Source organism: Streptomyces vilmorinianum (assembly GCF_005517195.1).
Classification (GTDB): domain Bacteria; phylum Actinomycetota; class Actinomycetes; order Streptomycetales; family Streptomycetaceae; genus Streptomyces; species Streptomyces vilmorinianum.
Genome location: NZ_CP040244.1, coordinates 7,470,547 through 7,582,046, shown reverse-complemented (window position 1 = coordinate 7,582,046; position 111,500 = coordinate 7,470,547). Strand labels below are relative to the sequence as shown.

Here is a 111,500-nt window from a genome sequence, read left to right as displayed (position 1 = left end):
GCGGGGAGAGGGTGAGGTCACCGATCCATTCTTCCGTACTCCGTGCACGGGCGTGCGGGGGGCCGCACATCTGAGTCACCTTTCTCCGGAGCGGAGCCGCTGCGGGAGGGGGCGCGGCGGGGCGGTCGTAGGCTCGTGGGTATGACCTTGCGCCTGAGCACCGTGATCCTTCCCGTCCACCGCTGGCACGAGGGCGGCCGTGACCGCTGGCAGCGGGCCGAGGAGCTGGGCTTCCACGCCGCGTACACCTACGACCACCTGTCCTGGCGGACCTTCCGGGACGGCCCCTGGTTCGGCGCCCTGCCCACGCTCACGGCCGCCGCGACGGCGACGGAGCGTCTGCGCCTGGGCACGCTCGTCACCTCGCCGAACTTCCGTCACCCGGTGACGCTCGCCAAGGAGCTGATCTCCCTGGACGACATCTCGGGCGGCCGGATCACGCTCGGCATCGGGGCAGGCGGCAACGGCTTCGACGCCACCGCGCTCGGTCAGGAGCCGTGGACGCCGAAGGAGCGGGCCGACCGCTTCGGCGAGTTCCTGCCGCTGCTCGACCAGCTGCTCACCGAGGACGCGGTCACCCGGCAGGGCACGCACTACTCCGCCGACGAGGCCCGGAACATCCCCGGCTGCGTCCAGCGCCCCCGGCTGCCGTTCGCGGTCGCCGCGACCGGGCCGCGCGGCCTGAGGCTCGCCGCGCGGTACGGGCAGGCGTGGGTGACGACGGGGGACCCGAAGCTGTACGAGGAGGGCACCCCGGAGCAGTCGGTGGAGGCCCTGCGCGGCCAGGCCGAGAAGCTCGGCAAGGCGTGCGCGGAGACCGGCCGGGACGTGACCGAGCTGGACAGGATCCTGCTCACCGGCTTCACCCCCGACCGGAGCCGTCCCCTGGAATCCCTGGACGCCTTCGTCGACTTCGCCGGCCGCCACCAGGAGCTCGGCTTCACCGAGCTGGTGATCCACTGGCCGATCCCGGACTCGGACTTCGCCGCCGACCAGAAGGTGTTCGAGCGGATCGCCACCGAGGCACCGGCCCAGCTGAACGGGGCGCGGTAGACCGCGCGGCCTGAAGCCACAAACCGGTGTGCCGGTTTGTCAAAAGCCGACCAATCGTTGAGGTTCAGGTCGTGGCGGGCCGTGCCAGGCCCGTGTCAGGTCGTGGAGCGGGTGGAAACCTGACCTGAGTCAGGGGTGGTCCCAGGAGAAAGTGCCCAAACGGTCGACTGATTCTCCCGTACGAGACCGCGCAGTCGGTTTATTATGGTGGCTGCGGCGGAGCGCGCAGTGGAGCGCCGGGCTGTGGAGACGAAATCTGCTACTGGAGCCACCGGTGACCAAACAGGAACGGGCCACTCGCACTCGCCAGGCGCTGATCCGCTCAGCCGCCGAGGAGTTCGACCGGCACGGCTACGCCCAGGCCAAGCTGGCCATGATCAGTTCCGGCGCCGGGGTGAGTCAGGGCGCCCTGCACTTCCACTTCGTGAACAAGGCGGCCGTGGCCGAGTCCGTCGAGGCCGCGGCGAGCCGGACCCTGCGGCGGGCGGCCCGCATGGCGCACCGGAACGACGCCGGCCCGCTGCAGACGCTCACCGACATCTCGCACGCCGTGGCGCATCTGCTCCGCCGGGACATCGTGGTGCGGGCCGGCTTTCAGCTGAGCTGCGACCGCAGCAGGCCCACCGACCTGAATCTCCGTCAGGAGTGGCAGGGCTGCGTGCGGCAGCTGCTGGCCGCGGCCGACGACGAGGACGTACTGGCCGAGGGCGTCGACCAGCAGGCGATGACCCGCACGATCGTGGCCGCGACGATCGGGTTCGAGGCGCTGAGCAGGAACAACCGCGAATGGCTGTCCCGCTGTACGCTCACCGGCTTCTGGCAGGTCCTCCTGCCCTGGCTGGCCGTCCCCGAGGTGCTCGGCCGGCTGGATCCGGCCGGCCGGGAATCCGTGATCGAGGAGCTGCGGCTCCTCCCCGGACAGACCCGCGTGTCGCCGCTCACGGACACACGCTCGAACGCCCTCGCCTGAACCCCGGTCCCCACCCACCGGTACCGGTGGGCCGGGCCGCCTCAGAGGCCCGTCCCGCCGGAGACGTCGAGGTACTGCCCCGTGATCCAGCGCGCGTCGTCGGAGGCCAGGAAGGCCACCACGTCCGCGATGTCCGAGGGCTCCCCGATCCGGTTGAAGACCGAGTGGGCCGCCAGGGCCGCCCGCGCCTCGGGGGTCGCCCTGCGGCGGGCGTTCATGTCCGTCGCCACGAAACCGGGGGCGACGGAGTTCACGGTGATGCCCCGGCTCCCCAGCCCCTTGGCGAGAGCGAGCGTCATCGTGTCGAGCGCGCCCTTGGTCATGGCGTACGCGACGGATTCGGGGAAGGCGTGCCGCGTCACGGCCGACGAGATGTTGATGACGCGCCCCCCGTCCCGCAGCCGCTTCAGCCCCTCCTGGACGAGGAAGAGCGGTGCCTTGACGTTGATCGCGACCAGCCGGTCGAAGACGGCGGGTTCCACCGCGTCGATCGGCCCCGACCCGCTGGCCGCGGCGTTGTTGACGAGGATGTCGAGGCCGGGCTGCGCCCCCTGCGCCTCAAGACCCGCGTCGAACGCGGCGTAGAGCGCGGCGACATCGCCGTCGACGCCCAGCTCGGCCCGGACCGGGAAGGCCCGTCCGCCGCTCTCCCTGATCGCGGCGACCGTCTCCTTCGCGGCCGTCTCCTGGGTCCCGTAGTGGACGGCCACCAGGGCGCCGTCCCGGCCCAGCCGTTCGGCGATACCTCTGCCGATACCGCGGCTCGCCCCTGTCACGAGGGCGGTCTTGTCCGTGAGTGGAGCCATGGGGCGCCCTTTCAGGCTTTCAGGCCGAGGTCGGCGACTTGGTGGTACCACGAGGCGTGGCGGGGGAACTCCGTGGCGAACCCGGAGCCCGGATCGCACCCGACGTCCCGCCAGAACGCGTCGTCGGCGAACCAGTGGTCCAGCGCGAGCATGTCCAGGTGGTGCAGGGCGCGCGGCGACCCGGCGAGCAGCGCGCGTGCGGTCGCCACGTCCGCCTTCGCGTCGGTCGGCGGCAGGTCGAGACAGTCGGCCACCGTCGCCAGCAGCTCGGTGGAGGAGACCGGCGTCGGGTGGTTGACGTGGTGGACGCCGGCCGGGTCCTTCGGCGACAGGGCCGCCGCGAGCGTGGCGCGGGCCAGGCTCTCCACGTCGATCATCGAGTGCAGGCTCGTGCACGTCAGCTCGGCCGCGAGCCGGCGGACCAGCCCGACGAGGCCGGGGACGACCCACCGGTCACCCGTCCCGTAGACGAGGTGCGGCCGCAGTACGGTGCCTCCGGCGTCGAGGACGTGCCGCTCGGCGGCGGCGCGGGTGCGGCTGGTGACCGATACGGGGGCGATCGGCGGCTGCCCCGGCAACGCCTCCCGGAACGGGCCCCTACCGTAGACGGATGCGGTGCTGACGTAGACGACGCGGCGGACGCCGGCGCGGACCGCTTCCTCGACCAGGGCGCGGGTGCCGTGGTCGTTGACGGCCGTCGAGGTCTGCTCGTCCCCGCCGATGTGCGAGGCGCAGTGGATCACGACGTCGACTCCGTCGCAGATCCCGCGCAGCGAATCCGGTACGGCGAGATCTCCGAACACGGTCTCCACGTCGGGGGATCCTGACTCGACGGGCGCTGTGCGACGCGACATCAGACGGGACCGCGCGTGTGCGGAGGACCGTGCGGCGGCGGCCACCACATGGCTCCCGATGAAGCCGCTGGGGCCGGTAATCAGAACGCGTGGTGCCGTCGGACGTGGTGCCGTCGGGCGTGGTGCCGTGGAGCGTGGTGCCATGGGGCGGTGTTCTCTCTCGGGTCGGCCGGGCGGGCAGGGGCGGTCAGCGCGCGAGGCCGCTGCGGGGGCGGGGCACCGTCCCCGCCAGCTCCTCGGCCCGGTCGGGAGCCTGAGCGGGGGCGGTGAGGGTGCTCACGAAGACCGGTTCGCCGTCCTGGACGCCGGTGATGCGCACGGTCGTCCGCGAGGGGTCGTGCGAGGGAAGCACCTGGGCCTCGATCCAGCACGGGCTGTCGAGCTCGACGTAACGGCTGAAGGAGATCTCCAGGCTGGTGGGGAGGAACGTCCTGCGCGAGCCGACGGCGGTGGCGGCCTGGCGCGCCGCCTCCACCAGGAGCATCCCGGGCACGTGGTCGTTCGGGCGGCTGAAGAGCGTCGGATGCCCGGTGTTGAGCCGCAGCCGCCAGGCGTTCGGGCGGTCGGTGGGGGCCAGGACGACGTCGTCGGCGTTCACCCGGCCGACCGCCCGGGGCGGCAGCGCGGGCAGGAGCGGTACGGGCGCGCCGACCAGGGCCATCCGGTCGCCGCGCAGCCGGCGGTAGGCGGGGGCCGAGGTGCAGCTGATGCGGCCGCCCCCGGTCGCCAGGAGCTGTCCGGCGCGGGTGAGGACCATCGAGACGTACATACCGCTGAGGCCGCGGCCGCGCCGCTTGATGTCGGAGCAGATGACGTCGACGGTGATCTCCGCGTCCGTCCCGTCCAGGGCGAGGGCGGTGGGGGACGCGTCGTACCAGAGGTCCCACATCACGAACTGGTCGCCGACCGGTACGCCGAACTCCCGGTGGGCCAGGAGCATCGCGGTCTGCCGCATGGTCTCGGCGACCAGCAGCGGGTCCTGATGGCTGTCCGAGACCGGGGCGTAGAAGCGGTGGGTGAGCGGCCAGTGGGCCGAGACCGAGTAGCGAGTGTCCGTCAGGGGCGCCCAGCCGGTGGGGAATATGTCCGCCGGGTCGGTCCGGTGGACCGCATCGGACGTGACGTCTCCCCGCCATGCCCTGGCGGAGTCGTGCGAGTGGGGCAGCGGGTCGGGTACGGTCCCGAGGCCTCCGCTGCGCACTGTGGTTCCGAGCGACTGCATCTCATCCATGGGTCCCCCTGAATCGCGCGCCGGAGCGTGTACTGCCCGGATAGAATACCTACAGTCCGGTTTTCTTTTCGACACTCTCAGAGAAGTGCTGGCCACAGGGCGCAGCGGACAGGAGGCGTCCCATGGCGCAGCAGGAACGTGCGATCAGGACGCGACAGGCGATTCTGGAGGCGGCCGCGACCGTCTTCGCCGAGCGCGGCTACGACGGGACCACCATCGGTGAGGTCCTCCAGCGGGCCGAGGTCACCAAGGGCGCGCTGTACTTCCACTTCTCCTCGAAGGAGGACCTGGCTCTCGGTGTGCTCAGCGCCCAGCTGGACTTCGGGCCGCTGCCACCGCAGGCGACCAAGCTGCAGGAGCTGGTGGACCAGGGCATGGTCCTCGCGTACCGGCTGCGCCGCGAACCGCTGGTCCGCGCCAGCGTCGCCCTGGCCATCGACCAAGGGGCCACGGGCGTCGACCGCGCCATGCCCTTCCGCGCCTGGGTGGCCCAGGTGACCGAGATCCTCGAGGCGGCCAAGGCTCAGGGCGAGCTGTTGCCCCACGTGAACGTGGTCGACACGGCCGAGCTCTTCGCCGGCGCCTTCGCCGGGATCCAGACGATGTCCCAGATCCTCTGCGAGCGCGAGGACCTGGAGCGCCGGGTCGCCGTGCTGCTGAGGCATGTGGTGCCCAGCATCTCCGTCCCCGCGCTGCTGGCGACCCTGGACCTGAACCCCGACCGGGGGGAGCGCCTCTTCGCCCAGTACGAGATGAGCGAGCTGGCCGACCACGCCTGATCCTGCACGCGGGCTGTAACAAAACCGTCCGTGCGGATTAACGGCGCCCTGCAGCCGTATGGTCGGCGAGTCCGCCGGCGATCATCCCCGGCCGTCGGGGAAGCGGAGGTACTCCGGGGGGACGGCGTCGGTCAGCCAGACGCCGTTGGCGCTGAGGTGGAAGACATGGCCGGCCCGGTGCATCGCGCCGGCGTCCACGCTCAGGACCACGGGGCGGCCACGCCGCGCGCCGACCCGGGTCGCCGTCTCCCGGTCGGGGGAGAGATGGACGTGGTGGCGGGCCATGGGCCGCAGCCCCTCCGCCCGGATGGCGGCCAGGCTGGCCGCGACCGTACCGTGGTAGAGGTACGCGGGCGGTTCGGCCACCGGAAGGTCCAGGTCCACCTGGACGGTGTGTCCCTGGCTGGCGCGGATGCGCGTCCCCTCGATCGCGAAACGCTTCTTGTCGTTGACGGCGACGACATGGTCCAGCTCGGCGCGGCTGATCGGGAAACCGTGCTCGGCCGCCGCCCGCAGGAGCGTGTCGATCTCGGTCCAGCCGTTCGCGTCGAGGACCAGCCCGATCCGCTCGGGCTGGTGGCGCAGATGCTTCGACAGGTACTTCGACACCTTCACGGTGCGTCTGTCGTCCATGGGTCGGTTCATGGCGCCAGGATGCCGGAGGCCGGAGCGGCCGACCACGGAATTGAAGCGCGGATGTTTGATCCACAGCGAACGTGACTTATCCACAGGGGAATTGACGATTCTGTGGACAAGCGGCGTGTCATATCAGGGCACTTGACCGACTTGCGCTCCTTCATGGTGGTTTGAGGCAAGGGTATCCAATGTGCGGGTCTGCACCTCGCGTTCGGCGGCCGCCGCGATGAACGCCGCCACGTTCTCCGCGCCAACGAGCCGCTGGACAGCGCGGATCGTCCCGGAGGGCAGGGTCACCGGCCGCGGCTCGTCGTCCCGGACCGGCGGCGGCTCGGCCGACAGGTGGTGCTGCAGGTGGCGTGTGGCGAACAGGCGCATCGCACGGGCGAGTTCGGCGTCCACCGTCTGCTGGGCCAGTGGCCTCAGCCGCCGCACCATCGTCGCCGCGGCGGCCGCGTCGGCGTCCGTCGGCGGCCGGTGCTCCAGGTAGCGCGCGAAGACGTGCTCGGTCGTGAACTCCAGGAAACGGGAGGCGATGTGCTCGACCTGGACGCGAAGTTCCCGCAGGTGCCCGGAGATCGCCGAGAGCGGCACGCCCGCCTCGTACAACTCGGCCGCCACGGCCAGCTCCTGGGGGCTCGGGACCAGGAACTCGTCCGCCCGGCCGGGCACGGGCTCCAGAACGCCGAGCTCGATCGCCTCCCGGACCGCCTCCTCGTCCGGCGTGCCGCCGAACGTGGCGTCCAGCTCCTCGCGGGAGATCCGGTCGGCCTTCTCGTCCGTCCACGGACCGTCGACCTCGGCGACCAGACCGAGGACGCCACCCAGCCCGCGCCCCGCGTCCCAGGCCTCGAGCAGTTCCTTGATGGAGGCCAGCGTGTAGCCGCGGTCGAGCAGGTCCGCGATCTGCCGCAGCCGGGCCAGATGCGTGTCCCCGTACACATTGGACCTGCCCCGGCGCTCCGGCCGGGGCAGCAGACCGCGGTCCTGGTAGGCGCGGATCGTCCGGACCGTGGCACCGCTGTGGTGGGCCAGATCCTCGATCCGGTACTCCGCCGGGGACGGCTGCCCTGCGGCGTAAGGCTGCCCGCCCGCGGACGGCTGCCCGGCTCCGGACGGCTGCCCGCCCGCGGACGGCTGCCCGGCTCCGGACGGCTGCCCGCCCCCGGACGGCTGCCCGGCTCCGGACGACCGACCCGACTGTGCTGACTGCTCCGACAAACCCGCTCCCACCCGCTCGCTCCGGCTACCCGATCGCGGCGCGACCCACCGCGCCCGCCGCGGCCCTGGCCGCGGGAGAGGACGCGAGGTACTCCACGGCCCTGCGCAGGGAACCCTCCTGCGAGGGATGGTACGACCGCCGGAAGTAGCGGGGCACGGCCGCGCCCAGCTCGCGCCAGCTCGGCAGCAGTCCCTTGGCGACCGCCTTGTTGTGCGCGCGCAGCGAATAGCGCAGGCGGCCCGCCAGCTGGGGGTCGTGCCGGATCAGATACGAGGCGCCCCACGCCCACAGCCACAGCAGGACGGGTGCGGTGACCGCCATGCCCTCGATACGGCGCGCATAGCGGGCCGCACCCGTACCGCCGCAGTGCTGGTACATGTCGAAGGCGACCGCCCGGTGCTCGACCTCCTCGGCGCCGTGCCAGCGCAGCAGATCGAGCATCACCGGATCGCACCCGGCCCGGTCGAGCCCCTCGGCGTGCAGCACCCAGTTCCCGAGCACCGCGGTGAACTGCTCGATCGCCGCGATCAGGGAGAGCCGGAAACGCAGCCACTCCTGCGTCGGGACCGGCACCCCCCACGGCGGCGTCTCCCCGAGGAGCTTCTCGAAGAGGAAGTCCACATGCCGGGTGTACGCCGAGGTGTCCAGGTGCTGCGCGGCCAGGTGGTCGAGCACAGAGGCGTGCTGGACGCTGTGGGTGGCCTCCTGGCCCATGAAGCCCTTGACGTCTTCTCGCAGCCCCGGGTCACGGACCAGGGGCAGGGCCTCCTTGAACACCTTGACGAACCACCGCTCCCCGGCGGGCAGGAGCAGATGCAGCACGTTGATCACATGCGTGGCGGTCGGCTCGCCCGGTATCCAGTGCAGCGGGGTCGCGTCCCAGTCGAACGAGACCCGCCGCGGCGCGATCACATGGTGCTCCGTCCGTTTCTCGCCGATCGGCCTTGATGTCATGCCGGGGGCTCCCATCGGGCCAGCGCACGCAGGGTCTTGGGGCTGAAGCGGGACATGAGGTGGGCGCCGCGCGCCTCGGGGGTGACGGGGACGACGGCCTGGTTGCGGACCACCGCGCGCAGGATCGCGTCGGCGACCTTCTCCGGCGGGTAGTTGCGCAGCCCGTAGAGGCGGGAGGCCTCCTTCTGGCGACGCTTCTGCTCCTCCTCGCCGGCCCCGGCGAACCGGGCCGTCGCGGTGATGTTGGTGTTCACGATGCCGGGACAGATCGCCGAGACCCCGATGCCCTGCCCCGCCAGCTCCGCGCGCAGGCACTCGCTCAGCATCAGCACGGCGGCCTTGGACGTGGCGTACGCGGGCAGGGCCCGGGAGGGCTGGAAGGCCGCGGCGGAGGCGGTGTTGACGATGTGGCCGCCCTGGCCGCGCTCGGCCATCTGCCCGCCGAAGATCCGGCAGCCGTGGATGACGCCCCAGAGATTGACGTCGAGGACCTTCTTCCACTCCTCGCTCGTCGTCTCGAAGAACGAGCCGGACAGGCCGATGCCCGCGTTGTTGACCAGGACGTCGACGATTCCGTACTCGCTCGCCACCCGCACGGCGAGCTTCTCCATGGCCTGCTCGTCGCTGACGTCGACGGTCTCTCCCCAGGCCTCGGGGGCGCCGATCAGCCGTGCCATCTCCGCCGTGCGGGCCGCGCCCTCGCCGTCCCGGTCGACGGCGACGACCCGGGCACCTGCCTCGGCGAAGGCGAAGGCGGTGGCCCGCCCGATGCCGCTGGCCGCGCCGGTCACGAGGACCAGCCGGCCGCCGAACCGCTCGGCGTACACCGGGTCGGCCTTGCTCGTCGCGGCCGTCTTCGGGGCCCTGGTGGACGGATCCTCGTTCGCCCGGACGAACTCGGTGATCCAGGAGGCCAGCTGGTCCGGCCGGGTGCGCGGTATCCAGTGCTTGCCCGGCAGGGAGCGCCGCGTCAGGTCCGGTACCCAGTCGGCGAGGTCGTCGTAGAGCCGCTCGGACAGGAAGGCGTCACCGGTCGGGGTGATCAGCTGCACCGGGGCGTGCGCGTACGCGTCGGCACGTGGACGGCTCAGCCGCGGGCGGATGTTGTCCCGGTAGAGCCAGGCTCCGTGCGCGGCGTCATTGGGCAGCGACGGCGTCGGGTAGTCGCCCGCGGGCACCTTCTCGACCCGCTGGAGGAGCCCCGGCCACCGCTTGCCGAGCGGCCCGCGCCAGGCGAGCTCCGGCAGGACGGGGGTGTGCAGCATGTACACGTACCAGGACTTGGCGCCCTGACCGAGGAGCTGGCCGACCCTGCGGGGGGTGGGCCGCGTCATCCGCTGCTTGATCCAGTGCCCGAAGTGGTCGAGCGACGGACCGGACATCGAGGTGAAGGAGGCGATCCGGCCCTCCGTGCGGGCGACCGTCACGAACTCCCAGGACTGCACCGAACCCCAGTCGTGGCCGACCAGGTGGACCGGCCGGTCCGGGCTCACCGCGTCGGCGACCGCCAGGAAGTCGTCCGTCAGCTTCTCCAGCGTGAACCCGCCGCGCAGCGGCGTCGGAGCCGTCGACCGGCCGTGGCCCCGGACGTCGTACAGCACCACATGGAAGCGTTCGGCGAGCCGGTGCGCGACCTCCGACCAGACCTCCTTGGAGTCCGGATAGCCGTGCACGAGCAGAACGGTCGGCCGGCTCTCGTCGCCCAGCTCGGCGACACACAGCTCGATCCCACCTGTACGGACCCAGCGCTCCCGCGCCCCCTTCGGACTCACGTTCACGCCGCCCCTTCGCTCTCGTTCCAGCGCCGCACGTGCGGCAGATCGTCGTCCAGCCAGAACGCGCTCTGCTCCGGATCCTTCGAGTCGGTGACGACGAGGATCTCCTCGAACTTCGCGCCCGTACCCCGGAACCCGAGGTGCGGCTCGACCGCCCACAGCCCCGGCTGCGGCGGGTGGTCGGAGAACTTGTACGGCGACCAGAGCGGCGACCAGCCGTCACGGTGGCCATGGACCGCGTCGCTCGCCAGGCCCTTGAGCGCCTGGGTGCCGAAGCCGAAGAGCGTCGGCGACCAGCGGCGCTCCTTGACCCGGTCGATCTTGTGGGCGATCACGCCGAAGGGATACGCGCGGTGCCGGTTGGCGTACCCCTGGCGGACCATGAGCCGGTCCACGTTCTCGTAGATCTCCCGCAGCGAGCGGCGCTCGCGCACCTCGCTCAGAATCAGCTCGCGGTGCGCCTTCAGATCGGCGAGCAGCTTGTCGTGGAGGGGGTTGAGCCCCAGGCAGCCGGAGTAGCCGATGTCCGAGGTGTAGCCCTTGTACACGGGCGCCATGTCGAGGATGAAGGGCATCCCCGCCTCCAGGCGCCGGCCGGTGGGGAAGAACTGCAGCGGGATCTTGAAGTCGACGAAGGCCGTACGGTCGCCGAACCAGGCGAAGGGCCGGTGGAACCAGTCCCGCACGCCCCGCTCGTACAGCCAGTCCCGCTGCATCTTCGCGGCCTCACGCTCGGTCACCCCCGGCTTGAGCTGCGCCGCGACCGCTTCCGCGCACTCGTACGAGAGGCGCTGCACTTCCCTGAACCCCCGCAGTTCCGCGGTCAGTTCGCTTGTCACTGCTGAGGCCATGCCACCCGCCCGTCCGTGTGAGGATGCGACTGCGCTACGTGGTCGTAACTTGACACTGATGAATGTGACAATGCCCGGCGGCTGCGTCAAGGGGTGTGCACGAGCCCTGTGGAAAACGACTTTGGTCTCGGCTCCCCTACGGGTCCGTACGCCTGAGGTCGGATACGGATCGAGCCGATGGGCTGACGACGGCTGTGGTGTGCGCCACTACGGTCGGAGGCGTGACTGTGATCGCCACCGAAAGCCTCAGCAAGCGGTTCCCCCGGGTGACCGCTCTCGACCGGCTCTCCCTGGACATCGGGCCCGGTGTGACCGGACTGGTGGGTGCCAACGGAGCCGGCAAGTCCACGATGATCAAGATTCTGCTCGGGCTGTCCCCCGCCACCGAGGGCACCGCCGCCGTGCTCGGCCTGGACGTCGCCACCTCAGGCGCCCAGATCCGTGAGCGCGTCGGATACATGCCCGAGCACGACTGCCTCCCCCCGGACGTCTCGGCCACCGAGTTCGTCGTCCACATGGCACGGATGTCGGGCCTGCCCGCCACCGCCGCCCGCGAGCGGACCGCCGACACGCTGCGCCACGTCGGTCTGTACGAGGAGCGCTACCGCCCCATCGGCGGCTACTCGACCGGTATGAAGCAGCGGGTGAAACTCGCCCAGGCCCTGGTCCACGACCCGCAGCTGGTCCTCCTCGACGAGCCGACCAACGGCCTCGACCCGGTCGGCCGGGACGAGATGCTCGGCCTGATCCGCCGGGTCTGGACCGACTTCGGCATCTCGGTCCTGGTCACCTCCCACCTCCTCGGCGAGCTCGAGCGCACCTGCGACCACGTCGTCGTCATCGACGGCGGACGCCTGCTGCGCTCCAGCTCCACCAGCGACTTCACCCAGATCACCACGACCCTCGCGGTCGAGGTCACGGACTCCGACACCCACCCCGACGGCACGGCGTCGCTCCGCGCGGCCCTCGCCGCGGCGGGCGTCACCCTGCACGAGGGTGTCGAGGACGGCCTGCCCGGCGCGGGGCACATCCTCCTCGTGGAAGCCGCGGGCGAGGAGACGTACGACCTCGTCCGCGACACCGTCGCCGACCTCGGCCTGGGGCTCGTGCGGATGGAGCAGCGCCGCCACCACATCGCCGAGGTCTTCCGCCCCCAGCAGCAGCAGGAGGAGGTGCCGGCGCGATGAGCTCCCAGGCCCCCGAGACCACGCAGATCCACAACATCGGCTACCGCAACTACGACGGGCCGCGCCTCGGCCGCGCCTACGCGCGCCGCTCGCTGTTCTCGCAGTCGCTGCGCGGAGCGTACGGACTGGGCCGCAGCGCCAAGTCCAAGGTGCTGCCGATGCTCCTCTTCGCGGTGATGTGCGTGCCCGCGCTGATCATCGTCGCGGTCGCGGTCGTCACCAAGGCGCCCAAGCTGGCGATCGAGTACACGCAGTACGCGATCTACCTCCAGCTCGTCATCGCCATCTACGTGGCCGCCCAGGCCCCGCAGTCCGTCTCCCGTGACCTCCGGTTCAGGACGGTGCCGCTGTACTTCTCCCGCCCGATCGAGCGCATGGACTACGTCCTCGCCAAGTACGGCGCGATGGCCTCGGCGCTCTTCGTCCTCACCGCCGCCCCGCTGCTGATCCTCTACATCGGCTCGCTGCTCGCCAAGCTGGACTTCGCCGACCAGACCAAGCTCTTCGGCCAGGGACTCGTCTCCGTCGCCCTGCTGTCGCTGCTCTTCGGCGGGATCGGCCTGGTCATGGCGGCGCTCACGCCCCGCCGCGGCTTCGGCGTCGCCGCCGTGATCGCCGTCCTCGTGATCTCGTACGGCGCGGTCTCCACCCTGCAGGGCATCGCCTACGGCACGGACAACATCGGCGCCATCAAGTGGATGGGGCTGTTCTCGCCGATCACCCTCATCGACGGTGTGCAGACGGCGTTCCTCGGCGCGCCGTCCGCCTTCCCCGGCGGAACGGACGCCGCTCCGGGCGCCGGAACCGGCGTGGTCTACCTGCTGGTCGTCCTCGCACTCATCGCCGGTTCGTACGGCGTGCTGATGCGCCGCTACCGAAAGGTCGGGCTGTGACCTCCCTCAACATCGACCACGTCTCGCGCTGGTTCGGAAACGTCGTGGCCGTCAACGACGTCACCATGACGATCGGCCCGGGCGTCACCGGCCTCCTCGGCCCCAACGGCGCCGGAAAGTCCACCCTCATCAACATGATGGGCGGCTTCCTCGCCCCCTCCACCGGCACGGTCACCCTCGACGGCGAGACGATCTGGCGCAACGAGTCCGTCTACCGGCACATCGGCGTCGTGCCCGAGCGGGAGGCGATGTACGACTTCCTCACCGGACGCGAATTCGTCCTCGCCAACGCCGAGTTGCACGGCCTGGGCGCCAAGGAGGCCCAGCACGCGCTCGCCACGGTCGAGATGGAGTACGCGCAGGACCGGAAGATCGCCACGTACAGCAAGGGCATGCGGCAGCGCGTGAAGATGGCCTCGGCCCTCGTCCACGACCCGTCGGTGCTCCTGCTCGACGAGCCGTTCAACGGCATGGACCCGCGCCAGCGCATGCAGCTGATGGACCTGCTGCGCCGCATGGGCTCGGCCGGCCGCACGGTGCTCTTCTCCTCCCACATCCTGGAAGAGGTCGAGCAGCTCGCCTCGCACATCGAGGTGATCGTCGCCGGGCGCCACGCCGCCTCGGGCGACTTCCGCAAGATCCGCCGGCTGATGACGGACCGGCCCCACCGCTACCTCGTACGGTCCAGCGACGACCGGGCCCTGGCGGCCGCGCTCATCGCCGACCCGTCCACGGCCGGCATCGAGGTCGACCTCGCCGAGGGCGCCCTGCGCATCCAGGCGATCGACTTCGGACGCTTCACCGAGCTGCTTCCCCGGGTCGCCCGGGCGCAGGGGATCCGCCTGCTGACGGTCTCACCGTCCGACGAGTCCCTCGAATCGGTCTTCTCGTACCTCGTAGCGGCCTGAAAGGAGCCTGACCGATGTACAACCCCACAGTCGCCCGGCTCACCTACCGGGCCCTGCTCGGCCGCCGGCGGGCGCTGATCCTCTTCGCGCTGCCCGCGCTCCTGCTGATGATCGCCGCGGCGGTACGCGCCTTCAACGGCGCGGACGACCAGGTCGCCGCCGACGTCCTCGGCGGCTTCGCCCTCGCCACGATGGTGCCGCTGATCGGTGTCATCGCCGGAACGGGCGCGATCGGCCCGGAGATCGACGACGGCTCGATCGTCTACCTGCTGTCCAAGCCGGTGAAGCGGCCCGAGATCATCGTCACCAAGCTGACCGTGGCGATCGCCGTGACCATGGTCTTCTCGGCGGTGCCCACCTTCCTCGCGGGCCTGATCCTCAACGGCAACGGCCAGCAGGTCGCGGTCGCGTACACCGTCGCGGCGCTCGTCGCCTCCATCGCGTACAGCGCCCTGTTCCTGCTCCTGGGCACGGTCAGCCGCCACGCGGTGGTCATCGGGCTCGTCTACGCCCTGGTCTGGGAGGCCCTGTTCGGCTCCCTGATCTCCGGTGCGAAGACGCTCAGCGTGCAGCAGTGGGCGCTCGCGGTCGCCCAGAAGGTCAGCGGCGAAGGCCTGGTCACCTCGGACGTGGGCCTGCCGACGGCGGTGGCGCTGCTCGCCGGTGTCACGGTCGTCGCGACCTGGTACGCGGGCCAGAAGCTGCGGACGCTGAAGCTGGCGGGCGAGGAGTAACGCGAGCCGAGGTCCGAGGTCCGGGGGTCGGGTCCGGGCCGGGGCAGGACGCCCCCGCCCCCCGGCCCCGGCCCCCGGGCCCGCTTCCCGGACCCGGACTACTGTGGGCCCGTACGTGGACGCACACCCTCACCACCTTCGGGAGTCAGTCATGTCAGACCGCTTCGACGTCGTCGTACTCGGAGCTGGCCCCGGCGGCTACGTCGCCGCCATCCGCGCCGCCCAGCTGGGCAAGCGGGTCGCGGTCGTCGAAGAGAAGTACTGGGGCGGTGTCTGCCTGAACGTCGGCTGCATCCCCACCAAGGCGCTGCTGCGCAACGCCGAGCTCGCGCACATCTTCAACCACGAGGCCAAGACCTTCGGCATCAAGGTCGACGGCACGGTCTCCTTCGACTACGGCGAGGCGTTCCGCCGCAGCCGCACCGTCGCGGACGGCCGGGTCAAGGGCGTCCACTTCCTGATGAAGAAGAACGGCATCACGGAGTTCGACGGCCGCGGCACCTTCGTCGACGCGAACACCCTGCAGGTCGCCAAGTCCGACGGCACCTCGCAGACGATCACCTTCGACAACTGCATCATCGCCACCGGCGCCACCCCCCGACTGCTGCCCGGCACCGCCCGCAGCGAGCGCGTCGTGACGTTCGAGGAGCAGATCGTCGCCGAGGACGTGCCGCAGTCGATCATCATCGCCGGCGCCGGCGCGATCGGCATCGAGTTCGCGTACGTCCTGCACAACTACGGCGTGAAGGTCACCATCGTCGAGTTCCTCGACCGGATCGCGCCGCTGGAGGACGCGGACGTCTCCAAGGAGCTCGCCAAGCAGTACCGCAAGCTCGGCATCGACGTCCTCACCTCGACCCGCGTCGAGACCATCGACGAGTCCGGCCCGCAGGTCCGCGTCACCGTCACCGGCAAGGACGGCGCGAGCAAGGTCCTGGAGGCCGACAAGGTCCTGCAGGCCATCGGCTTCGCGCCGAACGTCTCCGGCTACGGCCTGGAGAACACCGGCGTGGCGCTCACCGAGCGCGGCGCGATCGAGGTCGACGGCCGCTGCCGCACCAACGTCCCGCACATCTACGCCATCGGCGACGTCACCGCGAAGCTGATGCTCGCCCACACCGCCGAGGCCATGGGCGTCGTCGCCGCCGAGACCATCGGGGACGCCGAGACCATGGAGCTCGACTACCCGATGATCCCGCGCGCCACCTACTGCCAGCCGCAGATCGCCAGCTTCGGCTGGACCGAGGCGCAGGCGCGGGAGAAGGGCTACGACGTCAAGGTCGCCAAGTTCCCGTTCACGGCGAACGGCAAGGCGCACGGCCTTGGCGACTCGACCGGCTTCGTGAAGATCATCAGCGACGCGCAGTACGGCGAGATCATCGGCGCGCACCTGATCGGCCCCGACGTCACCGAGCTGCTGCCCGAGCTGACGCTGGCCCAGCAGTGGGACCTCACGGTCCACGAGGTGGCGCGCAACGTCCACGCGCACCCGACGCTGGGCGAGGCCGTGAAGGAAGCCGTCCACGGCCTTGCCGGACACATGATCAATTTCTGAGGTCGCCCTCATTCCAGGGTGGCAGGCACTGAAAGGCGCCGAACCGAAACCCTCCCGGGTGACGAACCGTCCCGACCGATCAGGTCGTGGGTGCGTTCGTCACCCGGTTCGCATGTGTGGCTGCTCGTCACATCGGGGTCACCGGCATCCTGGGGGCGATCCAGGACCACGCGCGGGCTGCCGCACGGAAAACCGCTGGCCCCCGAACCCCCGCCGCGCGCACACTGGTTGAGCGGGAGACGCCCGCCGAGAGACCGGGGAGGAGCGCGACGATGACCGACACCAGTTCGAGCCGGAGTTCGAGTCCGTCGAGCTCCCTGCAGGGCGGCGCCCCCTAGCGCCGCCGGGGCGGCCGCTTCGAGCGCGCGGGTCTTCCGCGCGGGCCGCCCACCCGGAGGATTGGCCGAGCGGTAAGGCACTGGCTTGCTAAGCCATGGTCGGGGTCACCCCCGCGCGCGTTCGATCCGCGCATCCTCCGCACAAGGTACGGAACTACCCGAGCAGACGCTCCAGGACGACCGCGATGCCGTCCTCCTCGTTCGAGGCCGTCACCTCGTCCGCGACCGCCTTCAGATCGTCGTGCGCGTTCGCCATCGCCACACCCCGCGCCGCCCAGCCGAACATCGGGATGTCGTTCGGCATGTCACCGAAGGCGATCGTCTCCGCCGCCTTCACCCCGAGGCGCCGCGCCGCCAGCGACAGGCCCGTGGCCTTGGTCAGACCGAGCGGGAGGATCTCCACTATCCCCGGGCCCGCCATGACGACGTCCACCAGGCTGCCGACCGTCTGCCGGGCGGCCCGCGTCAGCTCGTCGTCGGACAGCGTGGGGTGCTGGATGTACAGCTTGTTCAGCGGGGCGGACCACAGCTCCGTCGGATCCCCGAAGAGGACCACCGGCAGCGGGCCCTCCTGGACCCGGTAGTCGGAGCTGACCAGCACCTCGCCGTCCAGACCGTCCCGGCTCGCGGCCAGGGCCAGCGGCCCGACCTCGGCCTCGATCTTCGACAGCGCCAGGCCGGCCAGCTGCCGGTCCAGCGTCACCGAGGTCAGCAGCCGGTGCTCGCCCGCGTGGTAGACCTGCGCGCCCTGACCGCACACCGCGAGCCCCTCGTAGCCGAGGTCGTCGAGGATGTGCCGGGTCCAGGGCACGGACCGGCCCGTGACCACGATGTGCGCGGCCCCCGCCGCCACCACGGCGGCGAGGGCGTCACGCGTACGCTCCGAGACCGACTCGTCGGCCCGCAGCAGCGTGCCGTCGAGGTCCGTCGCGACGAGCTTGTACGGGAACGGGCTCACTTGGAGATCGGCTCCAGGACCTCGCGGCCACCCAGGTACGGCCGCAGCACCTCCGGCACCCGAACCGAGCCGTCCGGCAGCTGGTGGTTCTCCAGGATCGCCACGATCGTGCGCGGTACGGCGCACAGCGTGCCGTTCAGCGTCGCCAGCGGCTGCACGACCTTCTTGCCGTTCCGCTCGTCGCGCATCCGCACGGACAGGCGGCGCGCCTGGAAGCCGTCGCAGTTCGACGCCGAGGTCAGCTCGCGGTACTTGCCCTGCGTCGGGATCCACGCCTCGCAGTCGAACTTGCGCGAGGCCGAGGCGCCGAGGTCGCCGGTGGCCACGTCGATGACCTGGAAGGGGAGCTCGAGGCTGGTCAGCCACTGCTTCTCCCACTCCAGGAGCCGCTTGTGCTCGGCCTCGGCGTCCTCCGGAGCGACGTACGAGAACATCTCGACCTTGTCGAACTGGTGGACCCGGAAGATGCCTCGGGTGTCCTTGCCGTACGTGCCGGCCTCGCGGCGGAAGCACGGCGAGAAGCCGGCGTAGCGCAGCGGGAGCTTGTCCGCGTCGATGATCTCGTCCATGTGGTACGCGGCGAGCGGCACCTCGGACGTACCGACGAGGTAGAAGTCGTCCTTCTCCAGGTGGTACACGTTCTCCGCGGCCTGGCCGAGGAAGCCGGTGCCCTCCATGGCGCGCGGGCGGACCAGCGCCGGCGTCAGCATCGGGATGAACCCGGCCTCGGTGGCCTGCGCGATCGCCGCGTTGACGAGGGCGAGCTCCAGCAGCGCGCCGACACCCGTCAGGTAGTAGAAGCGAGAACCGGAGACCTTGGCGCCCCGCTCGACGTCGATGGCGCCCAGCGCCTCGCCCAGCTCCAGGTGGTCCTTGGGCTCGAAGCCCTCGGCCGCGAAGTCGCGGATGGTGCCGTGCGTCTCGAGGACGACGAAGTCCTCCTCTCCGCCGACCGGGACGTCCGCGTGGACGATGTTGCCCAGCTGGAGCAGGAGAGCGCGAGCGGTCTCGTCGGCCTCGTTCTGCTCGGCCTCGGCGGCCTTGACGTCGGTCTTGAGCTGCTCGGCCCGCTGCAGGAGCTCGGCGCGCTCCTCGGGGGTGGCCTTGGGGATCAGCTTGCCGAGCGCCTTCTGCTCGGAACGAAGCTCGTCGAAGCGGACGCCCGACGACCTGCGCCGCTCATCGGCGGAGAGCAGGGCGTCGACGAGCGCGACGTCCTCTCCACGGGCGCGCTGGGAGGCGCGAACACGGTCGGGGTCCTCACGGAGCAGGCGAAGGTCAATCACCCCACCAGGCTACCGGTGCGGGCTCGCCGCGCCCCACTCGATAGAGGCGCGCATGTCGCTTTGCCCGAATTGCGAGAAATGGGAAGCGGTCTCCCCATTCGTCAATAAACCAGGCATCGACCCCCGAAAAGGGGCGGATCAACGCCGATGGCTTGACCGAACCGCCTCGTGGATCAAGGGACTTCTCCACAGGAATGCGCGGCCTCGGGATGTTATCCACAGGCTGTGCGGAAGTTCTGTGGATCGCGGAGGAGATCATTCCGAATCGAAGGTGCGGGCCTAGTAATTCCCCGATCAAACCTCCCCCACACACTCATTCGGGTGGGAATTCCTCGCTCTAAAGAGTTGATCAAGGGAATTGGGGTGACACCGGCCGCCGTGGTGCACTGTGGATGGATGTGGAGTGACTAGGGTGATTTGTCGACCATGTCGCCATGCCATATCGACTTGTCCCCAGGTCGAGAAGCGGGCCTGTGGATAACTTCTGTGGGTAACTGAAAAGTATGCAGGTAGGACTAGTGGTTCACACCTGTGGACGACCGCCCCCGACGCCGGGAGCGGCGGGGCACGATCAGGTCAGGCCCGACCGTCCTGGGCCCTCGCCAGCCAATCGGAGGCCGCCATGAACTCCGCGTCCGACGTCCCGCGCCGCAGCGCTCGTACGTCCTTCACCGCCACGCCCGCCCTCGGATACGAGCCGAGGAACCGCACCTTGGGGCAGATCCGCTTCAGACCCATCAGCGCCTCGCCCACCCGCCGGTCCGAGATATGGCCCTCGGCGTCCACGGCGAAGCAGTAGTTCCCGATGCCCGCGCCCGTCGGGCGGGACTGGATCAGCATCAGGTTGACCCCGCGCACCGCGAACTCCTGGAGCAGTTCGAGGAGGGCACCCGGGTGGTCGTCGCCCAGCCACAGCACGACCGAGGTCTTGTCCGCCCCGGTCGGAGCCGCGGGCCGGGCCGGCCGGCCCACCAGGACGAACCGGGTCTCGGCGTTCTCGGCGTCGTGGATCTCGGTGACCAGGGCCTCAAGTCCGTAGGTCGCCGCCGCGAACTCGCCGGCGAACGCCGCGTCGAAACGGCCTTCCTGCACCAGCCGGGCCCCGTCCGCGTTCGAGGCCGCCGATTCCCACAGGGCGTCGGGCAGGTGGGCCCGCAGCCAGTTCCGTACCTGCGGCTGGGCCACCGGGTGACCGGTGACCGTCTTGACCTCCGACAGCGCGGTGCCGGGCCGTACGAGCAGGGCGAAGGCGATCGGCAGGACCACCTCGCGGTAGATCATCAGCGGTTCGCCGGAGGCCAGCTCGTCCAGCGTCGCGGTGACCCCGCCCTCCACCGAGTTCTCGATCGGTACGAGAGCGGCGGCGGCCTCTCCGTTGCGTACGGCGTCCAGCGCGGCAGGGACGGAGACCATGGGGACGAGTTCCCGGGTCGCGGCCTCGGGCAGCGTACGCAGCGCGGCCTCCGTGAAGGTGCCTTCGGGACCGAGATACGTATACCGGGTGGCTGACATACGGTCACCCTAATAGGCGCCGGAGGCGTTGACCCGCCGCCCGCCCAGGGTCAGGACTCCAGCAGCCGCTGGCCCACGTACTCGCCTTCCGCCGCCCCGCCCGGCACGGCGAACAGGCCGCTCGCCTCGTGCCGGATGAAGGCGGACAGAGCGTCGCCCCGGTCGAGCTTGCGCTGCACGGGGACGAAGCCCCTGAGCGGGTCGGCCTGCCAGCAGACGAAGAGCAGTCCCGCGTCGGGCGTCCCGTCCGGCCCGATTCCGTCGTGGAAGGAGAACGGCCGCCGCAGCATCGCAGCTCCGCCGTTCTGTTCGGGGGCGGAGATCCGGGAATGGGCGTTGTCGGGGATGACCAGCTTGCCGTCCGGCCCGATCTTGTGGAGATCGAGTTCGGTCGTCTCGGTCCCGCCGGTCAGCGGGGCGCCGTCGGACTTCCGCCGGCCGATGACCTTCTCCTGCCTGTCGAGGGGGAGCTTCTCCCAGTCGTCGAGCAGCATGCGGATGCGGCGCACGACCGCGTACGAGCCTCCGGCCATCCATTCCTGGGTCCCGGTGGAGCCGGTGGAACCGGTGGCCGGGACGAAGATCCGCCGGTCGAAGTCGGGGTCGGAGGGCTTCGGGTTGCGCGTCCCGTCCACCTGGCCCATCAGGTTGCGGGACGTCATCGGCTTCGCCGTGGCGCCGGCCGAGCGGTTGAAGCCGTTCATCTGCCAGCGGACCTTCGCGGCCGAGCCGGCGTCCTTCTGCAGCGCGCGCAGGGCGTGGAAGGCGACGAGTGCGTCGTCCGCGCCGATCTGCACCCACAGGTCGCCCTCCGAGCGCTTGGGGTCGAGCGCGTCGGCGGAGAAGGCGGGCAGGGGGTCGAGCTGCATCGGGCGGCGGGCGGTGAGTCCCGTACGTCCGAAGAAGGAGTGGCCGAAGCCGAAGGTGACGGTGAGCGAGGAGGGGCCCGCGTCGAGCGCGATGCCGGTGTCCTCGCTCGTCGGCTCGCCCGCCATCAGCGCCTTGGCGGTGGCCGACCAGCGGCGCAGCAGCGCGGCGGCCTCCTTGCGGCCCGCGCCCGGGGCGAGGTCGAAGGCGACCAGATGGCCCCGCGACTGAGGCGGAGTGGTGATCCCCGCTTGATGTTTCCCGTGAAACATCGCCTCGGTCGAGCCGACGGTCGTCAGCGCCGTCGTGTCCGCGGCCGAGGCGCCGGAGCCGGACACGGCGCCGTACACCCCGGCGCCACCGGCCGCGCCGAGCGCGATACCGGCCGCGCCCGCGGCGCCCACGGTGCCGAGCATGCGCCGCCGGGAGATCTCCAGCCTGCTCTCAGAATTGTCGTCAGTCACGAGGTCAGCCGATCTTCACGTTCTTGTCGATGGTGGTCTGGTCGATGTCGGAGGTGCGGACCGTCACCTGGATCTGCCACTCGCCGGCCATCGGGATCTGTACGCCGTTGGCGATCCAGTGTCCGGTCTGGATCCGGTCGGGCACGACGGGCAGGGGGCCGACGTCCTTCTCCTTGAGGGTGAAGGCGACCTTGATCTCGGGTACGTCCAGCGGGCGACCGTTGGGCCGGTCCACATAGAGGTGCAGGGCGTTGGCGCCGGTACGGCCCGGGTTGAGGCTCAGTCGTACCGTTCCCTTGCCTTCGGCACCGCCGGTGTCGAAGGGGAGCCGGATGTCCACGGGCCGCTCGGGTACGGCGGTCGAGCCGGACTCGGAAGCCGAGCGGCCGGTCTCCTCCTCCGTGCGGCCGGGTTCGGTCGACGTCAGTACGGTCGTCACGGCGAGCAGCACGACGGCGACCATGGCCTCGGTCAGCACCGAGCGGCGCAGGCCGGTCCGGTCGGGGTCGGCGTCGCGGTCCCGCTTCTCACGGGCGGTGGCGACGGCGACCCGCTGCCGGGCGAGCTGAGCGGCCCGCTCCGGGTCGGCGTCCTCCGCCTCTCCGACGGGAGTTTCCGGCTCCGCCTCGACCGTCTCTGCCTGCACCGCCTGCACCGCCTGCGCCTCGGCCGCCTGCGCCTCGACCGCCTGGCCCTCGGCCGCCTGGCCCTCGGCCGTCTCCACCGTGGCCGGTTCCGCGAGGCGCTGGGTCCAGCGCCGCGAGACCCAGGCGATCCCGACGAGCACGGCCACGAGCCCGACCTTGACCAGGAGCAGCTGTCCGTACGCCGTGCCGGTCAGCGCCGACCAGGAGCCGACCTGCCGCCAGGACTGGTAGAGCCCGGTCGCTGCCAGGACGACCACCGAGCCGAAGGCGATTCTCGAGAAGCGCTCCACCGCTGCCCGCTCGATGCCGGGGACCCGGTACAGCGCGACGAGCAGGGCCGTCAGGCCGCCCAGCCAGGCCGCCACGGCGAGCAGGTGCAGGATGTCGACGGGCATGGCGATCTGCGGCTGCAGACCGGTGGAGGCGTGCTCGGCGAGCGCCCACGTGCCCGCGATCCCGGCGGCCACCACGGAGCCGCCGATCGCGAGTCCGAAGGTGAGGTCCTTGGTCTCCTTCTCGTCGGTCCGCTTCGTGTACGAGCCGAAGAGCACGCTCACGAAGAGCGCCGCCGCGCCGAGCAGCATGAGCCGGGAAATGAGCGCGGCGCCGGTCTTCGTCTCGAGGACGGACTTCAGTCCGCCCAGGTCGAAGGCGTCGGCGAGCTCTCCGGAGCCGGTGTAGGGGTTGCGCAGCAGCAGCATGACCAGGGTGGCGGCGGTCAGGGTGAGCCAGCCCCTGACGACGAGCCGCTGCAGCGGCCGGGCGCTCGCGCCGCCCGGCCAGCAGGCGAGGACGAAGGCGCCGCCGCCGACGAGGACGGTGAAGCCGGCGTACGAGAGGTAGCGGGCGATGCCGTACAGCGTGCCGACGAGCCCGCCGCCGACCTCCTGGTCGGGTAGGGCGAAGGATGTCTGGGAGGGCGCGCCGATGGAGAAGGTGAAGGCGCCCGCGATGGGGTGGCTGTCGGCGGAGACGGTCTGCCAGGCCACGGTGTAGGTGCCTTCCGGCAGCCCGCTGCGGAGCCCGACTCCGTACCGGACGATCGATCCGCTGCACAGGTCGCGGATCTCCGCGGTGTCCACGCGCTTGCCCGCCGGGTCGAGGACCCGGATCGAGTCGGCGCCCATGGCGACCTGCTCGGAGAAGGTGAGATTGACTTCCTTGGGGGCGGTGGCGACCACCGCCCCGTCCATCGGGTCGCTGCCGGTGAGCGCGGCGTGCGCGGACGCGGGGGCGGCGCCGGCGAGCAGGGCGCCCAGGAGGGCGGCCGTGACGAGCAGCAGCCGGGTCAGGGCGGATCCGAGGCGCGGGGCGGTGGCTGGCATGTGTGTGTCAGTCCCTCAGGGAGCTCAGTGCTGCTTCGGGTTGTGGGTGGCGGCCTCGACGGGAAGGTCGACCTTGATGGGGTCGGCCTTCTCGAAGTGCAGCTCGATGCTGACCTTCTCGCCCTGCTTCGGCTTCTGCTTGATGTCCATGAACATGATGTGGTTGCCGCCGCGTTCGAGCTTCAGCTCACCGTTGGCAGGGATGTCGAAGGACGTCACCTGCCGCATCTTCTGGTTCTTCGTCTCGTGGATCTGGACGTCGTCCGAGAGGGGGCTGGTGACGGAGGTGAGCTTGTCCGCGGTGGCGCTGTCGTTCTTGATGGTCAGGAAGCCGCCGGCCATGTCCATCACGGGCTGCGGCATGAACGCGCCGCTGACCTCGAGTTCGGGCTTGCCGCCGGTGTCGGCGGAGCTGTCGGACGAGCACCCGGTCAGGGCCAGCGCCGAGACGAGCGCGACGGCGGCGGACAGGATGGTGGTGCGGCGGTTCACGGGTTCTCCCCCTTGATGATCTTCGGCAGGTCCTTGGCGTAGTCGTCGACGGTCGTGTCCTCGCCGTACAGGACGTAGCCCTGGTCGGTCGTGGGCGAGAACGCGATCACCTGGGCTCCGTGCATGGAGACGACCGAGCCGCCCTTCTCCTTCTTCGGCGGGTCGATGCCGATGCCGATCTGGCGGGCGCCCGCCTGGATCGTGGAGAAGTCACCGGTGAGACCGATGAAGGAGGAGTCGCCGGCGGCCGGCAGCCACTTCGCGAGCTCGGCGGAGGTGTCCCGCTCGGGGTCGGTGGTGACGAAGACGACCTGGAGCTTGTCCTGGTCCGCCTTGGGGAGCTGCTTCTTGGCGACGGCGATGTTGCTCATCGTCAGCGGGCAGACGTCGGGGCAGTGCGTGTAGCCGAAGTAGATCAGCGTCGGCTTGCCCTTGGTCCGCGCCCGCAGGTCGAACTTCTGGCCCTTGGTGTCGGTGAGGACCAGGTCGGGCTTGGTGAACGGGCGGTCGAGGACGGTCGCCGCCTTGGTCCCGGCGTTCTCGGCGGAGACCTCGGCGATCGGTCCGTTCCCGGAGCTCGTCCCCTTGTCGTTGCCGCCGCCGAGGCCGACGACGACGGTGATCGCGACGGCGGCGGCGATGGCGACGGCGGCGGCGATGAGGGGGGCGAGGCGGCCAGGCCGGCGGCCCTGGTGGTCGTTCATCGGGTCGGTCGTGTTCTGGACTGACATGGAAGGTGTTTCTCTCTGCGCTGGAGGGAGGGTCAGGCCGAGCGGCGGCGGCCGGCGAGCACACCGAAGGCGATGCCCGCGGCGCCCACGAGGATGCCGACGATGCCGAGCACGCGCGCGGTGGTGTCGCTGGAGCCGGAATCGGAGTGGGAGCCGGCCGCCTCGGTGTGGGGCTTCTTGTCGTGACCGGCCTTGTCGCCCGTCTTCGCGTCGGTCTTCTCGTTCTTCTCGTCGGTCTTGGCGCCGCCGTGGTGGTCATCGCTCGCCGCGGAGAGCTTCAGGACGGGGGCGGGGTTCTGCGGTTCGGCCGCGCCCTCCTTGGGCTCCTCGATCCAGCGGACGACCTCGTTGTTGTCGTACGTCTGGATGGCCTTGAGGACGAGCCGGTCGGTGTCCTCGGGCAGCCGGCCGAGGGAGAGCGGGAACTGCTGGAACTGGCCGGGGCCGATCTTCGAGCCGTCGGCGGTCCAGGTGACCTTGGTGACGGCCTCGTTGATCGTCTTGCCGTGGATCTCCAGCGGCTTGGCGAGCCTGGCCTTGGTGACCTCGGACTTCCAGCCCGGTACCGGCTGGGCCATCACGGAGGCGAGCGGGTGGTCGGCCGGGAAGTTGATCTCGACCTTGACGGTGGAGGCGTTGTCGCGCTCGTTGGGGACCTTGACGTTGACGGTGGCGTAGCCGCCCTGGGCGGCCTCGCCCTGCGGCTGCACGCCGACGTGCGCGAAGGCGGTGCCGGAGAGCAGGGCGACGGAGGAGACGGCGATGCCGGCGGCGAGGGCGATACGGGAGACGTTCATGGCAGAAGACACTCCAGCTCGGAAGGAAGAGGTGGGCGTCCGGCACGCCGACGACCGGAACGATGCGAACCGGGTACGGGCGTACGCGAGTACGTGTGTACGTGCACGTGCACGTGTACGTGTACGTGTACGTGTACGTGTACGTGTACGTCTACGTAGTACGGGCGTGCGGACGGCCGCGGACCCGCTCCTTGTGAGCGGTCCGCGTCAGGCTGCGAGGACGCAGTCGGCGGCCGGTGGGCCGCGCCGGATCACCGTGTGCTGGAGTGCTTCCGCGACGGGTGGCGCGGAGGTGCCGTCCGCGGTACGGACGGTGCGGCGCGGCGCGGCGGCCGGGAGCCCGGGAAGGCCGGCGAGCAGTGCCCGTACGAGGGTGAGTGCGGCGCGCAGGGAGCGGACGAGGGCGGCCTCGGCGAGTTCGGTGGCGCCATGGGCCGAGATCCGTACGAGCCGGCCGAGGGCGAGGTCGCCGCGGCGCAGGAGCCAGCCGGTGGCGAGGGCGGCCAGGAGGTGGCCGAGCGCCATCGGCAGGTCGGGCAGGAGGTCCGCGCTCTGCACGGCTCCGGCCCCGGCTCCGCCGGAGAGGTGTGCGCCGTGGGCGGCCTGCGCGGTGGCGGCGGCGGTGACGTCTGCCGGGTCGAGCCCGGCGTTCGTGATGACGCGGGTCGCGTCGGCGGCGCTGAGCGAGGCGGGCGCGACGCCGCAGACCAGCTTGGCGGCCATGCGGATCAGCGCGTCGTGGGCCTCCGGGCCGGGGGAGCCGCTCGTGAGCGGGCGCTGCCCGAGCTCGAAGAGGGCGTGCAGCGCGAGCTGTCCGCCGGTCAGTGCCGCGACGATGAAGGGAAGCGTGCGCTCGCGTCCTGCGGCGAGCACGGTGATGCCGAAGACCGCGAGGAAGCCGGCCACCATCGTCCACAGGGCGATTCCCGCGCAGGCGGCGAGGGCGTGGCCGAGCCCGGACAGCACGACGCAGACCGCGGTGAACACCGCGGCCCTCAGCAGGCGTGGCGCGAGCGCGGGGGCAGACATGGCGGCCTCATCATCGCACCAGGCCCCTTCCGCCCGTGCGGCAGGTCCGGAAGATCACCTTTGGTGAGTGTTCGAGTCGGCATACACCGGCACACGGCGTAGACACATCCGCCGAATGAGCGCTCTTGTGTGGCTTGGGGGCTTACGGGCCCTTCCTCGGGGCAATAGGTATCGGTATGTCGAGCCGCAGCCAGGAGGCTGGAGCATGAGCATCTGGTGGTCTCTCCATCTGCGGCGCGAGGCTGCGAGCGTGCCGCTCGCGCGGCGGCTTCTGCTCGGCACGATGGAGACGGCGGGTGTCGATCCGGATGTCTCCTACGAGCTGTCGGTGGCGCTGACCGAGGCGTGTGCGAATGCCGTCGAGCACGGTGGCGACGGCGGTCGCGGTGTGCCGTCCGAGGCGTACCGGGTCACGGCCTATCTGGACGGCGAGACCTGTCGTATCGAGGTGGCGGACTCGGGTCCCGGTTTCCCGGGGACCCTGCTGCCGGCCGCCGCCCCTGATGCCGCCGCGGACGCGGAGAACGGCCGCGGACTGCGGCTGATCGAGGAGCTGGCGGACCATGTGCACTTCGGCCGTACGGGCCGGGGCGGTGCACTCGTCAGCTTCGACAAGATCGTGAAGTGGCGGACGGACGCTCCCCTCGCGCTGACGTGACATGACGTGAACGTACGAGCAGGGCCCCCGCCGACGTGATCGGCGGGGGCCCTGCTGTGTCCGTCAGGTCAGCCCTTCAGGTCAGCCCTTCAGGCCGGCCATCCACGCCTCGACCTCGTCGGCCTGGCGCGGCAGCGAGTCCGAGAGGTTCCGGTTGCCGTCGTCGGTGACGAGGATGTCGTCCTCGATCCGGACGCCGATGCCCCGGTACTCCTCGGGCACGGTCAGGTCGTCGGCCTGGAAGTACAGCCCCGGCTCGACGGTCAGGCACATGCCGGGCTCCAGCGTGGTGTCGACGTACGCCTCGGTGCGCGCGGCGGCGCAGTCGTGGACGTCCATGCCGAGCATGTGGCCGGTGCCGTGCAGGGTCCAGCGGCGCTGCAGGCCCAGCTCCAGGACGCGGTCGACCGGGCCCTCGACCAGGCCCCACTCGACGAGCTTCTCGGCGAGCACGCGCTGGGCGGCGTCGTGGAAGTCGCGGTAGGCGGCGCCGGGCTTCACCGCGGCGATGCCCGCCTCCTGCGCCTCGTAGACGGCGTCGTAGATCCTGCGCTGGATCTCGCTGTACCGGCCGTTGATCGGCAGGGTGCGGGTGACGTCGGCGGTGTAGAGCTCGGTGGTCTCCACGCCGGCGTCGAGCAGCAGCAGGTCGCCGGAGCGGACGGCGCCGTCGTTGCGGACCCAGTGCAGGGTGCAGGCGTGCGGGCCCGCGGCGCAGATGGAGCCGTAGCCGACGTCGTTGCCCTCGACGCGGGCGCGCAGGAAGAACGTGCCCTCGATGTAGCGCTCGCTGGTCGCCTCGGCCTTGTCGAGGACCTTGACGACGTCCTCGAAGCCGCGCGCGGTGGAGTCGCACGCCTTCTGGAGCTCGGCGATCTCGAAGTCGTCCTTGATGAGACGGGCCTCGGAGAGGTAGACGCGCAGTTCCTCGTCGCGCTCGGCGGTGACCTTGTCGGTCAGCGCCGCCTCGATGCCGGAGTCGTGGCCGCGGACGGCGCGGACCGGGCCGGCGGCCTCCTTGAGGGCGGCGGGCAGCTCGCGGACGTCCTTGGCCGGGATGCCGAGGAACTTCTCGGCCTCGGTCAGGGAGTGGCGGCGGCCGACCCAGAGCTCGCCCTGGCCGTCGAGCCAGAACTCGCCGTTCTCACGGTTGGAGCGGGGCAGCAGGTAGATCGTGGCCTGGTGGCCGCCGGACTTGGCCGGCTCCAGGACGAGTACGCCGTCGTGGGTCTGGTCGCCGGTGAGGTAGGCGTACTCCGTCGACGCGCGGAAGCTGTACTCCGTGTCGTTCGACCGGGTCTTCAGGTTGCCGGCGGGGATCACCAGGCGCTCGCCCGGGAAGCGGGCGGAGAGCGCGGCGCGGCGGGCCGCGGTCTGCTCCGCCTGCGCGATCGGCCGCAGGTCGTGCAGCTCGGTGTCGGCCCAGCCGGACTTCATGTTCTCGGCCAGCTCGTCGGAGACGCCCTGGTACAGGCCGTTCTTGCGCTGCTTGATCGGCTCCTCGGTCTCGTCCGGGGTCTCCGGGGTGAGCTCCTCGGCCACGGTCTGCCTCCTCTTGGTACGACACTGAACCTTCACCATCGTACGGTCGTGCGGAAGGGGGCCCAGGGCCGGAAGACCTATTACCGCCGAGTCACCTGTGCTCGACGCGCGGCCGGCTCGGGCTCTGCGCGCGGCGCGCTCGGGCTCTGCGCGCGGCTCACTCGAAGCGGGCCGCGAGCAGGACCACGTCCTCCCCGTCGACGGCGTGGTCGAGGCCTTCGGGCAGCAGGGTCCGCAGGACGTGGTCGGCGATGGCGCCGGGGTCGGTGCGGTCCGCCTTGGGCACCCCGGCGGCGGCCGCGTGAAGGCGTGCGAAGGCCCGGTCCATGGGGTCGCCGGTCCGGCGGAGCAGCCCGTCGGTGTAGAGCAGCACCGTTTCTCCGGGGGCGGGGGCGATCTCGATGCTGGGCGCCTCCCAGCAGGCGAGCATCCCGAGAGGGGCCGAGAGCGAGGTCTCGACGAACTCGGTGCGGTGGTCGCCGACGATCAGCGGCGGGGTGTGCCCGGCTCCGGCCAGGACGAGTTTGCGCTGCTTGGGCTCGGAGTAGGCGAAGAGCGCGGTCGCCGAGCGGGCGGGCTCGGTCAGGCGGAGCAGGAGTTCCAGGTCGGAGAGGACGGCGACGGGGTCCTCGCCCTCCATGACCGCGTACGCCCGCAGGGAGGCGCGCAGCCGTCCCATCGCGGCGAGGGCGCTCGGTCCGGTCCCGGACACGGAGCCGACGGCGAGGCCGAGGGCGCCTTCGGGCAGGGGCAGCGCGTCGTACCAGTCGCCGCCGCCCTGGGGGCCGGTGTGGTGGCGGGCGGCGAGCTGGACGCCGGGGACGCGCGGGAGCCGGCTGGGCAGCAGTTCCTCGGCGACGGTGGCGACCTGGACGCGGGCGCGCTCCAGTTCCAGGAGGCGGGCGAGGTGTTCGGTGGCGTACCGGCCGTAGAGGCCGATGAGGTGGCGCTGGCGCTCGACGGGCTCGGCGGGCTCGTCGTAGAGCCAGACGACGGCGCCGAGCCGGCCGGCGGCCTCGGTGGCGAGGGGGAGGGCGTAGCTGGCGGCGTAGCCGAGGCGGGCGGCGACCTCGCGGTGGCGCGGGTCGAGCTCCGCCTGGCCGAGCAGGTCGGGGACCGCGATCGGGTCGGGGACGGCGAGCGGATCGGGGAGCCCGTCGAGGATGCGGCCGTAGGAGGTGGCGCTGCGCGGCACGGTCTCGATGGTGCCGAGCTCCGCGTGGGCGAGTCCGAGGCCGACGGTGGAGGTGGGGCCGAGTCCGTCGGCGGGTTCGAGGACGGCCATGCCGCGTCGGGCGCCGACGAGGGCGGCGCCGGCGCGCAGGACCTCGCGCAGCGCTTCGTCGAGCGAACCGGTCGTGACCAGGCGTTCGGTGAGTTCGTGGAGGGTGGTGAGATCGGAGACCCAGGCGGCCAGGTGGTCCTGGATCAGTGCGCCCGGGATGCCTGGGAGGTGGGCCGCGGACGGGCTGGTGGGCGTGGTCGGTGCGGCAGTGTGCGCGGGCGAAGGAACCGTTGAATCGATTCCAGCCACTTTCGGCAGGTGTGGGGCGCTCATGGCAGTCGGCTTTCCGACCGGTACGTTTCGCGCAATAGCATCGCAAACCCCCATGTCATTCTGCGCCGCTGGCAGTGCATCCACATGTACACGCACTGGAGGAGGGATGTCCAGCATTGTCCTCGCGGGACTTGTGGTGTCCGTGGGGTTGGGCAGAAGGGTTGAAGTGCAGGCCAAGTTGGCTGAAAATTGCCCCCACGGCGCACCTTTTGCGGTCGACTGGCGTCGTTTGAAAGCGCGTTGATTTGAACGTGATGGGTACGTAAAACGGTGATGGCCAGGGGCAGTTGAAACGGCCCCGGAACCTGGCAGGGTGCCTGGGCGTCCTCACCGCCGCAGGCCGCGCCCCTCGAGTGGACGACGAGCCTCAGCTCGGCCCTCCCGCCCCACCGCACGGGGCGGTGAACCGCCGACCTTGTACGCGCTGATACGCACAGTGAAGTGATCTGCACATGGTGTGATGTGGATTCGGCGTTCAACGGAAAGGAACGAGCGCTCATGCGCGAGATCCTCGGAAGGCGACGCAGGCTCCGGTTCCGGCGCAAGGAGAGGGCCGCCCAGCTCGACGCGGCGCTCACCTATGCCACCGAATGGAGCTGGCCGGTACTGCCCGGCGTGGGGCTGAAGACGACGACCCGTACGTCCCGCGGGGCGGGCTGCGCCTGCCCCGACCCGCAGTGCGTCGTTCCCGGCGCACACCCCTTCGACCCCGGACTGCTCGCGGCCACCACCGACGCGCGCATGATCCGCTGGTGGTGGACCCGGCGCCCGGACGCCCCGGTCGTCCTGGCCACCGGAGGCGGCGCGCCGTGCGCGGTGAGCCTGCCGGCCGTCGCGGGCGCGCGCGCCCTGGCGGCCCTCGACACGATGGGCATGCGGCTCGGCCCGGTGGTGGCGACGCCGACGCGCTGGTCCCTGCTGGTCGCTCCGTACGGTCTCGAACAGCTCGGCGAACTCCTCTACGCGAAGGACAGCGTCCCCAGCTCGCTGCGCTTCCACGGCGAGGGCGGCTATCTGCTGCTGCCGCCGTCGGTCGCGGGGGCGGGGCAGGTGCGCTGGGAGCGGGCGCCGCTGGAGGGCTCGGCCAGGCCGTGGCTGCCGGACGTGGAGGCGGTGGTGGACGCGCTGGTGGAGGCGAGCACGGGCGCGCCGGAGGGCGGCAGCAGGCTCGCGTACTGAGGCTGGGGGCGGGGGTGTCACCCATACGGGTGTGAGGCTGCCCGAGTTGTACGGGAAATGGGCGCGCGGCGCGCTGTGCGCGCCCGTTCCGCCGATATCTTCGGCCCACCGTTGACGAGTCGCAGCCAGCCGGGCAGGTGGGTCCCATGAATCTCCGCATGATCGGGCTCGGGGCCGTCGTGGCGTGCGCGACCCTCCTGCCGTTGGTCGCCCTGGCCGGCCCGGCGGCCGGTCCGGGGGCCGGGCCGGGGTCCGGCGCCGTGCCTGGCACGGCGTCCGGCGAGGACGCGAAGCCGCAGGGCGACGGCGGCCTGCTGCCCGGGCTCGGCCTCGGCGAGGCGCCCGCGCCGCCCGCGCCCGCGCCCACGTCCCTACCCTCGGCCGCGGTCGCCCCGCCCTCGTCGCCGTCACCGTCGACGTCGTCGACCTCCGCGCTCCCCGGCCGTACCTCGCACTGCGGCCCCGAGCTGACCTCCCCCGACGGGATCGAGGCGCAGACCTGCGTCCTCACGGAGGGGCCCGACACCTGGGCGCGCACGTACTACCGCAATGCCACCGGCCAGCGGCTCGACTCCGTACTCACTCTGATGGCCCCCGGCGGGCGGACCGTACAAGTGCGTTGTTCGGTCACGGCACACGATGAACCGGGGGCTTGTGAGACGCCACGGGAACGCGGCCGAGGGGATGCTTCGGCCTATTCGGCGGTAGCGGAATTCGCGGGAGCGGGCGAGGGAGCCAGTACGCCGCTGCTGCTGCGGGCGGGGAGCAACACGGCTGTCGCGGGCGGAAGTTGAGCCGCGGGACGGGATCCGTCCGGGCGCGACCCGGGCGTGACCCGAGCATGATCCGGGCATGAGAAGGCCCGATCGCTGGCGACGGGGGATGCACCAGCGACCGGGCTTCTAGAACGGTAACAAGAGATCTGCGGTTCGCAAATTCGATCTCGGTTATTCGGACAGGGATTTACCTGGCCGCGCGGGGAGTTGTGGCGGACGTCACCGACTGGTCGGTCTGTCAGTCACCGAGCCCACCCCTGGTGTCAGCTGAGCGTGACCTGACGGTTGGTGAGGCCACCGCGGGCCCGGCGCTCCTCGGGGGTGAGCGGGGCGTCGGAGGCCAGTGCCGCGGCCAGCCGCTCGGCGAACTCGGCGGCGGGCTTCTCGCACTCCTCGGCGCCCATCGACGTCGGCAGGTCCCAGACGGGAACCATCAGGCCGTGCGCCCGGAAGGAGCCGACCAGGCGGGTGTTCTCGCCGAGGGAGGAGGTGCCGGCGGCGTGCAGGCGGGCGAGCGCGTCGAGGAGCTTCTCCTCGGGGTGCGGCATGACCCAGCGCAGGTGGTTCTTGTCCGGGGTCTCGCACCAGTACGCGGCGTCCACACCGGTCAGCTTGACGGTGGGGATCGCGGCGGCGTTGGCCCGCTCGAGGGAGGCCTTGACCTCGGCGTCGGAGTTGCCAGCGGACTCCGGGATCCAGAATTCGAAGCCCGAGTGCACGACCGGCGCAAAATCGCCGTTCGGGTCGAGCAGGTCCTGCAGGCGCGGGCCCTCGGCCGGGACGCGGCGGGCGGCGACCGGGGTGCCGGGCTCCGCCTCCAGGGCGCGCTGGAGGGTGTCGGCGAGATCGCGGGCGAGGTCACCGGAGGAGGACTCGTTCTGCAGCGCGAGCAGGACGGAGCCGTCGTCGCGGCGCAGCGCCGGCCAGGCCATCGGCAGCACGGTCGCGAGCGTCACGGACGGCACGCCCTCGGGCAGCCCGTCCTTCAGGGTGAGCGGGACGGTGGCGGCGGGCACCAGCTCGCGCAGCGCGACCCAGTCGCATTCGCCGGGCAGCCCCTCGAAGGGGCGCTGGACGAGCTCGGTCACGGCGTGCGCGGCGGCCCGGCCGTGACACGCCTTGTAGCGGCGGCCCGAACCGCACGGGCACGGCTCGCGCGCACCGACGACCGGGATCTCCCCGTTCGTGACCTGTGCCTTGGCGGCCTTCGTCTGGGGGCGCTTCTTGGCCATGGTGTGGCTTTCTCCCGATAGCGGCAGTGCTGTTGTGCAGGACCGTGCTCGGTGCACGGCTCTGTGTCGGGCGAGCCTAGCCGTACGGAAGCGATGCGGGGCCCAGGCCGGGTCGGTCGGTGGAAACCTGGTGTCCGACCCGCCGTTCGCCACTTGAGGTCGCCACTCAGGGTCGCCACTCAGGGTCGCCACTCAAGGTCGTCACTCCAGGGCGCCGTCACTCCAGGTCGTCGTACGCGTCCAGGAACTCGAAGCCCGAGCCGCCGCCGACTCTCGCCGCGAAGTCCTCGCGCCGATGGCCCTCGGTGACGACCACCCAGACCGTGACCTCGCCGGACGCGCTGTCCCGTACGCCCCAGTCCTGAGCCAGCGCGCTGATGATGTTCAGCCCACGGCCGCCGCGTGCGGTGACCGAGGGCGTCGACGGAACAGGCCGCGTCGGACCACCGCCGTCCGTCACCTCGACGGTCAGGCCTCCTGACGGATCGACGTGCCAGGCCGCACGGACGTCCCCGTCGCCCACCTCCGCCCGCCCCAGCGGCCTGCCGTGCCGGCAGGCATTGCTGAGCAGCTCGGAAAGGATCAGTACCGCGTCGTCGACGACCGATTCGGACATCCCGCTGCGGCTCAACTGCTCCCGCATCCGGTGTCGCGCCTCACCCACGCCCGCAGGGCCATGGGGTACGGCCATGCTCGACGACGTGGGCACCTCCTGTGCCACCACCAACGCCACCCCCGAGACCTCCTTTGCCCCACGCCACGGTGTGGATGCCCCAATGGCCTGGACCGGAAACCGGCCAAGCAACGTGCGGTGACGCACTCGTAACGATCGAGTACGGACCGAACGCGCCGGTGCACTCCCTGTAAGGCCCGAGGCGGGTGGGGAAAGGGGGTCAAAGGCGACCCAACTGGGACAGGACCTGCTTCGGCCGGTTGGTGATGATCGCGTCGACGCCGAGCCGCTCACAGAGCTCCACGTCCTCCGGATCGTCCACTGTCCATACATGGACCTGGTGTCCGGCCTTCTGGAGCCGCAGGATCACGGTGGGGTGGTGGCGGACGATCCGGATCGACGGTCCGGCGATCCGCGCGCCCGCAGGCAGCCTTCCGTCGCGCAGCCGAGGGGTGACGAACTGCGCCAGCGAGACGGTGGGGAGGGTCGGCGCGGCGGCCGCGATCCGGTGCAGGGAGCGGGCCGAGAAGCTCATGACGCGTACATGGGATTCCTCGGGAGCCGCCGGCTGCGCGAGGCCGAACCGCTTCAGGAGGTCGAGCAGGCGCTCCTCCACCTGGCCCGCCCAGCGGGTGGGGTGCTTGGTCTCGATGGCCAGCTCTATGTGGCGTCCGGCGTCGGAGACCAGCTCCAGGAGGCGTTCCAGGGTGAGTACGGAGGTGAGCTCGGGGTCCTTCCAGTCCGGGCTCTCGCGCGCCTCCTCGCGCCCCTTCCAGGTGCCGAAGTCGAGAGCGGCGAGGTCGGCGAGCTCCAGGGCGGAGACGGCGCCGCGGCCGTTGGAGGTGCGGTCGACGCGCCGGTCGTGGACGCAGACGAGATGGCCGTCGGCGGTGAGCCGGACATCGCACTCTAGGGCGTCGGCGCCGTCCTCGATGGCCTTCACATAGGCGGCGAGGGTGTGTTCCGGGGCGTCCTCGGAGGCTCCGCGGTGGGCCACCACCTGGACGGGGACGCGATGGGTGTGCTGCCGTGCGTGGGTCACCGCGACATGGTGCCATTGGCGGGGCGGGCGTAACGGATCGTGTCCGTTCTGTCCGTAAATAAAGAATGGGTGCGGACGCACAGCTCCGGCTTACAGTGGCCTGACGCCCTGTGGGAAATGCTGTTCCCAGCATCCTGGAGATGGCATCCATCCGTGCAGTGAACGAGGAGAGAGCTGTGAGCACCGAGAACGAGGGCACCGCGGTTCCGGCGGACCCGAGTGCCCCGTCCGTCCCTCCCGTCCCTCCCGCCCCTCCTGCAGCGTCGGTGGATGGACCCGAGCCGGCGGCGGTGCCGGAGGCGGCGCCCGGACACTCCCCCCGGTCCGAGCCCGCCACGGCACCGCTGCCTGTGACACCCGCGGCGGAGCCGCGCACGGAGACGCCGACGGAGACGCCCGTGGGGGCGTCGACCAGAAGCGCGGCCTCGGCGCCGGTTGGGGCCGGCGCCGCGGGCGGCTGGCCCCCGCCGCCGCCGGCCGTACCGGCCTGGGGCGCCCCTGTCCCGCCCGTACCCCCCGCCCCGCGGAAGCGGACCGGCAGTCTCGTGGCGGCGGTCCTCGCGGCCGCGCTCGTGGCCGGCGGCGTGGGCGGCGGCATCGGCTACTGGGCCGCCGAGCGCGGTGACGAGGGCCCCCGCTCGACCACGGTCTCCGCGGGGGACTCCCCGGCCGCCTTCAAGCGCGACCCGGGCACGGTCGCGGCCGTGGCCAACAAGGCGCTGCCGAGCGTCGTCACCATCCAGGCGAAGTCCGGCGGCATCGGCAGCGAGAGCGAGGGCGAGGGCGGCACGGGCACCGGCTTCGTCTACGACAAGGAAGGCCACATCGTCACCAACAACCACGTGGTGGCCTCGGCGGCCGATGGCGGCACGCTCTCGGCGACCTTCTCCAACGGCAAGACGTACGACGCGGAGGTCGTCGGCCGCGCGGAGGGCTACGACGTGGCCGTGCTGAAGCTGAAGAAGGCGCCGGAAGAGCTGACTCCGCTCCCGCTCGGCGACTCCGACAAGGTGGCGGTCGGCGACTCGACGATCGCGATCGGCGCGCCCTTCGGCCTCTCGAACACGGTCACGACCGGAATCATCAGCGCCAAGAACCGCCCGGTCGCCTCCGGTGACGGCTCCAGCGGCAAGAACTCGTACATGAGCGCCCTGCAGACGGACGCCTCGATCAACCCGGGCAACTCCGGTGGCCCGCTGCTCGACGCCAGCGGCGCGGTGATCGGCATCAACTCGGCGATCCGGTCGACCGGCAACGGCTTCGGCCAGTCCCAGGCGGGCTCGATCGGCCTCGGCTTCGCGATCCCGGTCAACCAGGCCAAGAACGTGGCCGAGCAGCTGATCAAGACGGGCAAGCCGGTCTACCCGGTGATCGGCGCGACGGTGAACATGAACGACCGCGGCGAGGGCGCCACGATCGCCCCCGAGGGCGCGGGCGGCACCCCGTCCGTCAGCCCGAACGGCCCGGCGGCGAAGGCGGGCTTGAAGCCGGGCGACGTGATCACCGGCTTCGGCGACCGCCAGATCGACAGCGGCCCCACCCTGATCAGCGAGATCTGGACCCACCAGCCGGGCGACTCGGTCCAGCTCACCTACGAACGCGACGGCAAGACGGCCACCACCACGGTGACCCTCGGCGAACGCACGGGCGACAACTGACCGGCTAGGCTGTCCCTGCGCCGCCCCGAACGGGATCCGGCGCGGGGTGGGTTGCCCGAGCGGCCTAAGGGAACGGTCTTGAAAACCGTCGTGGCGCGAGTCACCGTGGGTTCAAATCCCACACCCACCGCTTGCAGGTCAGAGAAACAGCACGTCAGAGGGCGGGCCCCGGATTCCGGGGCCCGCCCTCTGTGCTCAGCCTGTCTCACCCTGGATCGGCTGTATCCGGGCGCTGACCAGTGCGTATGAGCCATCTGTGGGCCCCGCCCGGGACTGCTGCCCCTTGACGATCTTGGCGTAGAAGCGGAAGAGCACCGTGAGGCTGTGCCCGGCGCGCTGGGCGACTTCCATCGGGTCCACACCGGAGTTGATCCACAGCATGGCTGCGCGGAACAGCCGGCCGTCGTCGGCCACCCTTGGTCCAGACCGAGCCCACCTCGGGGCGGCTCCAGGAGAGGATCAGCTCACCCCGTCCGGTCTTGGACAGGGTGCAGTCCTCGGCGCGCAGAGCCGCGATCTCCGACGGCAGGGTCGGGTCGGTCGGCTCAGCCGAACCAGACCACCAGGCGGACGTTCTCGTCGCCGTACTCGGCTGCCAGCGCGCGCATCGACGCCCATACCGGGGCCCAATCGCCGTCCGGCGGAACGATCATCCCGGCCGTGTAGACCACCGGACGGTACACGGCGCCATTCAGACGGACCTCGCCGCCCGGCGGCCATTCGTTCGGGAACAGATCCTCGCCGAAGACTTCCTCAGCCGCGTCGAGCACGTCGACCGGCGCCCAGAGCACGTCGTGCAGGACGAGCTCGCCGTCCGGCCCCGGCCGCCACTCGCCCACACGGTTCCCATCGGGGCGGTCGCAGATCGGCGCGTTCCAGTCGACCGCCGCGATCTCGGCCCATGTCGCGTACGAGTGGCTGTGGTTCAGCTCGTCGACCTCCTTCGGCACCTCCTCGCAGGAGTCCTCCGGCCACCCCCGTGCGCCGAAGAGCGGCCGGTCCACTCCGAGGCTCCCGCCGTAGCCGAACATGGCTTCGCGCTCGTCCCGCTGCTTCCAGAGGTCGAAGTCGAGTAGATCGACCTCCATCTCCCACGCCCCGCCCGCGGTGCGAGCCTCGATCAACCCGTCTATGTACGTCCCCATACACGCCGATGCTATTGGCGAGACACCCCTGTCCGTGAGGCGGACCGTGTGTTCTGTGTGGGCCAGGACAGGCAGATGTGCCGCTGGATTCCGCTGCATTGCGGTCAGCGGCCCACGTTGTCCTGATGCGCACCGGTCTACGCAGACGTTCCACGTGGAACCGACCTCCCCGACCTGATCGCCTACGGCCCGAACGGCACGTACGTCTACTGAAATCACCGCCTGGCGGCAGCCACAGGCGGGGGTGTCAGAGGGCGCGTCTCCGGTTCGGCGGCGCGCCTCATGCTCGGCGATCTGCTCGGCGAGGAACAGGGTGAGACCACGGGAATGCGGGTCCTGCCCACCGACGACGGCCATCCCGCGATGGAGACCTCCTTCCAGGCGGCGGGCACGCTTGTGGGTGTCGAGGCCACGGACATGGGGACGTACGCGTCCTTCGTGAGGGCCGACGGCACGCTTTACGGTGAGGGCCAGGGGATCACCATGGCCAAGGACGGCGAAACGGCCACCTGGCACGGCCACGGGGTCGGGCACTTCACCGGTGACGGTGGAGTGAGCTGGCGCGGCGCCCTCTACTACGACAACGTCTCCCCCAAGTTCGCCCGCCTCGCGGAAATCGTGGGCGTGTTCGAGTTCGAGAGCGACGCGGAAGGAAAGACCACGGCCAAGTTCTACGAGTGGAAGTAGCTCACGTGGCTCCTGCTCGTAGGGCTCATGGGGCGCAGCATCAGGCGCTGTGCCGAGGCGATCGTGGCGCGGGCCTCGTGTTCGGGGAGGCCCGTGCGGATCGCCGCCGTGGTGAGGGCCTCGGTGAGGGAGTCGCCGAGGCCGTTCTCGTAGGCGCGGCAGGCCGCCCAGAACAGGCGCGTGTTGCGCTGGCCCTCGTGGGCCGTCAGGACGAAGTGGACCAGGCCCCGGCCGTGGTGCGGTCCGGCGGAGGGGGTGTGGGGGCGTGAGGGTGGTGCGGGGGGCGCGATCAGGGTGAGGAGGGCGCGGGGGCACGGCGCCGGGTCGAGTTCCGCGCTGCCCGGCGCGAGGCGGTACGCGCCCCGGGCGGTCACCGAGCCGGGGCCGACCAGGTAGCCGCCGGCGCCGCGGATGTCGATGCCGGGAGCGAGGCGGCTCGCCGAGTTCGGGACGACGACGTCCGGCGGTCCGGTCAGCCACAGGTGACGGCCGCCGCTGGGGGTGAGGACGGTGACCGTGGGCGGAACGGTGAACAGGTGCTGGAGCGCGAGGTGGCGGAGCCCCACCGTGGCGTCCGTGTCCGTGTCCGTGTCCGCGGCCGCGGCCGCGGCCGCGTGCCCCGGGGACGGCTTCACGTCGAGGTCGACGCCGATGAGGTGGTGCGGCGGGCGCCCGCACGCGATGCCGTAGCCGGTGGCCCAGGGCGCGGCGGCGAACAGCGCCCGTACGGCCGCGGGGTCGGTGGTCGCGTCGTACACCCCGTGCCCGGGCCGGCCGCATTCCCCGCGGCAGAGGACCGGGTGGGGGTCGTCCCGGTGGGGTGAGCGCAGGGCGGGGAGCTTGGTGGCGGACAGGGGGAAGACGGGGAGCCCGCGCTCTGCCGCGGACAGCGCGTGGGCGAGGGCCAGGGTGGCGGAGCGCCGGTCGGAGATGGCCATGCGCTCATTTTCGTACACGCGTTCGAAGAAGGGAAGGGGGGAGGATTGGCTGAAAATCTGCCGGAACGCTTCCTCCCTTGTGGTCGCGCGGTTTCGGCGACGCGACACCACCCCCACCGGGGTGAGCTGCGCTTTTGAGGGCACGAAGGTGGTTTATCGACTTGTCCTCACGCTTGAGGGGGAATCGGCCGCTGAGGGGTGGTTCGCCGGGGATTGTGTGGGCAACTCTGGAGTCGCGACGTCGAACACAACGACCGAGGCGGTCGGCCAACCGCCTTGGAACAAGCCGTACTTCGGTGCCTCAGCTTCGGCACTTCAGCTCAGCTCAGTTCAGTTCCTGGAGGAAATGACATGGCAAGCATCCGTACCGCCCGCGTTCTCGCCGCTGCCGCCGCGCTGCCCCTGGCCGCCGCACTCTTCGCCGGAGTGGCGCAGGCCGACAACGGCGGATTCGCGGACGACGGATCGAACACGAGCGTCGCCACCATCATCGGCAGCGGCGTGGGTGGCCACAATCTCGGCAACTCGACCACCACGCAGCAGGTGGCCACCGGCTCCGGTGCCTCCAATCAGAACAACACCGCCAGTGTGAACGGCTCCGGGTTCACCTCCATCGACCAGTCGAACGCGGTGGTCAACTTCTATCCCTGGTGGTTCTAGCCGACAGCTGGGGTCCGGCCCGACGGGGGGGCATGACTGAGGGGTGAACGGCGGCCTGTACGGCGGCACTTCGGTGCCGGCGTGCAGGCCGCTCCACTGTCTTCGCGCCCGCTGCCCTCCTCCTCCCCTCCCCGTCCGTGACCTTGACAGGGACGAGATATCTGACGGACAGTCAGGAATCTAGTCGGTAACCCAGCCGGTAACCCAGTCGGTCACCCTTCGCCGTATCCACGAGAGGCCGTCGCCGTGCACCTCGCCCCGACCGAGCGGCAGCTGCGGCTGCGCGCCGAACTCCGCGCGTACTTCCGCGACGTCATGCCCGACGGCCCGCCGTCCCCCGCCGACACCGCCGGACAGCGGAAGCTGCTCCGCCGGATCGGCGGCGACGGCATGCTGGGGCTCGGCTGGCCGCAGGAGTACGGCGGACAGGGCCGCGGCCCCGACGAGCAGTTCGTCTTCTTCGACGAGGCCTACCGGGCCGGCGCGCCCGTCTCCATGGTCACGCTCAACACCGTCGGCCCGACCCTGATGAGGTACGGCACGGAGGAGCAGAAGACGTACTTCCTCCCCCGCATCCTGCGCGGCGAGAGCGTCTTCGCCATCGGATACAGCGAGCCGGAGGCCGGCACCGACCTGGCATCCCTCCGTACGAAGGGCGTACGGGACGGGGACTCCTGGCTGATCGACGGACAGAAGATCTTCACCTCGAACGCCCAGAACGCCGACTGGATCTGGCTCGCCTGCCGCACCGACCCGGGCGCGCCTCCGCACCGGGGCATCTCCATCGTCCTCGTCCCCACCGACGCGCCCGGCTTCTCGTGGACGCCGATCGAGACCGTCGGCGGTCTGACGACGACGGCGACGTACTACGACGGGATCCGCGTCCCCGCCGCGAACCTGGTCGGCGAGGAGAACGGCGGCTGGGGGCTGATCACCAACCAGCTCAACCACGAACGCGTCGCACTCGCCGCCATCGGCATGCAGGCCGAGGACTTCTACGCCTCCGCACTCCACCGCGCCCGCACACCCGATCCGGTGACGGGGCGGCGACGCATTGACGAGTCGTGGATACGGATCCGGGCCGCCGAAGCGCATGCCCGGCTCGCGGCGACACGCCTGCTCAACTGGCGTTTGGTGGGGGATGTGGGGGCGGGTCGGCTGGCCCCAGGAGACGCGAGCGGCGTGAAGTTCGCGGGAACCGAATCGGCGGTGGAGGTGTACCGAATATGTCAGGAGATCGCGGGTGGGGCGGGGCTGGTGAGGGCGGGGTCGCCGGGGGAGTTCGACGGCGGTGAGCTCGAGCGGATGAACCGCGCCGCGCAGATCAACACCTTCGGGGGAGGGGTGAGCGAGGTGCAGCGCGAGATCGTCGCGACGATGCGACTCGGCATGAAGGGAAGGGGGCGGCGGCGATGACGCAGGCGATGAAGCAGGACGTGTACGAGCTGCTGAAGGCGTACGAAGGACAGCCCGCCGCCACCGCGGGCACCGGCAAGGACCTGGTCAACGAGCCCATGATCAGGCACTGGTGCGAGGCGATGGGGGACACCAACCCGGCGTACGCGGGACCGGACGCCGTCGCGCCGCCGACCATGCTCCAGGCGTGGACCATGGGAGGGCTGTCCGGCCACCACACCGGCCGGTCCGGGGCGTACGACGAGCTGCTCACGCTCCTGGACGACGCCGGGTACCGCTCCGTGGTCGCGACCGACTGCGAGCAGGAGTACCTGCGGCCGCTGCGGCCCGGCGACGCGATCACCTTCGACGCGGTGATCGAGTCGGTGTCCGAGCGCAAGACCACCAAGCTCGGGACGGGGCACTTCGTCACGACCCGGATGGACGTCCGGGCCGGCGGAGAGCTCGCGGGAACGCACCGCTTCCGCATCCTCAAGTACGCGCCGGCGGCCGCGAAGCCCAAGGAGAGGCCGCGACGGCCGCGGCCGGTGATCAACCGGGACAACGCCGGGTTCTGGGAGGGCGTCCAGGCCCACAAGCTGCTCGTCCAGCGGTGCGCCGACTGCGCGACGGCCCGCTTCCCCTGGCTCCCCGGGTGCAGCGCCTGCGGCTCTCAGGAGTGGGACACCTTCGAGGCGGGCGGCTCCGGCACGGTCTTCTCGTACGTGGTGATGCACCACCCGCCCTTCCCGGCCTTCGACCCTCCTTACGCGGTCGGGCTGATCGAACTGGCGGAGGGCGTGCGGATGATCAGCAACGTGGTCGGCGTGCCGTACGACAAGGTCAGGATCGGGATGCCGGTCCGGCTGGAGTTCCTCCGCGTGGACGAGGAGCTGGAGCTGCCCGTGTTCCGGGCGCAGGACTGCGGTGAGGGCTGACATGGACTTCACACCCACGGAGGAGCAGGCCGCGGCCCAGGAGCTGGCGGCGCGGATCTTCGGCGATCTCGCCACGCACGAGAGGCTCGCGAAGGCCGGCACGGGAACGGACGCCGAGCTCTGGAAGGCGCTGTGCGCGGCCGGACTGCCGGGCGCGGTCGAGGAGACCGGGCTGCTCGGCCTGGTGCTGCTGGCCGAGGAGCAGGGGCGTACGACGGCCCAGGTGCCGTTCGCCGCGAGCTGTGTGTACGGCCTCCTCGCCGTCGCCCGGCACGGTACGCAGGAGCAGCGCGACCGGCTGCTGCCCGGGCTCCGGGACGGGACGACGGTGGTGACCGGGGCGTTCCCGCCCGTCGGCACGGTCCGGGCCGCCGGGGAGGGCCCTGGGGAAGGCCACGTGGACGGCCCCGGGGACGGGGACAGGCGCGCGGTCGGGCACGGGGACGGGCACGGGGACGGGCGGCTCACCGGGCTCACCAGGCTCACCGGGACCGTGGACTGGGTGCCCTGGCTCAGGCACGCCACGCACGTCCTCGTACCCGACGAGGACGCCGTCCTCCGGCTGGTCCGGACAGCCGACGCGACGGTCGAGCCGGTCGAGCTCACCGCCCCCTGGGCCGCCGGGCGGCTCGTCCTCGACGGCGCCCCCGGGGAGCGGATCGGGGGCGCGGGGGCCTGCGCGGACGTGCTGGCCTCGGCGCGGATCGTGTTCGCCGGGCTCCAGGCCGGTGTCTGCGCCGGCTCACTGGCGCGGGCCGTCGCGTACACCTCGGTACGGGAGCAGTTCGGGCGCCCGCTCTCCACCCACCAGGCCGTCCAGCTCAGGGCCGCCGACGCCTATATGGACACCGAGGCGATCCGGGTGACCGCCTACGAGGCGGCGTGGCGCCACGACCAGGGCCTGCCGGCCGCCGAGCACGCGCTGACCGCCGCCTGGTGGGCGTCCGAGGCGGGAAAGCGGGTCGTCCACGCGGGACAGCATCTGCACGGCGGCATGGGCGCCGACCTCGACCACCCCGTCCACCGGCACTTCCTGTGGGGCAGACAGCTCGACGCCTATCTCGGCTGCGGCACCGAACTCCTCGCCGAGCTCGGCGACCTGATCGCGAACGGAGACCTCCGATGAACCCGGTCGTGACACCAGGGGACGCACTGCCGCCGCTGGAGATCCCGATCACCCGCACGCTGATCGTCGCCGGAGCCGTCGCCTCGCGCGACTACCAGGACGTGCACCACGACGCGGAGCTCGCGAGGGAGAAGGGCTCCCCGGACATCTTCATGAACATCCTGACGACCAACGGCCTGGTGGGGCGGTACATCACCGACCACCTCGGCCCCCGGGCCGTGCTGCGGAAGGTCGCCATCCGGCTCGGCGCCCCCAACTACCCGGGAGACACGATGACGTTGACCGGCACGGTCACCGATGTGGAGAGGGAGACCGTCCGGATACGGGTCGTGGGCGCCAACGGCCTCGGGCACCACGTGACCGGCACCGTCACGGTCGCCTTGCCGACGGAGCCGACGGAGCCGACGGAATCGACGGGGGTGACGTCATGAGCATCCGTGGAGCCGACCGGCTCGGCGGCCGCGCCGCCATCGCCGGGATCGGCGCGACCGAGTTCTCCAAGGACTCCGGCCGTAGTGAGCTCAAGCTCGCCGTCGAGGCCGTGCACGCGGCGCTCGACGACGCGGGGCTCACCCCCGGCGACGTCGACGGCATGGTCACCTTCACCATGGACACCAGCCCCGAGATCACCGTCGCCCAGGCGGCCGGGATCGGCGAGCTGTCCTTCTTCTCCCGCATCCACTACGGGGGCGGGGCCGCCTGCGCCACCGTCCAACAGGCCGCCCTCGCGGTGGCCACCGGGGTCGCCGAAGTCGTCGTCTGCTACCGGGCGTTCAACGAACGCTCCGGACGCCGCTTCGGCTCCGGGGTCCAGCAGCGCGAGCCCTCCGCCGAGGGCGCCGCGCTCGGCTGGCAGCTGCCGTTCGGACTGCTCACCCCGGCCTCCTGGGTCGCCATGATCGCCCAGCGCTATCTGCACACGTACGGATTGACCCCGGAGGCCTTCGGCCATGTCGCCGTCACCGACCGCCGGCACGCGGCCCGCAACCCCGCCGCGTACTTCTACGGCAAACCGATCGCCCTCGCCGACCACGCCGCCTCGCGCTGGATCGTCGAGCCGCTCCGGCTCCTGGACTGCTGTCAGGAGACCGACGGCGGCCAGGCGATCGTCGTCACCTCCGCCGAGCGCGCCCGCGATCTGCGCCGGCCACCCGCCGTGATCGTCGCCGCCGCCCAGGGCGCCGGACGCAACCAGGAGGCGATGACCAGTTTCTACCGCGACGAATTCACCGGACTGCCCGAGATGGGTGTCGTGGCCCGGCAGTTGTGGCGGACCTCGGGGCTCGCGCCCGGCGACATCGACGTGGGCATCCTCTACGACCACTTCACCCCGTTCGTGCTGATGCAGCTGGAGGAGTTCGGGTTCTGCGGGCCGGGGGAGGCGGCCGACTTCGTCGCGGCGGACGCGCTCCCGCTGAACACGCACGGCGGGCAGCTGGGGGAGGCGTATCTGCACGGGATGAACGGCATCGCGGAGGCCGTACGGCAGGTGCGGGGCACGTCCGTGAACCAGATACCCGGCGTGGCCAGGACACTGGTCACGGCGGGCACCGGAGTTCCCACGTCCGGGTTGATCCTGGGCACGGACGGCTGAGGCGACGGCCCGAGCGTTGGACGGTCGGGGCGGGGAGCACTTCACTCGCCCCATGGAAAGCTCCCCGGCCGCGGTTCGGCCCCGTCACAGGTCCGTACAGGCGAGGGCCCTGGCCCCCGCCCTGGTGGCCGCGCTCGCCGCCACGCTGCTCGCCGCCCCGGCGGCGGCCGACCCCGCCACCGCGGACCCCGCGACTGCCGACCTCGCGATTGCGGACCCCGCAACTGCCGACCCCGCAACTGCCGACCTCGCGACCGCCGCCCCGGCGACCGCCGACCCCGCGAAGGCTGTCCCGGGGGCCCGAGCCGCCCCCGACCTCCGCTTCCTGGGGCGCGCCTTCGACACGTGCGAGGCTCCGTCCCTCACCGTGATGAAGGCCTGGCGGGCCTCCCCGTACCGGGCCGTCGGCATCTACATCGGCGGCCGGGGCCGCGGTTGCCTCACGCAGCAGCATCTGAACGCGGCCTGGGTCGAATCGGTGCACGCCATGGGCTGGCGGCTGCTGCCCCTGTTCGTCGGCTCCCAGGCGCCGTGCGTGATCGCCGAGGACAAGCGGGACGTCCCCATCGGCCGTACGCCCTGGGCCCAGGGCACCCAGGAGGCCGCCGAGGCGGTCAAGGCCGCCCGCGCCCTGGGCATCGCCCCGTCCAGTCCGCTCTACCTCGACATGGAGGCCTATCGGATCACCGACCTGAGCTGCGCCGCGACGACCCTCCTCTTCGTCCGCGCCTGGAACCGCGAGGTCCACCGCCTCGGCTTCCTGCCCGGCTTCTACAGCAGCGCCGACAGCGGAGTGCGGCACATGGAGGAGGCGCGGAAGGCCGGGGCGAAGGACCTCCCGGCCGTGATCTGGTTCGCGCGCTGGGGCGGCACGCCCGCGCTCTTCACTGAGCCCGTGCTGCCGTCCACGGCCTGGCGGGAGCACGGCCGGATCCACCAGTACGCGGGCAACGTCACCGAGTCGCACGGCGGCAGCCGCATGATGATCGACCGCAACGAGGTCGACGCCCCGGCCGCCCTCGTCCAGCCCTGACCCTGAGTGACCGACCATGAGTGACCGACCATGAGGGCCCGACCCCTTGTGCCCGACCCTATGCGCCCGACCCCTTGTGCCCGACCCTGAGTTCCCGGCCCGTGCGACTCCACCTTCAGGAGGTCCAGGTATCCCCACCCCTACAACCTGAGGGGGAGCACGGGTCGGGACCTGGGGCCGATCCGCCGCCCGGGACCCGCTCCTAGCGTGGAGTCATGACTCCGCCACCCTCTGGCCCCGTCTGTGCCGGCGCCTCCACGGCCGCCCTCGGGACCGCTGTGAAGACCGCCGGATACCCGTCGTTCTCCTCGTACGTACGGGCTCGCGGGCCCGTGCTGTTGCGCACCGCGCGCTCGCTGACCGCGAACCCGTCGGACGCCGAGGACCTGCTGCAGACCGCGCTGACCAAGACCTTCGTCGCGTGGGAGCGGATCGAGGACCACCGCGCCCTGGACGGCTACGTCCGTCGCGCGCTGCTGAACACTCGTACGTCCCAGTGGCGCAAGCGCAAGGTCGACGAGTTCGCGTGCGAGGAGCTGCCCGAGCCGGCCGGCCTGCCCGAGCCGGACCCGGCCGAGCGGCAGGTGCTGCACGACGCCATGTGGCGCGCGGTGATGAAGCTCCCCGAGCGCCAGCGTCAGATGGTCGTCCTGCGGTACTACGAGGACCTCAGCGAGGCGCAGACGGCCGAGGTGCTCGGCGTGTCCATCGGTACGGTCAAGAGCGCGGTGTCCCGCGCGCTGGGCAAGCTCCGCGAGGACCCGGAGCTGTCCCCCGTACGCTGATGGTCCGCCTCTGCCAGTGATCACTGGCAATCTGGCAATTCACCTACTCCCGGGTAGTGACATACCGCTTGGTACGTGCGCAGAATCTCCCCACCCTTACTGCCACGTAGCGCCCACCGGGAGGACGCCGTGCTGAGCACCATGCAGGACGTACAGCTGACCGTGACCCGCATCCTGAAGCACGGGATGACGATCCACGGGAAGTCACTGATCACCACCTGGACCGGTGAGCCCGAGCCGCAGCGCCGCACCTTCGCGGAGACGGGAGCCCGCGCGACCCAGCTGGCCAACGCCCTGCGCGACGAGCTCGGCGTGACCGGCGACCAGCGCGTCGCCACCCTCATGTGGAACAACGCCGAGCACGTCGAGGCGTACTTCGCGATTCCGTCCATGGGCGCCGTCCTGCACACCCTCAACCTGCGGCTTCCCCCCGAGCAGCTGGTCTTCATCGTCAACCACGCCGCCGACCGGGTCGTCATCGTCAACGGCTCCCTGCTCCCCCTCCTCGCGCCGCTGCTGCCGCACCTGCCGACGATCGAGCACATCGTGGTCGCGGGCCCCGGCGACCGTTCCGTTCTGGACGGCGTGGCGCCGCGCGTGCACGACTACGACGAGCTGATCGCGGGCCGCCCCACGACCTTCGACTGGCCCGAGCTGGACGAGCGTTCCGCCGCCGCCATGTGCTACACCTCCGGCACCACCGGCGACCCGAAGGGCGTCGTCTATTCCCACCGTTCCATCTACCTGCACTCCATGCAGGTGAACATGGCCGAGTCGATGGGTCTGACGGACAAGGACACGACTCTCGTCGTCGTCCCGCAGTTCCACGTCAACGCCTGGGGCCTGCCGCACGCCACCTTCATGACCGGCATCAACATGCTCATGCCGGACCGTTTCCTCCAGCCTGCCCCGCTCGCCGAGATGATCGAGCGCGAGAAGCCGAGCCACGCCGCCGCCGTCCCCACCATCTGGCAGGGCCTGCTCGCCGAGGTCACCGCCAACCCGCGCGACCTCTCCTCCATGAAGCAGGTCACCATCGGCGGCGCGGCCTGTCCGCCCTCCCTCATGGAGGCGTACGACAAGCTCGGCGTCCGTCTCTGCCACGCCTGGGGCATGACGGAGACCTCCCCGCTCGGCACCATGGCCCACCCGCCGGCCGGGCTGACCGAGGAGCAGGAATGGCCGTACCGGGTCACGCAGGGCCGCTTCCCGGCCGGCGTCGAGGGCCGGCTGGTCGGCCCCGGCGGCGAGCACCTGCCCTGGGACGGCGAGTCGGCCGGTGAGCTGGAGGTCCGCGGCACCTGGATCGCGGGCGCGTACTTCGGCGGCGTCGACGGCGAGCCGATCCGCCCCGCCGACAAGTTCAGCGAGGACGGCTGGCTGAAGACCGGCGACGTCGGCGTGATCAGCCCGGACGGCTTCCTCACCCTCACCGACCGCGCCAAGGACGTCATCAAGTCCGGCGGCGAATGGATTTCGAGCGTCGAACTCGAGAACGCGATCATGGCGCACCCCGAGGTCGCCGAGGCCGCCGTCGTCGCCGTACCGGACGAGAAGTGGGGCGAGCGCCCGCTCGCGACCGTCGTCCTCAAGGACGGCGCGACGGCCGACTACGAGACGCTCAAGGCCTTCCTCGCCGCCGAGGGCGGGATCGCCAAGTGGCAGCTGCCGGAGCGCTGGGCGATCGTCCCCGCGGTGCCGAAGACGAGCGTCGGCAAGTTCGACAAGAAGGTGATCCGCCGGCAGTACGCGGAGGGCGAGCTGGACGTGACCCAGATCTGACCCGAGCCTGACCCGAGCCTGACCCAGATCTGACCCGAGCGCTCACCTTGCATCGGCACCAACCGGCCCTACGGGGCTAGTTGGTGCCGATCTTCGCGAGCAGGTCGACGATCCGCGCCTGGACCTCGTTGCTGTTCGAGCGCTCGGCCAGGAACAGGACCGTCTCGCCGGAGGACAGCTTCGGCAGCTCCGCCTCGTCGAGGTCGGCCGAGGTGTAGACGACGAGCGGCGTGCGGTTCAACTGCCCGTTCGCGCGCAGCCAGTCGATGATCCCGGCGCGGCGGCGGCGTACCTGCATCAGGTCCATCACCACCAGGTTCGGCCGGATCTGCGTGGCCAGCGCGACCGCGTCCGTGTCGGCCGCCGCCCGCGCCACCTGCATCCCGCGCCGCTCCAGGGTCGCGGCGAGCGCCTGCGCGATGTCGTCGTTCTCCTCGATGAGGAGCACGCGCGACGGGTGCTGCTCGCTGTCGCGGGGCGCCAGCGCCTTGAGGAGTACGGCGGGATCGGCGCCGTACGCCGCCTCCCGCGTCGCCTGCCCGAGCCCGGCCGCGAGGAGCACGGGCACCTCGGCGGCCACGGCTGCCTGGCGGAGCGACTGGAGCGCGGTACGGGTGATGGGCCCGGTCAGCGGGTCGACGAAGAGCGCGGCCGGGAAGGCGGCGATCTGGGCGTCGACCTCCTCGCGGGAGTGGACGATCACCGGTCGGTAGCCGCGGTCGCTCAGCGCCTGCTGGGTGGAGACGTCCGGGGCGGGCCAGACGAGCAGCCGGCGCGGGTTGTCCAGCGGCTCCGGGGGCAGCTCGTCGTCGACGGGCTGCGGCAGCGGCTTGTTGGCGACCTCGACCGCGCCGCCCGGACCGTCGAGCGGCTCGGGGCCCTCGGCGGAGCCCTCCGCGGGCGCCCCTATGGCGTACGCGCGACCCTGACCCTCGGAGGGGGCGGAGCCGAGCTTGGCGACCGGTTCGGGGGCCGGGACCGGTGCGGGCACGGGAGCGGGCGTGGCCGCCGGAACCGGACGGTCGCCCTCGGGTGGGGTGGCGAGCTTGCGCCGCCGCCCGGAGCCGTTGCTCGCGGCGGGCTGCCCGGCCTGCCCGGCCTGCCCGGCCTGTCCTGCCTGGCCGTTCTGCTGAGCGGCGATCTGCTGGGCGAAGGGAACGCCCTGCCCCAGCGTCCGCACACTGAAGGCCCGCCCGCTCTGCGTCGCGTCCTTCGGGGCCGCGGGTGCCGCGGGTGCCTCCGGCGGCAGGGGTACGGATCCGGTACCGCTCGCGGTAGGCGCCTCCTGGCGGCGACGCCCGGTCGGCGCGGGCAGCGGGTGCGGCTGCGGCGGAGTGTGGTCGGCGTCCGGCAGGGACCGTACGGCGTCGTGCTGCCCTTCGTCGCTCACCGGCATCGGCATCGGCATCGACACCGGCATCGGCATCGGCTGCGCCTGCGGAAGTGATTGCGGCTGGGGCTGGGGCTCCCGCTGCTGCGGGGCCGGTACCGGCTCGGGCGCGACGGCGCGGTCCGCGTCGGCCGGGGGCAGCGCGAACGGCGTACGCGGCCCGGCCTCGGCGGCCTCGGTCCGCTCCTGCGCGGCAAGCGCCCGGCGCGCCCGCCGGCCCGTGGGCTCCCCCGAGGCGGGCAGGGCCCGGGCCAGGGCGGGAGCCTCGGCGGCGGAGCCCTGAGCGGGTACGGGAACGCCCTGCGGGGGCACGGTGTCGCCCAGCGCGGCACGCCCCTGCGCGCCTTCGGCCGCGGTCACCACGGAACCCTCGGCGGGCCGGCCGCGACGCCGCCCGGTCGGCTCGACGGCCCCGGCCCCGGCCCCGGCAGCGGTACCGGCACCGGCACCGGCCGTTCCGACGCTCTGGGCGGGGATCAGCTCGGCGGGGGCCGGAGCCTCCTCCGTACGACCCCGGCGGCGCCCGGTCGGCTCGACGGCGCCGGCGGGGCCCTCGGGGGCCACCGCGCTCTCCAGGAAGGCGTCGGTGGACGCCCGCCGGGCGCGGCGCCGTCCGCCGGCCTGGGTGTCCGAGGCCTGCGCGGGCAGCGCGAGCGCCCCGTCCGCCTCCGCCTCCGCCGTCGGTTTCGGCTCCGGCTTCGGTGCCGGCTCGGGCTCCGGTTCGGCGGCGGGCCGCGGGGCGACCGTGCCCTTCCCGGCGCCGAGCGGCACCTCCAGGACGTACGCGCTGCCGCTCATCCCCGGCACCTCGTGCGTCTGCACCACGCCGCCGTGCGCGGCCACGATCCCGCGGACGATGGGCTGGTGGACGGGGTCGCCGCCGGCGTACGGTCCGCGCACCTCGATCCGTACGACGTCACCGCGCTGCGCGGCCGCCACCACGATCGTCGAGTCGACGTACCCGCCTCCGGGCACGACGCGTGCCTTGCCGGTGGAGTCGACCCCGGCCACGTCCGCGACGAGATGCGCGAGCGCGGTCGCGAGCCGCCCCGCGTCCACCTCGGCCTCGATCGGCGGCGCGTGCACGGCGAACTGGGCCCGGCCGGGCCCGATGAGCTCCACCGCCCCGTCGACGCCCGCCGTGACGACCCCGTCGAGCAGGACGACGGACCTGTCGAGCGTCTCCGTCCCGGCGTCGAGCCGCTGATAGCCGAGGACGTTGTCGACGAGGGTGGTCATCCGGGCGTACCCGGCGGCCAGGTGGTGCAGGAGCTGGTTGGCCTCCGGCCACAGCTGCCCCGCGTCGTCGGCGGCGAGCGTGGCGAGCTCGGTCCGCAGCTCCTCCAGGGGCCCGCGCAGCGCCTCGCCGAGAACGGCCGTCAGCTGCTCGTGCCGGGCGGCCAGCGACGCGTACCGCTCCTTCTGCCGAGCCTGCTGCTCCTCATGCCCCTTCGTGAGCTCGTCGTGGCTCTTCTTGAGCTCGGCGAGCTCGGCCGTGTGCGCGTCGACGAGCTGCTCGTAGGGCCGGCGGTCGGTGAAGGTCATCACCGCGCCGACAAGCTGGTCCCCGTCCCGTACCGGCGCGGTCGTCAGGTCGACCGGCACCCGCGAACCGTTCTTCGCCCACAGCACCTGCCCGCGGACCCGGTGCTTGCGCCCCGACTTGAGCGTGTCGGCGAGCGGCGACTCCTCGTACGCGAACGGCTCGCCGTCCGCGCGCGAGTGCAGGATCAGGGGGTGCAGCTCCTTGCCGCCGAGGTCGCTGGCGCGGAAGCCGAGGATCTGCGCGGCGGCGGGGTTCACGAGGACGACCCGCCCGTCGGTGTCCGTCCCGACGACTCCCTCGGCCGCGGCCCGCAGGATCATCTCGGTCTGGCGCTGCGAGCGGGCGAGTTCGGCCTCGGTGTCGAGGGTGCCGGTGAGATCGCGTACGACGAGCATGAGCAGCTCGTCGCCGGTGTAGGCGCTGTACGAGTCGTAGGCCTCGCGCCCGTCCTCCAGGCTGGCGCTGGTCACCTCGACGGCGAACTCGCTGCCGTCGGTGCGCCGGGCGATCATCCGGGCCGGCTTGGTACGGCCCCGCTCGTCGGTGCCCTCGGGCCGCCGCATGGAACCGGGGATCAGCCGCGAGTCGAACCCGGGCAGCAGATCGAGCAGGCCGCGCCCGACGAGGGCGGTGCCGGGGGTCTCGAACATGCCGAGGGCGATGGTGTTGGCGTTGACGACCGTGCCGTTGCAGTTGACGAGCACGAGGCCGTCGGGGAGGGCGTCAAGTATGGCTGCGAGGCGAGCAGCGCCTCGGGATGGCCTGCTGCTCACGACGACGCTTCCTCCCTGACCCACTGCACTTGCCCAGCTGCACCGCCCGGTGCCCGGCCGGCCCCATCTTGCCCCTCGGGCCCCGGCCTGTCACTGAGGTGAGTCTAAGGGCAGGGCCGATGGGCGCGGGTGGAGGTCTCCGGCCTCCACCGAGATGCGACGCTTCATCCCCGTACGCGCGGCAGGAGGGGCTCCAGGCTCTCCCACCGCTCGATCTCGCACCCGTTGGCCCGGGAGAAGCGGGCGTCGACGCTGCGTCCCCGCCAGTCGCCGGTGACGTGCGCGACGGCGGGCCCGCCGTACTGCTGCGCACAGAACCGGTCCGTGCCGACCGGCGCGAAGGGGTCCTTGCCCTCCTTCGCGAACCGGGCGAGCCGCGCACAGGCGTGCTCGGCGGCCGGATGGTCCCCGCGGGGCTCGGCGCCGCACTCGAGCCGGTACGTGCCGTCGGCTTTCGGGTGCCCGCTCTTGGAGATGGTCACGGTGAGCGCGTCGGGCGCCGACAGCAACGGCAACGGCGGCAGGGGCCCGAGCCCGGCGGCGCCGGTGGCGGTGGTGACGAGGGTGGCGAGTACGAGGCTGCGCAGCATACGAACTCCAGGGAGACGGACGGTACGGGCTCGGGGGCCCGTCCCCTCTAACGCTGCGTACTGCCGTTCGTTGCGCAAGCGGGATGCGCCCAGGGGCTTTGCTCTCGCCCCCGGAGGGCTAGTACGGTGAGAAGCGATTGGTGACGCGCGGCTTCTCTGTGTCATCATCTGCACGCACCACTCGCGCCCGCGCGAGGTGCATGGAGGCGTCGCCTAGTCCGGTCTATGGCGCCGCACTGCTAATGCGGTTTGGGTCTTAAAGCCCATCGAGGGTTCAAATCCCTCCGCCTCCGCCCCACCCCGAAGCCCCGGCCCACACGGCCGGGGCTTCGGCCGTTTCCACCCCACCCTCGGCCGCTGCGGCCCCACTCGACGTCACCCGTCCGGCGGACACGACGGATCCCCGGAGGAGCGCCCGGATGGCGTTTCCGCAGGTCAGGTGGGGTGTGGCTAATGGATTTCGCGCTACGGCGCAGGTCATGTAATGTTGTCCACGCAACGCCGACCGGCAAGAAAAAAGCCGGGAAGCACAAGCACTCGTAGCTTAACGGATAGAGCATCTGACTACGGATCAGAAGGTTGCAGGTTCGAATCCTGCCGAGTGCACAGCCTGAGAGGCCCCGGACGATGAGTCCGGGGCCTCTTGCGTCGGGCCGTACAGCAGCGAAGTGCAGCAACCGCGTCAGCCGACTCCACCGATGGCTACGGACAGCCTGCCGATCGCGGCCCGCACGTCTTCCTGTGCACCGTGGATCACAGGGAGATGTCCCCGAAGTCGTACGACAGGACTTCATTGCCCGGAGGCTGCTCGACGTGCAGCGTGACGTCGTTGAACGTCACACTCGTCACCAGTACGGTCCAGCGGCGGTTGGGGCAGACGTCTTCGGCCGCCGGGGTTTCCGGCACCTCGAGCGTCGCCCGGACGTTGATCCGGCCGTTCCGGGGCGGGATGATGACAGGTTCGCCCTGCACGGCGCCCGTGGTGATGCGCTGACCGGGAACGAACTCGGTCGGCCTGCCCGGGTTGGCGCACGCGGTGGTGACGCTGATGCTGCTCGTGTCGAGGAAGACTCTCGTGGGGTCGCGGCCCAGCCCGGCCACCTTGCCCGTGCACGTCACGCCCGTCGAGAAGGACGTGGTGCAGGTGGGGGTGCCGACGAAGTGCGGGCTCTGAGCCGTGGCCGTCGACATGCCGAAGTGTCGGGGGATGACTACCGTCCGTAAGCCCGATGGCGCGCGGAGGAGCACCGGCGCCTGTCCTCGAGGGGGGCGGGCCTGTTATGCAATGAACCTCAAATCAGTCTTATGCGGTGGTAAATCGGGCACGGCGAAAGAGGCGTGTCGCCCGCCCGGGAGAAGGCCGCGTCGGGCGGCCTCGACGCTGAGCCGAAGATCTGGATCTTCGGCAACTCCGCCCCCGTCCAGAAGGCCTTCTCTCTTTTGGGTGAACGTCCCCTGATTTCATGACAATTGAATATGCCGTCGGCCTACCTTCCCTCGTGGAGGTGATGCTCGATGGACGAGCAGTACGGGCAGTACGGGCAGAAGAAGGACGCGATCGACATCGGCGACTTCGTGTACGCGGCGACAGGCGCGCGCGTGCGGAGGCTGACGATGCCGGACGGGACGCACTGGTTCCCGGCCGTGGATGTGGCGGGGAACCTGGGGTACGCGAACACCCGCGACGCCTTGAGGAGCGCCGTCTCGTACGAGAACGCCACATCCCTCGGCGATCTTGCACGAAGCGTCGGTCAGGCCGACGGTTCGTGCAACATTGCAGGTCACAGGCTCAAGCGATCGATGCGAATGGTGAATCTTCCGGGACTCATCCAGCTTGTCAACGGCTGCACGAAGCCCGAGGCCGCGCCCTTCAAGGCCTGGGTCGCCGACGTCATCGCCACCGTCCAGCGCGACGGTTCCTACGCCCTCGAGCCCTCCCCCGTCCACCCCGGACACGTCATGCCCCAAGCCGTCGTCGACGTCATCGTTCGGCTCGAAGAGCGCAACATGCGGCTCGACGAGGAGTTCGCCGAGCGGGCCGCCGAGCACAACACCCTGTTGCGGGAGACGAACCGGAACCTCTCCCGTATCGCCGACTCCCTCGAACGGCTCGCCGTCCCCACCCAGCGCACCGGCCGCCCCGCCGCGCCCCTCATGACCCCCCAGGAGCTGCTCGCCTCCTGGCAGGCCGATCATCTCGCGGTCACCGGAGACGTGCACGCCGTCGCCGCCTATCTCGCCCCCGCGCTCGTGCGCGGTGGGGCGCGGTATCGGCTGGAGGAGATCGCGCGGCGGACCGGGCTCGCCGTCGAGCGGGTGCAGGACTGTGTGGGGTTGCTGGTCGAGCGGGGGTGCATGCGGCAGACCGGGTCCGCCGCCGACGGGGCGCGGATCTACCTCCTGCCGTGAGGGACCTGAGGGACCACCACCACCTGGTCCGCGTCCTCGTAGACGATCCGGCCCGGTGAGGGGGACTCCAGGCGGACGCACGGGACGCCGTGGGCCGACAGGATGTCCAGATACGGGGGGACACGAGACAGCGGGTGGGTCGCCGTCGACCTGAACCATGCCGTCGCCCCCGGGTTCAGCTCCGCGTCGTAGACCGTCGGGTCGACCGTCGCCGGGTTCGTGACGTTGCTGTCGTACCAGTCGTTCGAGGCGCGCCAGATCGCGTGCTCCTCCGCCGACAGCCTGCCCTCCCGCGCCAGCCCGTTGGCCAGGGCGAAGACGCCGGGGAAGTGGCCTCGCGGGCTTCTCGTCGGAGACTGGAAGCGGACGTAGAGCAGACGGGGCAGGCGGGGCAGACTGGACGGCACCTCACGAGAGTAGGGCGGAGCGAGCGCGTGGTGTGGCGGTGTGCCGGAATGCGGTGGAGCGGGGGTGTCCCCGGGCTTCGCTGGGAGGGCGGACGGGTGTCCACGCTCGCGTACGGGCAGCGGATCGCCTTCCGCGCCGTCGGCCGGCGGCTGTGCCCCGGCGCCCGCGGGAATCCGTGCCCGCTCGCCGCGACCGTTCCCCCGCGCGCCACCGGCGGGCAGTGCCCCGAGTGCGCGCGCCTCGACCGGGCCCATTCGGTCGCCGCCGACACGATCGCCGACGATCCCCGGCCGTACCGCGTGTACCTCGCCTGGTTCGGGCCCGGGATGACCAAGGTCGGGATCACCGCCGAGGAGCGCGGCGACGCACGGCTCCTGGAGCAGGGGGCCGTCGCCTTCAGCTGGCTCGGGCGCGGGCCGCTCATGGCCGCGCGGCGGACCGAGGAGCTGCTGCGGCACGCCCTGAAGGTGCCCGACCGGATTCCGTACGCCCAGAAGCGCGCCGTACGGCACGACCTGCCCCCGGCCGCCGAACGCGCCCGCGAGATCGAGGAGCTGTACCGGCGGGCCGCCGGTCTGGCCGGCTGGGCGGAGACCCTGGAGAGGGTGGAGTTCCGGGCGTACGACCACGGCGGCGTCTTCCGTCTCGACGGGCTGCCGGCGCTCTCCGGCACCGTCACCGAGCTCGTCGACGACGGTGTCGTCGCCGGCCGGCTGCTCGCCGCCGCCGGGCCCGACCTGCACCTTCTCGACTCCGAAGGGCGCTGTCTCGCCCTCGACACGCGCGTGGTGCGCGGGTGGGGGCTCGTCGCCGTCGACGTCGGCCCGGACACCGTTCCCGTCGCCGTTCCCGTCGCCGTTCCCGTCACCGTTCCCGTACGGAAAGCGCCCGCCGAATCCCAGGACGGGTTGTTCTGACCCAACAAGTCGGACGAGTACAGCGAGTAAAGACTTGGATCCCTTCCTCCCGGCCCCATGGACACGGCCCGGCCGACCGGCGGAGGGTGATCCACATGACCCCGAGCCTGGTGGCGGGCCTCGAACCGCCCTACTACACCGCTGTCTTCACCTCGATCCGTCCCGACGCCCCCGAGGGATACGCCGAGACCAGCGCCCGCATGCAGGAGATCGTCAAGGACATCCCCGGCTTCCTCGGGTACGAGTCCGCCCGCACCCCCGGCGGCATCGGCATCACCGTCGCCTACTTCCGCGACCTCGACTCCCTCGGCGTCTGGCAGCACAACGCCGAGCACCAGGCCGCCAAGCGGCACGGGCGCGCACACTGGTACGAGAGCTACAGCGTCCACATCGGCAAGGTCGAGCGGAGTTACAGCTTTGAGCGCGGCTGAGACGCACGCACTCGTCCGGCGGCTGGGGCTGCCCGGCCTGATCGACGTCCACACCCACTTCATGCCCCAGAACGTCCTCGACAAGGTCTGGGCCTACTTCGACGCCGTCGGCCCCCTGACCGGTATGGAGTGGCCCATCACCTACCGCGAGGAGGAGGACCGCAGGGTCGCCCTCCTCCGGGAGTTCGGGGTCCTCGCCTTCACCTCGATGCTCTACCCGCACAAGGCCGGCATGGCCGAGTGGCTCAACAGCTGGGCCGCCGGCTTCGCCGCCCGTACGCCCGACTGTCTGCACACCGCCACCCTCTACCCGGAGGCCGGCGCGACCGGATACGTCCGCCGGGCGATCGACGACGGGGTACGCGTCTTCAAGGTGCATCTTCAGGTCGGGGGGTTCGATCCCAACGATCCGTTGCTCGAGGCCGGTTGGGGCGAGATCGCCGACGCCGGCGTGCCCGTCGTCATCCACTGCGGCTCCGGGCCTGCCCCTGGCAAGTTCACCGGGCCCGGGCCCGTCGGGCGGCTGCTCGCCCGCCATCCCCGGCTGCGGCTGATCGTCGCGCACATGGGGATGCCCGAGTACGCCGACTTCCTCGACCTCGCCGAGCGGTACGAAGGCGTCCACCTGGACACCACCATGGCCTTCACCGACTTCAGCGAACGCCTCGCGCCCTTCCCCGCCGCCGAACTCCCGCGGCTGCGGGAGCTGGGAGACCGGATCCTCTTCGGCTCCGACTTCCCGAACATCCCGTACCCGTACGTCCACCAGCTCCAGGCCCTCGAACGGCTCGGGCTCGGGGACGACTGGCTGCGCCGGGTTCTCCATGCCAACGCCGCCGAGCTCTTTTCTCAGGGAATTCACAGGTAAGGGAAAGGAAGATCTCAGTACGCCCGGACAGCGTGGCCGTATGACTGCGACGACCAAGCCCCAGGGGCGCACCGACATGCTCCGGCCCGACGGCTCCGCCGTCCGCGTCCTCGTCGTGGACGACGAGGCCTCCCTCGCCGAGCTGCTCTCCATGGCCCTGCGCTACGAGGGCTGGCAGGTCACCAGCGCGGGCGACGGGGCCGGGGCCCTGCGCACGGCCCGGGAGTTCCGGCCCGACGCCGTGGTCCTCGACGTGATGCTGCCCGACATGGACGGGCTCGCCGTCCTGGGCCGGCTGCGGCGCGAGCTGCCCGAGGTGCCGGTGCTGTTCCTGACCGCCAAGGACGCCGTCGAGGACCGGATCGCCGGGCTCACGGCGGGCGGCGACGACTACGTCACCAAGCCGTTCAGCCTGGAGGAGGTCGTGGCGCGGCTGCGCGGGCTGATCCGTCGTTCCGGCGCGGCGCAGGCGCGCAGCGAGTCGCTGCTCGTCGTCGGGGACCTGACCCTGGACGAGGACAGCCACGAGGTCACCCGCGGCGGCGAGTCGATCCATCTCACCGCGACCGAGTTCGAGCTGCTGCGCTACCTCATGCGCAATCCGCGCCGGGTGCTCAGCAAGGCGCAGATCCTCGACCGGGTGTGGTCGTACGACTTCGGCGGCCAGGCCAATGTCGTCGAGCTCTACATCTCCTACCTGCGGCGGAAGATCGACGCGGGGCGGTCCCCGATGATCCACACGCGGCGCGGGGCCGGCTATCTGATCAAGCCGGGAGAGTAGTCGCGGTGACCGCCAGGTTCGGGCGGCCCCGCTGGTTCGGACGGCCCTGCAGGTTCGGGCGGTCCCGCTGGTTCGGGCGGTCCCGCTGGTTCGGACGGCCCTGGTCGCTGCGGACGCGGCTCGTCGTCTCCGCCGTCGCGCTGATCGCCGTCGTCGCCGCCGTGATCGGGACGGTGACGACGATCGCTTACCGCTCCTATCTGTACGACCAGGCCGACACGCAGCTGCGGAACGTCTCGCACCGGGCCGGCGGCCCGCCGGCCCCGCTGCCCGGCTTCGACTCCCGCGCGCCCCGCGAGCCGCTGGACTTCGTCATCGGACCCGGCGCACCGCTCGGCACCGTCGGCGCGGTCGTCGTGGACGGCACGCTCGGCTCGGCGGGGCTCTCCGCGCAGGCCGAGCAGGGTTCGTACGGACCGATGTACGAGGTCGGCGGCCTCGACGCGGCGCAGCGCGAAGCCCTCGCCGCCGCCCCGCGCGACGGCGTTCCGCACACGGTCGAGCTGCCGGGGCTCGGCGACTACCGGATCGAGTACGCCTCCGGGATCAACGGGGACTATCTCGTCGGCATCCCGCTCTCCGACGTCCAGGAGAGCCTCTCCACCCTGATCCTCGTCGAGGTGAGCGTCACGGGCGCGGGTCTGGTCGCCGCCTCGCTCGCCGGCGGCGCGCTGGTCGGGATCGCGCTCCGCCCGCTGCGGCGGGTCGCGGCGACCGCCACCCAGGTCTCCGAACTGCCGCTGCACAGCGGTGAGGTGTCCCTCCACCACCGGGTCCCGGAGGCGGATCCGCGGACCGAGGTCGGGCAGGTCGGCGCCGCCATCAACCGGATGCTCGACCATGTCCACTCCGCGCTCCACGCCCGCCAGCAGAGCGAGACACGGGTGCGGCGGTTCGTGGCGGACGCCAGCCACGAGCTGCGGACGCCGCTGGCCTCGATCCGGGGGTACGCGGAGCTGACGCGGCGCGGCCGGGAGGAGTGCGGGCCCGACACGCGGCACGCGCTCGGACGGATCGAGTCCGAGGCGACCCGTATGACGGGGCTGGTGGAGGACCTGCTGCTGCTCGCCCGGCTGGACGCGGGACGCCCGCTCTCGTACGAGAGCACCGATCTCGCGCCCCTGGTGGTGGACGCGCTCTCCGACTCCCGCGCCGCCGGACCCGAGCACGTCTGGCGGCTCGAACTGCCCGAGGAACCCGCGACCGTACGGGCGGACAGCGCCCGCCTCCACCAGGTCCTGGTCAACCTCCTCGCCAACGCACGCACCCACACCCCACCCGGGACGACCGTCACCGCCCGCGTGGCGGCGGACGACCGGCACGCCTGCGTCGAGATCGAGGACGACGGGCCCGGCATCCCGCCCGAGCTCCTGCCCTCCGTCTTCGAGCGGTTCGCGCGGGGAGACGCGTCCCGTTCGCGGCACGCCGGCAGCACGGGTCTCGGCCTCGCCATCGTGCACGCCGTGACCACCGCCCACGGCGGCGACGTGAGCGTCACCAGCACGCCCGGACGGACCGTCTTCGTCGTACGGCTGCCCCGCTCGCCCGTCGACATCGACTCACAGGCGGGGCACAGGCTGATCACACAGCCGTGACAGCGGCCCCGGCGAGGGTCTGTGCCATGCGAACCCAAACGATCGCGGGCACCCTGCCCGCCCGGGACCACCTGCCCGTCGGCACGGCCGGGCGGCCCGTCCTCGACGTGGTGATTCCCGTCCACAACGAGGAGAGGGACCTGGAGCCCTGCGTCCTGCGGCTCCACGACCACCTCTCCCGCACGTTCCCGTACGGCTTCCGCATCACGGTCGCCGACAACGCCTCCACCGACCGGACTCCGGAGGTCGCGAAGGACCTGGCGGCGAAGCTGCCCGAGGTGCGGTCCGTGCGGCTGGAGCAGAAGGGCCGGGGCCGGGCGCTGCGTACCGTCTGGTCGAACTCGGACGCGCCCGTCCTCGCCTACATGGACGTGGATCTGTCCACCGATCTCAACGCGCTGTTGCCGCTCGTCGCGCCCCTCATCTCCGGGCACTCCGACCTCGCGATCGGCTCCCGGCTCGCCCGCTCCTCGCGGGTCGTGCGCGGGCCGAAGCGGGAGTTCATCTCGCGGGCGTACAACCTGATCCTGCGCGGCTCGCTCGCCGCCCGGTTCTCCGACGCGCAGTGCGGGTTCAAGGCGATACGGAAGGACGTCGCCGAGCGCCTGCTGCCGATGGTCGAGGACACCGGCTGGTTCTTCGACACCGAGATGCTGGTGCTCGCCGAGCGCGCCGGGCTGCGGATCCACGAGGTCCCCGTCGACTGGGTCGACGACCCCGACTCCACCGTCCACATCGTGAAGACGGCCACCGACGACCTGAAGGGCGTCTGGCGGGTGGGCCGGGCGCTCGCCACCGGCTCGCTCCCGCTGGACCGGCTCGCCCGGCCCTTCGGCGACGACCCCCGCGACCGGCAACTCGCCGGTGTGCCCGGCGGGTTGGCCCGCCAGCTGGTCGGCTTCTGCGTCGTGGGCGCGCTGTCCACCCTCTTCTACCTGGCGCTGTACTCGGCCTTCCGGCTCGGCACGGGTTCCCAACTCGCCAACGCCGCCGCCCTCCTGGTCTCCGCCGTCGCCAACACCGCCGCCAACCGGCGCCTGACGTTCGGCGTACGGGGCCGGGACCGCGCCGTACGCCACCAGGCGCAGGGGCTCGTCGTCTTCGGCATCGGCCTCGCCCTGACCAGCGGCTCGCTCGCCGCGCTCGGCGCGGCCACCGGCGACCCCGCGCACTCCACCGAACTCGCCGTGCTGATCGTGGCCAACCTCGCCGCGACCGTCCTGCGCTTCCTCCTCTTCCGGCTCTGGGTCTTCCCGGACGCCTCCACGTCAAGCGCCTCGAGGAACACCCGATGACCACCACGTACGACACGCCCTCCGCGCCCGCGGCCCGGGCCTCGCTGCCCGCCCGCCTCTGGCGCGGGCGCGCCGAGGACGCCCCCTGGGTCCGCCCCGCGTTCCTCGCCCTGCTCCTGGCCACGACCCTGGCCTACCTCTGGAACCTCAGCGCCTCCGGCTACGCCAACTCCTTCTACTCCGCCGCCGTCCAGGCCGGCAGCGAGAGCTGGAAGGCTTTCTTCTTCGGCTCGCTCGACGCGGCGAACGCCATCACCGTCGACAAGCCGCCGGCCGCCCTGTGGCCGATGGCGCTGTCCGTACGGCTCTTCGGGCTCGGGTCCTGGCAGATCCTCCTGCCCGAGGTGCTGATGGGGGTGGCGACCGTCGCCGTCCTCTACGCCGCCGTACGCCGCCGGTTCGGCGCGGGCGCCGGCCTGATCGCGGGCGTGGTCCTCGCGCTGACCCCGGTCGCCGCGCTGATGTTCCGCTTCAACAACCCGGACGCGCTGCTCGCGCTGCTCATGACGGTCGCCGTCTACTGCGTGCTCCGGGCCCTGGAGCAGGGTGCGGCGAAGTGGCTGGCGTGGGCCGGGGTCGCCTTCGGTCTCGCCTTCCTCGCCAAGACGCTCCAGGCGTTCCTGATCCTGCCGCCGCTCGCGCTGGTGTACGCGGTGTGCGCGCCGGTCGGCATCGGGCGCCGGATCGGCCAACTGGCCCTCGCCGGGCTCGCGATGATCGTCTCCGCCGGGTGGTGGGTGGCCCTGGTCGAGCTCTGGCCGGCGTCCTCCCGTCCGTACGTCGGGGGCTCGCAGACCAACAGCTTCCTGGAGCTCACCTTCGGCTACAACGGCCTCGGCCGGATCAACGGCAACGAGACCGGCAGCGTCGGTGGTGGTGGCCGTGGCGGTGGTCAGGGCGGCGGCTGGGGCGAGACCGGCATCGGGCGGATGCTCGACGACGCGGTGGGCGGTCAGGTCTCCTGGCTGCTCCCGGCCGCGCTGATCCTGCTCGTGGCCGGACTGGTGGTGACCTGGCGGGCATCGAGGACGGACACCGCCCGGTCGGCGTTCCTGGTCTGGGGCGGTTCGCTGCTGATGACCGTGGCCGTGTTCAGCTTCATGGCCGGCATCTTCCACGAGTACTACACGGTGGCCCTGGCCCCGTACATCGCCGCTCTCGTCGGCATGGGCGCGAGCGTCCTGTGGGAGGAGCGGACGCGTTTCGCCGCCTCGGCGGCCCTCGCGGTGACGGTCGCGGCGACGGCGGTGTGGGGGTTCGTACTGCTCGGCCGGACGCCCGACTGGCTGCCGTGGCTGCGCTGGACGGTCCTGGTCGCGGGCTCGCTCGCCGCGCTCGGGCTGCTGCTCGCGGGGCGGATGGACCGGCGGATCGGCCTCGCGGTGGCGGGGCTCGGTCTGGCGGCGGGGCTCGCGGGCCCGTTCGCGTACACCGTCGCGACGCTGGGCACCGGCCACCAGGGCTCGATCGTCACGGCGGGCCCGGCGGGCGCCGCCATGGGCGGACGGCCGGGAGGCGGCATGCGGATGGGCGCGGGCGAGATGCCGGGCGGCCCCGGGGGCCAGTGGCCGGGGCCGGGGCCGGGGCCGGGGCAGGCTCAGGGGCAGATGCCGGGCGGCCCGGGAGGCCAGGTGCCCGGTGGCGCTCCCGGCGGCACCCCGCCCCAGGGCATGCCCAACGGCAGCGGCGGCGACGGCAACGGCAATGGCAACACCGGCGGTCGGCCGACGATGGAGGGCGGCGGAGGTGGCGGCGGCATGGGCGGTCTACTCAACGGCGCCAGCGTCGGCTCCAAGGCCAAGGCGGCCCTCCTCGCCGACGCCGACGACTACACCTGGGTCGCCGCCACCATCGGCGCGCAGAACGCCGCTAGCTACCAGCTCGCCACCGGAAAGCCGGTGATGGCGATCGGCGGCTTCAACGGCAGCGACCCGTCCCCGACCCTCGCCCAGTTCAAGCAGTACGTGGCCCAGGGGAAGATCCACTACTTCATCGGCGGCTCGCAGGGCGGTCCCGGCGGCGGCAACTCGGAGATCTCGGCGTGGGTCACGTCCACCTTCGAGACGGTCACCGTCGACGGCGCCACCTTCTACGACCTGACCAAGAAGAAATAAGCGCTATACAGCGTACGAGAGACTCTTGTACGGTGTACGAGGCCAAGTCCCGTACACCGTACAAGGGGGAACCATGACGGCGCCGACCGCCGAGTCCTCACCCGCCGCACCCACCACCACCACCGGCGGCAGGCACCCGCAGCGCTGGCTGATCCTCGGCGTCATCTGCCTCGCCCAGCTCACCGTGCTGCTCGACAACACCGTCCTCAGCGTGGCCATCCCCTCGCTGACCTCCGAACTCCACGCGTCGACCACCGACATCCAGTGGATGATCAACGCGTACTCGCTCGTCCAGTCCGGTCTGCTGCTCACCGCCGGCAACGCCGCCGACCGCTACGGCCGCAAGAAGCTCCTCGCCGCCGGACTCGCGCTCTTCGGCCTCGGCTCGCTCGCCGCCGGCCTCGCCGACTCCACCGCGCAGCTGATCGCCGCCCGGGCCGGGATGGGCGTCGGCGGCGCGCTGCTCATGACCACCACCCTCGCCGTCGTCATGCAGATCTTCGACGACTCCGAGCGGGTCAAGGCCATCGCGCTGTGGGCCACCGTCGGTTCGCTCGGCTTCGCGGCAGGACCGCTGATCGGCGGCGTCATCCTCGACCACTTCTGGTGGGGAATGATCTTCCTGGTCAACATCCCGGTCGCCCTGGTCGGCCTGATCGCCGTCCTCAAGCTGGTCCCGGAGTCCAGGAACCCGCAGGGCGACCGCCCGGACCTGCTCGGCGCCCTGCTCTCCACCATCGGCATGACCGCCGCCGTGTACGCGATCATCACCGGCCCCGAGCACGGCTGGACCTCCGCCGAGGTGCTGCTCCCCGCCGCGATCGGCGTCGTCGTCCTCGGTGCCTTCGCGCTGTGGGAGCTGCACATCCCGTACCCCATGCTCGACATGCACTTCTTCCGCAACCAGAAGTTCGTGGGAGCCGTGGCGGGCGCGATCCTGGTCATGTTCGGCATGGGCGGCTCGCTCTTCCTGCTCACCCAGCACCTGCAGTTCGTCCTCGGGTACGACCCGATGGAGGCCGGGCTGCGGATGGCGCCGCTCGCGCTGACCGTCGTCGCCCTCAACCTGACCGGCGTCGGCCCGCGGATCGTGATGAAGCTCGGCACCCCGCCCACCGTCGCCCTCGGCATGACCCTGGTCGCCGCCGGCCTCACCTCGATCGCCGTGCTCGGCGGGGGCACGGACGGCAGCTACTGGGGCATGCTCCTCGGCCTGGTCCTGATGGGCATCGGCCTCGCCGTCTCCAACCCGGCCATGGCCAACGCGATCATGAGCGCGATCCCGCCGGAGAAGGCGGGCGTCGGCGCCGGCGTCAACGGCACCCTCGCCGAGTTCGGCAACGGTCTCGGCGTCGCCGTCCTCGGCGCCGTCCTCAACGCACGGTTCGCGGCGCTCGTCGCCGTCACCGCCACCTCGCTGCCGGCCGCACTGGCGGCGGCGGGCAGCGACGCCGAGCGGCGGCAGATCTCCGGCGCCTTCGCCTCCGGGCTCCAGACCAGCCAGCTCGTCGGCGCGGTCGCGGTGTTCGCGGGCGGCCTCCTCGCGGCGGCCCTGCTCAAGCGCGCCGAGCGGTCGGAGCGGTCGGAGAAGCGGTCGGAGCGGTCGGAGGAGCGGTCGGAGGAGCAGGTGGCGGCTGAATAGCATGGTGGCGAACCGCTGACCGACAGGTAGACACACGGAGGAACGCGATGGTCAAGGCCGCCGAGCGGGCCAAGAACCCGGCGCGTTCCAGCGTCTGGCTGGAGAAGCGGGCCGCCCGCAGCGGGGGCGGCCCGGCCGGACTCGACCGAGACCGGATCGTCGCCGCCTCGATCCGGATGCTCGACGAGGAGGGCCTGGCCAAGCTGTCGATGCGCAAGCTCGCCACCGAGCTGGGCGTCACGGCGATGTCGCTCTACTGGTACGTGGACACCAAGGACGACATCATCGAGTTCGCCCTCGACGCCGTCTACGGGGAGATCGACCTCGACGCCGTCGACGCCGCCGGGAGCTGGCAGGACCGGATCGGCGCGCTCGCCCTGGCCTACCGGAGGATGCTGGTCCGCCACCCGTGGGTGTCGCCCAGCGCCGGTTCGTACCTGAACATCGGCCCGAACGCGATCGCCGTCGGCACCAAGATCCAGGAGACGGTCAGGGACACCGGCCTGCCGCTGCACGGCCAGCCGGGCGCGATGTCGGCGGTCTTCCAGTTCGTGTACGGCTACGGGACGCTGGAGGCCCAGTTCGGCCTGCGCGCGGCGGAGGCCGGCATGTCGCAGGACGACTTCTACACGGAGGCCGTCGCGGCCTTCCGCGACGACCCCGAATTCGCGGAACAGATCGAGGACATGAAGGAGATCCTCGACGAGCGGGCCACGCACGGCAGTGTCAGCGACATCTGGGAGCGGGACTTCGCCTACGCCCTGGACATCCTGATCGCCGGCATCGAGACGATGGTCGCGCGCAGCCAGGAGAAATGACGGAGCGGCGGGCCGTCCCCTGCCCGCCGCTCCGTACCGACCCGGCCGCGCCTCCGCTCGGGGCGCGGCCGGGAGCTTTCAGCCGTTGTCGCTGCTGCTCTTGAGCGCGACCTCCTTGATGAACAGCGTCACCAGGAAGGCGAGCAGCGCGAACGGCGCCGAGTAGAGGAAGACATCGGCGACACCGTGCCCGTACGCGCTCTCCATCACCGTGCGCAGCGGGGCCGGCAGCGTGTCCATGTCCGGGATGCCGCCACCGCCGGCCGCCTTCGCGTAGGCCGCGCCCTGCGGGCCGAGGGCCGTCAGGCCGTCCTTCACGTACTGCGTGACCTGGTTGGCCATCACCGCGCCGAGCGCCGAGACACCGATCGCGCCGCCGAGCGAGCGGAAGAAGGTGACGACGGAGGAGGCGGAGCCCAGGTCGCTCGGGTCCACCTGGTTCTGCGTGCACAGGACCAGGTTCTGCATCATCATGCCGAGGCCGAGCCCCAGGACGCCCATGAAGAGCGCCAGGTGCCAGTACGCCGTGTCGTAGCGCATCGTGCCCAGCAGACCGAGCCCGCCGGTCGCCAGGGCACCGCCGCTGACCAGCCAGGCCTTCCAGCGCCCGGTCTTGGTGATGACCATGCCGGAGACGGTCGAGGAGACGAACAGACCGGCGATCATCGGGATGGTCAGGACGCCGGACATCGTGGGCGACTCGCCCCGCGCCAGCTGGAAGTACTGGCTGAAGAACACCGTGCCGGCGAACATCGCGACCCCCACGAAGAGGGAGGCGAGCGAGGCGAGGGTGATGGTCCGGTTGCGGAAGAGGCGCAGCGGGATGATCGGCTCGTCGGCCTTCGACTCGACGTGGACGAAGAGCGCGCCGAGGAGGACGGAACCGCCGACCATGACGTACGTCTGCCAGGACAGCCAGTCGTACTTGTCACCCGCGAAGGTCACCCAGATCAGGAGGAGCGACACGGCGGCGCTGATGACGAACGCGCCCGCCCAGTCGACCTTCACCTGGCGCTTCACGACCGGGAGCTTGAGGGTCTTCTGCAGGACGAGGAGTGCGATCAGCGCGAAGGGCACGCCGACGTAGAAGCACCAGCGCCAGCCGAGCCAGTCGGTGTCGGTGATGACCCCGCCGAGCAGCGGGCCGCCGACGGTGGCGACGGCGAAGGTGGCGCCGAGGTAGCCGCTGTACCGGCCGCGCTCACGCGGGGCGATCATCGCGGCCAGGATGATCTGGGAGAGGGCGGTCAGTCCGCCGACGCCGATGCCCTGGACGACACGGCAGGCGATGAGCATGCCGGTGTTCTGCGCGAGGCCGGCGACGACCGAGCCGGCGACGTAGATCAGCAGGGCGATCTGGACGAGCAGCTTCTTGGAGACGAGGTCCGCGAGCTTGCCCCACAGGGGGGTGGTCGCGGTCATGGAGAGGAGCGCGGCCGTGACGACCCAGGTGTAGGCGGACTGGCCGCCGCCGAGGTCGGTGATGATCTGGGGGAGGGCGTTGGAGACGATCGTCGAGGACAGGATGGCGACGAACATGCCGAGCAGCAGCCCGGAGAGCGCCTCCATGATCTGCCGGTGGGTCATGGGCGCCCCGTCGGAGGCGTGGCCGCTCGCCTGGGTCGACGGGGCGGGGGTGGTCGTGGCCATGAACGTCCTTTGCGTCTGATGCGTCTGATGCGTCTGGTGCTTCTAGGCGTGGGCCCGGCAGTCTCCGAAGGAGCCGCGGAGGCGGGCGAGCAGGGTGGTGAGGAGTTCGACGTCGTCGTCGGACCAGTCCGCGAGGTTGCGGGCGAGCATGGCGGTCAGCCGGCGGTCGAGCTCGGCGAGCTTCTCCCTGCCCTCGGCGGTGAGGTGCAGGATCCGGGAACGCCTGTCGGCGGGGTCGGGGAGCCGTTCGACCCAGCCGCGGTCGACGGTGTGGGACACGTGACGGCTGCTGACCGACATGTCGACGGCCATCAGCTCGGAGATCCGGCTCATCCGCATGTCCCCGTGGCGCTTGAGCAGGGCGAGGACGACGGCCGAACCGCTGGGGCAGTCGGCGGGCAGGGAGCGGGCCATGCCGCGTTTGACCGCGCCGATGGCGCTCACCTGGCGGGCGAGGTTCTCGTACCGGTTCGGCTTGTCCGCTGTGTCCACGGCGACCCCATCTTGTTGCTTAGGGCAACCATAGAGATGGATGGTTGCTCCAGGCAAACTAAATCGGTCAAACCGCGCTAAAGAATCGGCAAAGGTGGGAGGCGTGCGGGAGCACGGCGGGGGATCGGTGCCGTTACGGGTCGGGGCTTGGGGCCGGAAGGCAGGGTTCGCTAGGGTCCCTGCCCATGGCACACAACCCGCAAGCTCCGTACGGCCAGGGCCCCGGCCCCGAGGGCAACTACGACCCGGCCGGCAGCACCCAGATGTTCCGCGCCTTCGTCGACGAGGGCGCCCCGCAGGGCCGCCCCCAGGCGGCGGCGACCACCTCGTCCGGCCCGCGCGTCGGCCTGATCGTGGGCGTCGTCGCGGCGATCGCGATCCTGGCGGCGGTGGCCTGGCTGGCCCTGGGCTGACGGGTCCTGGGCCGACGGGCCCTGGGCTGACGGGTCCTGAGGGTCTTGGCCCGGGGGCCCGGGGGCTTTGGGGCGGTCGTGCCCCGGGGGCCGTGGGGCGCTCGTGCCCCGGGCCCTGGTGAGCTTCTGGCTCGGCCGCCCTCGCTCCGAGTGTGGCGCCCTCCGGCGCCGCCTCAAGGGCGCTCCTCGTTCCTCGTCGCGTCGCTCCGCGATGGGCTCCGCCCACCCTTGACCCACCGCCTACGGGCGCCTTTTCCCACTCGGAGGGCGGCCGGGGGGCGTGGCCACGCATCCACTCGGGGGCGTCTCGGCTTCGTGGGCGTGTGGCGGGTGTGTGGGTGGGGGGCCGGGAATCGGCCGGGCTGGGTTCCTCGTGTTGGGCGGGGTGGGTGGGGGCTCGGTTTGTGGCCGTGGCCGGGAAGCCGGTGCGGGTTGGGTCGGGTGCGCTGTAGTGGTGTGGGGCGGTGACGGCACCGGCTCAGCGTGCGACGGCCGGCGGACGGCCGGGCTTCATGCCCCGCTGGTCACCCCCGGTGGAGATCCCCTACCCCGCCCCTTCCCTCAACCCTGCCGGGGGCTGCGGGGCGGACCCCAGCGCCGCCGCCCTCGACGCCGGGTGGTTGGTCCGCCTGCGTGGAGTCATAACGCCGCCACCAACGCCGACGAGCGGGCGAATTGCCCGCAGGTGCGGCTTTCGTCCTGCGTGCTACCGCGAGTAGGGCGCAGTTAGGCTCGCGCAGAGCACGGAAACGGCATGCCCCGGCGGCTTTCCGGGCGCCCCGCCGAGCCTGCGCTACCGCGAGTGGGCCCGCTCCCGGGCCCGGCCGGGACGTGGGGCCTTGAGTGCCCCCAGCCTCCGGGGAGGGTTTCGGGGCGGGAGATTCCACCGGGGGTGACCAGCGGGGCATGAAGCCCGGCCGTCCGCCGGCCGTCACACGCTGAGCCGGTGCCGGGCCGCCCCATTCAACTGCCGCGCACAACCACCCATCGGCCTGCGGCCGCTGAGCCGAGCCGCGCCAACCACCGTGCCCCTCGCGTGGACCCCACCCCGGGCCGCCCTCCGAGTGTGAAAAGGCGGGTGGAGGCGGCGGGTCAAGGGTGGGCGGAGCCCATCGCGGAGCGACGCGAAGCGCCCTTGAGGCGGCGCCGGAACCCGCCACACTCGGAGAGAGGGCGGCCACCACCAGCGGCTGACGGGGGCGGTCAGGCCCTTGAGCCTCGCGGCGGTGGAAAGTTCCCGAAGAAACAGGCGCCGGGCCTGTCACACGTGTGCGGCGCGCTCCGTCAGTGGGGTGTCCGAGCGAGAAGCGCTCGGACACCACCTGGATGAGGAGCGTCCCCGATGTCCACCACCTACATCGTCGTCACCGCTGTCGCCGCGTTCATGGTCGGCTTCTCGGCCTTCTCGATCTTCATCAACGCCCCGTGGGTCGTCGAGCCCCTGACCGAGTACGGCGTCCCTCGCACCTGGTGGACCTGGCTCGGCGTCGCCAAGGCGGCCGGCGCGGCGGGCCTGGTGGTCGGCCTGTGGGTGCCTGCGATCGGCCTGGCGGCCGGGATCGGCACGGTCCTCTACTTCGCCGGAGCCGTCATCACCGTGATCCGCGCCCGCTCCTACCCGCACGTCGCGTGGCCGCTGATGTACGCGGCCCCGGTCGTCGCGGCCCTGGTCCTCGCCTGAGGACTCAGAGGGACGTCACGAACGAGTCCCACACCGCACGCTCGAAGACGAGGCCGGGCCCATCTGGAACCTTGCTGTCACGCACGGGGACGAGGCCGGGGAATCCGGGGGCCACCTCGACGCAGTTGCCGCCGTCGTCGCCGCTGTAGCTGCTCTTGATCCAGGTCGTCGGGTTCAGATCGTGCCTCTGCATGGTGTCCGTACCCTTCCATCATGTCGCTGATCAAAGCGGCCGACTCGCGAGCTGACAGAGCGTCTGCCCTGAGCACATCATAGGTCTGGCTGTGCCGCGTGAAGGCGGCCGGATCGTCGATGAAGTGACCCTTTCCCAGGGATTCCGAGTAGATCCACTCCTTGCCGTCGGGCAGCGTGATCAGCGACAACGAGGTGTTGGGGCGGCGAAGTTCGGCCCGGTCGGCCGGGGCGACCTGAATGCGGAGGTTGGGACGCCGGCCCACCCTGAGCAGATGCTCGCACTGCCCGCGCATGACGTTCGTGCTCTGCACGACGTTCCGCAGACAGCTCTCGTCCAGCACCACCACGTACAGCGGGCCGTCCTCGGCCAAGAACCGCTGCTGGCGGCTCAGTCGGGCTCTCACCCGCTCCTCCAGCTCCTCGCCGGAGGACCTCCGCGAGAACAGAGCGTGCGCGTACTCGGGTGTCTGCAGCAGACCCGGAATCATCTGCACCTGGTACTCCCGTAGGGCCACCGCCTCGGCGTCCATCTCCGCCCGGCGCTCGAACCAGTCCGGGTGCTGTACCTCCGGATACCAGTCGATCCGGCCCCACAGCCGCCCTAACACCCCTCCCGTCCCCAGCAGTTCGTCGCACGCCTTCGCGAACGTGTCCTGCGGCACCCGCGTCCCCGCCTCCACCCGCGCCACGTGCGACCGGTCGCACGGGATCTGGCGCGCGAGGCCGTCCTGCGTCAGGTTCGCCGCCTCCCGGTAGTGCCGGAGCAGCTCGCCGAAGACACCCGCCGTCGTGGCGGCCGTTCCTCCCGTGGCGTTCCGTCGACTCACTCCATCCCCCCTTGTGACAGTGGGCCCTTGGCACGCGTCGAGCGTTGTGGCCGCTCCTCCCATTGAGCAACGCTGGAGCCACGGAGAGTAGTCGCCCGATCGGGTGAGGAGCTGAGGAATGGCAGGGCACATGGAATGCGGGGGGTTCGTCTACGACCCCACCGCCCGCAAGGTCGGGGAGTACCGGGGCAAGGCGGGGCCCTACGCCATGCTCCGTCCCGTCGGAGGCGGGCGGGAGTGGCAGGCCGATCCGGAGCAGGTCCGCCCGGCGACGCCGGCGGAGCGGCTGAGTGCCGGGGTGCGGGCCGCCAACGAGCGGGCGAGCACCGCGTACGAGATGAGCCGGCCGCCCGTCCCCGTTCCCGACTGCGTGGAGTGCGCCGAGCTGGCGAAGGAGCGGGCCGATGCCCGGCTGCGGTTCGACTGGAGTGCGGAGACCGATGCCAACGTCCTTCTGCGGCGGCATCTGAGGAGCACGCACCCTTCCCCGACGGAAGTCAGAGCTTCGCAGTGACCTTCTGGGTGTCGATGTGCATGCCCAACGGCACCCGCCAGGAGTCCACGCAGACCGTGTACGTATGGGTCCGTGCCGCCCCCGCCGCGATCGGGGTGGGCAGTGGCTGTGCGGATTCGATCGTCGCCCAGTCGATGCCGAGCGCGCCGATGACGTGGGTGGCGAACGTGACCGTGCCCGAAGTCGCCGCCGTGCCCCCGGTGTTGCGGAACGTGACCGTCACCTTCTCGCACCACCGCACCTCCGCGTCGCCGAGCACGGGCGCGGAGAGGGTCAGGGCGGCCGGAGTGCCCGGAGTGGTCGGAGTCGTCTGGGTGGGCGGTGGCGGCGGCGGAGTCGTCGCGCCCGGGGCCGACGGCAGGGCCGGCGGGGGCGTGGTCCCTGGGGCCGTACCCGTACCCGTACCCGAACCCGAACCCGAACTCGTACCCGCACCCGCACCCGTACCGCGCTCGCCGGATGTGCCGGACGCGCCGGACGGGGACGCGCCCGGTCGCGGCTCCGAGGCCGTTCCCGGCGCCGGTGGGGACGGGGACGACGTGCTGGAGGTCGTACCGCTCGCTGACGCCGACGGGGCGCCGTCCAGCGGGATCAGGGTCACCGATCCCGACGGCGGCACCGCGCCCTTCGGGGAGGAGCCCGCGCCCACCGCCGCGTAGCCCTCGCCGTCGTCTCCGCTGCCGCACGCGGTCAGCGCTCCGCCGAGGCAGAGCGCGACCACTGTCAGAAGTGACCTCTGTCGTCGCCGCATGGCGTCAGTGTGGCTGACGGTATGTCAGCAAGGAAGCGATTCGGTGGACTTCGCCGATCCTCTAGTCGGCGATCAGGCCCTGCCGCAGCTGCGCCAGCGTCCGCGTCAGCAGCCGCGAGACGTGCATCTGCGAGATGCCGACCTCCTCGCCGATCTGCGACTGGGTCATGTTGGCGAAGAACCGCAGCATGATGATCTGCCGCTCCCTGGGCGGGAGTTTGGCGAGCAGCGGCTTCAGCGACTCGCGGTACTCGACCCCTTCCAGGGCCGTGTCCTCGTACCCGAGGCGGTCCGCGAGCGAGCCCTCGCCGCCGTCGTCCTCCGGGGAGGGCGAGTCGAGTGAGGAGGCGGTGTACGCGTTGCCGACCGCGAGGCCGTCGACGACGTCCTCCTCCGACACCCCGAGAACGGCGGCGAGTTCGGGGACGGTCGGGGAGCGGTCGAGCTTCTGGGCGAGCTCGTCGCTCGCCTTGGTCAGCGCGAGGCGCAGCTCCTGGAGCCGGCGCGGGACGCGTACCGACCAGCTCGTGTCGCGGAAGAAGCGCTTGATCTCGCCGACGACGGTCGGCATCGCGAACGTCGGGAATTCCACGCCGCGTTCGCAGTCGAAGCGGTCGATCGCCTTGATCAGGCCGATGGTGCCGACCTGGACGATGTCCTCCATCGGCTCGTTGCGGGAGCGGAATCGGGCCGCCGCGTACCGCACGAGCGGCAGGTTGAGCTCGATGAGGGTGTCGCGGACGTAGGTCCGCTCCGGGCTGTCCGCGGCGGCGCCTTCGTCGTCCAGGGCGCGGAGCCGGAGGAAGAGGGAGCGGGAGAGCGTGCGGGTGTCGATGGCTTCCGGCGAGACGACAAGCGGCGCGGCGGGCGCTTCGCTCGGGGCCTGGGCCTGCGGCTGCACCGGCATCTGAACCGGCGTCTGCGCGGGCTCGGGCGTGAGCGTGAGCACCTTCGAGCTGCCCTGTTCTGCGGACATGCCACCCCCTTGAGGTCGCGGACGGTCGCGGCGGCCACGACCATCGGAGGAACGCAGCCTCCACCTGAATACCGGAGGCGGGGCTGCGGCAAACGCGGTTCCAGCAGAATGTCACATGTCGGCAACACGCTGTAGTGACTTGTCGACACAGCGCACGGGGATATCCGCAGGAAACAAGGGGTGTACGGCATTTGGCCGCCGTGAAGCCGCGTCAGAACTACTCCGAAACGGTCTACCCGTTTCAGCTACGCCTCGATCCTGTTTGCGGATCTCAATCGGGCGAAGCTCCGGGCGAGGAGCCTTGACACATGCATCTGTGAGACGCCGAGTTCCTGGCTGATCTGAGACTGGGTCAGGTTGCTGTAGTAACGGAGCATCAGGATCCGCTGCTCGCGCTCGGGCAGTTGTACGAGCAGATGCCGTACGAGATCCCGGTGCTCGACCCCGGCGAGTGCCGGGTCCTCGTAGCCGAGCCGGTCGAGCAGTCCGGGCAGCCCGTCGCCCTCCTGGGCCGCTTCCAGAGAGGTGGCGTGGTACGACCGTCCCGCCTCGATGCAGGCCAGTACCTCGTCCTCGCCGATCTTCAGTCGTTCGGCGATCTCGGCGGTGGTGGGGGAGCGGCCGTGGGCGGTCGTGAGGTCCTCGGTGGCTCCGTTGACCTGGACCCAGAGCTCGTGCAGCCGGCGCGGCACGTGCACGGTCCGTACGTTGTCGCGGAAGTAGCGCTTGATCTCGCCGACGACGGTGGGCATGGCGAAGGTCGGGAACTGTACGCCGCGGTCCGGGTCGAAGCGGTCGATGGCGTTGATCAGACCGATGGTGCCGACCTGGACGACGTCCTCCATGGGCTCGTTGCGGGAGCGGAAGCGGGCCGCCGCGTACCGCACGAGCGGCAGGTTGGCCTCGATCAGCGCTCCGCGCACCCGGTGGTGCTCCGGGCTGCCCGGTTCAAGCTCCTTGAGCTGTCCGAAGAGCACCTGGGTGAGCGCGCGGGTGTCGGCGCCCCGGGTGCTCTGGGGCCGGGTGTTCTGGGGCCGGGTGTTCTGCGGCCGGGGGCGCGGGGTGTCCGGGCCTCCGGCCTCGTTCTGGGGCGGGACTTGAGGCGCTGTACTGGCCGGCACGTTCACGCCACCCCTTTGGCTGGTCTTGCGGTCGACTATGGCTGGTCAACTACGGTCAAACTCATCCATCAAAAGCGGTCATAGCATCACAAGACATGTCCACTGTGTGCAAGCACCGTATAGCCACGTGTTGAGGGCAAGTTGGGATTAAATGGGAGGTCAACACCCAGAAGGCCCCCCGCCGTGACGGCGAGGGGCCTTGAAGAAGAGAGCCGGGTGAGTCTCGGGTGAGTCTCGGGTGAGCCCCTAGAACTCGTAGTCCGCGATCACCCACGTGGCGAACTCGCGCCACTGGGCCACGCCCGCCTGGTGGGCCGGGTGCTCCAGGTAGCGCTTGAGCGCATCGGTGTCCTCGACCGCCGAGTTGATGGCGAAGTCGTACGCGATCGGCCGGTCGGAGACGTTCCAGCCGCACTCCCAGAACGTCAGTTCCGGGATGAGCCCGCCGAGCGCCCGGAAGGCCTCGGCCCCGGCGACCACACGCGGCTCGTCGCGCTGCACGCCGTCGTTGAGCTTGAACAGGACCAGATGGCGGATCACGGCAGGACTCCTCGTCGATGCTCTAGTTGACGAGTTCCGTCATGAACTCGCCGACGCCCTGTGCGGCGGACGATATGCCCTCGAACCCTACCTGGACGAGATCGGCGGCCCGGTCGGGGGAATTGATGATCGTGTACAGCACGAAGACCACGAGCGCGTACAGCGCGACCTTCTTCGCTTGCGCCATCTGCCGCGCCCTCCCCTGTCTGTGTCCCAGCTGTCCGTGCCCCTGTGCGGACGCGTGAGTCTAACCGAGCCACTTCGGCCACTCACCGGATCTTTATGGACCAAGGGCCCGGTGATCGAGGCCGTTTGCCGCCCCCCGGAAGGGTGACGGCAGAGCAGTATGGATGTCGAGCCCGGCGGATCTGGCAGGAATCCGCAGGGCCGAGGAACCGGCCCTCACTGCGGGGTCCGCGCCGCGCGCTCTCCCCCTGACTGCGGCGCAGGACTTGTAGGACCGGTTCTCATCGGGGGGAGCGGCTTGTCCCCCCGATGCCGCTCCCCCCGTCCGACGGAGAGGCCCCGGCCGCGCACACAGTGCGGCCGGGGCCTCTGTCGTACCGGTACGGGTGCACGCGCCCCGGACACGCCGAAGGGCCCGGTGCGATGCACCGGGCCCTTCGATCGAAGCGGTAGCGGAGGGATTTGAACCCTCGGTGACTTGCGCCACACTCGCTTTCGAGGCGAGCTCCTTCGGCCGCTCGGACACGCTACCGAGAGAGAGCTTAGCCCAAAGAGGCCCGTGCGATGAAATCCGTATCGCTTCGCAGGTCGGAGACGCGTTCAGCGGGTGCGGAAGAAGGCCGTGAGCTGGGCCGAGCACTCCTCGCCGAGGACGCCGTGGATCACCTCGGGACGGTGGTTGAGCCGCCTGTCCCGTACGAGGTCCCAGAGCGAACCGGCCGCACCCGCCTTCTCGTCGAGCGCGCCGAAGACCACCCGGTCGACCCTGGACTGCACGAGCGCGCCGGCGCACATCACGCAGGGCTCCAGGGTCACGACGAGCGTGCAGCCGGTCAGCCGCCACTCCCCGGTCTTCGCCGCGGCCCGGCGCAGGGCCAGGATCTCGGCGTGGGCGGTCGGGTCGCCGATCGCCTCGCGCTCGTTGTGCCCGACGGCGAGGACCGTGCCGTCCGGGGCCAGCACGACCGCGCCGACCGGTACGTCACCGGCCAGCGCGGCCCGGTCGGCCTCGGCGAGCGCGAGCCGCATGGGCTCCCGCCAGGGATCCCGTACGGGATCGGGGCCGTGATCCGGTACGGGATCGGGAACGGCATCCGGTACGGGATCGGGTACGGCTTCCGTCACTAGCGAACGCTCTCCAGGACCTCCGCGGCGCCCAGCGCGTCCGCGATCTCCGCCAGCGCGTCGCTCTCGAGCGCCAGCAGCATGCTCTCGGACACGCCGAGATCCGCCAGGATCAGCCGGTCGCCGACCGGCGCGGCCGGCACGGCGTCGGCAGCGGCCTGCGACGCGTCCTCGTCGTCCTCCTGGTCGAGCGGCTCCCCGTCCTCCGTCCCGTCGAGGTCCAGTGCGTCCAGGTCGGCGGCGTCGTCGTCCAGGTCGTCGCCGAGCAGTTCCTTGGTGAGGATCTCCCCGTACGAGGAGCGGGCGGCGGCCGCCCCGTCCGACACGTAGATGCGAGGGTCGTCCTCGCCCTCGATCCGGAGGAGGCCGAACCAGGCGTCCTCCTGTTCGATGAAGACGATCACCGTGTCCTCGTCGACCGAGGCCTCGCGGGCCAGTTCGGTCAGATCCGACAGGGTCTCCACATCGTCGATCTCTGTGTCGCTCGCTTCCCACCCGTCTTCGGTGCGCGCGAGCAGTGCGGCGAAGTACACCGTGACTCTCCCACTGATCAGAGGTGTGACGATCCGGCGGCGCGCTCCTGATGCCCCGCCCAATCGGCATCGTGGCAGAAACGACGGCTTCAGGAGAGGTCTTCGGCTCTTGCGTCGTGCATCAGTCTGATCGAGACGGTGAACGGGTGGGCGCGCGGACCCGGCGCACGGCCCCGGCGCACAGGCGGCGCACGAGCGGCGCCCCGGCGCCGCCGCCCTCACCAGCGGAAGGTTCGCATCCGCATGGCCTGGCGCATCCTGGCCGCTCGCGCGCGCCGGGGCTGGACGCGCTCGCGCAGCGCCTTCGCCTCGTGCAGCTCACGCAGGAACTGGGCGCGGCGCCGGCGGCGCTCCGCGTCGGTCTCCGGCGGCGTCTCACCGCCCGGCACCTCGGCCGGGTCTTGCGGGTCGGGCATGGGCCACACCACCCCACGACTGGGTCCTGTGCCCCCACCTTCCCTCCACGGCGTGGGTTGATGCCAGTGCGGGCTACTGTTGGAGTCATGCGTCTCCACGTCGTCGATCACCCGCTGGTCGCCCACAAGCTCACCACGCTGCGCGACAAGCGCACCGACTCCCCGACCTTCCGCCGTCTCGCCGACGAGCTGGTCACCCTGCTCGCCTACGAGGCCACCAGGGACGTGCGCACGGAGCAGGTCGACATCGAGACCCCTGTGACGCCCACGACGGGCGTGAAGCTGTCGTACCCGCGGCCGCTGGTGGTCCCGATCCTCCGCGCCGGCCTCGGCATGCTCGACGGCATGGTGCGGCTGCTTCCGACCGCCGAGGTGGGCTTCCTCGGCATGATCCGCAACGAGGAGACGCTGGAGGCGTCGACCTACGCGACGCGGATGCCGGAGGACCTCTCGGGTCGCCAGGTGTACGTCCTGGACCCGATGCTGGCGACGGGCGGCACGCTCGTCGCGGCGATCCAGGAGCTGATCAAGCGCGGCGCGGACGATGTGACCGCGGTCGTGCTGCTCGCCGCCCCGGAGGGCGTCGAGGTCATGGAGCGCGAGCTGGCGGGCACGCCGGTGACGGTCGTGACGGCCTCGGTCGACGAGCGCCTCAACGAGAGCGGCTACATCGTCCCGGGCCTGGGCGACGCGGGCGACCGCATGTACGGGACCGTCGACTAATTCAGCACCACGGGGCCTCGGCGAGTGAGCCGAAGGGCGCCGCGGGTGTCGAAAGGGAGAACGCGCGTAGGTCCTGAGGAACGAAGGACCGAGCACGATCGACCGTCGACACCCGCATAAGGGCGCCCGGAGGCGAACCGAGCCCCTAACAAGAAGGCGCGGGCGCGGGCTTGGGCGTGTTGAGGGCGACCAGGGCCGCGTCCGCCGTTGCTTTCGGGTCCAGGGTCTTGAAGGCCGTGCCCAGGATCAGGTCCACGTCCGCCGTGGCGCGGGTGTCCGTCTTCGTCGTGGCGCCCTTCAGCTGGGTGCCCAGGACCGGGAACGCGCCCTTGGCGGCCCCCGGGGCGCCGAGCAGTACCCCGGCGCCGGGGACCTTCTTGTCGTACGCGGCGGGCGCGTTGCCGACCTTGCCGATGACGAAGCCGCGCTTCTTGAGTTCGTCGGCGGTCGTCTTCGCGAGGCCGCTGCGCGGGGTCGCGTTGTAGACGTTCACCGTGATCTGCGCGGGCTTGGGCAGGGCGGTGGCGGGCGCCGTCGTCGCCTTGGGGGCGGGCTTGCAGTCGGCGCGGCGGCCGGCCGTCGTCTTCGTGTCGTCGCCGCCGCCCGAGAACACGTCGACGAGCTGCAGCGTTCCCCATCCGGCCGCGCCGAGCACGATCACGGCGGCCCCGGCCGCGAGGACGATCCGGCGCCGACGCCGGGGGCGGCGCATGCGCGGGTACTTGTCCCCCGTGATGCGGTACTTTCCGCCCATTCCGGGGGGAGTGAGCATGCTCATGGACGCAGCGTAATGCCGCTGGTCGAGGTTGCCTACTGGATGATCATGTGATCGCGTCCGGATGGGCGGGAAGAGACCCCGAAAGGATCAGTCGAGCGGGGGTGGACCCGTCAGTCCATCTCCAGGACGCGGGCGTGCAGTACTTGCCGCTGCTGGAGTGCCGCGCGCACGGCGCGGTGCAGCCCGTCCTCGAGGTAGAGGTCGCCCCGCCACTTCACGACGTGCGCGAAGAGGTCGCCGTAGAAGGTGGAGTCCTCGGCGAGCAGCGTCTCCAGGTCCAGCTGGCCCTTGGTGGTCACCAGCTGATCGAGGCGGACCGGGCGCGGGGCGACGTCCGCCCACTGCCGGGTGCTTTCCCGGCCGTGGTCGGGATACGGCCGGCCGTTTCCGATGCGCTTGAAGATCACACGGAAAGCCTACCGGGCAAGCGGCTCCCGGCGCAGCCACGCGGACGTGGTGCGATGCTGGGGCAAACCGCCACAAACCCGGAATTGGGGTCCCCTGATGAGCGTGAGCGAACAGTCTCCGACCGGCGAGATCGCGGCGGGGTACGGGTTCAGCGGGGCCGCACTCGATCTGGGGGCGCTGCTCTGGGACGGCGCGGTTCACCCGGACGCGCGGATCCGGATCCCGCTCTCCTGTTCTCGACGTTCCTGGAGGCGATCACGCAGACGGTGCGGCCGATTCGCTCGAAGGGGGTGGGGGTGTTCTTCGTGACGCAGACGCCGAAGGACGTGCCGGGGACGTGCCGGGGGATGTGCCGGCGCAGCTGGGCAACCGCGTGCAGCACGCGCTGCGGGCGTTCACTCCGGACGACGCGAAGGCGCTGAAGGCGACGGTGCGGACGTTTCCGGAGTCGGCGTACGACCTGGAGGAGGTGCTGACGAGCGGCCTGGGGCCGATCGGGGTGGATGCGCTGGAGGCGGCGGTGAAGGGGTCGCCGCTGTGGGGGCGGTACGCGGAGGCGGTGGACCGGGAGATCGGCCGGTCGCTCTTCGGCACGGCGCGGAGGCGGCGGTAAGCCGCCCCGACACGGAAGGGGGTCCGGTCGTGACCGGACCCCCTCGTGCGGGTCGTTGTGCCGAACGCCTACGACTCGTGTGTCGCGGTTACTCGGTGACCTCGTGGTCGTGGCCGTCGTGGAGGCCGCCGCCGCTGCCCGCGTCGCCCTCCGTCGGGACGGAGACGACCGGGCGCTTCAGGGAGCTGATGTCGTGGGCGTAGGTGCCCAGCGCGTTGGCGATGACGTCGATGTTGGCGTCGAAGGCCGTCATGTTGATGTTCGACAGGTCGTCGCCGGCCGCGTGGTAGTTCACGTCGTACGCGACACCCGCCGTCCCGCCGAACTTCTCCGCCTGCGCCGCCGTCTTGATGCCCTCGGCGCCCGTGAAGGTGCCGCCCGACGGGATGCCGATCTCGATGAACGGGCCGTAGTCCGAGCGGCCCGTGAAGTCGGTGCCCTCGTGCGGGAGGCCGCGCTTGTCCATGAAGTCGGTGATGTCGCGCTCCAGCTGGGCGGAGCCCTCCGGGCCCGGGCCCGCGCCGACGTTGTCCGAGTTGTCGCCGTCGTACACGAACAGGCCGTAGTTCGGCGAGGCGATCATGTCGAAGTTGAGGTAGAGCTTGACCTCCTTCTTGTCCAGCTCGCTCATGTTCGCGACGTAGTGCTCGGAGCCGAGCAGGCCGTTCTCCTCGGCCGACCACCACGCGAAGCGGACCTTGTTGCGGACCTTCGCCTTCGACTCGGCGAGTTCCAGGGCCGCCTGGAGCAGACCGGCGGAGCCGGAGCCGTTGTCGTTGATGCCGGGGCCGGCCGTCACGGAGTCGAGGTGCGCGCCGAGCATCACGGTGTTGGCGGCGTTGCCGCCCTTGGTCTCCGCGATGACGTTGTTGGTGGAGCGCTGCTCCGCGAGCTGGCGGATCTCGAAGGAGATGTTCACCGGGCCCGCGGCCAGGTCGGCGGCGAGCTTCTCGCCCTCGGCCTTGGTGACGCCGCCGGTCGGGATCTTGCCGGCCGCCGGGTCGCCGAGGGTGCCGGAGAGGGCCCCGTCGGTGTTGTTGTAGACGATCGCGCCCACGGCGCCGGCCGCGGCGGCGTTCTCCTGCTTGGCGGCGAAGGTGCAGCCGCCGCGCTTGATCAGGGCGATCTTGCCGGTGAAGGCGCCCGCGGCGAAGTCGCCCGGCTCGCAGCCGTTCGTGCCGTCGGCGTCGACCGGGGCGGCCGCGAGGTCTGCCGTGATGCCGCCGACCGGGGTCGACTTGGTGTACGTCATGGCCGCGATCGCGATGTCGCGCGGCGCGGGGGAGATCACGGCGGCCTTCTGGGCCAGCGTCTCGGTGTAGATGAAGTCGAACTTCTGGTACGAGACGTTGTAGCCGGCCTTCTTGAGCTGCTGGTACACGTACGCCGCGGAGGCGTCGTGCCCGAGCGAGCCGGCCGCGCGGTGACCGCCGGCCGAGTCGGCTATCGCCTGGAACATCTCCAGGTGCTTGTAGGCGTCCTGCGCGGACGTCTCGCCGACCAGCTTCTTCGCCAGCTTCGCGGCGTCTCGGGCGGGCTTGGCCGCGGGGTCCGAGGTGGCGGTGGCGGGGGAAGCGGCGGCCAGCAGGAGCGGGGTGGCAAGTGCGGCAGCGGCCAGGGTGGCCGCGGCTCTGCGAGAGGATGCGTTCACAGAGGTCCTTCCCGATGCGAACGAGGTTGAGGGGAAGTTAGCGATCTCCGGTGCCTCGTGTGAACAGCTCAGCCACAATTCATGTCGGATTTAGCAGGATTGACATCCGGAACATTCAATTCCCAGATGATTTGGCCGCTTTTGCGGCGCGCTTCGCCTCCTGCTTGAAGGCGCGGACCTTGGCGAGCGACTCGGGCCCGGTGATGTCGGCGGCGGAGCGGTACGAGCCGGTCTCGCCGTACGCCCCGGCCGCCTCCTGCCAGCCCTCGGGACGTACGCCGTACTGCTTGCCCAGCAGCGCGAGGAAGATCTGCGCCTTCTGCGCCCCGAAACCGGGCAGGGCCTTCAGTCTTGCGAGGAGCTCCTTGCCGGTCGCGGCGTCCGACCAGACCGCCTCGGCCTCGCCCCCGTACTCGTCCACGAGGAACTGGCACAGCTGTTGGATCCGCTTGGCCATGGAGCCGGGATAGCGGTGCACGGCGGGCTTGTCGGAGAGCAGCGCGGCGAAGGCGTCGGGATCGTACGCGGCGATCTGCCCCGCGTCGAGATCGTCGGCGCCGAGCCGCTGCGCGATCGTGTACGGCCCGGAGAACGCCCACTCCATCGGCACCTGCTGGTCGAGCAGCATGCCGACGAGCGCGGCGAGCGGGGAGCGGCCGAGCAGCTCGTCGGCCTCGGGCTGCTGGGCGAGGTGGATCTCGGTCGTCATGGACCGATGTTCACCCGGGGGTGTGGGCGACGCACGGCCTGTCACCCGTTCGCGAAGCGCGCCAGGGCCGAGAGGACGAGTGCGCGGGTCTCCCCGCCGCCCAGGTGGCCCGCCGCCTCCACCACGTGCAGCTCGGCGTCCGGCCAGGCGCGGGAGAGCTCCCAGGCCGTGGTGAGCGGGCCGCCCATGTCCAGGCGGCCGTGGATCAGGACGCCCGGGATGCCCGCGAGCCGGTGGGCGTCGCGGATCAGGGCGCTCTCCTCCAGCCAGGCGCCGTGCGCGAAGTAGTGGGCGCAGATACGGACGAAGGCGAGGCGGGCGTCGTCGACCCGGTCGGTGTACGGGGTGCCCATGCCCTCCATGGACAGCACCGCGTCCTCCCAGGCGCACCAGTCGGCCGCCGCCTTCTCCCGTACTGACCGGTCCGGGTCCTCCATCCGGCGGGCGTACGCGGCGACGAGGTCCGCCGCCCCGTCCACACCCTCCCGGAAGCGCTCGTGCGCCTCGGGGAAGAACCGGCCCACCCCTTCGTACAGCCAGGCGGTCTCGGAGCGCCGGGTCGTCGTCACGGCCGCGATCACGATCTCGGACACGCGCTCGGGGTACGTCTCGGCGTACGCCAGGATCAGCGTGGAGCCCCAGGAGCCCCCGTACAGCAGCCAGCGCTCGACGCCGAGGTGTTCGCGCAGCCGCTCCATGTCCGCGATCAGGTGCGCGGTGGTGTTCACGGACATGTCGGTGGCGGGATCGCTCGCGTGCGGCAGCGAGCGGCCGCAGCCGCGCTGGTCGAAGAGGACGATCCGGTACTTCTCCGGGTCGAAGAGCCGGTGGGCGGTGGGCGAGGAGCCGGAGCCGGGGCCGCCGTGGACGACGAGCGCGGGCTTGCCGGCCGGGTTGCCCACGACCTCGTAGTGGATGCGGTTGCCGTCGCCGACGTCGAGCATGCCTTCCTCGTCCATCCCGCCGACCCTACCGGCCGCGCACCCGCACCGCCGGGTCCTCGCACCACTCCAGGACCGAGGGCCACGCCCCGTACCCGGAGTCCGGGTTGAGGTGCGCCCCGCCCGGGACCAGGTCCATGTCGAGGCCGAGCGGGGTGCCGTAGTGCACGTCGGCGCCCTCGGGGCAGTACGGGTCGCCGTCGCCGTACACGAGCCGGGTCGGGGCCTTCAGCCGTACGGAGGCGAGGTCGAGCCCGTTGGCGAAGGCGGCGGGGGCGGAGGTGGTGGAGGCGGCGGAGGTGGTGGAGGCGGCGGGGGCGGCGAAGGCGGCGATCTCGGGGATCGAGGCGGTCACGGCGGGGGAGGGCGGGGCGACGAGGAGGACCCGGTCCGCGTCCGGCCGCCGCTCCCCGGCCCCGAGCCACAGCAGCACGGACAGGCTGTGGGCGAGCACGACGAACTCGCCCTCGTCCGGGCGCCCGCCGTGCTCCTCCAGCGCGGCCAGCCAGTCCTCCAGGACCGGCGCGTCCGGCTCGGGGAGCTGCGGATAGCGGACCTCGTGGCCCCGCTCGGCGAGGCGGCCGGCGAGCCAGTGCTGCCAGTGGCCGGGCGGGCGGTGGTTCTGGAAGCCGTGGAGGATGAGGTAGGTCGTCGTCATGGCGGGATGGTGCGATGTGGGGGCGGGGCCGGTCCAGGTCGTTTCACGGTGTGGACGGCCCGCGACGGTGAGGGACCTCCACACCGTCGCGCGCCCCTCACCGTCGCGGGCCGTGGGAGGGGCTCAGGCGCCCACGTACTCCCTCAGGTGACGAGCCGTCAATGTGTCGCCCTTCTCCACCAGTTCGGACGGCGTGCCTTCGAAGACGATCCGGCCGCCGTCGTGGCCCGCGCCCGGGCCCAGGTCGATCAGCCAGTCCGCGTGGGCCATGACCGCCTGGTGGTGCTCGATGACGACGACCGTGTTGCCCGCGTCGACGAGGCGGTCCAGGAGGGAGAGGAGCTGGTCGACGTCCGCGAGGTGGAGGCCGGTGGTGGGCTCGTCCAGGACGTAGGTCGCGCCCTTCTCCGCCATGTGGATCGCCAGCTTCAGCCGCTGGCGCTCACCGCCCGAGAGGGTGTTGAGGGGCTGGCCGAGGCGGAGGTAGCCGAGGCCCACGTCCTTCAGCCGGCCGAGGATGGTGCGGGCCTGGCCCTTGGCCGTGAAGAACTCGTACGCCTCCTCCACCGCCATCGACAGGACCTCGTGGATGTTCTTCCCGTCGAGCGTGTAGCCGAGGACCTCGGGCGTGAAGCGCCGGCCCTCGCACTCCTCGCAGACCGAGGCGACGCCGGCCATCATCGCCAGGTCCGTGTAGACGAGCCCGAGGCCGTTGCACTTCGGGCACGCGCCCTCCGAATTGGCGCTGAAGAGCGCCGCCTTGACCCCGTTGGCCTTGGCGAATGCGGTACGGATCGGGCTGAGCAGCCCGGTGTACGTCGCCGGGTTCGAGCGGCGCGAGCCACGGATCGGGGACTGGTCGGCGACGACGACCCCCTCGCGGCCGGGCAGGCTGCCGTGGATCAGCGAGGACTTTCCGGAGCCGGCCACGCCCGTGACCACCGTCAGGACGCCCGTCGGGATCTCGACGCTCACGTCCTGGAGGTTGTGCCGGCTCGCGCCCTTGATGGAGAGCGAGCCGGTGGGGGTCCGTACCTCGGGGCGCAGCTTCGCCCGGTGGGAGAGGTGCTCGCCGGTCAGGGTCCCGGAGGCGCGCAGGCCCGGGACGTCACCGGCGTAGCAGATCTCGCCGCCCGCCGAGCCGGCGCGCGGGCCGAGGTCGACGACGTGGTCGGCGATCTCGATGACCTCCGGCTTGTGCTCGACGACGAGGACCGTGTTGCCCTTGTCGCGCAGCCGCAGCAGCAGGTCGTTCATGCGCCGGATGTCGTGCGGGTGCAGTCCGGTGGTCGGCTCGTCGAAGACGTACGTGACGTCGGTGAGCGAGGAGCCGAGGTGGCGGACCATCTTCACGCGCTGCGCCTCGCCGCCCGAGAGCGTGCCCGAGGCCCGGTCCAGGCTCAGATAGCCGAGGCCTATCTCGACGAGCGAGTCGAGGAGTTCGCGCAGGCCCGCGAGGAGCGGTGCCACGGACGGGTCCTCGATCCGCCGGACGAACCGGGCCAGGTCGCTGATCTGCATGGCCGAGCACTCGGCGATGTTCACGCCGTCGATACGGGAGGACAGCGCGGCCCGGGTGAGGCGGGTGCCCTCGCACTCGGGGCAGGTGCGGAAGACGACGGCCCGGTCGACGAAGGCGCGGATGTGGGCCTGCACGGCGTCCCGGTCCTTGGCGAGGATGGTCCGCTGGACCTTCACCACCAGGCCCTCGTAGGTGAAGTTGTTGCTGCCGACCTTCACCTTGCAGGACGGCTTGTGGAGGAAGTCCGCCCACTCCTCCTCGGTGAAGTCCGCGAGCTTCTTGTCGGGGTCGTAGAAGCCGGAGTTGGCCATGATCTGCCAGAGCCAGGAGTCCACGGCGTAACCGGGCACGGTGATCGCGCCCTCGTTGAGCGACCTGCTGCGGTCGACGAGTTCGTCGACGTCGATGTCGGAGACCTCGCCGACGCCCTCGCAGCGCGGGCACATGCCCTCGGGCAGGTTGAAGCTGAAGGCGCCTGAGGTGCCGATGTGCGGGGTGCCGAGGCGGCTGAAGACGATCCGCAGCATCGTGTACGCGTCGGTCGCCGTGCCCACGGTGGAACGGGAGTTGGCGCCCATGCGCTCCTGGTCGACGACGATCGCGGCGCTGAGGTTGTGCAGCCCGTCCACGTCCGGCCGGCCGAGGCTCGGCATGAAGGACTGGAGGAAGGCGCTGTAGGTCTCGTTGATCAGGCGCTGCGACTCGGCGGCGATGGTGCCGAAGACGAGCGAGGACTTTCCGGAGCCGGAGACGCCGGTGAAGACGGTCAGGCGGCGCTTGGGGAGGTCGACGGAGACGTTCTTGAGGTTGTTCTCGCGGGCCCCGCGGACCTGGATGACGTGGTGGCTGTCCGCTGCGGCGGGGGTGGTCATGGCTGCGCCTCCGATGCTGCTGATCCCATTCTCCGTATTCTCCGTACACGGTACTCTATACAACGTACAAAAATAGGCTCAGCTGTTCTGACCTGCGAGAATGGGTGGCATGGCGAAGGAACGGAGCAGTGGGGCCGGGGACCCGGCGCGGACCCTGGAACTGCTGTGGCGCGAGGGCGCGGCGGACGGCGGGAGCCGGCGGGGGTCCCGGCAGGGACCTCGGCAGGGACCTCGGCAGGGGTCTCGGCGGGGGCCTCGGCAGGGGCTGACCGTCGACGCGGTCGTCGACGCGGCGATCGGCCTTGCCGACGAGGGCGGGCTCGACGCGCTCACCATGCGCGCGGTCGCGCAGCGCCTCGGGGTGACCCCGATGACGCTCTACACGTACGTCCCCGGCAAGGCCGAGCTGCTCGATCTGATGCTGGACACCGCCTTCCTGCGGATGCCGCGCGCCGCCTTCGCGGCGGACGAGCCGTGGCGGGAGCGGGTGACGGCGGTCGCCGGCGAGAACCGCGCGCTGTATCTGCGGCACCCGTGGGTGGCGGAGCTGCGGGTCCACCGGCCGCCGCTCGGGCCGGGCGTGATGACCAAGTACGAGCACGAGCTCGGCGCCTTCGAGGGGCTGGGGCTCGACGACGTGGCCATGGACTCGGCGCTCACCCATGTCCTGGGTTTCGTGCAGTCCGTGGCCCGGGCGGAGCTGGACGCGCGGGCCGTGGACCGCGAGAGCGCGATGTCGGACCACGAGTGGTGGGCTGCTCACGAGCCGCTGCTGGCCCGGATGTTCGACGCCGAGCGGTTCCCGCTTGCGTCGCGGGTGGGGGAGGCGGCGGCGGTGGCGTACCAGGGCGTGTACAGCCCCGACCACGCCTACGCCTTCGGTCTCGCCCGCGTGCTGGACGGGCTCGCGGCGCTCATTCCCCCAGCTGCAGCAGGGCGTTGATACCCGCCTTGAGCTCGGCGGCGGAGAGGTTCTGCTCCCTCGACAGGTGGTGCACCAGGCTCGGCGAGAACGGCGCGAGGAGGAGGTGGGCGAGGAGCGCGCTGTTCGCCTCGGGCCGGAGCTGCGAGAGCAGCAGGGTGACGTGGGTGTGCAGGGCGAGGTACGCGCCGCTGGTGTAGCGCGCGCTGGGGGCGGCGGCCTGGGCGGCGAGCAGGAGTTCGCGCTGCTCGATGACGCGGTCGACGAGCGCGTCGAGGAACGCGTGCAGCCGCTCCCCGGCGGGGGCACCGGGGCCGAGCGGGGGCGGGCCGCCCATGTACGCGGCCTGGAACTGCCGTTCCCGGTCGTCGAGGAGCGCCCACAGCAGCTGGGCGACATCGCCGAAGCGGCGGTAGACGGTGCCGACGCCCATGCCGCTGGCGTGGGCGACCTGATTCATGGTGACGGCCTCGGGCCCCACCTCGGCGACGATCCGCGCGGCGGCGTCCAGGATCTTGCGCCGGTTGCGGGCGGCATCGGCCCGCTCGGTCACGGCCCGCCCGGCGGTGGGCAGGAGCGTGATCTCGGGCAGCGGCACGGGCGTCGGCGGCTGGTGTTCCGGTGCTGTGTCGCCGGGGGGTGAGCCCGGCGTCGTGCCGGTGTCCTGGGGCGTGTTCGCCCGGGGTTTCCTCGCGCTCATCTCGTCCGCCTGCCCTTCGTCCCGAGCCTCCTCGGTCCGTCCGTCAACCTGCCCGCCTGTCCGCCTGTGACACGAGCATAACGGAGCACTATCCGGTTTTCATGGGGATCCTCTTGCGAAGTGGAGAGCTATCCACTTAGGCTCTGGTCGTCGAAACGGAAGATGATCCGGTTAGGGGAGCTCGTCATGTCGGTCAAGGTTGCTGTCATCTACTACTCGGCCACGGGGAACGTCCACGAGCTCGCCCAGGCCGTCGCCGAGGGGGCGGAGAAGGCCGGTGCGGAGGTGCGGCTGCGGCGGGTGCCCGAGCTCGCGCCCGATGCGGCCATCGACGCGAACCCCGCCTGGCGCGCCCATGTGGATGCCGCCGGGGATGTCGAGATCGCCACGCTCGACGACCTGGAGTGGGGCGACGCCTACGCCCTCGGAACGCCGACCCGGTTCGGCAACGTCGCCGCGCAGCTGAAGCAGTTCGTCGACACGGCGGGCGGGCTGTGGCAGCAGGGCGTCCTGAGCGACAAGCCGGCGACCGCCTTCACCAGCGCCCACAACCTGCACGGCGGCAACGAGTCGACGCTGCTCGCGCTCTACAACACCTTCCACCACTGGGGCTCCGTCATCGTCTCGCCCGGCTACACCGACCCGTCCGTGTACGCGGCGGGCGGCAACCCCTACGGCACCGCGCACGCGGGCGCCAACGGTGCCCCGGAGGAGAACGTGCTCCAGGCCGCCCGTTACCAGGGCGAGCGGCTCGCGAAGATCGCCAAGCGGCTGAAGGGCCTCGCGACGGACTGACGATGGCGTGAACGTGAACCGGGAGGGGGGCCGGTACTCTCCCGAAGGGGGGCCGTTCGCCGACGTGAAGGATGCCTTCTGCGATGAGCACTCCCCCCTCCCTCGACGTGGATCAGGCCCGTACCCGCCTGTCCGAGCTGACCGTCGTCGACGTCCGGACTCCTGGCGAGTACGCCTCCGGGCACGTTCCCGGCGCCCTCAACGTGCCCCTCGACCAGCTCGGCCGGGCCGTTCCCGCGCTCCAGGAGGCCGCGGGGCGAGGCGAGTTGCTGGTGGTGTGCCAGTCGGGCGCCCGTTCCGCGAGCGCGTGCGCCCGGCTCTCCGCGCACGGCGTGGCCGCCCTCAACCTCGACGGCGGTACGAGCGGCTGGGCCGCCCGGGGGCACGGTCTCGCCCGCCCCGAGGGCGCCCCGGACCGCGCCGTCTGGGCCATGGAACGTCAGGTACGGCTGGCCGCCGGGTCCCTGGTCCTGTTGGGGCTCGCGCTCGGCGTCCTCGTCCACCCCGCGTTCCAGCTGCTGTCGGCGGGCGTCGCGGGCGGGCTTGTCTTCTCGGCGCTCACGAACACCTGTGGCATGGCCGTGGTCCTGGGCAGGCTTCCGTACAACCGCGGGGCGAGGGGCGGGCTCGGGCTGGACGCGACGCTGGAGCGCCTGAGCCGGGGCTAGCCCCGCCCGCCCTGGCTTCCGTACCGGCCCAGGAACATGTCCACCCCGTCGGTGATCAGCCGTTCCGCGAGGTCCTCGCCGAGCTCCGTGCCGTACTGGTCGAAGACCATCTGCGGGAAGACGAGGAGCGAGTAGAGCTGGATGACCGCGACCTCCAGGTCGGGGATCTCCAGGCGCCCCCGGTCCGCGAGCGCGCGCAGGGCGTCGGCGACGGCGGGGTGGTGGCCGGCGGGGCCGAGCTCGCGCCAGGCGCGGCCGAGTTCGGGGAAGCGGTGGAGCTCGGCCGCGACGAGGGCGCGCAGAGCGCGGACCTCGTCGTTCTCGCGGACGGCCCGGACCCAGGCGCGGGCGGCCGCGAGGAACGCGGCGCGCAGGTCCTCGGCGTCGGCGAGGCCGGCGAGGTCCGGGCCCGTGGCGCCGTCGCCGGTGTGCAGGGGCTCGTCGAGCGCGCCCGCGACGACGGCGGTGAAGAGCGCTTCCTTGCTGCCGAAGTGGTTGTAGACGGTCACCTTCGAGACGCCCGCCTCGGCGGCGATGGCGTCCATGCCGACCCCGAAGCCCTCGCGGAGGAAGAGGGCGCGGGCGGCGTGCACGATGGCCTCCCTCTTGCGGGCGGCGCGGGCCCCGGTGGGGGCGGGCTTCGTGGTCCGGTCGCTCATGATCCGACCCTACCCGGCCACCTGTACTATTGAGTTCAACTGAACTGAACAGTACAGTTCAGATATGACTCGCGCCGAGCCCCATACCCACGCCCATGTCGACGCCCATGTCGACGCCCATGTCGACGGCCATGTCCACGGTTCGGTGGACTCACCGGATCCGCGCCGCTGGACGGCCCTCGCGCTGATCTGCGTGGCCCAGTTCATGCTGATCCTCGACGTCACCGTCGTGAACGTCGCTCTGCCGCGGATGGCCGCCGACCTCGACCTCGCCCGCACCTCGCTGACCTGGGTGGTCACCGCGTACACCCTCTGCTTCGGCGGTCTCATGCTGCTCGGCGGCCGGCTCGCGGACGCCCTCGGCGCCCGCCGCACCCTCCTCGCCGGACTCGCCCTCTTCACCGCCGCGTCCCTGGTGTCCGGCCTGGCCGTGAACGCCCCGATGCTGATCGGCGGCCGCGTCGCCCAAGGCGTCGGCGCCGCGCTGCTCTCCCCGGCCGCGCTCGCCCTCGTCACGACCTCCTTCCACGGCACCGAACGCGCCAAGGCGCTCGGCGTCTGGGCCGCCATCGGCGGCACCGGCTCCGCCGTCGGCGTCCTGCTCGGCGGCGCGCTGACCGACGGACCGGGCTGGCCCTGGATCTTCTACGTCAACGTCCCGGTCGGCCTCGCCCTGCTCGCCGCCCTCCCGGCGGTCGTCCCCGCCTCGGTCCGCACCCCCGCCCGCCTCGACATCCCGGGCGCGCTGCTGGTCACGGCCGCGACCGGCTCCCTCATCTACGGCCTGGTCCAGGCGGGCGACACCGGCTGGACGTCGACGGCGACGCTCCTGCCCCTGTTCGGCTCACTCCTCCTGTACGGGATCTTCGTCACCGTCGAGCGGGCGAGCCGCGCCCCGCTGATGGACCTGCGGATGTTCACCCGGCGCCCGGTCGTCGCGGGCTCGTTCCTGATGCTGGTCGCGACCGCGCTGCTGATCTCCTTCTTCTTCCTCGGCTCGGTCCAGCTCCAGCACCTGAACGGCTTCAGCGCCTTCCGTACGGGCCTGGTCTTCCTCCCGGTCGCGGTCACCACCGCCGTCGGCGCCCACCTCGGCTCCCGCCTGGTGGGCACGATCGGCCCGCGCGCCTGCGCGACGGGCGGCATGACGATCGCGGCCCTCGGCTGCCTCCCCCTGGCCCTCGTCGCCCCCGGCGACAACGCCTGGACCGTCCTCCTCCCCGCCCTCTCCGTCGCCTCCCTCGGCCTCGGCGCGGTCTTCGTCACCGCCACCACCACGGCCCTCGGCCTGATCACCCCGCACGAGGCCGGCCTCGCCTCCGGCATCGTCAACACCTTCCACGAGGTGGGCGGCTCGATCGGCGTCGCCCTCGTCTCCACGATCGCCGCGTCGAGCATCGAGGTCCCCACGACGACCGGGACGACGACCGGGACGACCACCGGTTTCACGGCCGCCTTCACGCTCTGCACGGTGCTCGCCGCGGCAGCCGCCCTGGCCGCTCCCGTCCTCGTACCGCGCGGAAAGCCCCGGATGACGGGCGGTCCGCACGTTCACTGAGAGCCGGCGTGGCCGCCCGAGCGGGCGGCCACGGGCGCTGTGCGGTCCGGTCAGTCCGTGGTGGCCGGGTCCGAGGCGGAGCGCTGACGGGGAGCGCGGCGCTCGAGCTGGCCGAGATGCGTGACGACCGAGCCGTGGAATCGGTCGACGGCGTCATCGACGCTCCGGATGAATCCCGACTCCGTGCTGCCACGGCTGCCGCCCATGCCCTTGAAGAGCGAGAGCCGGAAACCAGCGATGGGGGCGCCGTCCTTCGGCAGCAGGTCGCCGGGTTCGGGACGCAACCGTTCCAGCGTGCCGCGAGGTCCGTTCCCTCCCTCCACGAGCGTCTCCACGTGGAGGTCCGCAGGCGCTTCCGCCAGTACGCGGACGAGGCGCTTGGCGACAGTGAGCGGGTAGCCACTGTCCGGGGCCGGGATGTCGACGGACGTGCGGAGTTTGCCCGTCCGGAGATCCGCGCTGATCGCGAGGATGCCGTTCGCGCCGTCGATCCGCACCTCCGCGGACAGCCGGCCTTCCTCGCACAGACGGTCCGCGAGCGCCGTGCGCCGGGACTTCGGGTCCGTACCGCGCTTGGCGCGCTGTACCGGCAGAGCCTTCTGGCCGAGCTCGCCGCCGAGCCGCAGGCAGACCTGACGGATCAGGCGTTCCCAGCTCTCGACGACCTCGACCGCCCGCGGGTCACCCTGGCAGAGCGTCTCGGAGTCGATGCCGTTGCGGACAGGGACCCAGGCAGGTCCCATGTTCTGGAAGCCATGGCAGCCCGAGTTCTCGTGCTGGAGGTAGTGGAGCAGTTCCTCCAGCAGCCAGGCGTGCGCGGCATTGCCCACACCTTCGTGCCGAATCAGCATCTGTGCCTGATGGGCGACCTCGGCCCAGGACAGGTGCCAGAGCGCGACCTTGTGCTTGCGCCGTCCGTCGACCTTCACATCGACGAGCGGACTGCCTTCCAGCGCCACGTCGTTGGAGAGGGTGATGACGGCTTCGTAGCCCCGCCGGGCCGCGATGTCCATGTAGTCCTGGACCTGCTCCGACTTCAGCGGATTGCCGTTGGTCTTCGTCTCGACGAGGGCCGTCCAGAGCTTGCCCGCTCTTTCCACCCTGATCACACCGTCCGGACGCCTGGGGGTGTCGCCGTGCGGGAGGGAGACCTCGGTGAACGTCTGCATCCGTCCGGCCGGGGCACCGAAGGCCGCGGTGAGCCGTCGGCCGAACTCCGGAACCTCCGCCATCACGGAGAGCAGTACCGACGTCGCCCGTACCTCGCGCTCTCTGTCGCTCTTGTACGACGGGACGGGGAAGAGGCGGGCCGGCTTCCAGGATTCGTTCTCCGCAAGGGACTTCTTGGCGACTCTCGGGAGGGTGACCTTCTTCTTGGCCGTGCGCGGGCCACGGCGGCGGCCGGACGCCGCGGGCGTCACCGCGGCCGCTTCCGGTACCGCACCGCTGCGGCCGGCTTCCGGGGTGGCCTGCGCCGGCACTGCGGCAGCGGTCTGCTGCTCCGTACGGGCCACGGCCGAGGCCGCTGTGTCGCCGTCGCTCTCGGGCTCCGTGCCCTCCGACTCCTCGTCCTCGACGACATCGATGCCGAAGTCGGTGGCGAGGCCTGCCAGGCCGGTCTCGTATCCCTGCCCAACGGCACGGAACTTCCACTCGTCGTTGCGCCGGTAGAGCTCACCGAAGATGAATGCGGTCTCGATCGTGGCGTCCGCGATGGCGAAGCCGAGCAGCGCCTCGCCTGAGCGGTCGGAGACGGTCATCCGCAGGTCGTCCAGGTCGCCGAAGGTGGCGGTGCCGTACTGACTCGCCGCGACGACGATGCTCACGACGTCTTGCGGGACGGCGGTGAGATCCAGACCGATGCGGTCCTCGCTGCCGTTCTCGGTCGGTGTCTTGCCGAGGAGTTGGACGCTGCCGTCGTCGGCGGCGGGGTGGTTGTAGAAGTAGAAGTCGGCATCGCTGCGGACCTTGCCACTGCCGTCGAGGAGCAGGACGGACACGTCCGCGTCACCGTCCCCGGCGGCGCTGCTCCAGCTCAGGCTCACGAAGACGGAGCTTGCGTCCTCGCTCAGGGAAGCCAGCCCGACATTGGCTCCCTTGGACATCTCGCGCATGTGTCCCCCCGGACACGCGGCCGCCGTCGGAGGGTGTGGACGGTCGCGAAGAAGGTGGTTCCGGATGTGTACGCCCCAGGGGAACCGTAGCGTCCGGAGCCGCGACATGAGGAGACGATGTGAAACTCGGGCACATCTTCCCGAAGAGCGGCGGTCCGCACGTTCACTGACGGTCCGGCAGGCGGGCGGCCTTCATGCGGAGGTAGTGGCGTTCCGGGAGGCTGAGGGTCAGGTCGGCCGCCGTGCGGTACGCGGTGCGGGCGGCCTCGGTGGCGCCGGTGCGTTCCAGGAGGTGGGCGCGGACCGCTTCGAGGCGGTGGTGGTGGGGGAGGCGGGGTTCCAGGGCGGCGAGGGCGGCGAGGCCGGATTCGGGGCCGTGGACCATGGCGACGGCGACCGCGCGGCCCAGTGCCGCCATCGGGTCCGGGGCGTCACCGGCGACCAGGAGGTCGTAGAGCGCGAGGATCTGCGGCCAGTCCGTGTCCTCGGCGCGGGCGGCCTCGTCGTGCAGGGCCGCGATGGCCGCCTGGAGCTGGTAGGGGCCGGCCGGGCCCTCCGTGAGGGACTCCTCGACCAGGGCCGTGCCCTCGGCGATCGCCGCCCGGTCCCAGAGCGTGCGGTCCTGTTCGTCCAGCGGGATCAGCTCGCCGTGCGGTCCCGTCCGGGCCGCGCTGCGGGCCTCCGTCAGCAGCATCAGGGCGAGGAGGCCCGTCACCGCGCCCTCGCGGGGCAGCAGGCGGCGCGCGGCGCGCGTCAGGCGGATCGCCTCGTGGGCCAGGTCGGCGCGGTGGAGGGCAGGGCCCGAGGTGGCCGTGTAGCCCTCGTTGAAGATCAGGTAGAGGACGTGGAGGACCGCCGCGAGGCGCGCGTCCCGGTCGTCCGGGCCGGGAGGGTGGAAGGGGTGATCGCGCAGCTTCGCCTTCGCCCGGCTGATCCGCTGGGCGATCGTCGCCTCCGGTACGAGGTGGGCCCGGGCGATCTCCGCGGTGGTGAGGCCGCCGACCGCGCGCAGCGTCAGCGCGACCCGGGCGGCGGGCGCGAGCGCCGGGTCGCAGCACAGGAAGAGGAGCGTGAGGGTGTCGTCCTCGGCCGGGGCGGCCCGGACCTCGCGGGGCTCCAGGCGCGCGGCCGTCTCCTCCCGCCGTACCCGCGCCTCGTCCGCCCGGAGCCGGTCGGTGAGGCGTCGCGAGGCCACCCGGATCAGCCAGCCGCGCGGATTGGCGGGAGTCCCGGTCTCCGGCCACTGCCGGGCCGCGGCGAGCAGCGCCTCCTGTACGGCGTCCTCGGCGGCGTCGAAGTGTCCGTACCGGCGTACGAGCGCGCCGAGGACCTGCGGCGCGTGCCGGCGCAGCAGGTCCTCGACGGCGTACACCTCCGCGTACGTCTCCGCGTACGTCTCCGCGTGCGTGTCGGCGTGCGTGTCGGCGTACGTGTCGTTCTTCTCGTCCATCGTCCTCAGCTGGTGAAGAGGTCGGGACCGGACCGTTCGTCGATCTGCCGGATCACCACCGGGTACTCCGGCGACCCGGCCGGCACCGGACACTGCGCGACACGCGCCGCGATCTCGGTGACCCTCTCCAGGCTCTCGCAGTCGAGCACCCAGTACCCGGCGAGCAGCTCCTTCGTCTCGCTGTACGGTCCGTCCGTGATCACGGGCCGGCCGTCCTTGTCGACCGTGACGTGCCGAGTCCTGGACGGCTCCACGAGCCCCTGGCCGTCGATGAACTCGCCCGATTCGGCGAGGTCGTCGTTGACCGCCTCCATGAACTCGAACATGGCCTTCAGGTCCTGCTCGCTCCAGGCGGGACTGTTCGCGGTGGCCTTGCCGCCCATGGCGTCGTAGTCGGCCTGCGAGCCCAGCACCATCATCAGGTACTTCATGACCTTCTCCTTCGCTCGTCCCCGTCCTGCGGGGTTCCTGCCTTCACAGGGGACGTCGGAGCCGGGCGCCGGTTCTCGACAGGTCGGATCACGACGGTCACGCCAGGTTCAGCCCCCGTCGGAAAGCTCCCGCTCCAGAGGCGTACGGAAACGGGGTGTCACCCGGACGTCCCCCACCCAGCCGCGCAGCCGCGCCGCCTCCGCGTCGACGGCCGCCCTCGCCTCCCGGCCCACGTCCGTGAGCATCCGGAGCGCGATCTCGCCGTCCGGGCGCAGGCCCCAGACGCCCACGACCCGGCCGTCCCACCACACCGTCGGCCCGATGTTCCCGCTGCGGTCGTAGAGCGCGGCCTTGTGCTCCGGGTCGGTGTACCAGTCGCGGGCCTGCCAGCCCATCGCCGTCGGGTCGAGCGCGGGCAGGAGCGCCGCCCAGGGCTCCGGAGCCGGTACGGGTTCGAGGTCGTCCGGCAGGACGAAACCGGTGCCCGTGCCCTCCGCCAGCTCGACCGGCACCGCGCCGATCGCCGCCAGGGCCTTGCGGACGTCGGTGACCTTCCAGCCCGTCCACCACTTCAGGTCGGCCTCCGTCGCCGGTCCGCAGGCCGCGAGCCACTGCCGTACGAGCTGGGCGTGCGCGTCCGCGTCGCTCGGGTCGGGGCGCTCGGGCAGCAGCGTCCAGCGGAAGCGGCTCGACGTCCAGCCGCCCTGCGGTCGGCCCCGCGCGATCCGGCCCTCCATGCCGAGGACGCGCAGCAGCCGGCTGGACACGGACTGGGGGCCCTCCTGGCGGGTGCCGAGGCCGTACACGTACTGCGCGCGCAACCGCGGTACCGCCGCGCCCAGTTCGGTGCCCGTGGCCTCGCCCCGCAGCGCCAGCTCGGCGAGGACCTGGCGCTCGGTCTCCGCCAGCCACTCCTCGTCGTACTCGCTGCCCTTGCGCAGGTCCTTGAGGAGCATGGCCCGCTCGCGGGTGGCGACGTCGCGGGTCGTCGAGGCGTGTACGGCGGGGGTGAGGGCGGTCGGGAAGACGAAGATCGTGTGCCGCATGCCGTGCATCCGGGTGAGCGTGCGGTCCTCGTACAGGGCCCGCTCCAGACCGGCCACCGGCCCTTCGCCGCCCTTCAACCGCGCGCCCACCGAGAGGAACACGCTCGCCGGGTCGGTGGCGTGCAGCGCGACCAGCGACTGAGCCACCTCCTCCGCGGTCGCGGCCCGCTCGGCCCCGGCCAGCCGGTGCCGTACGGCGAGCCGGGCCCTGCGCTCCTCCGCCCCGATCACACGCTTCGTCACACCCATGGGCCCCAGCATGGCCCCCGGGACTGACAACTGCCCGAAGGCATCCACCCCGGGCTCGGTCCACCCCGGGCTCGGTCCACCCCGGGCTCGGTCCACCCCGGGCTCGGTCCGCTGCCGCGCCTCAGTCCGCCGCCGCGCGCTCCGGCGTCGGCCTGCGCCGCAGCGACGCGTCCGTCAGGACCACCGGGCTCCAGGCGTCCGGGTGGTAGAGATCGGTGCCCGGCGGGACGATCGCGTCGATACGGTCGAGGACCTCGTCGTCGAGCACGAGCGACGCGCCCTTCAGCAGCCCGTCCAGCTGCTCCCGCGTCCGCGGCCCGATGATCACGGACGTGACCGCCGGGTGCGCGGCCGCGAAGGCCATCGCCAGCTCGGCCAGCGAGCAGCCGACCTCCTCGGCCAGGGCGACGAGTCGCTCCACGACGTCCAGCTTGGCGGCGTTCTCGGGGAGCGCCGGGTCGAAGCGGTGCGGGGCGAGCGCGGCACGCCCGCTGGTCAGGTCGATCGGCCGGCCCTTGCGGTACTTCCCGGTGAGGAACCCGGCCGCCAGCGGACTCCAGGTCAGCACCCCCATCCCGTACCGCTGCGCGGTCGGCAGGACCGAGCGCTCCACCCCGCGCGCGAGGATCGAGTACGGCGGCTGCTCGGTCCGGAAGCGGCGCAGGCCTCGCCGCTCGGCGACGTGGTGCGCCTCGGCGATCTCCTCGGCGGGGAAGGTGGAGCAGCCGAACGCCCGGATCTTGCCCTGGGTCTGGAGGTCACCGAGGACTGCGAGCGTCTCCTCGACGTCCGTGCGGTGGTCGGGCCGGTGGACCTGGTAGAGGTCGATCCAGTCGGTGCCGAGCCGCTTCAGGCTCTCCTCCACGGCCCGGGTGATCCAGTAGCGGGAGTTCCCGCTGCGGTTGCGGCCCTCGCCCATCGGGAAGTGCACCTTGGTGGCGAGGACGGTGTCCTGCCGCCGCCGGGGGTCGCGCAGCGCCTTGCCGACGATCTCCTCGGACTCGCCGGCGGAGTACATGTCGGCGGTGTCGACGAAGTTGACGCCCTGGTCCAGGGCGGCGTGGATGATCCGTACGGAGTCGTCGTGATCCGGGTTGCCGACGGCGCCGAACATCATGGCGCCGAGGCAGTACGTGCTCACTTCGATACCGGTCCCGCCGAGTACGCGATAGCGCATGTAGACCTCCTTCTCGCCGCGAGACTCTAGGAGTTGGAGTCCACTTCAGCGCAAGAGCGGAGGAGGTGGTGGAGGAGGAGGCGGCGGCGGAGCCGGTGGAGCGCCGCGGTGCGCTCCGGTCAGGGCGTCACGCGAGCTCTCCGGAGGGGGCGAGCAGGGCGTCCGCGACCGACGTACGGGCGTAGAGGACCGAGCGGCCGCTGCGGTGCGCGGTGACGAGGCCCGCGTTGCGCAGTGCGGTGAGGTGCTGGGAGACACCGGCCGCGGACATGCCGCAGTGGGCGGCGAGCTGGGTGGTCGAGGCCGGGGTGTCGAGCTCGGTGAGGAGCAGGGTGCGGGAGCGGCCGATGACGGCGGCGACGGCCTCGGTGCCGGTGCCGGTGCCCGTGCCGGTACTGGCACCGGTACCGGTACCGGTACCGGTACCGGTACCGGTCCTTGGCTCCCACAGATTGCCGCTTCCCCTTGCGGGATACGCGAGTTGGGGCGGGCCCGGGGGTACGGACCGGGTCAGGACGCGCGGCCAGGCGAACGCCGAGGGGATCAGCAGCAGGCCCGAGCCCGTCTGGTCGCGGGTCAGCGCGCAGTGGCGGCGTACGAGACGCAGGGTGCCGTCGTCCCACCGTACGGTCTCGTGCAGTTCGCCGAGCACGCGCGCGGAGCCGTGCTCGGCGACCTGGCGGGCCCGGTGGAAGACGTCCGCCTCGAGGAGCCGGCGGATGCGGGCCCAGTAGGGGGCGAGGGCGAGCTCCCAGTAGCACTCGATCTCGGCGACGACCTTCTCCAGGGCCGCCTCGGGGGCGTCGTGCAGCAGCCGCAGGCGGGCGGAGGGGGTGCGGCCCGCGGACCGCTTGGTGTCGAGTGTGGCCAGGTCCTCGCGTACCCGCTCGGGCGGGGTGCGGCGGATCGCGTCCAGTTCGGCGGCGAGCGTGGGGAAGGGGGTGACGGGGGTCGGGGTGAGGAAGTCGGCGAGGTAGCCGGTGCCGGGGATCAGCGCGGCGAGCCAGCCGGAGTCGAGTCCGGCGCGGGCGAGCCGGGGGCGCACCTGGGCCGCCCAACGGCGGTGCAGGGGCGGGTCGTCCGCGAGCAGCCGGAAGCTGGTGACGACCTCCCACATGGGGGAGACCCGGAACCGGGTCTGCGCCAGGTCAGCCGTGGAGAAGGTGAGTTCCGATTCCATGCGCCGCCGCCCCCGGGCCTGTACTGCGGATCGATTCGGTCTGAGCTTAATCAATGGATCGGCGGATCGCCGGGGTCCAGTCTCCTCGCATGCTCTCCTCCTTCCGCGGACTCCCGCCCACCGTCTGGACCGTCTTCGCCGGGACGATCGTCAACCGCCTCGGCTACCTGGTCACGCCCTTCCTCGTGTTCTTCCTCGCCGCACGGGGTGTCACGGGCACCGAGACCTCGTACGTCCTCGGTGCGCTGGGCGCCGGCAATCTGCTCGGCCCGGCACTCGGCGGCGTCCTCGCCGACCGCATCGGCCGCCGCCCGACGATGCTGATCGGGCTCCTCGGCGCGTCCGCCGCGCAGGGCGCGCTCTTCGTGGCGCCGGGCGTGTGGACGATGGCGGTCGCGGCGCTGCTGGTCAGCGCCTCGGGAGCGCTGGTCGGGCCCGCCGCGTACGCGCTGATGGCGGATGCCGTCGACGCGGAGCGCAGGCGGCGGGCGTACGCCCTGTTCGGCTGGGGCGTGAACATCGGTACGGCGGTGGCGGGCGTGCTCGGCGGCTTCCTGGCCGCGCACGGGTACGGGCTGCTGTTCGCCATCGACGCCGGCACGATGCTGATCTACGCGGTCGTCGTCGCGACACGGCTGAGCGAGCCGGCGCGGCCGGGGAAGGCGGCCGGGGCGGAGGCTGGGGAGACTCGGGAGCCCGGGAAGGCGGCCGGGGACGTGACCGAGGACGCGGCCGGGGGAGTGACCGAGGACGCGGCCGGGGACGTGACCGAGGACGTGACCGGGGACGTGACCGGGGACGTGACCGAGGACGCGGCCGCGCGGGACGGGATCGGATACGGCGTCGTGTTCCGGGACCGCCTCGCGCTCGCGCTGTTCCCGCTCTTCGGCGTCCAGCTCTTCGTCTACTCGCTCACCGAGGTCGCCCTCCCCCTCGCCATCCACGACAGCGGCCTCTCCCCGGCGGTGTACGGGGCGATGGCGGCGGTCAACGCGATCCTGGTGGTCGTGCTGCAGCCCTTCGCGACGGCCAGGCTCGCGGGCGTGCCACGGATGCGGGTCCAGGTCGCGGGCAGCGTCCTGATCGCCGCGGGCGTGGCGCTGACCGGGCTCGCGAGCGGTGTTTTCGGCTTCACGGTCTCGGTGGCCGTCTGGTCCCTGGGCGAGGTGGTGGTCGCGGGCATCGCCGCCGCGATCGTCGCCGACCTCGCCCCCGCCCATGCCCGCGGCCGCTACCAGGGCGCCTTCAGCTGGACGTGGGGTGTGGCCCGCTTCGGCGCCCTCACCCTGGGCGTCACGGTCTACACCGGTCTCGGCCCGGCCTTCCTGTGGTGGGCGGCCCTGGTCGCCGGCACCCTCGCCGCGGTGGGGACCGCGGCCCTCGCGGGCCGCGTCACGCGCCGCACGGAGCACGCGCTGGTGGCCTGAGACGGGTTTCGCCGGATCCGCCAGGATGCAGAGCGGCCGGTGAAATGCGAGGTTTGTTGCGGTCTGACTCTTCTCCCGAGAGGCGGGATCGCGTGCAGCTCACACTGGACGAGGCCCAGGCGATGGCCGCCGACGCGTACGTCTACGGCTACCCGCTCGTCTTCGACGTGTCGACGGTCGCCGCCTTCCTGCGGAAGGGCTTCGGGCCACTGCCGCAGGCGCCCTTCAACACCTTCTCCCACGCGACCCGACTCGCCGCACCCGACGCCCACTTCGTGTCGGTGAACAACGACACTGTCTACTCGATCGCCCAGCTGGACCTCTCCGGCGGCCCGCTCCTCCTGCACGTCCCGGACACGGCGGGCGCGTACCACGTCCTGCAGTTCGTGGACGTGTGGACCGACAACTTCGCGTACGTCGGCAAGCGCGCCACCGGCACCGGGGCGGGCGACTGGCTGATCGCCCCACCGGGCTGGGCCGGCACCGAGCCCGAGGGGGTGAGCGGGGTCATCGACGCGCCCACCTCCGTCGTCACGATCGTCGGCCGCAACGCCTGCGACGGCCCCGAGGACCTGCCCGGGGTCCGGGCCCTGCAGGAGCAGCTGACCCTGACCCCGCTCGACGGGGCCGCGCACCTCCACGGGCTGCCGTCCCCCGACCCGGACGTACCGGAGCCGCTGCGCTTCTTCGAGCAACTGCGGGTCTGGATGGCCGACTTCCCGTCCTCCGCCCCGGACCAGGCGTACGAGGCCCGCTTCCAGCCGCTGGGCCTCCTGGAGGAGGGCCCCTCCCCGTACCGGGACGCGGACCCCGCTCTCGTACGGGCGCTGACCGAAGGCCTCGCGGCGGGCAAGGAGCGTGTCGAGGCGGCGACCAGGCCGCCGTCCGCCGGGGAGGGCCCGGCGGGCAGCTGGACCACCGACCCGCATCTCTTCGACTACAACCTCGACCACTTCGGCGTCGGCACCCTCAGCTCACCGCAGTGGCGGATGGCCGACCGCGAGGCCTCCTACCTGGCCAGGGCCGCGGCGGCGAGGGCCGGGCTCTGGGGCAACCACGGCTACGAGTCGGTGTACGCGGCCACGTACACCGACTCCGACGGCCGGCAGCTGAACGGCGCCCACGCCTACGTCCTGCGCTTCGACCAGCCGCCGCCCGTCGAGGCGTTCTGGTCGGTGACCATGTACGACACCCCGGACTACTACCTGGTCGACAACCCCATCGACCGGTACTCGGTGGGCGACCGCACCCCCGGCCTGGTGTACGCCGAAGACGGCTCCCTGACCCTCGTCCTCCAGCACCGCCGCCCCGAGGCCCCGGCTGAGGCGGCCAACTGGCTCCCGACGCCGGAGGGCGACTTCCGCCCGATCGTGCGCCTGTACATGCCGAAGACCGCTGTCCTCGACGGCAGTTACCGCCTGCCGCCGATCGAGCGGCGCCGGACCGGGTGACGCGAGGGGTCAGTCGCGCCGGATGTGCTCGGGATCGACATGGCGCCGTACGAGCGGCAGCGACGCGGCCGCGGCGGCGAGGAGCACCCCGAGGCAGCAGACGAGCAGCAGCGGCAGCCCACTCCAGTCCCAGTGCACGGCCCCGCCCCCGGTGATCAGATAACTCGACTCGGCAAGCCACCCGGTGACGACGGCCGCCCCGAGCCCGACACCGAGCGGCAACACCACCTGCGCACACTGCACCACCCGCAACGTCGCAGCCCGCGCCCCGAGCAACGCGAGAGCGGCGACCTGCCCGCGCCGCTCCATGGCTCGGTCGGCGACGGAGACGACGAACGCGGCGACGCTGATGACGAGGCCGAGGACCATGCCGGCGCCGAGGAGACTGCGGATGACGGTGAGCTGGGCGAGGGACTCGACGACGATGCCGACGGGGTCGATCTCGGCGGTGGGGGCGATGGCGCCGACGCCATTGAGAACTGTGCGGACGGTCTGCGGATCGGCGTCGCTGAGGAGATTGAGCTCCGAGCCCGACGACAGTTCGTCGGTGCGAGCCAACGAGGGCGGGATGAGTACATCCGAACCGGAGAACGCGGAAGGTTGATACGCGCGGACGGTCATCTGTTCGCGTGGCACGGTGAGCGTGAGCTTCCGGTTCTTCAGGACGAACGGGAAGCTGCGACCGGGCACTGCATCGGCGTTCATGGAGCTGTTCAGGTCGTACAGACGGAGCACCTTCCCGTCGACACAGCCGTGCGACCACTCGACGAAGGCTGCGAGTTGGGCGCAGGTGGCGATGATGCCATGGAGAGTGGGCCTGATAGGGGTGTCGTCCATGGGGGTCCAGGAGGAGAGCGTGGTGGCGTACGCCTTCGCGCCGTCCACTCGCTTCAGCCTGTCGCTCTGCTGGGGAGTGAGCTCGCTCAGAGGCACCGCGTACTCCTGGACGGGCGCCGTACGGCGGCTGACCTGGTCCAGCTCGACGAGAACACCCTGGGTCAGCGAGGTGGCGAAGACCAGCAGCACGAGCCCGGTGACCACGCGCAGCGAGGCACCTGGCTCCACTTCGGCACGACGCATCGCAAGTGCCAGAGGAAGCGAGCGCGCGGTGCCGGCGAGCCGCCGGGCGAGCCACGTGGTGATTGGTGGCAGCCCGAAGACCAGTCCGGCTCCGGTCAGCAGGACAGCGGCGGGAACGATGAGAGTGTTGGCGGAGCCGCCGGATGGATCTTTCCCCAGCACGCTGAGCGTGCAGTAGCCGCCGATGACGCCGAGCCCGGGGACCAGGAGCAGCATCCCGTGCATCCTGGGCGGCTGCCGCTCGGCGGTGCGACGGACATTGAGCGGAGTGAGAGCGGCCGCACGGGCACTGTGCCGTCCGACGAACCAGGCGAGGGCCGGGCAGAGGATCAGACAGACTGCGAGCGTGGTGGCCTCGGGGCGTCCGTCGGCCGGGTACCAATGGAGACCGGGAAGGCCGACCCTCGCCACGATCTCGTTGACGATGAGGTATCCGCCGACGCCGAGCAGCGCGCCGAGGAAGGCCGCGGCCACGGTCTCGCCGGCGTTGACCCGCAGCGTGTCCTTGACGCTCAGCCCGACGAGCCGCAGCGCGGCGAGCCTGCGGGCGCGGGACTCGGCGGACAGCCGGGCACACACAGACAGGAACACGGAGAGGGGCAGCAGCACCACGCAGGCGAGGGTGAACCGCAGGATGTCGAGGGTGGACTCTTCGACGACGGTGTAAGGGGGGTACGGCCCACCGAAATGGTGCAGAAGCAGCGGATCGCTGATCTGGTCATGCCTGGTGCCGATGTATGCGAACAGTTCGTCCGGGCCGGTCAGACCTTCCGGCCCGATGGTCTCGGTCACGCGCCCTGGCAGCAGTCCGGCCACCCCGGGGCTCTCGGCAAGAATCCGTCGCAGGCGAGGCGAGACAAGAACCTCGCCGGGGGCGGGCAACCGCTCGACACCCGGCGGAACCGGGGTGGGTCCGTGGGTCGCACGGGCGATGAACACGCGGCGCAGAGGTTCGGATCCGTACGCATCGTCATGAACGCGGTTCAAGAAGACGGTGTCGTCCTCCGTCAAGTCGCGCTTGACCTCGACGACCTGATCGGGATTACGGGCAGCCGACCGGGCGTCCTGGGCGGCGAGGATCGTAGGGATGCTGAGGACGGCGGCTAGGCAGGCAACCCCGAGTGCGCAGCCGAAGGTCATCAGGAGGAAGCGGGCCCGCCCCCTGCGTCCGCCACGCCACAGCAGCTGCATACCGAGCAGGAGAGGGCTCACTTCAGGATCCCGTCGGCCATCGTGTATCGGCTGTCGGCGTGTTCGGCCACCGTCGCGTCGTGCGTGACGATGACTACGGCGGTGCCCTGATCCCGTGCGAGCCGCAGGAACTCCTCCAGTACCGCGGCGGCGTTGACGCTGTCGAGAGCGCCGGTCGGCTCGTCGGCGAACACCACGTCCGGTCGGTGAACGAGCGCCCGGGCGACTGCGACGCGCTGGCTCTGGCCGCCGGACAGCTGCGAGGTCCTGCGCTGCAACAGCTCGGTCATTCCCAGCCGTCCCAGCACCTCACCGGCCGCGGCGTGGGCAGGCGCCTTGCGCTGGCCGGCGAGGCGCAGGGGGAGTGCGGCGTTCTCCTCGACCGTCAGCTCGGGCAGCAACTCCCCGTACTGGAAGACGAATCCGAACCGCTCACGTCGCAGCGTGCCCAGCTCGTCGTCGGTGAGCGTCGAGAACGCGACTCCGTCGAAGGAGACGGCGCCGTGCGCCGGTGCCAGCACCCCGGCTAGGCAGTACAGCAGCGACGACTTCCCGGAGCCACTGCTTCCCATGACAGCGGCCACTTCTCCGCGCCGCAAGGTGAAGTCGGCACCGCTGACGGCCTGGTGCGTTCCGTAGAAGAGATCCACGCCCTCGGCGCGGAGAACGGCGTTCATGGTGGTGTGACTCCCTGACGCGCTGACTGTCGTTTAATTGCGGCGGTACGACTTGGGGAACGTGCAGTTGTCCGGTCGCAGGGAGCCCCGATCGCGGCACACGCGGATATCCGCGTCCTTCGTGTACTGGGCAGCGCCGTCATAGACGACCTTGTCCAGAGCGATGGTCTTCTTCTGAACGCCCTTGAACCGGTTCCAGCTGTAGCCCTCCACCTTGACCTCTACGTAGACGTTGTGGCCGTCTTCGGGAGCGAGGTCCTTGAGCCGCCCCCTGAAGTTGAACCCGCCGTGGTTCTGGCCCTTGGGCCACCACCTGTACTCCGGGTCCTGGAGCTCTGCGCCAAGGGTCTGCATCTGTCCGAGGCTCTTCCACGCGTCTGCCACCGCAACCCCCGCCCCACCCAGGAACAACCCCGTAGCCACCGCCACCGTTGCCAACTTCCGCACACTTCCTCCAACTTGAGAGCACCCACGCGGGTGTTGCGGAAAGTGTTCCAGCGATTACGGAGAGCATCATCCGGCGTAACGTCTCTGCCGTCACGGACCGCCCGAACCGGTGAAATCACCACACGAGTCGGGACCATCGCCCCGGCTGGGAAAAGCCGAAGACCCCGGCCGGTTTCCCGGTCGGGGCCTTCCGTGCGTCCCTGAGATACCCGGTGCGGTCAGGCGACGAGCTCCGCCTTCGCCTCCGCACCCTCGGCACCCCGGCCTTCGTGTCCCGCATGACCACCATCGTCGGCACCGCCCCCGCCGACACCCCGATCGCGCTGATCGGGAACCTCGCCGGCATCGAGGTGGTGAACGCCTCCCGGGCGGCGTTCGCCGCGGAAGCCGCGATCCGTCACTCCGCCCAGGGCAGGACCCGCGTGCCTTCGGTGCCCGGGACCGAGGCGACGCCGTCGGCGCGCATGGTGACGTGTGCCTCGGCGGTCTCCGGGGCGTGGATCTGGCGGAGCAGGTCCGCCGGCAGGATCGCGGTTCCGCCGGCCGTGACCTTCTCGGTGTGGCCGGCGCAGGTGAACTCCAGTGCGCCGGCGGTGACCGTCCAGACCTGCTCGCGGCTGATGGCGTGTTCGGGGCCGGTGGCGCCGGCCTCCATCGCGACCGTCCAGGTGCTGAGTTCGCTGCTGCCCCGGCTGGGCGCGGCGAGGCCGGTCATCGTGGCGTTGGGGGTGGCGGTGACGGTCTCGGGCGACGGGGTGATCACGCGCAGCGCGGGCTCCCCGCCCTCCCCGCCCTCCGCGTCGGCGGGGGTGGCCCATTCGACGAGCTGGAAGACGACTCCGTTGGGGTCGGTGACCTGGAAGAGGCGCTCGCCCCACGGCTCCTCGCGCAGGGCCATGGTGATGGGGGCGCCCGCGTCCCGCAGGCGGGCCTCCTCCGCCTCGATGTCGGTGACCGTCAGGGCCAGGATGAGGCCGGACGCCTCCTGGTCGCGCTGCTCGGCCGGGAGGACCTCGGTGCCCCGGCGGAGCAGAACGATGTCGGCGGCCGCGTCGGCGCGGGCCAGGGAGGCGAAGCCGTCGCCGGACATGGTCACGGCGTAGCCGAGGTGGGTGGTGAGGAAGTCGCGGGTGGCGTCAACGTCGGCGACGGTGAGGGAGAGGGTGGATGCTGAGACGTTCAAGGAGACTCCTCGGCGAGGTGTACGGGCGAAGGTGCGTATGAGCGGCCGTACGCGGATCAGGCGTCGGCCAGGTCGAGTTGGTACCGGTGCGTGCGCCGGCAGGAGCGGAAACCGAGCTGCCGGTTGACCGCGATCATGTGGACGTTGTCCTCGGCGTTGTCGGTTTCGATCTCGCTGACGCCGGGGTGCTCCGCGCGCAGCCGGCGCAGCATCGCGGCCTTGACCCACAGTCCCAGTCCGTGGCCGCGGTGCGCGGGTACGACCGCGGTGTCGTACTGCTGGACCCGCGTCTGGACTCCCGTCTGGCCCCGCGTCTGGCCCCGCGTCGATGCGCCCTGGGGCAGCACGATCTCGGTGTAGCCCGCCATGGTGCCGTCCTCGTGCACCGCGGCGACGGTCAGCAGCGTGTCCCCGCGGGCGGCCACGACCTCGGCCATGGCGCGGACGCGATCCGCGTCCCACTCCACGCGGCCGTAGTCCAGTTCCCCGACGGGCATGTCGTCCATCGCGCTCTTGGCGGCGGCGAAGGCGTCGGCGAGGTCGTCGGGAACCGTTCCGGTCCAGCCCGTCAGCCGGTAGCCGGGGTGCTCGGCCTCGGCGACCTCCCGCAGCCGGGTGGCCTCCTTCTCGTCCTGCTCGTCGAGGCGCAGGATCAGGTAGTTCATGGTCAGGGCGCGGTGGAAGCCCCACCGGTCGCAGAAGGCCTCGCCCGGGCCGTCGGCCGCGATCTCGGCGACCAGGCTGCGGCGGTTCTCCGTACGGCAGGCGGCCACGACCGCCGACAGCAGGCGTGAGCCGGTTCCCCGGCGGCGATGCGCGGGGTCGACGTGGAGCTCGAGCTCGGCCACGTGATCCCTGCCGGGCGCGGTGAACAGGCGCAGGGCCGCGACTCCGACCGCGTCGCCGTCCGGCCCGTGGGCCAGCCAGGTCAGGCGCTGGCTGTCCAGGCCGGGCTGGGTGAGTTGGGCGTGGATCTGTCCGGGGCCGGGCGGTGGCGTGCCCGGCAGGTCGTGGGTGACGGAGGCGGCGACGATCTGGTGCCAGGCGGCGGCGTCGGTGACGGAGACGCGGTGGAGCGGAGTGACGTGGACGTGGACGTGGACGTGCTCGGGCAAGGCGGCGACTCCCATGGTCAAGGCAGGAAGGGCTCGGCGGGGGCCGGGCGGCGATCGAACTGCCCTGAACCTAGGGGGGTCTGCTGCACCGGCACATCGGTAAGGGTGACTTAATGCGGTGATCGAAACGCTCGCCCACTAGGTACGTTTGTTCCATGCTGTACGGACGGGGACGTGAGCAGGATCAGATAGCCCACATGCTTTCGCGGGCCCGAGAGGGGGCGAGCAGCGCGCTGGTGATCCACGGCGAGGCGGGCATCGGCAAGACGGCGCTGCTGGAGTACGCCGTCGAGGCCGCGGGCGCCGGGCGGGTGCTGCGGACCGTGGGCATCGAGTCGGAGATGGAGCTGGCCTTCGGTGGCCTGCACCAGCTGCTGCGGCCCGTCACCGACCGCCTCGACCGGCTGCCCGCGCCCCAGGCCGCCGCGCTGAAGGCGGTGTTCGGGCTGACCGGCGAGGCGGTGAGCGACCGGTTCACCGTCGGAACGGCGGTGCTCACGGTGCTGTCGGAGGTCGCGGGCGACGGACCACCGCTTCTCTGTCTGGTCGACGACGTCCAGTGGCTGGACCAGGCCTCCCTGGACGCTCTGGCGTTCGCCGCCCGCCGGCTGCACGCCGAGGGCGTGGTGATGCTGTTCGCGCGCCGCGACGGTGCCCGGGGAGCGGGAGCGCAGATCGCCGGCCTGCCGCGGCTACCGCTCACCTCCCTCGACGCCGCGGCCGTCGACGCGCTGCTCACGGACCGCGTCGCCGACCTCTCCTCGTACTCCAGGGACCGGATCATCGAGCAGGCGCAGGGCAATCCGCTGGCCCTGCTGGAGCTGCCCGCGGCGCTGAGCGCGGACCAGCGCGCCGGCCAGTTGAACCCGGTCACGCTCCCCGCCGCGCTGTCCTCGCCCTCCAGCCGGATCCAGGAGGCCTTTCAGGAGCAGATCGGCCGTCTGCCGGACGCCACGCGCGCGATGCTGCTGGTGGCCGCCGCCGACGACACGGGAGACCTCGGTCTGGTCCTGCGGGCGGCGGCCCGCTGCGGGGCTGTGCTCGAGGACCTGGAGCCGGCCGAACGCGCGACCCTCGTCCGGCTCACCGAGAACACCCTGTCCTTCCGCCACCCGCTGATCAGGTCCGCCACCTACCAGGACGCCTCCCTGGCGCGGCGCTTCGCCGCCCACCGCGCGCTCGCCGACGCGCTGGACGCCGACGGGAACGGCGACCACCACACTGCCGACCACCACACCGACGCGACCGCCGACCAGGGCGCCGACCACCACACCGACGCGACCGCCGACCAGGACGCCGACCACCACACCGACCGGCAGGCCGACGCGACCGCCGACCAGCACGCCGACCAGCACGCCGACCGGCGGGCGTGGCACCTGGCCGCCGCCACGACCGGCATCGACGAACACGTCGCCGACGAGATGGCCGGTGTCGCCCGGCGGGCCGGCGGCCGGCAGGGTACGGCCTCGGCCTCGGCCGCCTACGAACGCGCCGCCCAGCTCACCGCGGACCCGGCCCGGCGCGCCCGGTTCCTCGCGGCCGCGGCGATCACCTCCGCGGAGGCCGGGCAGTTCCAACGCGCCGCGGCCCTCGCTGACCGGATCAACGCCCTTGCCCTGGACCCGGTGACGCTCGCCGGTTTCGCCCGGGTCCGGGCGATCGTCGAGCTGGACCGCGGTTCACCGCGCCAGGCCACCCGCATCCTGCTCGAGTGCGCGGACCGGATCGACGACCCCGCCGATCTCGTACCGGTACTGGCCGAGGCCGTCCACACGGTGCGCGCCTCGGGCGACCGGGAGCTCATGGCCGAGGTCGCCGCCCGCCTCCCCGCCTCGTCGTCCGACACGTCCGCTTACGCGACGATGAGAGCCCTGACCGGCTCCCTGGCGGACGCCGGTACGGATCGCCCGGCCCGGCCGCGGCCGCGACGGGAGCCGCAGCCGCAGCCGCATCCGCAACCGCCCATCGAGGAAGCAGGATTCGCGGCAGGCGTCCTGGCCGCCACCCACCACCAGCTCCTCGCCGACCACGGCGCCGTCCTCGAGACCGCCATCGCGGGCGTACGGGACTGCCGGGCCCAGGACGCCGTCGGCTGGCTGCCCGGCATTCTGCACCTCCTCGCCCAGGCCCAGCTTGCCCTCGGGCGGTACGAGGACGCCGGCGCCGCCGCCACGGAGGGGCTGACGATCGCCGAGCAGTTCGGCCGCGACCACCGGGCGACCTACCTGCGGGCCACCCTGGCCACGCTGGCCGCCGTCCAGGGGGACCAGGAACGGTGCCGCGACCTGGGCGAGGCCGCCCTGCACCACGCCCACGCTCACGGCATCGAGCTGGCCGCCGCCCACGCGCAGTGGGCCCTCGGCCTGCTCGACCTCGGCCTCGGGCAGGCGGAGAGCGCGCTGGAACACCTGGAGGCGGCGAACGCCCGGCTGAGCCACCCGGCGCTGTCGGTCTTCGTCCTGCCCGATCTCGTGGAGGCGGCGGTACGCGCCGGACGCCGGGACCTGGCGGAGGAGCCGGTGGCCCGGCTCGACGAATGGGCGCGGGCGGCGCGCGGCCCCGCGGCCGCCGCCCTGGCCCGGCGCTGCCGGGCGCTGACGGGTGCGGCCGAGGGGGCCCATGGGACCCAGGGGGCTCAAGAGGGTCAGGGGACCACGGAGGCGGAAGGGACCGGGGAGGTCGAAGGGCACTTCACCGCGGCCCTGAGCCTCCACGACGAGGGCTCCACCCAGCCGTTCGAACGGGCCCGTACCGAGCTGCTGTACGGCGAGTGGCTGCGCCGCGCCCGCCGCCGGACCGACGCCCGCCGCCATCTCCGTAACGCACTGGAGGCGTTCGAGGAGCTCGGCGCC

General features: G+C 71.5%; 105 protein-coding genes, 5 tRNA genes and 2 pseudogenes (2 of these 112 only partly in view). 49 read left to right on the top strand and 63 right to left on the bottom strand.

The window, feature by feature from the left end; translation table 11 throughout:
• Window positions 1-21 carry the start of an HAD family hydrolase gene (locus FDM97_RS35315; protein ID WP_137994517.1) on the bottom strand. The gene continues 840 nt to the left of window position 1, outside the view, so only the first 21 of its 861 coding nucleotides appear in the window; its start codon is at window positions 19-21; its stop codon lies off the left edge, out of view.
• A 120-nt stretch (window positions 22-141) separates the two neighbouring features.
• Here FDM97_RS35315 and FDM97_RS35310 point away from each other — a divergent pair, with 120 nt between their 5' ends.
• Window positions 142-1,053: an LLM class flavin-dependent oxidoreductase gene (locus FDM97_RS35310; RefSeq protein WP_137994516.1), complete on the top strand. Its 912-nt coding sequence runs from the start codon at window positions 142-144 to the stop codon at window positions 1,051-1,053.
• A gap of 274 nt (window positions 1,054-1,327) precedes the next feature.
• The gene (locus FDM97_RS35305) at window positions 1,328-2,023 is read left to right on the top strand and encodes a ScbR family autoregulator-binding transcription factor (RefSeq protein WP_137994515.1); all 696 of its coding nucleotides are present in this window, start codon (window positions 1,328-1,330) and stop codon (window positions 2,021-2,023) included.
• A gap of 41 nt (window positions 2,024-2,064) precedes the next feature.
• Here the strand turns inward: FDM97_RS35305 and FDM97_RS35300 are convergent, their stop codons facing one another.
• The 3 genes from FDM97_RS35300 to FDM97_RS35290 are packed head-to-tail and all read right to left on the bottom strand — an operon-like array spanning window position 2,065 to window position 4,914.
• Window positions 2,065-2,829 (bottom strand): SDR family oxidoreductase, encoded by a 765-nt coding sequence (locus tag FDM97_RS35300; RefSeq protein ID WP_137994514.1) that lies wholly within the window; start codon window positions 2,827-2,829, stop codon window positions 2,065-2,067.
• 11 nt (window positions 2,830-2,840) lie between these two features.
• Window positions 2,841-3,827, bottom strand: a complete 987-nt coding sequence (locus FDM97_RS35295) for an NAD-dependent epimerase/dehydratase family protein (RefSeq protein ID WP_137994513.1) — start codon at window positions 3,825-3,827, stop codon at window positions 2,841-2,843.
• 43 nt (window positions 3,828-3,870) lie between these two features.
• Window positions 3,871-4,914 (bottom strand): ScbA/BarX family gamma-butyrolactone biosynthesis protein, encoded by a 1,044-nt coding sequence (locus FDM97_RS35290; RefSeq protein WP_254705873.1) that lies wholly within the window; start codon window positions 4,912-4,914, stop codon window positions 3,871-3,873.
• A gap of 122 nt (window positions 4,915-5,036) precedes the next feature.
• On the opposite strand from FDM97_RS35290, the gene FDM97_RS35285 reads away from it, so the two are divergent.
• Complete coding sequence (locus FDM97_RS35285) at window positions 5,037-5,693, top strand: ScbR family autoregulator-binding transcription factor (protein WP_137994512.1); 657 nt, start codon at window positions 5,037-5,039, stop codon at window positions 5,691-5,693.
• An 81-nt stretch (window positions 5,694-5,774) separates the two neighbouring features.
• Here FDM97_RS35285 and FDM97_RS35280 read toward each other — a convergent pair whose 3' ends face one another.
• The 5 genes from FDM97_RS35280 to FDM97_RS35255 all read right to left on the bottom strand — a co-directional run bounded on the left by FDM97_RS35280 (window position 5,775) and on the right by FDM97_RS35255 (window position 11,131).
• Complete coding sequence (locus FDM97_RS35280; protein ID WP_137994511.1) at window positions 5,775-6,326, bottom strand: RNA 2'-phosphotransferase; 552 nt, start codon at window positions 6,324-6,326, stop codon at window positions 5,775-5,777.
• Between the two features lie 135 nt (window positions 6,327-6,461).
• Complete coding sequence (locus FDM97_RS35275; RefSeq protein ID WP_137995216.1) at window positions 6,462-7,373, bottom strand: MerR family transcriptional regulator; 912 nt, start codon at window positions 7,371-7,373, stop codon at window positions 6,462-6,464.
• Between the two features lie 202 nt (window positions 7,374-7,575).
• Window positions 7,576-8,505 carry a metal-dependent hydrolase gene (locus FDM97_RS35265; protein WP_137994510.1) on the bottom strand — a complete coding sequence of 310 codons (930 nt, stop codon included), beginning with the start codon at window positions 8,503-8,505 and terminating at the stop codon, window positions 7,576-7,578.
• On the bottom strand, window positions 8,502-10,277 hold the full coding sequence (locus FDM97_RS35260; RefSeq protein WP_432816294.1) for an SDR family oxidoreductase: 1,776 nt from the start codon (window positions 10,275-10,277) through the stop codon (window positions 8,502-8,504). Before FDM97_RS35260 ends, FDM97_RS35265 begins: the two co-directional genes overlap by 4 nt.
• 2 nt (window positions 10,278-10,279) lie before the next feature.
• Window positions 10,280-11,131 carry a M24 family metallopeptidase gene (locus FDM97_RS35255; protein ID WP_137994508.1) on the bottom strand — a complete coding sequence of 284 codons (852 nt, stop codon included), beginning with the start codon at window positions 11,129-11,131 and terminating at the stop codon, window positions 10,280-10,282.
• A gap of 227 nt (window positions 11,132-11,358) precedes the next feature.
• Between FDM97_RS35255 and FDM97_RS35250 the strand changes: the two genes are divergently transcribed.
• From FDM97_RS35250 to FDM97_RS35220, 6 genes are all read left to right on the top strand, one after another.
• Entirely contained in the window at window positions 11,359-12,318 is a 960-nt protein-coding gene (locus tag FDM97_RS35250) for an ABC transporter ATP-binding protein (protein ID WP_137995215.1), read from the top strand.
• Window positions 12,315-13,211, top strand: a complete 897-nt coding sequence (locus FDM97_RS35245) for an ABC transporter permease (RefSeq protein ID WP_137994507.1) — start codon at window positions 12,315-12,317, stop codon at window positions 13,209-13,211. Before FDM97_RS35250 ends, FDM97_RS35245 begins: the two co-directional genes overlap by 4 nt.
• Window positions 13,208-14,119: an ABC transporter ATP-binding protein gene (locus FDM97_RS35240; RefSeq protein WP_137994506.1), complete on the top strand. Its 912-nt coding sequence runs from the start codon at window positions 13,208-13,210 to the stop codon at window positions 14,117-14,119. Before FDM97_RS35245 ends, FDM97_RS35240 begins: the two co-directional genes overlap by 4 nt.
• Window positions 14,120-14,133: 14 nt before the next feature.
• Complete coding sequence (locus FDM97_RS35235) at window positions 14,134-14,853, top strand: ABC transporter permease (protein ID WP_137994505.1); 720 nt, start codon at window positions 14,134-14,136, stop codon at window positions 14,851-14,853.
• Between the two features lie 151 nt (window positions 14,854-15,004).
• Complete coding sequence (gene lpdA / locus FDM97_RS35230; RefSeq protein ID WP_137994504.1) at window positions 15,005-16,408, top strand: dihydrolipoyl dehydrogenase; 1,404 nt, start codon at window positions 15,005-15,007, stop codon at window positions 16,406-16,408.
• A 393-nt stretch (window positions 16,409-16,801) separates the two neighbouring features.
• Window positions 16,802-16,886 (top strand) — tRNA-Ser (locus tag FDM97_RS35220).
• A 14-nt stretch (window positions 16,887-16,900) separates the two neighbouring features.
• Here the strand turns inward: FDM97_RS35220 and FDM97_RS35215 are convergent.
• From FDM97_RS35215 to FDM97_RS35175, 9 genes are all read right to left on the bottom strand, one after another.
• Complete coding sequence (locus tag FDM97_RS35215) at window positions 16,901-17,704, bottom strand: HAD family hydrolase (protein WP_137994502.1); 804 nt, start codon at window positions 17,702-17,704, stop codon at window positions 16,901-16,903.
• Window positions 17,701-18,990: a serine--tRNA ligase gene (gene serS, locus FDM97_RS35210; protein ID WP_137994501.1), complete on the bottom strand. Its 1,290-nt coding sequence runs from the start codon at window positions 18,988-18,990 to the stop codon at window positions 17,701-17,703. Before serS ends, FDM97_RS35215 begins: the two co-directional genes overlap by 4 nt.
• Window positions 18,991-19,566: 576 nt before the next feature.
• A complete protein-coding gene (gene pheA, locus FDM97_RS35205; RefSeq protein WP_137994500.1) occupies window positions 19,567-20,502 on the bottom strand; it encodes a prephenate dehydratase in 936 nt (311 codons plus the stop codon).
• 50 nt (window positions 20,503-20,552) lie between these two features.
• Window positions 20,553-21,833: an iron uptake transporter deferrochelatase/peroxidase subunit gene (gene efeB, locus FDM97_RS35200; RefSeq protein ID WP_137994499.1), complete on the bottom strand. Its 1,281-nt coding sequence runs from the start codon at window positions 21,831-21,833 to the stop codon at window positions 20,553-20,555.
• A 4-nt stretch (window positions 21,834-21,837) separates the two neighbouring features.
• Window positions 21,838-23,805, bottom strand: coding sequence for a copper resistance CopC/CopD family protein (locus FDM97_RS35195; RefSeq protein WP_137994498.1), 1,968 nt, complete (start codon window positions 23,803-23,805; stop codon window positions 21,838-21,840).
• A 24-nt stretch (window positions 23,806-23,829) separates the two neighbouring features.
• On the bottom strand, window positions 23,830-24,297 hold the full coding sequence (locus FDM97_RS35190; protein WP_137994497.1) for a copper chaperone PCu(A)C: 468 nt from the start codon (window positions 24,295-24,297) through the stop codon (window positions 23,830-23,832).
• On the bottom strand, window positions 24,294-25,001 hold the full coding sequence (locus FDM97_RS35185) for an SCO family protein (protein WP_137995214.1): 708 nt from the start codon (window positions 24,999-25,001) through the stop codon (window positions 24,294-24,296). Before FDM97_RS35185 ends, FDM97_RS35190 begins: the two co-directional genes overlap by 4 nt.
• A 59-nt stretch (window positions 25,002-25,060) precedes the next feature.
• Window positions 25,061-25,825, bottom strand: a complete 765-nt coding sequence (locus tag FDM97_RS35180; RefSeq protein WP_137994496.1) for a YcnI family copper-binding membrane protein — start codon at window positions 25,823-25,825, stop codon at window positions 25,061-25,063.
• A gap of 207 nt (window positions 25,826-26,032) precedes the next feature.
• Entirely contained in the window at window positions 26,033-26,854 is an 822-nt protein-coding gene (locus tag FDM97_RS35175) for a hypothetical protein (RefSeq protein WP_137994495.1), read from the bottom strand.
• Window positions 26,855-27,059: 205 nt separating this feature from the next.
• On the opposite strand from FDM97_RS35175, the gene FDM97_RS35170 reads away from it, so the two are divergent.
• Entirely contained in the window at window positions 27,060-27,512 is a 453-nt protein-coding gene (locus tag FDM97_RS35170) for an ATP-binding protein (protein WP_137994494.1), read from the top strand.
• Window positions 27,513-27,593: 81 nt separating this feature from the next.
• Here FDM97_RS35170 and FDM97_RS35165 read toward each other — a convergent pair whose 3' ends face one another.
• Window positions 27,594-29,054 (bottom strand): aminopeptidase P family protein, encoded by a 1,461-nt coding sequence (locus FDM97_RS35165; protein WP_137994493.1) that lies wholly within the window; start codon window positions 29,052-29,054, stop codon window positions 27,594-27,596.
• A 157-nt stretch (window positions 29,055-29,211) separates the two neighbouring features.
• Window positions 29,212-30,729 carry a PP2C family protein-serine/threonine phosphatase gene (locus FDM97_RS35160; protein ID WP_137994492.1) on the bottom strand — a complete coding sequence of 506 codons (1,518 nt, stop codon included), beginning with the start codon at window positions 30,727-30,729 and terminating at the stop codon, window positions 29,212-29,214.
• A 381-nt stretch (window positions 30,730-31,110) separates the two neighbouring features.
• On the opposite strand from FDM97_RS35160, the gene FDM97_RS35155 reads away from it, so the two are divergent.
• Window positions 31,111-31,791, top strand: coding sequence for a bifunctional DNA primase/polymerase (locus FDM97_RS35155; protein ID WP_137994491.1), 681 nt, complete (start codon window positions 31,111-31,113; stop codon window positions 31,789-31,791).
• Between the two features lie 146 nt (window positions 31,792-31,937).
• Window positions 31,938-32,585 carry a hypothetical protein gene (locus FDM97_RS35150; protein WP_137994490.1) on the top strand — a complete coding sequence of 216 codons (648 nt, stop codon included), beginning with the start codon at window positions 31,938-31,940 and terminating at the stop codon, window positions 32,583-32,585.
• Window positions 32,586-32,830: 245 nt separating this feature from the next.
• Here the strand turns inward: FDM97_RS35150 and FDM97_RS35145 are convergent, their stop codons facing one another.
• The 3 genes from FDM97_RS35145 to FDM97_RS35135 form a co-directional block, all read right to left on the bottom strand.
• Window positions 32,831-33,799, bottom strand: coding sequence for a DUF5926 family protein (locus FDM97_RS35145; protein ID WP_137994489.1), 969 nt, complete (start codon window positions 33,797-33,799; stop codon window positions 32,831-32,833).
• Between the two features lie 217 nt (window positions 33,800-34,016).
• Window positions 34,017-34,619 (bottom strand): ATP-binding protein, encoded by a 603-nt coding sequence (locus FDM97_RS35140; protein ID WP_137994488.1) that lies wholly within the window; start codon window positions 34,617-34,619, stop codon window positions 34,017-34,019.
• Window positions 34,620-34,692: 73 nt separating this feature from the next.
• Window positions 34,693-35,514 carry a glycerophosphodiester phosphodiesterase gene (locus FDM97_RS35135; protein ID WP_137994487.1) on the bottom strand — a complete coding sequence of 274 codons (822 nt, stop codon included), beginning with the start codon at window positions 35,512-35,514 and terminating at the stop codon, window positions 34,693-34,695.
• Between the two features lie 176 nt (window positions 35,515-35,690).
• Between FDM97_RS35135 and FDM97_RS35130 the strand changes: the two genes are divergently transcribed.
• Entirely contained in the window at window positions 35,691-37,172 is a 1,482-nt protein-coding gene (locus FDM97_RS35130; RefSeq protein ID WP_137994486.1) for a S1C family serine protease, read from the top strand.
• A gap of 45 nt (window positions 37,173-37,217) precedes the next feature.
• Window positions 37,218-37,302: transfer RNA gene (locus FDM97_RS35125), tRNA-Ser, on the top strand.
• 65 nt (window positions 37,303-37,367) lie between these two features.
• Here FDM97_RS35125 and FDM97_RS36780 read toward each other — a convergent pair.
• Together FDM97_RS36780 and FDM97_RS35115 are read right to left on the bottom strand one after the other, a co-directional pair.
• Window positions 37,368-37,586, bottom strand: a complete 219-nt coding sequence (locus FDM97_RS36780) for an integrase (protein WP_254705872.1) — start codon at window positions 37,584-37,586, stop codon at window positions 37,368-37,370.
• Between the two features lie 131 nt (window positions 37,587-37,717).
• On the bottom strand, window positions 37,718-38,317 hold the full coding sequence (locus tag FDM97_RS35115; protein WP_137994485.1) for a hypothetical protein: 600 nt from the start codon (window positions 38,315-38,317) through the stop codon (window positions 37,718-37,720).
• A 282-nt stretch (window positions 38,318-38,599) separates the two neighbouring features.
• On the opposite strand from FDM97_RS35115, the gene FDM97_RS35110 reads away from it, so the two are divergent.
• A complete protein-coding gene (locus tag FDM97_RS35110; RefSeq protein WP_137994484.1) occupies window positions 38,600-39,004 on the top strand; it encodes a hypothetical protein in 405 nt (134 codons plus the stop codon).
• On the opposite strand, the gene FDM97_RS35105 is transcribed toward FDM97_RS35110, so the two are convergent.
• Window positions 38,989-39,942, bottom strand: coding sequence for a bifunctional DNA primase/polymerase (locus FDM97_RS35105; RefSeq protein WP_137994483.1), 954 nt, complete (start codon window positions 39,940-39,942; stop codon window positions 38,989-38,991). The genes FDM97_RS35110 and FDM97_RS35105 overlap by 16 nt on opposite strands.
• 351 nt (window positions 39,943-40,293) lie before the next feature.
• Between FDM97_RS35105 and FDM97_RS35100 the strand changes: the two genes are divergently transcribed.
• The 9 genes from FDM97_RS35100 to FDM97_RS35060 all read left to right on the top strand — a co-directional run bounded on the left by FDM97_RS35100 (window position 40,294) and on the right by FDM97_RS35060 (window position 49,255).
• The gene (locus FDM97_RS35100; RefSeq protein WP_137994482.1) at window positions 40,294-40,602 is read left to right on the top strand and encodes a hypothetical protein; all 309 of its coding nucleotides are present in this window, start codon (window positions 40,294-40,296) and stop codon (window positions 40,600-40,602) included.
• A gap of 246 nt (window positions 40,603-40,848) precedes the next feature.
• Window positions 40,849-42,018 (top strand): acyl-CoA dehydrogenase family protein, encoded by a 1,170-nt coding sequence (locus FDM97_RS35095; RefSeq protein WP_137994481.1) that lies wholly within the window; start codon window positions 40,849-40,851, stop codon window positions 42,016-42,018.
• Window positions 42,015-42,935 (top strand): bifunctional MaoC family dehydratase N-terminal/OB-fold nucleic acid binding domain-containing protein, encoded by a 921-nt coding sequence (locus FDM97_RS35090; RefSeq protein ID WP_137994480.1) that lies wholly within the window; start codon window positions 42,015-42,017, stop codon window positions 42,933-42,935. Before FDM97_RS35095 ends, FDM97_RS35090 begins: the two co-directional genes overlap by 4 nt.
• Before the next feature lies 1 nt (window position 42,936).
• Window positions 42,937-44,061, top strand: coding sequence for an acyl-CoA dehydrogenase family protein (locus FDM97_RS35085; RefSeq protein ID WP_137994479.1), 1,125 nt, complete (start codon window positions 42,937-42,939; stop codon window positions 44,059-44,061).
• A complete protein-coding gene (locus tag FDM97_RS35080) occupies window positions 44,058-44,492 on the top strand; it encodes a MaoC family dehydratase (RefSeq protein ID WP_137994478.1) in 435 nt (144 codons plus the stop codon). The genes FDM97_RS35085 and FDM97_RS35080 overlap by 4 nt, the downstream gene beginning before the upstream one ends.
• Complete coding sequence (locus FDM97_RS35075; protein ID WP_137994477.1) at window positions 44,489-45,655, top strand: lipid-transfer protein; 1,167 nt, start codon at window positions 44,489-44,491, stop codon at window positions 45,653-45,655. Before FDM97_RS35080 ends, FDM97_RS35075 begins: the two co-directional genes overlap by 4 nt.
• A gap of 52 nt (window positions 45,656-45,707) precedes the next feature.
• Window positions 45,708-46,688 (top strand): DUF1906 domain-containing protein, encoded by a 981-nt coding sequence (locus FDM97_RS35070; RefSeq protein ID WP_137994476.1) that lies wholly within the window; start codon window positions 45,708-45,710, stop codon window positions 46,686-46,688.
• A 215-nt stretch (window positions 46,689-46,903) separates the two neighbouring features.
• Entirely contained in the window at window positions 46,904-47,473 is a 570-nt protein-coding gene (locus FDM97_RS35065; RefSeq protein WP_137994475.1) for a SigE family RNA polymerase sigma factor, read from the top strand.
• 129 nt (window positions 47,474-47,602) lie between these two features.
• Complete coding sequence (locus FDM97_RS35060) at window positions 47,603-49,255, top strand: long-chain fatty acid--CoA ligase (RefSeq protein WP_137994474.1); 1,653 nt, start codon at window positions 47,603-47,605, stop codon at window positions 49,253-49,255.
• 76 nt (window positions 49,256-49,331) lie between these two features.
• On the opposite strand, the gene FDM97_RS35055 is transcribed toward FDM97_RS35060, so the two are convergent.
• Together FDM97_RS35055 and FDM97_RS35050 are read right to left on the bottom strand one after the other, a co-directional pair.
• Window positions 49,332-52,964 (bottom strand): hybrid sensor histidine kinase/response regulator, encoded by a 3,633-nt coding sequence (locus tag FDM97_RS35055; protein ID WP_137994473.1) that lies wholly within the window; start codon window positions 52,962-52,964, stop codon window positions 49,332-49,334.
• A gap of 164 nt (window positions 52,965-53,128) precedes the next feature.
• Complete coding sequence (locus tag FDM97_RS35050) at window positions 53,129-53,554, bottom strand: SSI family serine proteinase inhibitor (protein WP_137994472.1); 426 nt, start codon at window positions 53,552-53,554, stop codon at window positions 53,129-53,131.
• Between the two features lie 202 nt (window positions 53,555-53,756).
• Between FDM97_RS35050 and FDM97_RS35045 the strand changes: the two genes are divergently transcribed.
• Both FDM97_RS35045 and FDM97_RS35040 read left to right on the top strand, forming a co-directional pair.
• Window positions 53,757-53,847: transfer RNA gene (locus tag FDM97_RS35045), tRNA-Ser, on the top strand.
• A gap of 240 nt (window positions 53,848-54,087) precedes the next feature.
• Window positions 54,088-54,160 (top strand) — tRNA-Arg (locus tag FDM97_RS35040).
• A 147-nt stretch (window positions 54,161-54,307) separates the two neighbouring features.
• Here the strand turns inward: FDM97_RS35040 and FDM97_RS35035 are convergent.
• Complete coding sequence (locus FDM97_RS35035) at window positions 54,308-54,745, bottom strand: hypothetical protein (RefSeq protein WP_137994471.1); 438 nt, start codon at window positions 54,743-54,745, stop codon at window positions 54,308-54,310.
• A 324-nt stretch (window positions 54,746-55,069) separates the two neighbouring features.
• Between FDM97_RS35035 and FDM97_RS35030 the strand changes: the two genes are divergently transcribed.
• Window positions 55,070-55,963, top strand: coding sequence for a BRO-N domain-containing protein (locus tag FDM97_RS35030; protein WP_137994470.1), 894 nt, complete (start codon window positions 55,070-55,072; stop codon window positions 55,961-55,963).
• Here the strand turns inward: FDM97_RS35030 and FDM97_RS35025 are convergent.
• On the bottom strand, window positions 55,948-56,370 hold the full coding sequence (locus tag FDM97_RS35025) for a hypothetical protein (protein WP_254705871.1): 423 nt from the start codon (window positions 56,368-56,370) through the stop codon (window positions 55,948-55,950). The two genes, FDM97_RS35030 and FDM97_RS35025, sit on opposite strands and share 16 nt — an antisense overlap.
• Window positions 56,371-56,418: 48 nt before the next feature.
• Here FDM97_RS35025 and FDM97_RS35020 point away from each other — a divergent pair, with 48 nt between their 5' ends.
• The 9 genes from FDM97_RS35020 (at window position 56,419) to FDM97_RS34980 (ending at window position 66,832) form a co-directional block, all read left to right on the top strand.
• A complete protein-coding gene (locus FDM97_RS35020; protein WP_137994469.1) occupies window positions 56,419-57,288 on the top strand; it encodes a DUF2797 domain-containing protein in 870 nt (289 codons plus the stop codon).
• A gap of 95 nt (window positions 57,289-57,383) precedes the next feature.
• A complete protein-coding gene (locus FDM97_RS35015) occupies window positions 57,384-57,719 on the top strand; it encodes an antibiotic biosynthesis monooxygenase family protein (RefSeq protein WP_137994468.1) in 336 nt (111 codons plus the stop codon).
• Window positions 57,706-58,587 carry an amidohydrolase family protein gene (locus tag FDM97_RS35010; RefSeq protein WP_137994467.1) on the top strand — a complete coding sequence of 294 codons (882 nt, stop codon included), beginning with the start codon at window positions 57,706-57,708 and terminating at the stop codon, window positions 58,585-58,587. Before FDM97_RS35015 ends, FDM97_RS35010 begins: the two co-directional genes overlap by 14 nt.
• Before the next feature lie 40 nt (window positions 58,588-58,627).
• A complete protein-coding gene (locus tag FDM97_RS35005) occupies window positions 58,628-59,368 on the top strand; it encodes a response regulator transcription factor (protein ID WP_137994466.1) in 741 nt (246 codons plus the stop codon).
• A 107-nt stretch (window positions 59,369-59,475) separates the two neighbouring features.
• Window positions 59,476-60,963: a sensor histidine kinase gene (locus tag FDM97_RS35000; protein ID WP_254706004.1), complete on the top strand. Its 1,488-nt coding sequence runs from the start codon at window positions 59,476-59,478 to the stop codon at window positions 60,961-60,963.
• A gap of 26 nt (window positions 60,964-60,989) precedes the next feature.
• Window positions 60,990-62,258, top strand: a complete 1,269-nt coding sequence (locus FDM97_RS34995) for a bifunctional glycosyltransferase family 2/GtrA family protein (RefSeq protein ID WP_254705870.1) — start codon at window positions 60,990-60,992, stop codon at window positions 62,256-62,258.
• The gene (locus tag FDM97_RS34990) at window positions 62,255-64,372 is read left to right on the top strand and encodes an ArnT family glycosyltransferase (protein WP_137994463.1); all 2,118 of its coding nucleotides are present in this window, start codon (window positions 62,255-62,257) and stop codon (window positions 64,370-64,372) included. Before FDM97_RS34995 ends, FDM97_RS34990 begins: the two co-directional genes overlap by 4 nt.
• Before the next feature lie 73 nt (window positions 64,373-64,445).
• Window positions 64,446-66,014: an MFS transporter gene (locus tag FDM97_RS34985; RefSeq protein WP_137994462.1), complete on the top strand. Its 1,569-nt coding sequence runs from the start codon at window positions 64,446-64,448 to the stop codon at window positions 66,012-66,014.
• 47 nt (window positions 66,015-66,061) lie between these two features.
• Window positions 66,062-66,832 carry a TetR/AcrR family transcriptional regulator gene (locus FDM97_RS34980; protein ID WP_137994461.1) on the top strand — a complete coding sequence of 257 codons (771 nt, stop codon included), beginning with the start codon at window positions 66,062-66,064 and terminating at the stop codon, window positions 66,830-66,832.
• Between the two features lie 96 nt (window positions 66,833-66,928).
• On the opposite strand, the pseudogene FDM97_RS34975 reads toward FDM97_RS34980, so the two are convergent.
• Both FDM97_RS34975 and FDM97_RS34970 read right to left on the bottom strand, forming a co-directional pair.
• A pseudogene (locus FDM97_RS34975) lies at window positions 66,929-68,419 on the bottom strand (MDR family MFS transporter); the annotation flags it as partial.
• 105 nt (window positions 68,420-68,524) lie between these two features.
• Window positions 68,525-68,974 carry a MarR family winged helix-turn-helix transcriptional regulator gene (locus FDM97_RS34970; RefSeq protein WP_254705869.1) on the bottom strand — a complete coding sequence of 150 codons (450 nt, stop codon included), beginning with the start codon at window positions 68,972-68,974 and terminating at the stop codon, window positions 68,525-68,527.
• A gap of 185 nt (window positions 68,975-69,159) precedes the next feature.
• Here FDM97_RS34970 and FDM97_RS34965 point away from each other — a divergent pair, with 185 nt between their 5' ends.
• The gene (locus FDM97_RS34965; RefSeq protein WP_137994459.1) at window positions 69,160-69,387 is read left to right on the top strand and encodes a hypothetical protein; all 228 of its coding nucleotides are present in this window, start codon (window positions 69,160-69,162) and stop codon (window positions 69,385-69,387) included.
• Window positions 69,388-70,729: 1,342 nt separating this feature from the next.
• Window positions 70,730-71,068, top strand: coding sequence for a DoxX family protein (locus tag FDM97_RS34955; RefSeq protein ID WP_137994457.1), 339 nt, complete (start codon window positions 70,730-70,732; stop codon window positions 71,066-71,068).
• A gap of 4 nt (window positions 71,069-71,072) precedes the next feature.
• Here FDM97_RS34955 and FDM97_RS36775 read toward each other — a convergent pair whose 3' ends face one another.
• The gene (locus FDM97_RS36775) at window positions 71,073-71,183 is read right to left on the bottom strand and encodes a DUF397 domain-containing protein (RefSeq protein WP_254705868.1); all 111 of its coding nucleotides are present in this window, start codon (window positions 71,181-71,183) and stop codon (window positions 71,073-71,075) included.
• On the bottom strand, window positions 71,146-72,090 hold the full coding sequence (locus FDM97_RS34945) for a helix-turn-helix domain-containing protein (RefSeq protein ID WP_137995211.1): 945 nt from the start codon (window positions 72,088-72,090) through the stop codon (window positions 71,146-71,148). The genes FDM97_RS36775 and FDM97_RS34945 overlap by 38 nt, the downstream gene beginning before the upstream one ends.
• 118 nt (window positions 72,091-72,208) lie before the next feature.
• On the opposite strand from FDM97_RS34945, the gene FDM97_RS34940 reads away from it, so the two are divergent.
• Window positions 72,209-72,604 (top strand): hypothetical protein, encoded by a 396-nt coding sequence (locus FDM97_RS34940; protein ID WP_137994455.1) that lies wholly within the window; start codon window positions 72,209-72,211, stop codon window positions 72,602-72,604.
• Here the strand turns inward: FDM97_RS34940 and FDM97_RS36770 are convergent.
• The gene (locus FDM97_RS36770; RefSeq protein ID WP_254705867.1) at window positions 72,588-72,827 is read right to left on the bottom strand and encodes a hypothetical protein; all 240 of its coding nucleotides are present in this window, start codon (window positions 72,825-72,827) and stop codon (window positions 72,588-72,590) included. The two genes, FDM97_RS34940 and FDM97_RS36770, sit on opposite strands and share 17 nt — an antisense overlap.
• Here FDM97_RS36770 and FDM97_RS36765 point away from each other — a divergent pair.
• On the top strand, window positions 72,817-73,263 hold the full coding sequence (locus FDM97_RS36765) for a hypothetical protein (RefSeq protein WP_254705866.1): 447 nt from the start codon (window positions 72,817-72,819) through the stop codon (window positions 73,261-73,263). The two genes, FDM97_RS36770 and FDM97_RS36765, sit on opposite strands and share 11 nt — an antisense overlap.
• 153 nt (window positions 73,264-73,416) lie before the next feature.
• Here the strand turns inward: FDM97_RS36765 and FDM97_RS34930 are convergent, their stop codons facing one another.
• The 8 genes from FDM97_RS34930 to FDM97_RS34900 form a co-directional block, all read right to left on the bottom strand.
• A complete protein-coding gene (locus FDM97_RS34930; protein ID WP_137994453.1) occupies window positions 73,417-74,331 on the bottom strand; it encodes an RNA polymerase sigma factor SigF in 915 nt (304 codons plus the stop codon).
• A 245-nt stretch (window positions 74,332-74,576) separates the two neighbouring features.
• Window positions 74,577-75,452, bottom strand: a complete 876-nt coding sequence (locus FDM97_RS34925; RefSeq protein ID WP_137994452.1) for an RNA polymerase sigma factor SigF — start codon at window positions 75,450-75,452, stop codon at window positions 74,577-74,579.
• Between the two features lie 246 nt (window positions 75,453-75,698).
• Window positions 75,699-75,992 carry a Dabb family protein gene (locus tag FDM97_RS34920; protein ID WP_137994451.1) on the bottom strand — a complete coding sequence of 98 codons (294 nt, stop codon included), beginning with the start codon at window positions 75,990-75,992 and terminating at the stop codon, window positions 75,699-75,701.
• 22 nt (window positions 75,993-76,014) lie between these two features.
• Window positions 76,015-76,179, bottom strand: a complete 165-nt coding sequence (locus FDM97_RS36135; RefSeq protein ID WP_175439350.1) for a hypothetical protein — start codon at window positions 76,177-76,179, stop codon at window positions 76,015-76,017.
• A gap of 446 nt (window positions 76,180-76,625) precedes the next feature.
• Window positions 76,626-76,710: transfer RNA gene (locus FDM97_RS34915), tRNA-Ser, on the bottom strand.
• Between the two features lie 68 nt (window positions 76,711-76,778).
• On the bottom strand, window positions 76,779-77,207 hold the full coding sequence (gene tadA, locus FDM97_RS34910; RefSeq protein WP_137995210.1) for a tRNA adenosine(34) deaminase TadA: 429 nt from the start codon (window positions 77,205-77,207) through the stop codon (window positions 76,779-76,781).
• Window positions 77,208-77,302: 95 nt separating this feature from the next.
• The gene (locus FDM97_RS34905; RefSeq protein WP_137994450.1) at window positions 77,303-77,836 is read right to left on the bottom strand and encodes a tRNA adenosine deaminase-associated protein; all 534 of its coding nucleotides are present in this window, start codon (window positions 77,834-77,836) and stop codon (window positions 77,303-77,305) included.
• Window positions 77,837-78,054: 218 nt separating this feature from the next.
• Entirely contained in the window at window positions 78,055-78,252 is a 198-nt protein-coding gene (locus FDM97_RS34900; RefSeq protein ID WP_137994449.1) for a hypothetical protein, read from the bottom strand.
• A gap of 87 nt (window positions 78,253-78,339) precedes the next feature.
• Between FDM97_RS34900 and upp the strand changes: the two genes are divergently transcribed.
• Window positions 78,340-78,975 (top strand): uracil phosphoribosyltransferase, encoded by a 636-nt coding sequence (gene upp, locus FDM97_RS34895; RefSeq protein WP_137994448.1) that lies wholly within the window; start codon window positions 78,340-78,342, stop codon window positions 78,973-78,975.
• A 145-nt stretch (window positions 78,976-79,120) separates the two neighbouring features.
• On the opposite strand, the gene FDM97_RS34890 is transcribed toward upp, so the two are convergent.
• Complete coding sequence (locus tag FDM97_RS34890) at window positions 79,121-79,753, bottom strand: LytR C-terminal domain-containing protein (protein ID WP_137994447.1); 633 nt, start codon at window positions 79,751-79,753, stop codon at window positions 79,121-79,123.
• A 110-nt stretch (window positions 79,754-79,863) separates the two neighbouring features.
• Window positions 79,864-80,160: a type II toxin-antitoxin system VapB family antitoxin gene (locus tag FDM97_RS34885; RefSeq protein ID WP_009067182.1), complete on the bottom strand. Its 297-nt coding sequence runs from the start codon at window positions 80,158-80,160 to the stop codon at window positions 79,864-79,866.
• A gap of 243 nt (window positions 80,161-80,403) precedes the next feature.
• On the opposite strand from FDM97_RS34885, the pseudogene FDM97_RS34880 reads away from it, so the two are divergent.
• Window positions 80,404-80,732 (top strand): annotated as a pseudogene (locus FDM97_RS34880) (helicase HerA-like domain-containing protein); the annotation flags it as partial.
• A 130-nt stretch (window positions 80,733-80,862) separates the two neighbouring features.
• On the opposite strand, the gene FDM97_RS34875 reads toward FDM97_RS34880, so the two are convergent.
• From FDM97_RS34875 to FDM97_RS34855, 5 genes are all read right to left on the bottom strand, one after another.
• Window positions 80,863-82,425 (bottom strand): M28 family metallopeptidase, encoded by a 1,563-nt coding sequence (locus FDM97_RS34875; RefSeq protein WP_137994446.1) that lies wholly within the window; start codon window positions 82,423-82,425, stop codon window positions 80,863-80,865.
• Between the two features lie 115 nt (window positions 82,426-82,540).
• Window positions 82,541-83,134, bottom strand: coding sequence for an HhH-GPD-type base excision DNA repair protein (locus tag FDM97_RS34870; protein ID WP_137994445.1), 594 nt, complete (start codon window positions 83,132-83,134; stop codon window positions 82,541-82,543).
• 41 nt (window positions 83,135-83,175) lie between these two features.
• Complete coding sequence (gene pip / locus FDM97_RS34865; RefSeq protein WP_137994444.1) at window positions 83,176-84,093, bottom strand: prolyl aminopeptidase; 918 nt, start codon at window positions 84,091-84,093, stop codon at window positions 83,176-83,178.
• 10 nt (window positions 84,094-84,103) lie between these two features.
• Complete coding sequence (locus FDM97_RS34860) at window positions 84,104-84,733, bottom strand: RBBP9/YdeN family alpha/beta hydrolase (protein ID WP_137994443.1); 630 nt, start codon at window positions 84,731-84,733, stop codon at window positions 84,104-84,106.
• Window positions 84,734-84,856: 123 nt separating this feature from the next.
• Window positions 84,857-87,127, bottom strand: a complete 2,271-nt coding sequence (locus tag FDM97_RS34855; RefSeq protein WP_137994442.1) for an ATP-binding cassette domain-containing protein — start codon at window positions 87,125-87,127, stop codon at window positions 84,857-84,859.
• 109 nt (window positions 87,128-87,236) lie between these two features.
• Between FDM97_RS34855 and FDM97_RS34850 the strand changes: the two genes are divergently transcribed.
• Window positions 87,237-88,070: a TetR/AcrR family transcriptional regulator gene (locus tag FDM97_RS34850; RefSeq protein WP_137994441.1), complete on the top strand. Its 834-nt coding sequence runs from the start codon at window positions 87,237-87,239 to the stop codon at window positions 88,068-88,070.
• Here FDM97_RS34850 and FDM97_RS34845 read toward each other — a convergent pair.
• Window positions 88,042-88,749 (bottom strand): TetR/AcrR family transcriptional regulator, encoded by a 708-nt coding sequence (locus FDM97_RS34845; protein ID WP_137994440.1) that lies wholly within the window; start codon window positions 88,747-88,749, stop codon window positions 88,042-88,044. The genes FDM97_RS34850 and FDM97_RS34845 overlap by 29 nt on opposite strands.
• A gap of 186 nt (window positions 88,750-88,935) precedes the next feature.
• Between FDM97_RS34845 and wrbA the strand changes: the two genes are divergently transcribed.
• Together wrbA and FDM97_RS34835 are read left to right on the top strand one after the other, a co-directional pair.
• Window positions 88,936-89,544 carry an NAD(P)H:quinone oxidoreductase gene (gene wrbA / locus FDM97_RS34840; RefSeq protein WP_137994439.1) on the top strand — a complete coding sequence of 203 codons (609 nt, stop codon included), beginning with the start codon at window positions 88,936-88,938 and terminating at the stop codon, window positions 89,542-89,544.
• 83 nt (window positions 89,545-89,627) lie between these two features.
• Window positions 89,628-90,212, top strand: coding sequence for a rhodanese-like domain-containing protein (locus FDM97_RS34835; protein ID WP_137994438.1), 585 nt, complete (start codon window positions 89,628-89,630; stop codon window positions 90,210-90,212).
• Here the strand turns inward: FDM97_RS34835 and FDM97_RS34830 are convergent.
• A complete protein-coding gene (locus FDM97_RS34830) occupies window positions 90,209-90,871 on the bottom strand; it encodes a TetR/AcrR family transcriptional regulator (RefSeq protein WP_137994437.1) in 663 nt (220 codons plus the stop codon). The genes FDM97_RS34835 and FDM97_RS34830 overlap by 4 nt on opposite strands.
• Before the next feature lie 64 nt (window positions 90,872-90,935).
• Between FDM97_RS34830 and FDM97_RS34825 the strand changes: the two genes are divergently transcribed.
• Window positions 90,936-92,429, top strand: a complete 1,494-nt coding sequence (locus FDM97_RS34825) for an MFS transporter (protein WP_137994436.1) — start codon at window positions 90,936-90,938, stop codon at window positions 92,427-92,429.
• 50 nt (window positions 92,430-92,479) lie between these two features.
• Here the strand turns inward: FDM97_RS34825 and FDM97_RS34820 are convergent, their stop codons facing one another.
• The 6 genes from FDM97_RS34820 to FDM97_RS34795 form a co-directional block, all read right to left on the bottom strand.
• Window positions 92,480-94,543 carry a TerD family protein gene (locus tag FDM97_RS34820; RefSeq protein ID WP_137994435.1) on the bottom strand — a complete coding sequence of 688 codons (2,064 nt, stop codon included), beginning with the start codon at window positions 94,541-94,543 and terminating at the stop codon, window positions 92,480-92,482.
• Window positions 94,544-94,706: 163 nt separating this feature from the next.
• Window positions 94,707-95,993 carry an RNA polymerase sigma factor gene (locus tag FDM97_RS34815; RefSeq protein ID WP_137994434.1) on the bottom strand — a complete coding sequence of 429 codons (1,287 nt, stop codon included), beginning with the start codon at window positions 95,991-95,993 and terminating at the stop codon, window positions 94,707-94,709.
• Between the two features lie 5 nt (window positions 95,994-95,998).
• Window positions 95,999-96,424 (bottom strand): YciI family protein, encoded by a 426-nt coding sequence (locus tag FDM97_RS34810; protein ID WP_137994433.1) that lies wholly within the window; start codon window positions 96,422-96,424, stop codon window positions 95,999-96,001.
• 108 nt (window positions 96,425-96,532) lie between these two features.
• The gene (locus tag FDM97_RS34805) at window positions 96,533-97,720 is read right to left on the bottom strand and encodes a winged helix DNA-binding domain-containing protein (protein ID WP_175439349.1); all 1,188 of its coding nucleotides are present in this window, start codon (window positions 97,718-97,720) and stop codon (window positions 96,533-96,535) included.
• A 121-nt stretch (window positions 97,721-97,841) separates the two neighbouring features.
• Window positions 97,842-98,897, bottom strand: a complete 1,056-nt coding sequence (locus FDM97_RS34800; RefSeq protein WP_137994431.1) for an aldo/keto reductase — start codon at window positions 98,895-98,897, stop codon at window positions 97,842-97,844.
• A 127-nt stretch (window positions 98,898-99,024) separates the two neighbouring features.
• A complete protein-coding gene (locus FDM97_RS34795) occupies window positions 99,025-100,077 on the bottom strand; it encodes an ArsR/SmtB family transcription factor (protein ID WP_137994430.1) in 1,053 nt (350 codons plus the stop codon).
• Between the two features lie 89 nt (window positions 100,078-100,166).
• On the opposite strand from FDM97_RS34795, the gene FDM97_RS34790 reads away from it, so the two are divergent.
• The gene (locus FDM97_RS34790; RefSeq protein WP_137994429.1) at window positions 100,167-101,504 is read left to right on the top strand and encodes an MFS transporter; all 1,338 of its coding nucleotides are present in this window, start codon (window positions 100,167-100,169) and stop codon (window positions 101,502-101,504) included.
• 122 nt (window positions 101,505-101,626) lie between these two features.
• Complete coding sequence (locus tag FDM97_RS34785; protein ID WP_137995209.1) at window positions 101,627-102,955, top strand: DUF1254 domain-containing protein; 1,329 nt, start codon at window positions 101,627-101,629, stop codon at window positions 102,953-102,955.
• A gap of 9 nt (window positions 102,956-102,964) precedes the next feature.
• Here FDM97_RS34785 and FDM97_RS34780 read toward each other — a convergent pair whose 3' ends face one another.
• From FDM97_RS34780 to FDM97_RS34760, 5 genes are all read right to left on the bottom strand, one after another.
• Window positions 102,965-105,226: an ABC transporter permease family protein gene (locus FDM97_RS34780; protein ID WP_137995208.1), complete on the bottom strand. Its 2,262-nt coding sequence runs from the start codon at window positions 105,224-105,226 to the stop codon at window positions 102,965-102,967.
• A gap of 17 nt (window positions 105,227-105,243) precedes the next feature.
• A complete protein-coding gene (locus FDM97_RS34775; protein ID WP_137994428.1) occupies window positions 105,244-105,903 on the bottom strand; it encodes an ABC transporter ATP-binding protein in 660 nt (219 codons plus the stop codon).
• A gap of 33 nt (window positions 105,904-105,936) precedes the next feature.
• Entirely contained in the window at window positions 105,937-106,332 is a 396-nt protein-coding gene (locus FDM97_RS34770) for a hypothetical protein (RefSeq protein WP_349775403.1), read from the bottom strand.
• 415 nt (window positions 106,333-106,747) lie between these two features.
• Window positions 106,748-107,533 (bottom strand): VOC family protein, encoded by a 786-nt coding sequence (locus tag FDM97_RS37055; protein WP_137994426.1) that lies wholly within the window; start codon window positions 107,531-107,533, stop codon window positions 106,748-106,750.
• A gap of 56 nt (window positions 107,534-107,589) precedes the next feature.
• Complete coding sequence (locus FDM97_RS34760; RefSeq protein WP_254705865.1) at window positions 107,590-108,648, bottom strand: GNAT family N-acetyltransferase; 1,059 nt, start codon at window positions 108,646-108,648, stop codon at window positions 107,590-107,592.
• A gap of 155 nt (window positions 108,649-108,803) precedes the next feature.
• On the opposite strand from FDM97_RS34760, the gene FDM97_RS34755 reads away from it, so the two are divergent.
• Window positions 108,804-111,500 carry the 5' portion of a helix-turn-helix transcriptional regulator gene (locus FDM97_RS34755; RefSeq protein ID WP_137994425.1) on the top strand. Its footprint extends 300 nt past the window's final position, so 2,697 of the gene's 2,997 nt are visible here — the first part of the coding sequence; it begins with the start codon at window positions 108,804-108,806; its stop codon lies beyond the right edge, outside the window.

What these genes read in the sequence shown, in the direction of transcription:
- FDM97_RS35310 (WP_137994516.1), top strand. Translation starts at nt 142, where the DNA reads ATGACCTTGCGCCTGAGCACCGTGATCCTTCCCGTCCACCGCTGGCAC.
- FDM97_RS35300 (WP_137994514.1), bottom strand. Translation starts at nt 2,829, where the DNA reads ATGGCTCCACTCACGGACAAGACCGCCCTCGTGACAGGGGCGAGCCGC.
- FDM97_RS35295 (WP_137994513.1), bottom strand. Translation starts at nt 3,827, where the DNA reads ATGGCACCACGCTCCACGGCACCACGCCCGACGGCACCACGTCCGACG.
- FDM97_RS35290 (WP_254705873.1), bottom strand. Translation starts at nt 4,914, where the DNA reads ATGGATGAGATGCAGTCGCTCGGAACCACAGTGCGCAGCGGAGGCCTC.
- FDM97_RS35285 (WP_137994512.1), top strand. Translation starts at nt 5,037, where the DNA reads ATGGCGCAGCAGGAACGTGCGATCAGGACGCGACAGGCGATTCTGGAG.
- FDM97_RS35280 (WP_137994511.1), bottom strand. Translation starts at nt 6,326, where the DNA reads ATGGACGACAGACGCACCGTGAAGGTGTCGAAGTACCTGTCGAAGCAT.
- FDM97_RS35265 (WP_137994510.1), bottom strand. Translation starts at nt 8,505, where the DNA reads ATGACATCAAGGCCGATCGGCGAGAAACGGACGGAGCACCATGTGATC.
- FDM97_RS35255 (WP_137994508.1), bottom strand. Translation starts at nt 11,131, where the DNA reads ATGGCCTCAGCAGTGACAAGCGAACTGACCGCGGAACTGCGGGGGTTC.
- FDM97_RS35245 (WP_137994507.1), top strand. Translation starts at nt 12,315, where the DNA reads ATGAGCTCCCAGGCCCCCGAGACCACGCAGATCCACAACATCGGCTAC.
- FDM97_RS35235 (WP_137994505.1), top strand. Translation starts at nt 14,134, where the DNA reads ATGTACAACCCCACAGTCGCCCGGCTCACCTACCGGGCCCTGCTCGGC.
- lpdA (WP_137994504.1), top strand. Translation starts at nt 15,005, where the DNA reads ATGTCAGACCGCTTCGACGTCGTCGTACTCGGAGCTGGCCCCGGCGGC.
- pheA (WP_137994500.1), bottom strand. Translation starts at nt 20,502, where the DNA reads ATGTCAGCCACCCGGTATACGTATCTCGGTCCCGAAGGCACCTTCACG.
- FDM97_RS35195 (WP_137994498.1), bottom strand. Translation starts at nt 23,805, where the DNA reads ATGCCAGCCACCGCCCCGCGCCTCGGATCCGCCCTGACCCGGCTGCTG.
- FDM97_RS35185 (WP_137995214.1), bottom strand. Translation starts at nt 25,001, where the DNA reads ATGAACGACCACCAGGGCCGCCGGCCTGGCCGCCTCGCCCCCCTCATC.
- FDM97_RS35180 (WP_137994496.1), bottom strand. Translation starts at nt 25,825, where the DNA reads ATGAACGTCTCCCGTATCGCCCTCGCCGCCGGCATCGCCGTCTCCTCC.
- FDM97_RS35175 (WP_137994495.1), bottom strand. Translation starts at nt 26,854, where the DNA reads ATGTCTGCCCCCGCGCTCGCGCCACGCCTGCTGAGGGCCGCGGTGTTC.
- FDM97_RS35170 (WP_137994494.1), top strand. Translation starts at nt 27,060, where the DNA reads ATGAGCATCTGGTGGTCTCTCCATCTGCGGCGCGAGGCTGCGAGCGTG.
- FDM97_RS35160 (WP_137994492.1), bottom strand. Translation starts at nt 30,729, where the DNA reads ATGCTGGACATCCCTCCTCCAGTGCGTGTACATGTGGATGCACTGCCA.
- FDM97_RS35155 (WP_137994491.1), top strand. Translation starts at nt 31,111, where the DNA reads ATGCGCGAGATCCTCGGAAGGCGACGCAGGCTCCGGTTCCGGCGCAAG.
- FDM97_RS35150 (WP_137994490.1), top strand. Translation starts at nt 31,938, where the DNA reads ATGAATCTCCGCATGATCGGGCTCGGGGCCGTCGTGGCGTGCGCGACC.
- FDM97_RS35145 (WP_137994489.1), bottom strand. Translation starts at nt 33,799, where the DNA reads ATGGCCAAGAAGCGCCCCCAGACGAAGGCCGCCAAGGCACAGGTCACG.
- FDM97_RS35115 (WP_137994485.1), bottom strand. Translation starts at nt 38,317, where the DNA reads ATGGGGACGTACATAGACGGGTTGATCGAGGCTCGCACCGCGGGCGGG.
- FDM97_RS35110 (WP_137994484.1), top strand. Translation starts at nt 38,600, where the DNA reads ATGCTCGGCGATCTGCTCGGCGAGGAACAGGGTGAGACCACGGGAATG.
- FDM97_RS35105 (WP_137994483.1), bottom strand. Translation starts at nt 39,942, where the DNA reads ATGGCCATCTCCGACCGGCGCTCCGCCACCCTGGCCCTCGCCCACGCG.
- FDM97_RS35100 (WP_137994482.1), top strand. Translation starts at nt 40,294, where the DNA reads ATGGCAAGCATCCGTACCGCCCGCGTTCTCGCCGCTGCCGCCGCGCTG.
- FDM97_RS35090 (WP_137994480.1), top strand. Translation starts at nt 42,015, where the DNA reads ATGACGCAGGCGATGAAGCAGGACGTGTACGAGCTGCTGAAGGCGTAC.
- FDM97_RS35085 (WP_137994479.1), top strand. Translation starts at nt 42,937, where the DNA reads ATGGACTTCACACCCACGGAGGAGCAGGCCGCGGCCCAGGAGCTGGCG.
- FDM97_RS35080 (WP_137994478.1), top strand. Translation starts at nt 44,058, where the DNA reads ATGAACCCGGTCGTGACACCAGGGGACGCACTGCCGCCGCTGGAGATC.
- FDM97_RS35075 (WP_137994477.1), top strand. Translation starts at nt 44,489, where the DNA reads ATGAGCATCCGTGGAGCCGACCGGCTCGGCGGCCGCGCCGCCATCGCC.
- FDM97_RS35070 (WP_137994476.1), top strand. Translation starts at nt 45,708, where the DNA reads ATGGAAAGCTCCCCGGCCGCGGTTCGGCCCCGTCACAGGTCCGTACAG.
- FDM97_RS35065 (WP_137994475.1), top strand. Translation starts at nt 46,904, where the DNA reads ATGACTCCGCCACCCTCTGGCCCCGTCTGTGCCGGCGCCTCCACGGCC.
- FDM97_RS35050 (WP_137994472.1), bottom strand. Translation starts at nt 53,554, where the DNA reads ATGCTGCGCAGCCTCGTACTCGCCACCCTCGTCACCACCGCCACCGGC.
- FDM97_RS35035 (WP_137994471.1), bottom strand. Translation starts at nt 54,745, where the DNA reads ATGTCGACGGCCACGGCTCAGAGCCCGCACTTCGTCGGCACCCCCACC.
- FDM97_RS35030 (WP_137994470.1), top strand. Translation starts at nt 55,070, where the DNA reads ATGGACGAGCAGTACGGGCAGTACGGGCAGAAGAAGGACGCGATCGAC.
- FDM97_RS35020 (WP_137994469.1), top strand. Translation starts at nt 56,419, where the DNA reads ATGCGGTGGAGCGGGGGTGTCCCCGGGCTTCGCTGGGAGGGCGGACGG.
- FDM97_RS35015 (WP_137994468.1), top strand. Translation starts at nt 57,384, where the DNA reads ATGACCCCGAGCCTGGTGGCGGGCCTCGAACCGCCCTACTACACCGCT.
- FDM97_RS35005 (WP_137994466.1), top strand. Translation starts at nt 58,628, where the DNA reads ATGACTGCGACGACCAAGCCCCAGGGGCGCACCGACATGCTCCGGCCC.
- FDM97_RS34995 (WP_254705870.1), top strand. Translation starts at nt 60,990, where the DNA reads ATGCGAACCCAAACGATCGCGGGCACCCTGCCCGCCCGGGACCACCTG.
- FDM97_RS34990 (WP_137994463.1), top strand. Translation starts at nt 62,255, where the DNA reads ATGACCACCACGTACGACACGCCCTCCGCGCCCGCGGCCCGGGCCTCG.
- FDM97_RS34985 (WP_137994462.1), top strand. Translation starts at nt 64,446, where the DNA reads ATGACGGCGCCGACCGCCGAGTCCTCACCCGCCGCACCCACCACCACC.
- FDM97_RS34980 (WP_137994461.1), top strand. Translation starts at nt 66,062, where the DNA reads ATGGTCAAGGCCGCCGAGCGGGCCAAGAACCCGGCGCGTTCCAGCGTC.
- FDM97_RS34965 (WP_137994459.1), top strand. Translation starts at nt 69,160, where the DNA reads ATGGCACACAACCCGCAAGCTCCGTACGGCCAGGGCCCCGGCCCCGAG.
- FDM97_RS34955 (WP_137994457.1), top strand. Translation starts at nt 70,730, where the DNA reads ATGTCCACCACCTACATCGTCGTCACCGCTGTCGCCGCGTTCATGGTC.
- FDM97_RS34940 (WP_137994455.1), top strand. Translation starts at nt 72,209, where the DNA reads ATGGCAGGGCACATGGAATGCGGGGGGTTCGTCTACGACCCCACCGCC.
- FDM97_RS34930 (WP_137994453.1), bottom strand. Translation starts at nt 74,331, where the DNA reads ATGTCCGCAGAACAGGGCAGCTCGAAGGTGCTCACGCTCACGCCCGAG.
- FDM97_RS36135 (WP_175439350.1), bottom strand. Translation starts at nt 76,179, where the DNA reads ATGGCGCAAGCGAAGAAGGTCGCGCTGTACGCGCTCGTGGTCTTCGTG.
- tadA (WP_137995210.1), bottom strand. Translation starts at nt 77,207, where the DNA reads ATGCGGCTCGCGCTCGCCGAGGCCGACCGGGCCGCGCTGGCCGGTGAC.
- FDM97_RS34900 (WP_137994449.1), bottom strand. Translation starts at nt 78,252, where the DNA reads ATGCCCGACCCGCAAGACCCGGCCGAGGTGCCGGGCGGTGAGACGCCG.
- upp (WP_137994448.1), top strand. Translation starts at nt 78,340, where the DNA reads ATGCGTCTCCACGTCGTCGATCACCCGCTGGTCGCCCACAAGCTCACC.
- FDM97_RS34890 (WP_137994447.1), bottom strand. Translation starts at nt 79,753, where the DNA reads ATGAGCATGCTCACTCCCCCCGGAATGGGCGGAAAGTACCGCATCACG.
- FDM97_RS34870 (WP_137994445.1), bottom strand. Translation starts at nt 83,134, where the DNA reads ATGACGACCGAGATCCACCTCGCCCAGCAGCCCGAGGCCGACGAGCTG.
- pip (WP_137994444.1), bottom strand. Translation starts at nt 84,093, where the DNA reads ATGGACGAGGAAGGCATGCTCGACGTCGGCGACGGCAACCGCATCCAC.
- FDM97_RS34860 (WP_137994443.1), bottom strand. Translation starts at nt 84,733, where the DNA reads ATGACGACGACCTACCTCATCCTCCACGGCTTCCAGAACCACCGCCCG.
- FDM97_RS34855 (WP_137994442.1), bottom strand. Translation starts at nt 87,127, where the DNA reads ATGACCACCCCCGCCGCAGCGGACAGCCACCACGTCATCCAGGTCCGC.
- FDM97_RS34850 (WP_137994441.1), top strand. Translation starts at nt 87,237, where the DNA reads ATGGCGAAGGAACGGAGCAGTGGGGCCGGGGACCCGGCGCGGACCCTG.
- FDM97_RS34845 (WP_137994440.1), bottom strand. Translation starts at nt 88,749, where the DNA reads ATGAGCGCGAGGAAACCCCGGGCGAACACGCCCCAGGACACCGGCACG.
- wrbA (WP_137994439.1), top strand. Translation starts at nt 88,936, where the DNA reads ATGTCGGTCAAGGTTGCTGTCATCTACTACTCGGCCACGGGGAACGTC.
- FDM97_RS34835 (WP_137994438.1), top strand. Translation starts at nt 89,628, where the DNA reads ATGAGCACTCCCCCCTCCCTCGACGTGGATCAGGCCCGTACCCGCCTG.
- FDM97_RS34830 (WP_137994437.1), bottom strand. Translation starts at nt 90,871, where the DNA reads ATGAGCGACCGGACCACGAAGCCCGCCCCCACCGGGGCCCGCGCCGCC.
- FDM97_RS34825 (WP_137994436.1), top strand. Translation starts at nt 90,936, where the DNA reads ATGACTCGCGCCGAGCCCCATACCCACGCCCATGTCGACGCCCATGTC.
- FDM97_RS34820 (WP_137994435.1), bottom strand. Translation starts at nt 94,543, where the DNA reads ATGCGCGAGATGTCCAAGGGAGCCAATGTCGGGCTGGCTTCCCTGAGC.
- FDM97_RS34815 (WP_137994434.1), bottom strand. Translation starts at nt 95,993, where the DNA reads ATGGACGAGAAGAACGACACGTACGCCGACACGCACGCCGACACGCAC.
- FDM97_RS34810 (WP_137994433.1), bottom strand. Translation starts at nt 96,424, where the DNA reads ATGAAGTACCTGATGATGGTGCTGGGCTCGCAGGCCGACTACGACGCC.
- FDM97_RS34805 (WP_175439349.1), bottom strand. Translation starts at nt 97,720, where the DNA reads ATGGGTGTGACGAAGCGTGTGATCGGGGCGGAGGAGCGCAGGGCCCGG.
- FDM97_RS34800 (WP_137994431.1), bottom strand. Translation starts at nt 98,897, where the DNA reads ATGCGCTATCGCGTACTCGGCGGGACCGGTATCGAAGTGAGCACGTAC.
- FDM97_RS34795 (WP_137994430.1), bottom strand. Translation starts at nt 100,077, where the DNA reads ATGGAATCGGAACTCACCTTCTCCACGGCTGACCTGGCGCAGACCCGG.
- FDM97_RS34790 (WP_137994429.1), top strand. Translation starts at nt 100,167, where the DNA reads ATGCTCTCCTCCTTCCGCGGACTCCCGCCCACCGTCTGGACCGTCTTC.
- FDM97_RS34785 (WP_137995209.1), top strand. Translation starts at nt 101,627, where the DNA reads ATGGCCGCCGACGCGTACGTCTACGGCTACCCGCTCGTCTTCGACGTG.
- FDM97_RS34780 (WP_137995208.1), bottom strand. Translation starts at nt 105,226, where the DNA reads ATGCAGCTGCTGTGGCGTGGCGGACGCAGGGGGCGGGCCCGCTTCCTC.
- FDM97_RS34775 (WP_137994428.1), bottom strand. Translation starts at nt 105,903, where the DNA reads ATGAACGCCGTTCTCCGCGCCGAGGGCGTGGATCTCTTCTACGGAACG.